Raw genomic sequence first — 115,343 nt, 5'->3', positions numbered from 1 at the left:
CCGTGCTGCCGTCGGCGCTCAGCGAGGCGCCATCGAGGAGGACGTTCTCCTTCGGCGCGCCCTGCGCACTCTCCGCCTTGGTGGGCGCCTTGCCGCGGGCGCCGGTGGCTGCGGGCAGCTCGCGCCAGTACACCACCCGCTTCTCCTGCTTCGCCTCCTGCCGCGTGTAGAAGACGCGGTTGCCTCGCTTGAGCGGGGCGGAGGCCCGCTCCAGGTAAGAAAGGGCGCTCAGACGCTCGCGCAGGGCGTCGCGGCCGGGCAGGTCGGCGAGGACCTTCCGGGTGAGGTCGTCCTGCGCGGTGAGCCACGCCTTGGTCTCGGGCGAGGTGCCGTCCTCCAGCCAGCGGTAGGGGTCGGCAACCTCGACGCCGAAGAAGGTGTCCACGGTGGCCGTGGCGCGGGTCTTCGGGTAGGCGAGCTTTCCAGGCGCCGTGGTGGCCGTGGTCGTCGCCGGCGGCGTGGCAGCGGCAGGGGACGCGGGCGGTGGCGGAGCCGGCGAGGCCGGAGGTGGCGCGCAGGCCGCGAGGGCGGTGAGGAGGGGCAGCGCGAGGGCGAAGGGGCGGCGAGGCGAGGGTCGCATGGGATGGGCTCCTGCGGCGTACCCTCGGACGAAGGGAGGAGCGGGGCAAGCCCTTGGGGGCAGGTTCGAACCGCGGCCCTGCGGTCAGCGTGAGAGCGCCTCCAGCGCGGCGTGCAGGGGCGCCGCCTTCGCAGGATCGATCATGGCCACGTAGGCGATCTTCCCCCTCAGGTAGGCCTCGAAGTGGGGGATCTTCTCCCGGTTCTGAGCTTCGAGGCCGGTGGCCTTCGCGGCGTGGAGGATGGCCCGGAGGCGCCGCACCTCGTCCCTCGGTACCCCGAGCTTGTCGTTGACGACGATGCCCGTGACCTCCTGTCTGCCAGAGGCGCGCTGGACGCGACCCTTCCTCGGGTTGAGGGCGAAGCCCTCCTCGGTGACGATGTGCCTGACGCGCGCCATGAGCATGGCGAGGTCGCCGCGCCTGCCCTCGGGCGCCGAGAAGGTGAGGTCATCCGCGTAGCGGGTGTAGGTCCAGCCATGCTTCTCGGCCATGCCGGTGAGGCGGCGGTCGAGCTTGCGCGCGACCTGGTTGGAGAGGGCCGGGCTCGTCGAGGCTCCCTGGGGCAAGCCACGCTCGCCAACGGCCACCCAGGTGCGCTGTCCCTCGTACTCGACCGGGCGACGCGGAGGCTCCGTGCAGAGCAAGGCGAGGACGGTGGCGACGGCCGGGGAGTAGCCAAGCCGCCGGAAGACGCCGCGGACGCGCGGGAAGGTGATGGTGGGGAAGAAGTCGCTGAGGTCGAGGTTGACCACGAGATCGCGGCCGACGTGAGGGCGCGCGTTGGTGACCGTGGAGCGTCCTTTGACGAAGCCGTGCGCCGGCGGCTCGACAGGCAGCTTGTCGAGGATCTCGCGGAGGATCCAGTGCTGGGCGCGTTCGAGGGAGGCATGCGGGGCGGCGAGGAGGCGCTTGCCGCCGGAGCGCTTGGGGATCTCGAAGTAGACGTAATGGGGCCGCTCGACGGCGTCGCTGTGAAAGCAGAGCCAGCGCAGGCGGGAGATGGAGACGCCGAGCGCCTTCGCCACGTCCGCCGGTGAAGCCAGGAGCGGGAGGCCGCGCGCCGCGAGCGCCTCGATGTGAGAGCGCCTGTCCGCGAGCCCCGCAGAGACGCCAGCGCCGAGGTAGACGATGTCCTCCGCCCTGCGGCGCGCGATGGCCTCGGCGCGCTTGCGCCGGCGCTCCACGGCGTCGCGCCGCTTCTGCTCCTTGCGGGCAGCGCGCTCGCGCTTGAGGTCTGCCAGCGCCTGCTCCGCATTCCTCGCGGCGGAGAGCGCGACGAGGCGCGAGGCCTCGCGATGCTTGAGCCAGAGGTCACCGACGCGATGAATCTCGACGATCTGCTCCTCGGTGAGGAGCCCCAGCAAGATCAGGCTGCGATCGATGAGGGCAGTGCGCTCGTCACTCTGGGGAGGGATGACGTCGACCCGGCCAATCCACGCGGTCCGGAAGGGGTTGATGGTGAGGGCACGCCTGCGAATCTCGGCCGCGCTCATGCTCATGATGGCGCGGGTGGTGACCGCAGGATCAGTGCTGAAGGCCTCCGTGATCCACTTGACGAAGGTCCTGCGAGACGCCGCAGGAGCCCCCGACGCCGCCGGAGAAGTCGAGGTGGCCGCCCCCTGCGAGGCCTTCGTCCCTGACCCGGAGGTTCCCTTCGTCGCAGCCCTCTGCGCGGGCGCTCGCTGGGTGGGCGCATCGTACGGCGGCGCCTCCGTCCCCTCACCCTTGCCGCCGCCGAAGAACGCTTTGACCCTGTCCCAGAAGCTCATCGTCGCCTTCGCCGCTCCCGATCCGCTTCCTGCGACAGCTCCAGCCCTCCAAGGAGGCCCACCCGCCCGACGACTCGCTCCTGACCACACCCGATCACCCAGGGCGCCGTGGCCTCGACGACGAGAGGTTCCGCCGTCAGGCAACTCCCTGGGTCTTGTCGTCGAGGCCTAAGGCGCCCAGACGCACATCGGGGGTGGGAATGCATGGGAGAACGAACGCCACCGCGGCGGAACGCCGCAGCATGTTGGGCTCGAGCGGGTGGACCTCCTTGCAAGGCTGGAGTCCGGCGCACCATACCCGATCGCTGCGCGCAGCTCACCGTTTGCGATCTCCGTTCCGGAGGGCGATGAGCCACGCCGCACTGATGACGGCCGCAGGGCTCGCTTCGAGCTGCTCCGCGACACGCTGGATCTCGGTGACGACGTCCGGATGGAGGCGCAGGGGTCGTGCGACGACGCCACGCACGAGCTGGTGAGGCAGGGCCGGCGCTGGTCCACCCGCCCGCCTCCGGGCCTCCTCCCAGGTGGGCGCACTCTGGAGGCGCTCGAAGGCGTCATCCCAGGTCTGTTCAAGAAGCGCCGCGAGGGTCTTGCCCGAGCCCTTGGCCGCCTTCGTCATGGCCTCCAGGGCAGGAGGGTAGAAGGCAACCTTGGTGAGCGCAGGTTCCTGGGCCGTGCGCGCAGGGCGCTGGGGCTGCACAGGGGGAAGAGGCGCGCCCGTGGCCCGCAACCTGACCGCGAGGAGATGCCGGCAAGGTCCAGCCTTGAGGCGGTTCCGATGGAAGTAAGAGCAGGTGCACCGTCCCTTCTTGAGGGTGCCATCAAGGTCGAGGACCGCCTCGCAGCGCGTCCCCCTGACCCTGGCGACAAGGAGGCGGCGCGCCGCCGGGAGAGGTTCGTCCCTGAGCAGCTCGACCGAGGCGCGCGCAAGCTCCTTGCCCTGGGCGATCTCGGGAGGCTCAGGCCCGAGGATCGCCTCGGAGAGGACGACCGGCATGACCTGGCGGTACCGGTAACACTCGGCCGCATGGTCGTAGATGACCTGCCCCTGCTTGGCGAGGCGATGCAAGGAGGCCTGGAGGGCCATGCTGGACGCGTCGAGCGCCGCAGCAAGCTCCCCGAAGGAGGCACGGCGCACGTGTTCGAGGTGCCTCACGACGCGATCCGTGAGGCGCACGTCATCCAGGAGCATGCCCCCGAGCACGTCGAGGTTCGTGCCCCCCGTCCAGTCACTCGCCGTCCACCCGGAGAGCGCAAGCGTGAACCGCATCTCCCCCATGTGCACAATCCACAAGCTGGGCATGCCATCCCCCAGCAACCGCACCTCCACCCTCTCCGCCAGCGGCAACACCCTCGCCAACACCCCCAACCTCCTCCTCCCCCATATTTTTAGCGAGGGGGCTGCGCCCCCTACGCTCCCGATGGTCGCTACCCCGGGAGGCGTGGGGGCCGAGGGAGGAGAGGAGAAGAGAGACGAGAGAAGAGAGGGAGAAGAGAGGGAGAAGGGGGGGGGGAAGATGCGGGTGGGGGCCGGAGCGCCGGCATAATGCGCGCGGTACGGGCCCTGGGTGCCGGTGGGGAGAGAGGGAGAGAGCGCTCCGTCGTCCTCACACACCGAGCCGCGACACACCACGGGGATGCCCCAGGGATCGATGAAGATCACCGGCGGCTGCCCCGGCACGAGCTGGAAACGCAAGCTGCGCGGTCCCGTCTTCTCCCGGTGCCGCGCGAGGTGCGCGAGGATGGAGTAGACCGCCTCCACAGGGACGTCGACCCGCCGCGAGGGAAGGGACATGGCCGCCTGGATCTGGCCGAAGCCGCGCAGCCACGAGGGCGGCAAGTCGATCTTCTCCTCGCGGTAGTCGGCCCTCCCCGCGACGTTGACCTCGAAGCCTGTGGGATCGACGAGGAGGCGCGTCTCGCGGTAGCTGCGCAGGGTCTGGAAGTGCTCGTAGAGGGCGAGGGAGTAGTCGACGTTCGTGGTGCCGAGCCCCGCCTCCTGCGCGCCCTCGAAGGCGCTGCGATCGACGGAGAGGCAGCCGTAACTCGACTCGTCCTTGGAGAAGCACTCGAAGAAGACCACGTCCGGAGCGACGGTGACGACGGGGTCGCAAGGGATGAGGTGACGGAACAGCGCGGGGTCGTGCGCCGCGAGGGTGGAGGCCCAGGAGGTGCGCGCCCTCCAGTAGACGCCGTGCAGCTCCCGGAACCTCGCTTCGAAATCCGGGGGGACCGGCTCTCCGGCGATGCGGGAGAGCTCGGCGCGCGTGGCCCGGTCGAGGAGGTCGACCCGGAGCTGAGCCTCGCGCGCTTCTTCCTGCTGCTTCCAGGCCTGCCAGGCGCTGCGGTCCTTGCGCGGTTTGCGGAGGTCACCCACCACGACGTCGTGGAGGGCGCTCATGGCCTCGCGGAAGCGGAGGGGGTGCGCGAGGGCGCCGTCGAAGAAGACCGGAGGGCGCGCGAGGTTCGGTGAGAAGCTCAGGGCCGCACCCCGCGTGGTCTCGCGGAGGCCGCTGTGCCCGAGGTAACGGAGGTCCACGTTCATTCGCCGAGCTCCTCGCTGAACAGGCGCAGCTCCGGCAAGCGCCGGGAAATGGCAGCCCGGAGCCCGGGCGCCTCGAACGCCGCCCGCGCCACGGCGGCGAGCGCGGCGCGGCGCTCGGGTGGACGCACGCTGCGCAAGGCGACGCCGAGCAGGGGGAGGAGCGACTCGGCCTCGGCCGGCCTCGCCACGATGCGCTCCGAGACGAGCCGCAGCGCGGACCGCTTGTCACGGGCCCCGCGGGACACGCCGAGCAGGGTGGTCGCCCAGACGTGCCGGAGCGCCTCGGGAGAGAACATCTGCCGGCGCTCGGAGAGGTGCCGCAGGAGGAAGGTACGCACGTCGTCGTGCGGGGATTCGGCGAGCGCGGTCCAGAGGCCCGTGTCGTCGCCGAAGCGCCGGTCCCCCTCGAGCAGGGCGAGGCCGCGGGCGCGTACGTCGGCGTAGCGGGCGTCGATCAGGTCCCGCACGTGGAGCGGCCGCGTGTGGGGGGAGGTCTGGAGCAAGGTGAAGAGCCAGCCCGCAGCCTCCTCCCGCACCCGTGGCGCAGGCGCGCCCGCGAGGCGGAGGACGCTCTCCAGCGCCTCGGCGGTCGTGACGCTCTTGGTGCGGGCCCAGCGCAGCCCCAGCGCGGCAACGGGAGCCAGGCGCGCACACCCGAGCCCGACACACTCGTCGAGGGTGAGACGCGAGGGGGTCACATGGCGCTCGACCGCCGCGCAGATGGAGGGGAGGGCGTCGAGGTTCTCGATGCGCAGGAGGGCGAGCCACTCCTGCACCGGCAGGTTGCCAGGGTCGCTGATGGTCCCGAAGAGCTCGGCGCCGAAGGTCTGCACTTCCTCGTGCGGGCTCGCCAGGAGCACCCTCACCCGCTCCATGGGCAGCCACTGCAGCTCCGCCGGGTAGTCGCGCCCGAGAAGCGCGATGGCGAATTGCCTGACGATGCGGCTGCGCGCGCCCGTGACGAGCGGCCATATCTCCTCGAACACGCCCTGCCACGCCTCGGGGATCATGGGCGCTGGCTGGAGCTGTTCGAGGGTGGCCCCGAGCAGGGTGAGCTTGCTGCCGCTCCTGCAAATGGCGGCGCCAGCGGGGTACCGAGCGATGAGCCCGCAGTAGAGAGCGTAGACGAGCCCCCACGAACGCAGGAACTGGTCCTCCGTCTCCAGGTGCTCGTCGCGGTACAGGACGACCGCGGCGCGGAGGGCGCGCGCGGCCCGCGCCGGGTCCTTGCGCCCGAGCCGACGGAAGTACCTGGTGGCGCGCCGCTGGAGGTAGCTGCGCGTCAGCCGCGAGAACCGCGGGGCATCGCTCTCCCCCGGCCACAGCTTCGCAGGCGCCTTCGGCGCCGGGAGGAAGCGGTCGAAAGCCACGAGGAAGTGGCCCATCGCCTCGTCGTCGCCGAGCCGCTCGGCATGCTTGAAGAGCGCCTTCACGAGCGGCCGGTGGAAGGGGCGGTCGCACCCGTCGTCGATGTACCGGAGCAGCGCGCGCCGGATGCCGGGGCGCGCGTCGGCGGCCCAGCGTGGCCCGAGCGCCTTCAGCCGCTTCGCCGCGCGCGACGCGAGGACCTCTTCCACGAACCGCTCGTCGCCCGCCTCGAAGTGCTCTTCGAGCAGCAGCACCGAGGCGATCTGCGCGTCACTCATGGATGCCCGGATGCTACGGAGACCGGGAAGGCGGGGTCAAGGCATGCTGACGCCGCGCAGCGCTGACCACCACGCAGCGCCGACCGTCAGCGCCTCACGCACCAACGGTCGGCACGCCGTCAACCGTCACCGTCTCGGGCCCTCACGCGCGCGGTTCGCGCCGGCGCCGTCGCAGCGCGAGGCCCGCGAGCCCCGCCATCGCCACGACCAGCGCGCCGCCGCCACCACCCGCAGGACCAGGCCGCGCCGCGCAGAGCAAGCCGTTGCCCTCCGGGTACATGCCGTCCGGCTCTTCCACGCCGGGGACCGGCGTCCGGCAGGTGCCCGCCGTGGCATCGCTCGACGAGCACTCCTGCCCCTCCGGGCAGCCGTTGCCGTCCGCGCCGCGGCACCCGGGCCCGCAGTTCCCCGAGGCCGTATCGCACACGATGCCGCTGTTCGGCCCACCGCACGCGCTGTCCTGCGTGCACGGGATCTCCGGCGTCACGTCGTCCGAGGGGTCGTTGGGATCCCGCTCGCCGTCGTTCACCTGCCCGTCATGGTTCGCGTCCTCGTCGCCGTCACTCACGCTGCCGCCGTCGGTGTCGGGGTCGAGCGGGTCGGTGGTCGTCGCGCCGCCATCCGCGTCCGCGATGCAGCTCATCACGCTCGGATCCGTGTCGGGGTTCGTGCAGTCGAGCCCCATCTCCGTCCCGTCGAAGAGCCCGTCATTGTCGCTGTCGGGATCCAGCGCCCCGATCAGCCCGTCATTATCGGTGTCCTCGCCGAGACCCGGCTCCAGACCATCCGGCACCCCGTCGTCGTCCGAATCGGCGTCGTTCGGATCCGTGCCGATGGACAGCTCGACGATGCCGCTCAGGCCATCGCCGTCGGCGTCGTCGTTCAGCACGTCGTCAGCGCCGTTCCCCGCGGTGGGATCCGTCTCGTCCGCGTCGACCACGCCGTCGTGGTCCCGGTCCTCGTCGCCGTCCTCCACGCCGCCATCGTCCGTGTCCGCGTCGAGCGGGTCCGTGAGGGTGGCGCCCTGGTCCCCGTCCGCGACGCAGCTCATGGCCCCCGCGTCGGTGGCGGGGTTCGCGCAGTCGAGCCCCATCTCCGTCCCGTCGAAGAGCCCGTCATTGTCGCTGTCGGGATCCAGCGCCCCGATCAGCCCGTCGCCGTCGCTGTCCTCGTCGAGGCCCGGCTCCTGGCCGTCCGGCACCCCGTCGTCGTCCGAGTCGGCGTCGTTCGGATCGGTCCCGATCGTCAGCTCCAGATCGTCGCCGAGCCCATCGCCATCGGTGTCGACGCAGCTCAGGCCGTCATCGACCTCGCCATCGCAGTCGTTGTCGAGGCCGTCGCACACCTCGGCGCCCGAGGGCACGCAGATGCAGGTGTGGGTCGCCGCCTCGCAGGTCGGCGCCGTCGGCGGGCAATGGAGGTCGGTGACGCACGCGACGCACTCGTTCGGCGTCGGCGCGGTGTTGCAGTGGGGCGTGGGCGCCGCGCACTGGGCGTCGGTCGAGCACAGGTCGACGACCACCGTCGTCGGCGGGTGACCACCACCCGGGCCGTTGCCATCCGTGGGCGTGTTCGTGACCGGCGCGCCTTGCTGCCCGCCCGCGGAGATCACCGCCTGGTTCTCGATGGAGCCCGAGGTCCCCGCGTCGACCGTCACCCGGAACGTCACCGTGCTCGTCGCGCCGACGGGCATGACCCCGCCCGCGGTCGCGCCGGCCCCTGTCCCGAGGCGCACCGTGAGGGTCCGCGTCCCCGCGGCGTAGTCCCCCTGGTCGTCTCCGGCCGCGTCCGTCTTGGCCCCGGCGTTCGCCCCCGAGGTGATCGCCAGCGAGCCGGGCACGTACGTCACTCCCGGAGGCAGCGCGTCGGTGAGCACCGTGTTGATCGAGGCGTCGTCGCCGCTGTTCTCGATGGCGACGGTGTACTCCAGGATGTCTCCCGGCAGCAGGCCGCCGCCGTTCAGGTCCTGCACCGTCTTCGTCGAGGTCGTGAAATCCGGGGCGAAGGTCACGATGGAGGTGGTGTACCCCGCGAGGTAGATCACGTCGCCAGCGCCCTGCGCCTCGATCACCGCCGAGGTCTGGAGGGGGGCGAGGTGCGCGGTGACGTCGATGACGTCCATGTCGATGCTGCTCATGCTCAGCGGCCCGCCGGTGAGCTGGGGCAGATCCCCCGGCACCGAGACCGGCATGCCGAGGTACGAGCGCGTGCCGTTGAAGAAATTGTCGGCCGGGTTCAGCGCGTCCGAGATCTGGACGCCGTTGAACCGGAAAGAGTCTTGCGCGATGGCCCCGTCGCCCTCGTAGGCGATGACGCCGAGCTTCGCGAAGGACGCCGCGGGGGGCACAAGGAACCCCGAGAGCGTCGTGGTCACCGTGGGCGTCGGGTTGCCCGCCGAGGGCGCGGCCACGATGTCGAGCCCGTCGAAGAGCGCCAGGTTCCTGAGCGGCTCGTCGATCTTCTCGTAGAAGACAGCCATCCACCAGCCCGCGTAGGCCGTGTCGCTGTTCACCCCGCTCAGGGGGAAGATGTCGACGCCGCCGACCCGGTACGGCCCGGAGCCGCGCTCCTGGACGATCGTGGTGATGTCGGCGACCGACTGGTAAACGCTGTAGGTCGGGACGAACGACTGGATCGCCGTCACGTTGATGGGGGCCTGATCCACCCCCGGGCGCTGGATGGTCGCGGTGAGATCCGCGACGCTGCTCGCCCGCCGCGCTCCCCAGTAGAGGAACGCCCGGGTCACCGTGGCGCCCGGCGGCAGCGTCAAGACCGCCGTGCTGCGCGCATCGGTCATGGCGATGGTGGTGCTCGACAGCGCCTGCCCTGCGGCCGGCTCGTCCGCGCGCCACACCATGTCGATGCCCGTATCGGCAGAGTTCGCGCCGCAGTCCACCTCCACCGTCCCCACCACGGGATCCGGAGGGTTGTTGGCGCAGTCGTGTCCCAGGGTGTTCCCGATGAGGAGGAGGTCACCCCGTTGGTCGACCTGGTGGCGCAGGGCGGGGTCCGCGTGCGCGACCCCCCCTGCACCGCCAGCCAGAGCCAGCCCTGTCAAGCCTATGAAACCAACACTTCTCTTCACAGGGCCAGCTCTCTCGTCATGTGTCTCTAGTGTCTCACTTCTGCGGCAGCAGCCCTGGCGGCGAGGGCTGCCCCTTCGGCGCAGGCGCGGGCGCAGTCGTCGGCGCAGGCTGAGCCGGTGCCGGGGTCGGCCCCGTCGTCGGCGCGGTCTGCCCCTGCGTCCCCGTGGGCGCCGGCACCGTGACCGGCGTCGTCGCGGGCACCGCGGTGTGCACGTCGCCGCTCTTGCTCTTCTTCTCGATGATCTTGAACTGCACGCGGCGGTTCTGCTGGCGGCCCTCGTCGGTCGCGTTGTCGCCGATCGGCACGTCGGGCCCGTAGCCCTTCGCGTTCAACCGGATCGCCTCGACGCCGCGCTTCTCGAGCGCCTTCTTCACCGAGTCGGCGCGGTTCTGGCTGAGCTTCACGTTGAACGCGCGCCCGCCACGGATGTCGGTGTGCCCTTGCACCTCGACCAGGATGATCTCCGGGTGCTCCTTCAGCACGCCGGCCACCTCGTCGAGCAGCTCGTCGCTGACCTTCTTGATCGTCGCCCGGCCGGTGTCGAACTGCACCTGCTGGAGGATGATGATCTCCTTCTCCGTCACGCGCACGGCCGTCGGGCAGCCGTTCTTCGTGGGATCCGGGTTCGGCTTGCCCTTCTCGTCGGGGCAGGCGTCCTTGTCGTCGCGGATGGTGTCGCCGTCGCGATCGCCCGGGCAGCCGTTGGTGGCCGGGTCGCTCGTCTTCAGGCCCGGGATGTCGACGCAGGCGTCCTCCGCGTCGGGCACGCCGTCGCCGTCCTTGTCAGGCGGCGGGCAGCCATTGAGCTTGGGATCGCTGCTCGGCACACCCGGCACGTCGACGCAGGCATCCACGTCGTCCGTGATGCCGTCCTTGTCCTTGTCGCCTGGCGGCGGGCAGCCGTGCTTCTTTGGATCCGGGTTGTCGAGGCCCGGCTCGTCGGGGCAGGCGTCCACGCTGTCGAGGATGCCGTCCTTGTCCCGGTCCGGCGGCGCCGGCGGGCAGCCGTTCTTCGCGGGATCCGCGTCCGCGACGCCGAACACGTCGGGGCACGCATCCTGCGGATCCTTGATGCCGTCCTTGTCGCGATCCTCGGTCGGCTTCTGCACCTCGGGCGCGAACGCGATCGAGGCCACCGCGCGCACGTCCGGGGTACCGATGCCGGAAGTCAGGCCGGGGCCGACGCCAAGGCCAGCCTCGATGAGACCTCCGAAGCGGTAACGCGCCCCGAGCAAGGCCTCGAGGTTCGTGTTCCGCTTCGACGGTCCCTCGCCCTGCAGCACCGTGGAGACCGTGACCTCCGGCCCGAGCTGGAACCGCTTCGCGTCGTCCAGCAGGAACCCGATGCCCGCGCCTCCGATCAGCGAGATGCCCTGCTGCACCCCCGCGAAGGTCTGGCCGGGCCGGATGTCCGTGCCCACGTTCGCCGACCACACCACGGAGGTGAACCGGCCGCCGGCGATGATCATCGGCATCCCGCGCACGGTCCCCTCACCCACGTACGACCCCGGATCCGAGCTGCCGGTCGGCACCCAGACGTAGCCGCCGATGGCGAGCTGGAAGGGGTCGAAGTAGTCACCGAACAGCCGCAGACGCGCGCCGAACCTCAGGTCACCGATCGTCGCCCCCGAGGGCGAGGTGAACGCGAGGCCATCCGCCGCGGGACTGCTGCCGCCCTGGTAGAGCGCGAACGGCACGTCGATGTTCACGTTCAGGCGCTCCCAGGCCACGAACGCGCCGTTCAGGTGCAGGAAGAGCTGGTGCTCCACGATCCCGCCGACGTTCTCGCCCGAACTCTCGCGCCGGAGCACGAGGGGGTTATGGGCGTAATCGCCGAGGATCATCAGGTTCACCCCGGGCCCACCATCCTGGTTGGGCGACGCGGCGTCAGGTGAAGCAACGCCGAACATCCGGTCCCCGGCCGGCGCCGGGTTGAACCGATTGAGTGCGACAGGAGGGGTCTCCTGGGCGGCCGCCGTCGCGCTCACTGCCGTGAGCGCGAGGAGGGCAGCGCCTCCTCGGAGCCATCGTGCGGACATGGATCTCATAAGAAGAATCACCTCTGTGGCTGTGTGAAGACCGTCCCGTGGCAGACCGGGAGCATCTCCGCGCACAGTACACGCACCGTGCCAGCGTTGCAGACGGAGTGATCCCTACGGCGTACAGCCGAACGCCGACGCCGACTCTACGCGCGCCCGTGAGCCACGGCCCAGAGACATGCAGCCCCCTGAGGCCTCCCAGGCTCACCACCCGCGAGATCTTGAGGCTTTTCCCCCTCACCCGAGGCCCGCTGCCGCCGCTCCCTGGTCCGTCCCCATCCGCTGAACACGGGCCGACGTCCCCTGAACACCGCACCAGGAAGGGCCCCACCGCGAAGCGCCTTCCGCGCCGCCAGCGCCGCCAGCGCCGTCTGCGCCCCCCTCCGGGCGCCACGCGGAACGTCCAGGGTCACTCCATCCCGTGCCCCGGCCCCAGCACGAGCCTCATCTTCGCCACCGCGTCGAACCCCTCCACGTGCGGCGGGTGATGGCACTGGCTCACGCAGCTCTCCGGCTTCGGCGAGAGCACGATGAGGTCCGCCTTCCCGGGGCTCTTCGCGTGCAGCGATCCGGGCCCGTGACACTCCTCGCACTGCACGTTCTTGAGCTTCTCGTTGTGCGTCACCGTCGACCCGGCGGGCTTGCCGTAGCCGGTCACGTGGCAGCTCACGCAGTCGAGGTTGAACTCCTTGAAGTCGTGCTCCAGCGTCGCGTACGCGCGCGCGTGCGCCGTCTTGTCCCAGACCTTCCGCTCCTCGTCGTGGCACGACGTGCAGGCCTCGATCCCGATGTACTCCGCCTGCCCCTTCGCGGCGGGCTCCGGCAGCCGGTCCTTGAACGCCTCCTTGTTATGGACGTTCACGCGCTTGTAGTAGCCGAGCATCAGGTCGGCGACCGACTTCTCGCTCCCGTACTTCTCCCGGACCTCCACCGACGAGTACCGGAAGAAGCTCCCCTGCACCGCCTTCTGCTCCCCCTCCACCTTCTCCTTCTCGGCGCGCAGCCGCGCGAGGTCCGCCTTCCGCGCCGCGATGTCCTTCGGCGACGCGCTCTTGTCGGCCTCCCAGGAGTTGATCCGGTTCTCCAGCTCCCGGATCCGGCCTGAGAGGAGCATCAGCTCCTCTGCCTTCGCCACCCCGCCCGCGTCCGCGAAGGTGATCTTCTGACCCTCGCGCGCCTGCCCTGCCGCCTCGCGCACGAACAGATCCACCACCCCCACGCTCTGCAGGTGGTTCGCCGACTCCGCCACCAGCGTCGTGCCGATCAGCATCGGCGGCTTCGGCGCGTCGTTCGTCTCTCCCCCCTCCACGGGCTTGCCGAGCAGGAGCACGTGCAGCTCCGGGATCTCGTCCACGAGCCGCAGCGCCTCGCCCCGCGGCAGCGCCGCGAGCCCCACCAGGATCACCGCCCCCTGCCGCTTCACCGCCTCCACCCCGGCCTTCATCGCCGCGAGCGACGGGCTCGTCGTCACCCCCGCGGGATAGGCGCCGCCGCGATCCTTGGGGTCGCTCACCCCCACCACGCCGACCTTCACCCCGCCCACCTCGCGCACCAGCGTCCCGGCCACGCCCGCGTTGCCAGCGTTCCCGGCGCCTGCCGCAGCTCCCGCAGCTCCCGCCACGTTCCCCGCGAGGAGGGCCGCCCCCGACATCTCCTGGTAACGCCCGAGCGCCTCCGCGCCCCCTGCCCAGTCGTTCGCGCCGGGCGCCCATGCGGTGAGGCCGATGTCCTTCGCCGCCTGCGCCAGCGCCTCCGCCTTCCACCCGTCCTGCGTCACGGCGTCGGGTTCGAGCTTCGGGTCCATGAAGAAGAGCGGACCTGCGCCCAGCACCAGGCTGTGCGGCGCCTCCGTCTTCTGCCCCGCGATGTACGCGGCGAGGTGGTCCACGCCCCCGAGCTGATCCTTCGTGCACCCGCAGGGCTCCATCGCGCCCGCCAGGGTGCTGACCAGGTAGAGCCGCAGCGTCGGCTTCTGATCCGCCGCATCCGCGCTCGCGGGGGGCGTGGTGGTGCTCGACTGACACCCCTGACACGCAGCGACACTTGCGGCTGCAGCGACCGCGAACACCAGAGCGGCAGAGGTCAGCGAACGCCTCATGCCCCGGCCTATAGCACGGAGATCCGCGACGCGGGGCGCGAGCCCTCTTCTCGCCGGCTAGAGCCCCGCGGGTGCGAACGGCAGGATGGTCTTCAGGTCCTGGTCGTTGAACCTGAGCTGCAGACCCACGAAGTAGTCGCGCCGATCGGCGTTGAGGATGTCGTCGACGCCACCGAGCAGCCAGAGCTTCCGGATGAACTCGTACGACACCGCGATGCGCCACCGCGGCGACAGCTCCTCGCCGAACCCGAACAGATCTTGCCGCAGCTCGAACCGATCATCGAGCAGGTGCAGGTCGAGGCCGATGCCGCCCGTGGACTCCCTGAGCCCGAACCTGCCCGTGAACGGCCCCATCCGCTTCGCGAACTGGAACGAGAACCGGAAGGCGTTGGTGGTCACCGTCCGCACCTCGCGGTAGTGCGCCGGCTCGTTCGGGTTCGTCGTGTCGACGTCGACCTGCTCGAACGAGGTCAGCCCGCGCGGGTCGTTCACCAGCTCGATGACGTAGTATTTGTCCTCGCTCGGCTGGAGCCGCAGCTCCACGTAGCTCTTGATGGTGTTCGCCAGGAAGTTGTAGTCCGTCCTGAGCCCGACCACCGTCTGCAGCCGCCCGATCCCGCCCACGAGGTCGCCGATGGTGTCGACGGCGTTCTCCACCTCGTTGATGAGCGCCTCGTCCTTGCTCAACCGCCCGATCGTGCCCTCGCCCCGGTCGATGCGCGCCGCCACGTTGTCCGCGTGCTGCAGCGTCGACTCCAGGCTCGCACTGGCCCGCTCGATCCGCTCCACGGTCCGGCGCAGCTCTCCGGCCTGACGGCCCTGCGCCACCGGCTCGACCTGCGCCACCCGCCCGGGCCCCACACCCACGCCCGGCTGTCCTGCCTGCGCTCCCTGTCCCGCCTGCGCCCCCTGTCCCGCCTGCGCTCCCTGTCCCGCCTGCGCCCCCTGCCCCGCCTGGCCCACCCGACCCGGCGCCTGCGCCACGCCTGCCGGTCCCACCTGACCCGGAGCCAACCCCGCTCCCGGCTGCTGTCCCGACGTGCCCGGCGCACCCGACGTTCCCGGAGCCCCCGGCTGTCCTGCCGCTCCTGGAAGCCCGGGCAACCCTGCGAGCTGCGGCGCGTCGCCGGCCGCCGTCATCGCCCGCACGTCGCGCGTCACCTGGTTCACGTTCTCGAGGATCTCCTTGATCCTCGGCGCCGCGTCCCCGGTGATGGCGTTGATGTTGTTGATGGTCTGGGTGACCCCGAGCCGGTTCTCGCGAACCGTCTTGTTCAGCTCATCGGTGACCTCGGCCAGGTTCTTGAGGATCTCGCTGATCTGCGCCTGACCCGAGTCCGAACCCACCGTGTTGCGCAGCGTCTCCGTGACCGACTTGACGTCCTTCAGGATGTCCGCGATCTGGTTCTGGAGCGACTGGATGTTCGGCTCTTCGACGTAGTGGGTGATCTGCCCCTGATCCGGCAGCTTCGGCTTCCCCTCGGTCCCCGGGGTGAGCACGATGAACGACTCGCCGATGAGGCTCGTGGCCTTCTTGCCGATCGCCGCGTCCTCGTAGAGCGGGATCTCGGGGTTCATCTTGATGTCGACCCGCGCCTCGCCGTTCTGAAGCGAGATCCGGTCGACCACCCCGACCTGGATGCCCGAGATCATCACCCGCGACTTCGGCGCCACGCCCGTGATGTCGGGGAACGTCGCCCAGACCCGGTAGCCCCCCTCGGTGCCGGCCTCCCGAGAAATGAACTTGAAGCCCCCGTAGGCCGCGCCCGCAAGGGCGATGGTCATCAATCCAACCTTCGCGGCCTTGGTGACATCCGCCATCGTTAAGCTCGGCCACGGTAGCACAGGGCGCCGACGCACCGCCTCTTTCTTGGGCCCCCCCTCCGGGCCCGCCTCCCCCCGCCTCCCGAGCGGGCGCGGATGCTCGAAACCTGCTACCCCGGAGACATGCGGGCGATCTTCATGGCAGCGCTCGTGGCCCTCGGCCTCGGTGCGACGGCGTGTTCCAGCGGACACGCCATGCGCCCCGCCCCGTCGGCCCCGAACGCCGATGCCACCCCCCTCGCGGCAGCCCCCTCGTGGGTCCCGCCCTACACCGCGGCCCAGCAGGCGCTCCTCACCCCTCCGGACACCCCGCTCCAGGCCAGGGCACCCCGCGTCTTCCCCGACCTCACCCGCTTCGGCTACGCCGGCGATCACCGCATGGAGGACCCCGAAGAGAGCCTCCACTTCACGCGCATGGTCGTCACCGTCATCGACGAATCCCCGCGCCTCTACGTGATCATGGAGGCCGCCCCGGAGCTCTCCAACACCGTCATCCAGTACGGCCCCACGGGCCCCCAGGAGTCCGACGAGTGGCAGCTCCTGCAGCGCGACGACCACGGCGTCGGCCGCCTCTCTCCGGTCCCCGACGGCACCAAGATCCGGGCCGCCCACACCCGCGGCGAGGACCTCCTCCGCGCCGGCAACGCCACCGCTGCCCGCGCCGCGTTCGAGGAGGCGACCACCCAGGCGCCCCGCCACCCCGCCGCGCACATCGGCCTTGCCCGCGCCCTCGTCGCCACCGGCGCGCTCGGCCCCGCGGAGCAGAGCTACCAGCGCGCCCTCGCCATCGACCCCACGCTCGCCAGCGCCCACACCGGCCTCGCCGAGCTGGCCGAGCGCAAGGGCGACGTCGCCGCCGCCCGCCGCCACATCGCCGAGGCCCTCGCTTACCACCCGCGCTCGCGCAACGCCTGGACCGTCGCCGGCCGCCTCACCCCTGGCGGCGCCGGCCAGGGCCGCATCGACCCCTTTCGCATCTTCCTCGACGTCGACAGCGCCGGCGCCATCCACGTCGGCTCCGCGCCGAGCGGCCCCGCCCAGGTCTACGCCGGCTGCCGCGCCGTCCTCCGCTACGAGCCCGAGGTGCGCGCCGAGATCTTCAAGCAACCCGAGAGCACGCCCTACTACCTGACCATCGTCGAGGAAGTCGTCTGCCTCGAAGCCGCCATCGGCGCCTACCTCATCGAGCAGGCCAAGGCCGCCGAGGAAGCCGACGACCCCACGACGCCGCGCCCTCCCGCGAGCTCCGCCGAGCCCGATCCGCAGATCGAGGCCCTCGCCCGCATCGCCCACGAGGAGGGCCTCACCGGCTACGCCATGTTCGAGATCCTCGGCGCCCACCGCCCCGAGCGCGCGCGCGGCGCCCCCCAACCGCTGCACGAGTCCATCGTCCGTTACGTCGAGCGCCACATCCTCTCCCAGGACGAGCCCTCCACCGACGGCCTTTACCAGACCCGCGCGCCGAACCGCGCGCCGAACCACGTCAGCGAACCGCGCCGCCCCCGCACGCACCTCCACGCCGCCCTCTGACTCACTCTGCTGCGCCGCATGCCGAAGCCCACGAGCGCTGCGCCTCGCCTGCGAAACCCGAGGGAACTCGCCCTCTGCGCGCTGATCCTCACCGGGTGCGCCAGCGAAGTCCTGCCGCCCGTCGACGCCAGCGATCCCTTCGCGGCCTCGCGGCCGCCCTTCGCTGCATCGCACGCCGCATCCCACGCCGCACCGTACGCGTCCGCCGGGGGACAGCCCTTTCCTGGAGCCGCGCCGCGAGCCGCGCCGCAACCGCCCGGCGCCACCCCCACGGGCGCCCCGTCCGCTGGCGCCCAGGGCCGTGGACCTCAACCCCCACCGCTGACCTGGCAACCCTCCACCCAGTCGCCCCAGCGCGCCGCCCCTTCCCCGCGTGACGCCGCCCTCCTCGGCCTCTGCGGCATCCCCGACGCCGCGCTCACCGAGGTCGCGCGCCGCAACGTCGAGCGCCAGATCCTCGGGCTCGACATCCTCGCCGCCGACGAGCTGCTCTTCACCCTGCGCGCCGCTGGCGACCCGCACCCCTGGCCCCGCGCCTGGTCCGTCGACGGAGGACCGCTCCCGGACGCCGACCTCACCCAGCGCTTCAGCGGCTGGCTCTCCGGCTGGCGCACCCTCGGCGAGCGCCGCTGCGGCGCCTCCCGCGACACCCGCCCCGACGGCTCCGAAGTCGTCGCCGTGATCAGCATCGACGCCCTCGCCGACCTCGCCCCGCTCCCCACCACCGCCCGCGTGGGCCAGTGGCTCCGGCTCGACGGCGCCATGCTCGTCCCCGCGAGCGAGGTGAAGCTCGTCCTCCTCGGCCCCCGCGGCGAGCCCCGCACCCTGCCCGCCTCCCTCCACCAGGGCCGCATCCAGGGCACCTTCGCCGTCGACCAGCCAGGCACCTGGCTCGTGCAGATCCTGGCCACCGTCTCCACCGGCCCCCGCCCCGTGCTCGAAGCCATCGTGCACGCCGGCACCGCGCCGCCGACCACCTTCGTCCGCGCCACCGCCCCCGGCGAGGGCGCGGCGCAGGGCGCGCGCGACGACGCCGACGCCATGATCCGCATGATGAACGCCGCCCGCATCTCCGAGGGCAAGCCGCCGCTCACCCGCGACCCCGCCCTCGACGCCCTCGCCCTGGCCCACGCCGTGGCCATGCAGAAGGCCGGCTTCGTGGGCCACGACGTGGGCCAGGGCGACCCCTCGGCGCGCCTCGCCGCCGCAGGCTACGTGGCCCGCGTGGCCGGCGAGAACGTGGCCACCTCCGACCGCCCCGAGCACGCCCACCGCGCCATCTGGGCGAGCCCCTCCCACCGCGGCAACCTGCTCATGGGCGACTACCGCCGCGCCGGCGTGGGCGTGGTCCGCGACGCCACCGGCCGCGTCTGGGTCGCCGAGCTGTTCGCAGGGTGATGCGGGGCGACGTACCTCGGCGCTGGCACGCTGGCACGCTGGCACGCTGGCACGCTGGCACGCTGGCACGCTGGCACGCTGGCGCGCAGGCGCGCTGGCACGCTGGCACGCTGGCACGCTGGCACGCTGGCGCGCTGGCGCGGGGCAGCGCTCAGCCGCTCTGCATCACCCCACCGTTGATCATCACCCCTGTGAACGCGAACGCCCCGGAGGTCCATGCCGCGCCGGGTACGCAGCCCTCGGGCACGAGCGCGCGCGGGAGCACCGCCGCGAGCTGCACCCGCCCGCGCACCTTGCCCTGAGGGGGCGCAGCACCGCTCAGGTCGATGAACGTGTCGAGGACCACGCCACGAAGCGCCTCGTCCGGCATCGACAGCGCGAAGCGCACCCGCTCCACCCCGGCTGGTCTGTCGCTGACGAGGGTCTCGCCGGTCGGGCGCTTGCCGATCATGCTGCCGTCGCGCGCGTCGTCGCGCGCCTCCTCGCCGGTCACGCGCTCGCCGATCATGCGGAGGAGCGCCCCCGCGCCGGGCGCGTCGAGGAGGAGCTGAGCCAGGTGCTGCGCCTGGGGGCGAAGGGCATGCACGCCGAGGTGCGCCGTGCCGAGGCGCGTCACGTCGAGCACCACCAGCGTCGCGTCGCCGGGTGACGCCTGCGTCCAGAAGAAGCGCTGGAGATCCTCCGGGGTCTGCTCGCTCATGAGCAGCGCCTTGCGGACGGCCTTCTCCTTCCTCCGCATGAGCCCGCGCGGGGGCGCGAGTTCCGCGTCGAGCGCCGCGATGTCGGAGGCCGCGCCGGGCTCCAGCTTCAGCGCCTTCGCCACCTCCTGCCGGTGCTGGAGGCCCAACCAGCGCAGGCGCAGGGCGCGCAAGCTCGCGGAGGTCACCTCCTCGACCGCGACGACCCGCACCGCGAACTGGTCCACCGGCGGCTGCGCGGCGAGCCAGCGCGACGCCTCCGCCGCCTCCGCCGCGCCGGTCCACCAGCGCGCCGCGAAGTGCCAATCCATGGCCTTCTCCAGGTAGTCGGCGAGCGTCGCCCCCACGGTCGTCGCGTTCCCCTCCTCGCCCGCCCTCGCCACCATTACGCAGGCGCTGTCCACCGGCGCGTCCGCGTCGCGCACGAAGAACGCCGCGCCATCGGGGTGCTTGTCGAGGACCATGAAGGCCTTGCCCGGCGGGAACCCATACGCCGGATCCCCCTTGAGCCACGCCTTGCAGACCGGCACGAAGCCGCCCGCGTACCTGCCCTCCGTCGAGGTCCAGCGGACGTGCCAGTACCTCAGGCGCTCCAGGATCCCCCGCGCGTGCGCCGGCAGTTCGTGCGCCGGGGCCTGGTCGGGCGCGCTCACGCTGTCCGCCGTGACCCCACGGAGGTGGCGGGTCGCCCAGGTCATCAAGGTGTACCGCTCCACCAGGAGGCTGTCGCGTTCGGTGAGTTCGTTCATCGTGGAGGTCCCTGTCTGCGCTCCGGCAGCGCACCCCGACGCCGCGCGCCGCGCGCTGCGGTCAGCCGCTCCAAGGAGCCATTCCTCGACCGAGAGGTCTACCATGACGCCTTCCTGCCGCGGCATTGGCGCCGCCCGGGCAGGGTGCGACACCCCGGCGCTGCCCTGCCATGGCTCGGGCGCCTCACGGAGCGCGTGAACGGGAGCAGCAACGTTGCTGCCCACGCCATGGCTGTCCGACGGAGGGTGCGGAAACGGTGCGACACCGTCCGGTGGACGTCACCGGAGGTCGCAGCAACGCCGCCGCACCCTCCGTTGCAGTCCGACAGAGGTCGCAGCAACGCCGCCGCACCCTCCGGTGACGTCCACCGGACGCCCCGGAAACGCGGCTGCCCCCTCCTCGGAGATCGACCGGACCCCCGAGCGACGGAGCGCCAGTGGAGGAATTCCAGTCGTGCCACCTCTATCCTCCGAAAGCACGATGTAGGTGTGGAAATCTCTCTTGACGCTCCACGCACTCTTCCATCAGCTACGGACCGACCTCGTGCATGCCCATGGTGGGGATGCCGAAGGTCATGGCACGCAAGCAGCGATGCGATTGCAGTTAACCAGAGGAGGGTTTCCCCCATGTCCGTTCCGGTGATGAACACGACCGTGGATCGGTGCGAGCTGAAGAGTCTTCACACCTGCACGATGATCCACAAATTCGACCAGGTCCCCGCGCTGACCGGCCTCGCCGCCAGCCTGGAGGCCGCGACCACCAACCTGCTCGCGCGGCAGACCGCCTACACCGCGAAGACGAAGGCGCTCATCAAGCTCCGGGTGGAGGTGAGGTACACCGACCTCATCGCCGATCAGGGCGTGCGCATGTCCCTGCGGATGGCGGAGATCGCCGACGGAAAGCCCGGCGGGAGGGTCGCAAAGACCCTGTTCCCGAACGGGACGACGCCGATCATCCGGCCTATCGGCGGGACGCAGGTGAAGGAGATGCGTGGCCTCGAAGGCCGCTACAAGGAGGTGGAGGCGCTGTTCCCCGCCGCCCCCGACGAGCGGCTGAAGATCGAGGCGCTCCGCCAGCGCTACGAGGCCGCGCTGCAAGGCCGGCTGGTGGGGATGGAGGAGTGCGCGCAAGCCCGCGCCGCACGCAACCTGGCGAAGGAGGAGTTCCTCGACGTGTTCACCGAGGTCGCCAACCGCATCCGCGCCGCCTTCCCGCGCGACAAGAAGACGCAGGCGCTGTTCTTCCTGCGCGACAAGGCCGTGAGCGCGGTGGAAGAGGGCGAAGGTGAAGAGGACGAGGAGGTCGAGGAGGAGGGGGAGGCCACCGCAGAGGCGCGGTGAGGCGGGTGAGGCCAGGCTGACGGCGGATGGGCTGTCAGCAGAGAGGTGACCGCTGAGGGGGCGTGACGAGCGCCGAGGCAGTCACCCATGAGGGCCGGGAAAAGCGCGCAGGCCGCGCAGCTCCCGGCCTTTTTCTTTTCGAGGAGAAGTTCAGAGGACGCTGCATGCTCCTCGGGCGATAGGCTCGCGCCATGTCGCCCCCGACAGCCTTCTTCCTCTCTCGCTACCGCGCTTTCGCGGGCGAAGAGGTCTTGCCGCTGCGCCCCCTGACGCTGCTCTATGGGCGCAACAACGCCGGGAAGAACGCAGTCGCCCGGGCGCTTGCCATCTTCGGAGCTTCGCTGGCCGAGAACACCTCCAGCGCGCTCGTGATACCTCCCGAGATCCTCCGCGAAGGCAGCTTCAAGGACCTGGCCTGGCGAGGAGATGCGGGCGATTACTCTTTCGATCTCGGTCTGCGCTGGGATGCCGGACAGCTACGCGAGGCACGCTACACGCTGGACAGTGCATCGAGCCGGCCTGCTTACATCAAGGAGCTGCGCCTCAGAGACGAGGACGGCACAGAGCTGTGGGCGGGCGTCACGCCACCCGATCGGCCCATGCGTCCCCAGAGCGGTCATGTCGGCGAAGACGTGAGCTTCGAAGGGCTGTTGCCTCAGGATCCGAAGGTCCCCATCTTGCGGGAGCTGGCTGATCGACTCGCCGATCTCCAGGGTCGAATTCGGTGGCTGGGAGGGCTGCGAACGCGCCAGAGGCGCCTCATCGAACGTGGTGGAGGCGCCACCCTGAACCTGAATGCGGATGGATCCAATGCGGCCAGTTTTCTTATCGAACGCCCCCACCTGCTCGCAGACATCAAGGATTTCTATGCCGAGCTCACTCCGGCGCGTGACCTTGAAGTCAAAGAGGTGCTCAATCTCGGTCACCGCATCACCCTCAACCTGAAGAACCAGGCCACCTTCGACATCGATCTGGTGGACACCGGCGAGGGCATGGCCCAGGTGCTGCCCGTACTCGTCGCGGCGGCGCTCGCGAAGCACGAGGAACCTGGCGCCTTGCTCGTGGTCGAGGAACCCGAGAATCAGCTTCACCCTGACGCCCAAGCCCTCCTCGCGCGCCACCTGTGCCGCATCGCTGCACGGCCGGCGCCCCCAACGCTCGTCATGGAAACCCACAGCCAAGCGTTCTTGCTGGGGGTACAGCTCGCCGTGGCGAAGGGGCTGCTGCCGGCGGAACGGGTGGGGTTGGTGTGGGTGGATCAAGACGCGAACGGGCGCAGCACCATCACGTCCGTGGACCTGGAATCCTCGGGTCACCCGCGCGCAGGCTGGCCAGTGACGGCTCTGGCGACGGAGTTGCTCCTTGCGAGTGAACTCGCAGAGGTGAACCTCAAGCGTGCAGGTGACCCATGAGGCTCACCGTCGACCGCGCGCTCTTCGAGCCGGCATCGTCGGAAGAGGCTGCGGCACTTCTGGATCTCTTCATCACGGTCCAGCGCGCCGCCAGCGCGCTCCAGCAAGTCCCGCCCTTTCACGCGCTGCTCACTGATCCACTTTACAAACCCGTTGGCGACAATGGCCCTCTCGATCACTGGCTCGCGGCGCGGCCTCCCTCAGAGAGAGAGAGGCGTTCCGCACGGTTTTGAGGGCGGGTGCGCTGACCGATTCCAGGCGTTCTCATGGAGCGCAGCTTTCGGATTCACAGAGCCCCCGACGGTGGCACCTTGAGGGTTGGCTCAGCGTTCGCGTGGAGCGTCGGCCGGAGAGCGACTGGACAGCGCGCCGTCTGACCGCTGTCGACGCAGCCGAACTGCTTCATGAGCCAGTGCATCTGGTCCTTGAGAACGGGAGGACGGACCTCGACTTCGTGTGTTTGCTGGCGGGCACCACGAACGGCGACGTGCTGCGAAAACGCAAGGAGCAAGCTGCCGGGTTCTCCATCAACAGTGGTGGCGGTGGCGAAGTGAAGAAGTGGCTTGAGGAACTGACCCGAAGCCGACCATCGCCTTCACTCTGGCGCCGCATGTTGCGCGCCTGGGTGCTCTTCGATCAGGACACGAGCGACAAGGATGCGCGTGAGCCCTCCAGGAATGCCCTGGAGATCATGAACGTCTGCGAGAAGGTCGTCAGAACTCACGGGCGAGGACTCTCCTGGATAGGCCTGCGCCGGAGAGAGATCGAGTCCTACGTTCCTGACGAGGGACTCCTCAAGGAAGCGTTGCAGCATCAGCAGCCGTTCGTACGAAAGGTCATCGACTGGCGCGCCGACCCCAACCGAATGACATGGGCGTGGGCGCTGGACCTGAAGAAGGGCCTGCGCGGCGATCTCCGCGCAGACCTCCCCCCAGAGCACCCGCGATGGGCTCAAGAAGCGACCACCGGATCGAATTGCTCTCGCCGCCGAGATGCTCAAGCCTCCCTTCGACAGCCTCACACCCGACGAACTCACCCTGATGGAGAGTGGACTGTCGGACCGTCTGGCCGACGCCATCCGCGCAGTACCTGCCCGGGCGTGGTCCACCAATCTCCCTGCGGAGTACGACCGAGGCCCTGCTGATCAGGCGCCCAGGCTCGCCGTCGTGCAGTCCCTTCTGGATCGGGTGTAGCGATGGAACGAAAGATGTTCGACACGCCGGTGCTGCCCCGGCTGGAGACGATCCTGGCGGAGGTGAAGTCCGGGGACCTGGTCGTGCCGCAGTTCCAGCGGCCCTTCGTGTGGGATGACGACCGGCGCCTCAACCTGCTGGACAGCATTGTCCGAGGCATGCCCATCGGAAGCCTCCTGGTCTGGCGGACGAACAGGCGAGATCTGCTCTTCTACGACAAGATTGGCGGGATCCAGCTCGCGGGCCCGAGCAAGGGGAATGAGAAGGTCAATTACCTCATGGATGGCCACCAGCGCATCTCCACCCTGTTCGGCGCGCTGTATCCAGAAGATCGTGGGCCTTCCGAGGATGACCAGGTTCGCTGGCCCCTGTACTACGACCTCGCGGAGCAGGATCGTCCAGCATTCCGGCTGCCGCCGCGTCGGGGTACCCCACCCGCGCACTGGCTGCCTCTCAACATCCTGCTCGATGGTGACAAGCTGTTCGATTTCACCCAGCGTCTTCGCGCAAACGGCAAACGGGACCTCGCCAAGGATGCCGAGCGCCTGGCGAATATCTTCCGCGACTACATCATCCCGGTCGTGCCCATGGTGACCGAGGAGCTGGACACGGTCACGGATGCCTTCGTGCGCATCAACAGCCAGGGCAAAGGCATGAGCGAGGCCCACATGCTCCGGGCGCTCACCCACCTCGAAAGCATCGACACAGCCAGTCACTTCGAAGAGGTTCGAGAGCAGCTTGAGCCACTGGGCTGGGGGAACCTCGACGATCAGATCCTGGTCAATGTGCTCAAAGCACAGCTTGGCCTGGACGTGTATGCATCCAATGTGAGGGAGGTGCGCGACAGGCTCCGGGAGGATCCGGAGCCCCTGAAACGCCTCACGGGTGTGCTGTCGGAAGTCGTGACGTTCCTTGCCGAGATCGGAGTGCGCGGTCCCGGCGCACTCCCTTATGCCTATCAACTGGTCGCGCTGGCCGCACTGGCCGCGAAACTACCAGGCATCCTGGCGAAGCCAGAGGTTCAAGAGCTTCTAACCCACTGGTTCTGGGTCACGACTTACACAGAGCATTTTACGGGCATGACTGGCACCCAGATCCGGGATGCTATCCACCACATCGTGATGCTGGCGCAGGGCCACGACGCCGCCATGCAGGTCAACATCGTCGAGCCACTGACCCGTCTCCGGATGCCCTCGGTCCGTGCCCGTGGGTTTTTGCTCTTTCTGGCAGGTCTGCCCTCCGACAGAGAGGCACGCATGCGCCAGCAAAAAAGACTTGGAACTGGGGATTCCCAGGCCGTTCTCAGTCTCTTCCCTGCTCAGTCGCGGGCGCACCTGGGAAACCGCGTTATCGCTGATCCTTCTGAGCTAAAAGAAATCCGCAAAGCTCTCGACAGCGCTCACCTACCGCCGAAAACCATTGATGAATTCGGCATACCTGCCAGTGCATTGCGGGAGTTGCCGAACAGGGGAGCTTTTCTTGAGACACGAGCCCGGTGGCTCATCGACACGGAACGTGAATTCATCCGGTCCTTGGATCTCGTGGTGGCTGACGACGCCTGGTCTGATGACGAAGGGGACGATGATCGCTGGCGGTGAGGAGAAGGACCGAGGCACCCTCCGACAGTGAGCCGCGGACACGCGCACCTTCTGCAAGATGGGTGGTAGCGCCCGCGTCATCGACGCCAGGACAAGCTTCAGGCCTTGCCTCTGGTCGCCGGGCTCCCGCGAATCTCAGGGCCCCTGCGTCGCGGGCTGGATGGTCTTGAGGGCGTCGAGCAGGTCGGTGCTCGCGCTCGCGGCCCACGCGGTGTCGAGCACGCCGTAGCTGTCCTCGGCGCCGAACGTTCGACCCGTCCCACGCGCCTGGGTGCCGTTGAGGGACCAGTAGGCCCAGTCGATGTCCGCTTCGGTCAGGTACTGGCGGATCCCGGCGAACCAGAAGCCCTGGCCAACCGCGTCGGTGACGCAGGTGGCGCTGGTGTGGCAGGTGCCGAACTCGTTCACCCAGACCGGCGCCGTGTAGGCCTGGTCCTGCACCAGCAGGTAGCCCCACATGTTGCCGAGCGTCGTCTTCAGCTCGTCGTAGGTGGCCAGGTTCTCGTGGAACCATGCGTAGTCGTGCGCGGCATAGACGAGGCGGTCCTCGACGGCGAGCTGGACGGGGAGGTTGTACGGGCCGGAGAGGTCGGCCGAGTAGTTCAGGCCCTGCACGACAATGAGCAGGTCCGGGTTGATGCCGAGCACCGCGTTCCCTCCGCGCTGGGCCGCGGCGTGCCAGTCGAGCAGGGGGTCGCCGCCGCCCCAGACCGGCGTCTGACCGCCGGCGGGGCGCAGCTCGTTGCGCAGCTCGGCGGCGACGACGGCGGGCTGGTCGCGGTAGCGCTCGACGATGGCCGCCCAGTCCGCGAGCCAGCTCGCCTCCGGGTAGCCCGCCGTGTGCCAGAGGCCATTGCCGTCGGTGTCGCTGCAGCACCAGTCGGCGATGCTCACGTGGTTGTCCAGGATGACGACGAGGCCCTCGTGGGCCAGCGCCTCGATCACTGCATCGAAGACGTCGAGCGCGCGCCGGCCGCTGAGGTCGGGGTTCGCGGCGATGACCTCGTCGCTGATCACGGGGTTCAGCTCGAACATCTCGTTCGACCAGGGCAAGCGCACGGAGTTGAACCCCAGGGTGCGCACGAGCTTCGCGATGTCACGGCGGTCGGCGCGCTCCAGGCCGGCGGGAACGTAGTCCTTCTCCTCGGCCCCGTACCAGCTCACGCTGGCCAGCTTGAAGCGCTGGTCGTTGGCGTCGAGGATCCAGCGACCGCTGGTGTGGAGGGGCAGGGCGGGCAGCGGGACAGGGACATCGGTGCCCCCGGAGCCTCCGTCACCGCCTGCGCCTCCCCCACCGCCGTTCGCGCCCGTGCCGCCGCTCCCGCCATTGCCGGGCTCCGTGGTTCCGCTGGAGGTCGGATCCGAGGAACTCCCGGCCGCACAGCCGCAGAGCGCAAGAGCGAGGAGGACGCTTGAAGTTCGCATGGCTGGCCCGATGCTAGGCGAACGCCGGGACGACGACCACACTGTCCGCCACCTCGTCAGCCCAGGGTCCTCCACCTCGTCAGCCGAGGGTCCCGCGATGGGTCCCTGCTGGACGCGCGTGGCGCGGCCCTGGTGTCAGGGCTTCGCGGGCGAGGTCGGCGCCTTCGCGTTCCCGCGCTTCGCAGGCAGCCGCTTCCCGCCTCGCTTCTTCGATGCCTCGCGCGCCTCGCGCTTCTCCTTCTCCTCCAGCGCGCGCTTCGCCTCTTCCTTCGCCTGGCGATACCGCTCGGCGAGCTTCGGGTCGGCGCTCAGCCGCTTCCTGAAGGCCCGGTTCAGGCGCGTCCAGGCGGCGTGGTCCAGTCCGTGGGCCGCAAGCACGGCAGCCTCGTCGCTCGAGTGCTGCACCTCCACGCAGAGCGCTGCGTAGTCCTCGATGCGCATCGTCGGCTCCGGGGAGGCGGGCTTGCCAATGCCACCTGCATTCGCCAGGACCTGGTACACGGCGAGGGCGCGCTCGGCTCCCCCGGCGGCCCGCTCCTCGTGCAGGGCGCCGTCGCGGCGGCGGCGCCGGTCTCGCCAGGCGATCTCGGTCTTTCCGTGCCGGGAGAGGACCTCCGGGAGCAAGGCGCCCCCTTGCCAGACCTCGATCTGGATGACCGCGTCTTCCGCGAGTTCCGCTGCGCCAGGGAAGGCTTCCGGAGCTGCCTGCTGGGCTGTGGCCCCAGGCATGTTCGTCCACGCCTGGGTCGAGGGCGTGGTCCATCCTGCCAGGGCATTCGACGCTGACGAGGGGTGCACCCCTTGCCATTGCGGCGGGAGGCCGGCCATGACGGCATCCGGTTCCCGTGGGGCATTCGTTCCCTGCGCGCCGAGCGCGAGGCCTCCCAGTGGGCGTGAGGGCGCGGTCGGTGGGGGAGGCGTGGGCGCGAACGGGGTGACGGGCTGGAAAGGCAGCGCCGCGGCAGCGGGAGAGAAGTGCTCGGGGCCGAGGGTGATCGTCGCTCTCCGGGTCGGGGTGGGGGGGGGAGCGGTCAGGGCGCCCAGAGACGGTGGCACCGGGCCTGGGGGCAGCACCGAGGCGCCCGCGGGTTGCCCGGCGGACAGGGGTCCAGGCGCCGAGAATGGCAGGGCCGGGGCGGACCTGATGCCTGGCGCCAGGGTGATGGAGCGCCCCCGGTTCCTCGTGGAGGCGTAGGGTCCTGTGGTCGGTGAGGCCAGGGGTGAGGCCGGAGCGGGCGCCGATCCCTGCACCTGGGGCACCGGCGTCAGGGCCTGGAACGGCAACGCGGCGGACGGGGCGACAGGCACGAGGCCCGGCACACGCGTGATCTCTGCCCCTTGCTCTGCGGTACCTGGCGCAGGGTCGGCCTTGCGGGCGTCGGTGGGCGGGTGGCTCAGCGGGGAAGGCACGCTCGTGCCCTGAGCGCCACGCACCTGGGAGGGCGGCTTGAACGGCAACGCCGCGGCAGGCGCGATCGGAGGCGCGGGGGCGGCCGTGAGGTCTTGCGCGCCCGTCGAGGAAGGTGGCTTGAACGGCAACGCCGCGGCAGGCGCGATCGGAGGCGCGGGGGCGGCCGTGAGGTCTTGCGGGCGGCTCGGAGAGCTGGGAGAGGCCGAGAAGGGCGAGGGGCTGGAGAGCATGGGCATCTGCCCGGGTGGGAGCGTGGCTCTCTCCACACGCTTCGGCGGCGGTGGAGGCGCTGCCGCGATGACCGGGATACCGCGCGTCAGGGTCGCCTCTTCGTCACCTGCGTCGCCGCCTTCGTGCGGAGCGAGCATGCCTCGGGGAGGCACGTCGACGATGGGGGACGCCGTCGACCGCTGCAGGGTCACCGCAGCATCGTCCTCGGCCGCGTGGGTCATCATGGGCCCTGGCATCCGCCCTCGGGAGGGCGGGGGGGGCGCGATACGCGGGGGGGGCGGGACTGCGCGCGTGGACGAGGGCGTAGGGAGGACCGCCCCGACAGGCGCGCTCACCGGGGCGAGGCGCGTGCCGCGGGCCAGGGTCACCTCGCCGTCATCTTCGAGGGCGTGCTTGCCGGTGACGAGGAGCACGCTCTCCTCGGCGGTGTCCGGCACCGGGATCAGGCCGCGCCAGGTGAGGGCGCAGGTGCCCTCGTCCGCGTCGATCCAGAGGGTGTCGCAGCGGAGCCGGATGGCCCGGGGCTCCGCGTCCCCGACCTGGAGCAGGGCCTCCGGCGTCACGTCTGCGAGCATCGTGATGAGGCGCGGGTGGTCCGGGTGCAGGTGCTCGAGCAGGAGCGACATGCCAGGCGCGAGGTGGTCGAGGTGCTGGTCGGGCGGCGCGGCGTTGAAGTAGGCGGCGTCGAGGTGCTGGGGCAGCGCCTGCTCGGTCCAGCTCCCGGGTTCCCAGCCTTCCGGCTGGTCGTGGAGCTTCGCGGCGCGCTCGGGCCAGCGGGGGTCGATCGCGCCGAGGCCCACAGGCAGGACGGGCTGCGAGGTCTTCTGCAGCGCGGTGCCCGGGGGCAGCAGGTTCGGCGCTGGCCGAGATCCGTGCACGGGGACAGGCAGGCCGACGGGGACGCCGACAGGGTTCGTCGTCCTGGGGCCACCGGCGGCTCGCTCCCAGGTGAGGGGCAAGCAGGTGAAGGGGATCGGCGCGCCGAGCCGGCCGTCGGGCGTCCAGGTTCGGTCGCCGTGGACCTCGATGGCCTTGTCCACCGAGCCGATGGCCACGCGCACCCGGAGGCGGTCGACAGGGTGGCCGTGCGGCGCGTAGGCGTGGCCTCCGACGAGCACCTCGGGGCGGCGCTTGAAAGGGGCGAGGTCCGTGGGCACCCGGATGCTGCCCGGCGTCCCCGGCGTCCCCGGCGTCCCCGGCGTCCACTCCTGATCCACGGGGACGGGTGGAGGCTGCGCGGGGGCGACCGGCGAGGTGCCCGGCGCCAGCGCATAGGTGACCTTGCAGATCAGCGTGAGCGCGAAGGTCTGAGGGCGGGGGCGCCAGAGGAGCGTGGTGGCGGCCAGCGGGCCGTACGAGACCAGGCGCACCCGGGGCTCCCGAGGCCTGCCGAGCCTCGTGACGCCGAGCTGGGCGAGGCCCCCTGCCGGGCCCTCGACACGACGCACCATGGGCCGAGTCTATCCCCGAAGGCTCCCGCGCGGATGCCCGAGTGACGACGACCGTCGGCGGACATGCACCCACTCCGGCACGGCACGGCATGGCATGGCTCCGGGCGCTGGGAGGGGCGCGAGGGATGGGATAGCCTCGTGGCAGGCGACGTGACCGAGACCGAGGACGCAAAGCTACGGGGCATCGCCAGCGCCGGGTGCGAGGTGCTGGAGCGCGTCGCGCTCGATCTCCCCGGGCTGCCCGCGCGGGTCGATCGGGCGTCGCTGGCGGCCGCGCTGTCGCCGGCGCTGGAGGCGCTCAGGCACCTGTCGCGCAGCAGCATCGACAGCGCGGGTCACCTGGACCTGCTGCGCGCGGCGGCGGAGGCGCTGGAGCAGGCGCAGGAGGCGCTCGTCGCGGCAGAGCCCAGCGATCATCCGGCGCGGCTCGCCGAGCGCGTGGGAGAGGTGCGCGCGGCGGTGGTCGCCACCCTGGACCCGACGCTGGCGCGCATCCTGGAGCGGCACCGCGAGATGCGCCAGGGCCGACCAGGCGCGGGCGAGGGCCCGGCTGCGGGGGTGTCGTCCGCGGCGCGGGCCGCAGGCGCGGGGGCTACGGGCGCGGGGGCTGCGGGCGCGGGGGCTGCGTGGGGCCCGGGATCGCCAGCGCTTCCGGTGCTCGCCTCGGGCGCGTTTCAGGTGAGCCTGGGCGTGCCACGGCTCTTCACCCTGGAGCGCGTGGCGCTGCCAGGGCTCCTGCCCGTGACGCGGACGGTGGCCGGGTCACGCAGGCAAGCGCGAGGCGGCGCGGGGGACGAGGGAGACGAGGGAGACGAGGGAGACGAGGGAGACGAGGGGGACGAGGGGGACGAGGGAGACGAGGGAGACGAGGGGGACGAGGACGGCAACGGCGACGCCGATGGCGCCGGCGACGATGCTCATGCTGGTGACGGTGAGGGCGGCGACGCTGGCGCGACGGGCGGCGCAGCACGCGGCGCAGCGGCAGGAGGCGGGGGCGAGGCGAGGCCCGGGAAGAGCCGCGGCGAGGAGGCGGAGAGCAACGATGCGTGGGAGCCCACCCTGGAGCAGGAGATCGACGCCACGTCGCGCGCCGAGGTGGAACTCCCGCGCGAGGAGGCCGAGCTGCACGGGCTGAGGCGGATCGCGCAGGACGTCATCGAGGAGATCGGGGTGCTCGGGCTGCTGGTCTCACCCGATGAGCTGCCCGTCTCGTGGGCGCCGCCGGTCGCCTGGGCGATCGGCGTGGAGGGGTTCGAGGGGCGCTTGCTCAAGGATCTGGATGCGCTGGTCGCGCTGGGGACGCCCTTCGGTCCGAAGGAGCAGGAGGCGCAGCTCGATGTGCTGCAGCTCTTGCTCGCGCAGACGGGAGACGCGATGGCGCCGGATCCGGCGCGGGAGTTCGCGCGCGCGTTCGTGCTCGGGTGCTTCGCGGGCGAGGACACGGCGCGGGAGGCCGTGCACTCGCTGCGGCGGTCTCACCCGGTGACCTACGAGGCACAGGCCGCGGCGCTGGCGCGGGCTCCACACCCGGGGCTCGCGCCGCGGCTCGCGGGGCTGTGCACCGAGGGGTCTCCCGGGCTCCTGCGCGTGGCGCTGGAGGTGCTGCGCCGCAGGCGGGAGGCGTCCCTGGACGTGGTGGCGCCGCTGCTGGCCCACCCCGCGCCAGCCGTCCGCGCGGCAGCGGCGCGGTGCCTCGCAGCCATCGTCCCCGCCGGGGGCCCGCTGCGGCTGCTCGAAGCGCACGCGGAGGTGGAAGAGGACGAGGCGGCGCTCGCCGCGACGGCGGAGAGCCTGGTGGTGCTGGGGTCTCCGGCGGGGCTGCGCGTGGCGCGGCAACTGCTCACGGAGTCGCTCACGGTGGCGGAGGGGTTCCCGGCGGCGACGCGCGCGGACCTGTTGCGGCTCCTCGGGGTGGCGGGGGAGCGGGCCGACAGGGAGCTGCTCCTGCGCGCGCTGGAGGGTTCGCTGGAGGGCGCGCCCGACGCAACGCCCGGGGCCGGGTACGCGGGAGCCCTGGGCGTGCACGCGGCGCGCGCGATCGGCTGGCACGGCGATGCGACGCTCGTGCCGGCGCTGCTCGCGGCACTCGACCAGTCCGCGCGCAGCGCCGTGGCGGCAGGCCAGGGGAGCGCCGTCGCGGGCGCCCTCCACCGCATCACGGGGCTGGGGCTCCCGCCGAAGGACGACCAGACCCGCTCCGTGTTCGCGGTGGAGCCGCCCGTCGATCCGGCCGTGTGGCGCCGGCTCTGGCAGCAGCACCAGGAGAAGTTCGCGGAGCCGCGGAGATACCGGTTCGGCGCCCCCTTCTCGCCGGCCGCGACCCTGGCCGAGGCGGAGGCGAGCGACGTGTCGACCGTGGCCCGTCGGAGCGTGCTGCTGGAACTCGCCGTCCTGTCACGCGGCGCCTCGCGGCTGGAGCCACACGACTGGGTGGCGCGCCAGCGCGCGGAACTCGGGGCGCTGGCGGAGCAGTTCCGGCAGGCGCCCGCCTACCCCGCGGGGCGCTGGGCAGGCGCCCGCGCTCCCTGAGTCCCACGGCAGGGGCTCGCGCCCCGCCCCCCGCCGAGCAAAGCTCGTCGGGGCCCCCCACTCCGCGATCCACCCGCGATCTCCAGAGCGTTCTGCCACTTCGGGCCTGACGCCCGTCGCCTCCGGTAGCGGCCAGCGTGCCCGGCCGTGTGGATGACGCGTCATCCACGCAGGGCCGCGGGCTCTCAGGTCCCCAGAAGGAACGCGCCACGCTCAGGTCCGTCGGAGGAGAGGGCGATGCAGGCGCTGCCCGCAGGCGCGGCGCCCGCGCTGAAGAGCGCGCAGGTGACCGCGCCGAGCACGCCTCCCGTGGCGGCACCCAGGTCGCCGAGTTCGCCCGCGAAGCGGTCATGCACGGCCCCCTCGGCGAGCGCCCCCCGCGCGGCCACCATCGCCCACTCGCGGCCCCGGTGGCGCTCGCCGTTCAGGTCCGTGAGCACCCAGGGGATCTTGCGCTCGGGGGTCGACGCGGCGAGCGCGGCGATGAGCCTGGTCATCGTCTGAGCGGTGTTGGGGGCGTCGTGGAGCACCGTCTCCTCGCGCCCCACCTCCACGCCGCGCACCACGGCCTGCGCGGTGGCGCGCCCCTGCGCAGTGGCGTCGCTCCTCCCCCGCGCTGGGTCCTGCCGCGCCAGCGCCAGGAATCCCGCCCCCTCGCCCGGAAGGAAGCCGTTCTCCGCGTCGAGCGCATGCAGGCGGCACTCGGCGTCGAGCCAGGCGAGGACCTCCGGGTGGTAGTAGCTGTCGACGCCTCCCACGATCACCAGGGTGGCGCCGCGGGTCAGCTCGTCGAGGGCGAGGGCGAGGGCGAGGGCCACGCCCGCGTGCCCGGCGCGGAGGGTCCGCGAGCGCGCGCCGTCCAGCCGGAAGCCAGCCTGCTCGGCGAGGACGCCCAGCATCGCGCCACCGAAGCGCGGGTCGTCGTCCGGGCGCCCCGCCTCCGGCACAGCGAGCACGAGCGGCACGGGGTGCAGGGCTGCGCCGTCAGGCACCACGCTGCGCAGGGCTGGGGCCGCCAGCGCGACCATGCGCTCGAAGCCGTGGAGGTCCTCCCGCATGCCGGGCGTCCTCGCGACCCCGATGAAGCGCTGGCGCTTGTCCGTGAAGCGGGTGGTGCGCGGCTCGCCCTTGCGCGCCCGGACGCACATCGCGACCTGCAGGGCAGACAGCCCGAGTGAGCACCGCGCGGAGGCGCCGGTGACGTAGGCGGGGACGAGCACCCTCTCGGCCATCGGTCAGCCCTCCTCTCCGCCCTGGTGCCTCGCGCGGAGGGTCCTCGCGCGCTGCGTGATCTCCGCGTCCAGCGCCGCGTCGGCCAGCGCCCGGCGCATCCACCGCCGGTCCATGCGCATCCACGCGGCGAGGGTCATCTGGCGCTCGGCCAGCGCCGCGGTGGGGTCGGCGGCGTCCTCGACGCTCACCTTGAGGGCGACGTAGGCCTCCAGGCTCTCCTTGCCCTCGTTCGGCCCTGCCAGGCCGTCCTGGGCCTCGACGAACAGCTCTCCGTACCGGGTCGCGGGCTCGGTGTCGCCCTTCACGGCGGCCTCGCTCATCGCGGTGAGCCAGCCCCGCTCTTCCAGGAGGAAGCCGTCCTCGTCGAAGCCGTGGGCGCGCAGGATCTCGTGGCGGGGCCCGCTGCCCTCGGCCAGCGCGGCCGAGATCAGGGCGTAGGTCGCGAGCGAGATGGAGGGCGCGACTGGCCGCTCCCACACCGCATACTTCGCGAACATCGACAGCTCGGGCGCGGGCGCGGCCTCGTCGTCGAAGTCCTGGAGTTCGATGGCCGCCTCGAAGACGCCGCGCTCCAGGTCCCGCTGCACTTCGTCGAGGGTGGGGGGCACGTCGTCCCGCGCGAGGCCGAGGGTCACCTGCACCACGCCGTCGAGGTCGAGGGAGGGGACCTGCATCAGCGCGCGGTACACCATCACCAGCAGCTCGCGGTCGGTGTCGACCCAGAGCGTGTCGCAGTCGAGCGCCAAGGGGATGCCGCGCTCCTCGGTGGTGTCGACCCACAGGACGGGCGCGACCGCGGGGAGCTTCAGCGAGAGGGTCTCCGCACGCTCCGAGAGGCCCGACAGCGAGAGCGTGGCCCCGCGCGGGATGTCTGCCTGCTGCTGGGAGGCGGGGGCGGTGTTGTAGGCCGTGAAGTCGAAGCCGAGGCCGTGCTCCTCGGGGAAGGGAGACGTCCGTGAGGGGCCCACCGGCTCGGCAGGAGAGGCGCCGTCGCGCGCGCGGAGGGCGGCGCGGACGAGGGGCACGCGCGCCGCGGGCATCCGGCTCTCCACCACGAAGGCGCGGGACACGGCGCCGAGCCCGAAGCCTGCGACGAGGCGCGTCGCGGGCCGGGACGCACAGGCGTGGCCGGTCACGAGCAGATCGCACATACGCTTCAGCGGGACGAAGTCGGAGGGGTAGGCGATCTCGTCCTCCTCGGCGCCGGGCAGCTCGCTCGGGACGTCGAGCGCGAGGCCGTCGGGCTCCGTGGAGAGGGTCATCTCGTCGTCGGGCGAGGCGCACGCCGCGTACGAGAAGGTCGCCTTGACCACGAAGGTCATCGCCGGCTCGGCGGCCATGGTGAGGCCGGTCCCGTCGACGACGACCTCGCGCGGCGGCAACATCCAGCGCAGCACGCCGACCTGCAGGAGCCCCGCGCCCTCGTGGCAGAGCGAGGCCGGCTGGGCGACGATCACACGTTGGGGCATGGCGCCGTCATGACTGGGTGAAGAGGTCGAACTTGGGCCCGACCCAGTTCACGCGGATGGATTCGAACTCCTTTTCCCACGTGTTCTCGAACCAGGTGTCCTCGAGGATCGTCAGGAAGAGGATGGTCTTCAGCTCGCCCTTGGGCTGGAGCTGCATGAGCACCTTGGGCTTGTCGCTGGCGGTGAACGCCGCCGAGAGTGAGGCGGGGAACCTGGCGCCGAAGCTCACGAGGTGAACCCCGGTACCGACCTCGATGAAGAGCGCGAGGGTCGGCTTGATGGCGATCTCGACGCCGGTGTTGGTCCAGAAGCCATACTCGTCGGCGCCCACGGAGACGCTGAGAGGCACCTGCAACGAACACGTGAACACCAGGTCGATCTTCACGCCGAGCGTGCGCAGGGCCGTGGCCGCGCCCTCACCGATGCCAGGCGCGATGATGTTCAGCAGCGACACCGAGAACTCGAGCTGAATGCCGATCAGCGTGGGCGTCGTGATCGTGATCTTCCAGGGCATCCCGCAGTGGGCGGGGGTGTACATCTTCCCCCAGAAGCCCATCTTCTCTTCGGCGCAGGGCTTGAAGCAGATCTCGAAGCCGACCTTCATCTCGGAGCAGAACTGGACCGTGATGTCCTTCTTCGCGAGCTCCGCGATCTTCTTGACCATCACCTCCACGCCGCGGAGCTTGTTGATGGCAGAGCGCGCTTGCGCCAGCGCCTTCTGCGCGCTCTTGCCCTTGCCATTGGTGGCGAGGTTCGTCTCGACCGAGTCGCTGAAGTTCACCTCGACCGCGACCTTCTGCTTCGGGAAGATGCGGATCTGGGCGTTGCGCGAGCCGGCGCAGGAGATGGCCTGCACGTTCACGTTCACCGGCATGGCCCAGTAGAGGAAGTAGGCGAACACCGCCTCCAGGCTGTTCAGCGCGCCCTGGACCTGGACCTTGCTGGAGGTCTCGACGGTGAGATTCTGGTTGCCCGGGCGGTTCCGGTGCAGGTCGGAGACCCGCTCTTGCGGCTTGGGCTCGCGGATGTTGTTCGTACCCTTGGTCAGGGTACGGTCGTCATTGCCGACCAGCAACGAGGTGAGCGCCGCGGTGACGGTGTACTCGTCCTTGCCCTCCAGCGGCTTGGCGTCGCAGGCGCCCTCGCCGGTGCGCTTGGCGAGCCACTTGGTGTGCGTGCTCCGCTTCCAGCAGGTGGGGTTGTCGGGCTGGGGCTTGGTGACGTCCTTGCGGACGGCCTTGAACTTGACCTCGGTGCCGCTGAGGATCTCGATGTAATACGGCGGGACACCAGACTGCTTGGCGCCCGGGTAGCCGAGGTTGCGCGACACCTTGGCGCCCGCGCCGGTCGAGAAGCCGTCGGCCGCCTCGCCCGTCGCCTCGTTCACGCCGGTCAGCTCGACGATGGTGCACTGACCCATCAGGAAGTCGACGTCGGCGTTGGGCATGCCCGCGAGGGCGCTGCCGTCCACGTAGCCCACGGTGTTGGCGTGGTTCTGGGTGGTGGTATCGTTGGTGCGGACCACGCCCGCGCCCTCGGCGAAGACGTCGGACGAGTAGCTGGTGGCCTTCGCCTCCTCGATGTGCGTGCCCGAGCTGACCCCGATCACGAAGGGCGCCTTCGACGGCTCGGACGCGGGGCCGACCTGGTGCGGCTGCGTCCAGATGGGCTGGTTGGCGATGAAGGTCCTGCTCGTCCCCGGGGTGAGCAGGCTCATTTTCACCTGGTTGGGGAAGGGCGCCTGCGCCCCGGTGCAGGGGTCGATGCCGACATCGGTCGCCCCGCTGGTCTTCGGGATGTGCGGCGTCCCCTTGGTGGCCACCACGCGTTTCTGGTTCGACGTCGTATCGCCCATGGATTCACCCGAAGACGCGCCAGCGCCCGTCGTGTTGCGTCAGGAGGAGGTTTGCCCGCAGAGAGAGGCCCGGCTCGGTCTCGCAGACGGCTTCGAGGACCGGGGCGTCGTCCCACCCGGAGACGTAGGCCACGCGCCCGCCCGCGCGAGGCTGGAAGTGCACCCGGGTGAGGTCGAGCGGCTTCACCAGGTAGCGCAAACCGAAGAACTTCTCCGAGGCCGCGCGCTGACGGTCGAGCGACGCGGAAGGTTCCCCCGGGAACGCTGCGGCGTAGGAGGCGTGCTTGAGCGCGAGGAGCGCCTGGAAGCGCGCGAGGTCGCGCTGGACGAGCGCGTCGTGCACCTCCCTCACGACCTCCACGAGCGCCGGCGTCCCCGTGCACGGGAACTCGGCCGGAGGCGCCCGCCAGTACACGGGCTCGGTCACCGGGAACGGCAGCTCGAACGTCACCTCGTGGTAGAGCGGCAGCGGCGGTCGCTCCCAGGTCTTCAGCCCGAGCGCGACGGGCAGATCCACGTTCACCACCGCGTCGATGGTGATCGGATCCGTGCTCGCATCCCGGACCTGGTAGACCTTCATCCCGGCGGGCATCACCTCCACCCGCTTCGGCGGCGGCGCCGATGTCTCGGAGGGTGGCGGCGGTGGAGGCGGCGGCGGGACGCCCTCGGGGAGCGTCAGGATCTCCAGCGTCAGCCGGTTCTCGCCCGGGACGAGCAGGTGGTTGGCGCCGCCCGTCATGGAGCGGGGGCCGCGGGTGTACACCTTGTGGACCGGCAAGTCGTTGAGCCAGGCCCGGCCGAAGACGCCTTCCTCGAAGTGCACCACGAAGAGATAAGGATCGCGCTGGCCCATCGTCAGATCTGCTGGGAGTGGCCGGCGCCCTGGTTGTTGTCGCCGCTGATCTTGAGGGTGACGGTCTTCTTGGTGTCCACGTGGATGACGCCGCTCTGGAGCACCACCGTGGTGTCCTTCACCTTGAGGGTGACGGATTTGGTGCCCTGGTGCGTCGCCGACGCCGAGAGCACCGACAGTTCCTCGGCGCCGGAGAGGGAGACCTGCTTCTGCGCGTCGGCGACGTAGGTGCCCGCCACCTTGGTGATCCGCTTCTTGCCGCCCTTGATCTTCAGCTCCTTCGTCGCCTTCTGGAAGAGGACCCCGCCGATGGTCTCGCTCCGCTTCTTCGTGGTGGTCTCGGCCTTGTTCTCGTCTGCCGCTTCCAGGGCCGAGCCGCCCACGACCCGCGTGCAGTTCTTGCCGACCTCGACGCCGTTGTTCTTGTCGCTCACCTCCAGCACCACGCCCCCCACCTGCTCGGCGAGATCCCTGGCGGTCGTCGAGCTGGAGTCGTCGACCAGGAACTGGTGCATGGCGCCGACGCTCTTGGTGCGGTCGCCCATGATCGAGCTGGTCTCGGCCTCCGCCGTCCGGCGGGTGCGGTTGCCGCCCGTGGACCAGGTCTGGTTGCCCAGGATCTGGGGGAGCATGTTCCTGCCCACCGACAGGGTGTGGTTCGAGCCGATGGAGATGCGCTCGTCGCGGCGGACGAGGGTGTTCTCGTTGAAGAGGATGTTCTCCGTCTTGTCGTTGGCGACCACGATGTTCTGGTCACGCTCGGCGTGGAACATCACGTATTCCTTGCCCGCCTGGTCATCCATCTGGATCTCGTTCGTGCCGTCGCGCGAGGGCGTCGAGAGCGACTTGAGCGAGGTGCAGAACTTCCGGACGGGCAAGGGCACGGGGAACTTGTCCTCGGCGTTGTAGACGCGGCCCAGCACCACCGGGCGGTCAGGGTCGCCCTCCATGAAGTGCATGAGCATCTCCCAGTCGCGGCGGGGGATGGCGCTCGACGAGCCGGTGTTGTCCTGGAGCACGGGGATCCAGTGCGAGCAGTCGTCGTCGGGGGGGAGGCGCCGGTCCCAGTGGAAGTGGATCTTGACCCGCCCGTAGGCGTCGGTGTGGATGTCGTCGTCACCGGCGGGGCCAGTGACGAAGCCGGTCATCGGGTTGAGGATGCGCGGCACGTACGTCACGCGCGGGGGCCGGTAGGTCACGTCGTCGTCGAGCGCGGTGAAGCCGATGGAGAACCCGTCCTCCGCGCGGCGGTAGGCGTGCTCCACCGAGAGGATCACGTACCCGCGGTCGTAGGCGGGGAGCGGCGCGTCGACGAGCTTGAACGAGAAGCCCGCGCCGAAGGCGGCGCAGGTGGCGCGCCCGGTGGCCGCCCTGGCGTTGGTGCCGAACGACTCGCTCCAGAGCTGCGCCTTGCGCGCCCCTTCGCCCGGCGTGAGGTACTCGCCCGGGTAGTCGTAGTACTCGGGGCCGGCGGCGGTGGGGCCCTCTGCGACCACGTCCATGTCGAGGCTCGGCGTCTCCGGGTTCCAGTCGCGGAGCGTCACCTTGCCCACGGTGAGCGAGGCGCGCTTGCCGATGGTGGTCACCGCGTCGACGTTGCGGTCCATGGCGTTGGCGGCGCGGTAGGGGACGCTCGGGCTGCCCGCGACGGGCTCGTACGCGGCGGGGCTGTCGCCGAGCACCATCACGTCGCCGGGGAGGAAGTAGTAGAAGATGCCCTCGTCTTCGAGGAGGCGGTGCACGAAGTCGAGGTCCGTCTCCCGGAACTGCACGCAGTACGGCCGGCTGGCGTAGGCGCCCGAGAGGCGAAGCTCGGGCTTGACCCCGATCTGCGACAGGGTGTCGGTCACGATCTCCGGGACGGTCATGTCGCGGAACACCCGCAGGTCCGAGCGGTAGTGCGCGAGCGACAGGCGCGGTTCGAGGACCATCTCCACCTCGTGCACGCCCCGGATGGAGGCGCCCACGGAGACGTCGGTGAGGATGCCGGCCACGCGCCGCACCTCCAGGCCGTCGCGCACGAGCACCAGGGTCGCGTCGGTCTTCACCAGGGCGTCGGGATCGATGGTGTCGAGCCTCTCCACCGCGAACCTGGCCTCGAAGCGGAAGGTGTCCGACACCTTCTCGGCGCCGCTGAGCTCCCGGACCTCGTGCTGCTCGCCGGCGGTCTCCAGGAAGTACCTGAGGGGATCGGCAGGGGCCATGATCAGTTGTGCTCCACTTTGAGGGTGTCGACCGTGAGCTGAGCGCCGGAGAGGTCGAACGAGGGCGCGCTGATCTCGACGCTCTCCGGCAGGATGGTGATGACGCTACCGCCGCACCTGACCTCGATCTTGTCGACCGCCTCGACGTACACCTCGGGCGCCGTGGCGTTCAGCGCGCCGCCGATCTCCCAGGCGGCCGTCTGGTGGGCGCCGTCGATGAAGGCGCCCCCGGCCTTGAGGAACATCCCCCCGCTCACCGTCTCGCTGAGCTGATTGCCGGCGTCGGCGGGCATGTCCAGGCCAGAGATCTCGATCTTCGAGCCCCCCACGACCTGCGTCGCGTTCTTGCCGGTGTCCTCGGAGATGGAGAGCTTCGCGGTCTTCACGTCGGAGCCGCCGACGACGACCGTGGTGTGAATCCCCGAGACCGTCGCGATCCCCCCGGTCGTGAGCTCGATCACGGCCGCCCCCACCTTGAGGTTGCGCTTCTTGGTGACCGAGATGGTGTGCTGGAAGCCGGTCTTCACCTTGCGCGTCCCCCCGACCTTGACCGTCTCGTTCTGCTTCACGGTCTTCAGACGGTCCTTGCCGATGCTGATGTCCTCGTTGCTGCCGATGGACACGCGCTGGTTGACGAGGATGTTCTCGCTCCAGTCGGAGCCGACGGTGAGATCGTGGTTCACCCCCACGGTGCGCGTCGAGTCGCGCTGCACCGACTCGCTCTTCACCTGCTGCGCGAGGACGTTCATGTCCTTCGAGGCGTTCAGGAACATCTCCTCGGCGCCCTTGCGGTCCTCGAAGTAGATCTCGTTGAACGTGCCGTCGGCGGGCGAGGTGGCCGTCTTGAAGACGACCCGGGTCTTGTGCTCGGGGAGCGGATACGTGGGCGGATGCTCGGCGTCGTGGATGCGGGAGAGCACGCTGGGGGCGTCGATCTCGCCCTCCTCGTTGAACGTCATCACGTTCCAGCCGACGCGCGGCAGGAGCATGGACTCCTCGGTCCCGCGCTGCGCGACGCGCATCCACTTGCCAGCCTTGTCGTCCCACTGGCCGTCGCGGTCCCACTTGAGCTGGATGCGCACCCGGCCCGTGGCGTCCGGCATGATCTCGTCCCCGGAGGCGCCGACCACCGTGCCGGTCTGGAGGCCCGCCTGCCGGGCAGGGGGCATCTCGGCGGGGGGCCGGAAGGGGACGCTGCTCGCGATGCCCTCGAACGCACACCGGTACGGCCGCCCCTCCGTCGCCGTGCCGCGCCGCGCCTGGTTCGCCTCGTACGTGGCGCGGGTGAGGAAGAAGCGGTCGTTCCCGTCGAGGGGAGAACCCACCACCCGGACGACCATGCCGGGCACGAGGCGCACGCTGGTCGACAGCCCCGTGATCCCGGCCGACGCGGCGACCGCCGCCTCCTTCATGATCTTCGCCTGGCGCGCCGAGGCGTCGGGGGAGTCCGGGCCGCCGCCCGGCGCGTCGTACACCTCGAAGCTGCCGTCCCCGGCGCCGCCGGAGATCTTGAGCGCTGGCTTCTGGTGGTTGAACGAGGCGATGGTGAACCTGGTCGGCGCCGCCGCGGACCGCGCGCCGATCTCCTCGACGATCTCCTGCTCCGCGGTCATCCCCGACTCGAAGGCGAAGACCACGTCCGCCCCGCCCGAGAGATCGGGCGCGATCGTGGACTGGTCGGCGAAGACCAACGTGGTCGCGCCCCCGTCGTGATCGAACCAGAAGTAGATGCCCTCCTCGGCGAGCATGCGGACCGCGAAGGTCCAATCGTCCTCGCGGTACTGGGCGCAGTACTCGTGCTTCGCGTACAGCGAGATCACCTCCCAGCGGGTCTTCTGCGCCGAGCGCCCCAGGATGTCGGTGACGATCTCCACGACCGTCTTGTCCTGGAAGACCCGGCTCTGCCGCCCCAGGCTGAGGGCGTAGGCGTGGGGCCTCACGGTGATCGCCATCTCCGCGGTCCCCTCGTCGGAGATGCGCTCCTCGGCCTCCGTGACGAGGCCGTTCACGTGCCGCTCCTTGCCGAAGCTGTCGTAGAGGACGATCCGCGCCTCCGCGGCGATCATCGCCTCGGGGCTCGCCTGCCCCACGTCGAGCCGGCACACGAGGTCGAACCTGAAGAGGCGGGACACCGACTCCTCGCCGGACATCGTGGCCACCTCGAAGGGCTGGCCCGCCACGTACAGAGCGACATGTTCCTGGGTGTTGTCGGCCATGGCTCCCTCACTTCGTGATGTTGTCGGGCCCGCCGGTGGTCACCAGCTTGTCGCCCGGCTGGAGCAGGACGATCCCCTTGAACGTCGTCTTGTCCGGCGTGAGCGTGACCTCGGTCCCGGGCCCCTTGAAGGACAGGGATTCCCGCGCTTCGAGGAGGACCACCTTGCCGCGGTACTCCACCCGCTCCGCCGAGGTGAGGGTGGCCGTGCTCGCCACGTTCACCTCCGTCTTCTCCGCCCCGACCCCCATGTCCTCGCCGCTCTCGCGCAGCACCGCGCCGCCGACGACCAGCTTCTTCTCGTCGCTCACGACCTGGGAGATGCTGCCGTTCTTGGTCGTGGTCAGCTTGGCCCCCCCGACCACCTCGGTGTAGTTCTCCTGCACCTGCGTCTGCACGTTCTCCTTCGAGACGGCCACGAACGCGCCGCCCACGAGGCGCTGGATGTCCTTCTCGGTCTTCCGGTTGATCGAGCCCGTGCTGGTCAGGCCCGCCTGCGTCATGCGGACGCTGCCCACCGTCTCCTGATCGCTGCCGAACACCGAGGACCCGGCCGTCGCGCCCACCTCGATGGTCTCGTTGCCTCCCACGGAGATCGACCGGTCCCCCTTCACCTCCAGCCGGTAATCGTTGCCAGCCGAGGTGGTGCTGTTCGCGCCGATGGACACGGTCTGGTCGTTCTCGATGGAGCGGTTCATGTGCACGGAGACGAAGTGCGTCTCGTTGTTGCCGATGCGCTCGGTCTTGTCGTGCTTGACCACGCCCACGAGGTCGCGCTCCGCCCTGACGTAGAAGTGCTGAGAGCCCGCGTTGTCTTCGAGCCGCAGCTCGTTGAACCCGCCGCTCTTCGGCGAGGTGGGCGTCTTGATGGTCATCACCGTCTTCTGGGCCGGCTGGGCGTAGGTCGGGACCATCACCCCGTTGATGTTGCGGGCGACGCCCACCGGCCGGTCAGGATCGCCGTCGATGTAGGCGAGGCTCATCTCCCAGCCGACGCGGGCGAGGACCATGGAAGTCGCGCACTCCTGCAGCGGCCTCACCCAGCGCGAGTCCTCGTCGGTCCCCTTCGCCTCCCGATCCCAGTGGGTCTGCGCGCGGAAGCGCCCGTACTTGTCGGTGTGGATCTCGGCGCCGGACGGGCCCCGGACCATGGCGGTGTGCGTGCCCTCGATGACCGGCCTCGGCGTCTCCCAGGCCGGCCGGAAGGGGGCGTCCCCCGGGATGGCGACGAAGCGGTTCTCGTACACCTTGCCCGTGGGCAGGGTGAGCGCCCTCGGGTACACCGCGTTGTGGGCGACGTGCTCGACGTCGATGAGCAGGTGCTCCCCGCCGAACCCGGCGCCCCCGTCGTCGCCGAACGAGAGCTTCCGCAGGGGCGCGAACGCGGGCACGGTGCTCAGCCCCTCGCTGGTGCGCGAGGGGACGCGCTGCGCTTCCAGCCGGATCTGCGCGAGGTACTCGCCGTCCTTCGGGTTCCGGAAGCCGGTCGGGTAGTCGTAGGTCTCCAGCTCCGTGTCGAGGTCGGCGGCCTTCGAGGTGAGCAGGTTGAGCCGCGGCTTCTTCCAGTTGAAGTCGTTGACCGACGCCTTGCCCGAGGCGACCCGCGCGCGCCTCCTCCAGGAGTAGACGCCGATCTCGTCCCGTTCGAGGGCGCCCGCCGCGTCGATCAGCTCGTAGTGCGAGGCCCCTTCGACGCTGTCCGCAGACCCGGACGCGTCCCCCAGCTCCAGGACGTCCTCGCCCGTGAACGTGTAGTAGATGCCCTCGAACTCGAGGAGCCGGAGCACGAACGCCAGGTTGGACTCGCGGTACTGCACGCAGTACTTGCGCACCGGGGGCGTGCGGGTGGTCTTCCAGGTGAAGGGCACCTGCCCCTCGGAGAGCACCTTGGACACGATGTCCGTCGCGCTCATGTTGCGGAACTTGCGGGTGTTCCTGGTGTTTCGCAGGAACCAGAGGCGCGGGTAGAGGTCGAGCTTGTAGTGCATCGCGCCGTCGTCGATGCCTGCGAAGCGCGCCTGGCCGAGGCGCACCGCCCACGTCCGGGCGGGCACCCCGTCGAAGAGGATGCTGAGCGTCGCGTCGCCGCCGATGGCGCCCGCGAAGTCGAGGGCGTCGTGGCTGGCCAGCTCCGCCTCCACGTGGGTGAGCTTCGAGATGCCCTCCACGACCCGCACCGCGACGACCCGCAGCGCCTCCGCGGCCGGCACGTTCAGCCCCGAGCCAGGTGCTCCGGCTGCCCCTCCCCCCAGCTCCAGCGCGATGTCGACCTTGCGTCTGCTCATGATGCCTCCGCCGTGGACCCTTCCCCGAACACGCTCGCCGCGAGCTGCGCCACGATGTGGTGCGGGAGGGGCTCCGATCCGAAGATGACGACCTTCTCCAGGTGCTCCGTCTTGCGCGGCAATGCCACGCGCACACGCCACACCAGCTCCACCGTGCGCGCGTCGGCGTCGATGCAGAAGGTGTCGAGGTGCGTCGGGTGCTCGAACGATCTGCCACGGACCGTGGAGTGAAACATCGGCGCATACCGGGGCAGCCGGAACCGCCATGCACCCTCCGGCGTCGCGCCGAGGACCTCGACCGCCTCGTCACCCACGAGGGGCGTCTCCAGCCACTGGTCGTCGGGGGCGCACGAGTTGTGGCGCGGGTCGAAATCGAGGGGCCGGAGCGGCGCCCGCTCCCGGCGCCAGGCCTCGTCGTGGGTACCGGCCCGCTCCGAACGGGGCGCCCAGTGCTGCGGGATCGGGCCGAACCCCGCGGGCGCCGGGGCGCGCGACGAGAGCGGCAGCCGGGGGTCCTCGATGACCGGCGCCGGCCTGCCCACGAGCCCGGCGCGGCGCTCGTGAAAGCCGGTCCCCGACAGGTTGCGGTAATCGCTGACCGGCACCTCCGGGTCCGTCGCGTCCACGCCCCCGAAGGCCAGCTCGTACACGAGCGGCGTCGGCCCCATCTTGCCCGACGGCCCCGGGGTGAGCCCCACCATCGCTTGCTGCCACACCCGCGGCCCGTGCACCGTCAGCACCTTGTGCAGCGAGGTCCGCCCGGTCTCGACCCGCAGGCTCACGCTCTGCTTGGTAGCGTCGGGGCGCGAAGGGTAGGCGGTGCCGAGGAGCAGCACGTCGGTGCCGGGCTTCTCGTCGACCGCATCGCTCGCGTGCCGGAGACTCGCGTAGCGCGCGTCGGATCGGGGCACGTCGAAGATCCGCACCGGCGCGATGGGCCTCGCGATCGTGGCGGCCCCGTTCGGTCCGACGCGCCAGGTCATCTTCGCGATCACCACCAGGACCTCCCGGCCGGTGCGGTCATCCATCGGAACGCAGCGCACGTCCATCGGCGTGCGGTTCTGACAGAGGCGGGAGAGATCCATGGGCTCCTGAGGTGAAGTCGCGCGACAGGCGCCTGGGAGGAACCGGCCCCGGGATACTACACGCGAGCGCCACCGCGTCCGGGGTCATCAGCACGTTTTTTCATGCCCTCAGGACGTCATCCACGCAGGGTTCGTGATGATCCCGGCGCTCTCACGCAGGCACGCGCGCGGCACTCGGCGCAGGGTGCCGATTTACACGCTGCGCCGGGTGCCTCGCCATGCGATCTTTCCGCTTCGAGCACAGCGTGGCGCCCACCAGGCGAAGGCGCGCTCGGCGGAGCTTCATGCTCAATCTGACGATCAATGGCGGCCCCCGCATGCGTGACGCAGTCCGGGAGGTGCAATGGCAGCTCGGGTGAACAGAGACGCGGCAGCATCGAGGTCCGACGGAGCTGAAGCACCGTCGGCTTGCGTGCCTGCCTCTCCCGTTGCGATCATGCCCTGATGCACGCGCTCCACGTGAGCTGCCCCCACTGCGGCGCGCCGTTGCCGCTCCAGCCGACGCAACGCATCACCATCTGCGCCTACTGCAACACCAGCACGCGCATCGGCACCTGGTCCGACACCCGACCCCAGGTCCCCACGACCCACCACCCCCCTGCCCATTCTCCCACGGCGCAGCACCTACCCACGCTCACCCCCGACAGCGTCCCCGCGGAGGTCGTCGAGCAGATCAAGCAGCGCGTCATCGACGGCCGCCACCAGGACGCCGTCGCCCTCTATGCCCAGCACGCCCGGGTGGCCCCCGCCGAGGCCGAGGCGGCCATCCAGCAGCTCCTCACCCCTCAGCTCCACCGGCTCACCAGCCGCCTTCCTTTCACGCCCATCGCTTTCGCCATCTGCGTGGCGATTTTCTGCGCCATGACCGCCGCTGCCCTCTGGAGCGGGCTGATGGTCCACGCGGGTGCTCACCTCTGGCTGCTGCTCACCGTGCCCAGCGCCATTCTTGCGCTCTCGCTGCTCGTCAGCCTCCCGCCGCGTGCCGTGTCCATGTGGGTCTCGGCCTGGGGGAAGGAGGGCCGCGCGCGGATCCTCAAGGTGGTCATCCTCCGCCAGGGCTACGTGGCGGGCGGAAGCCTGGTCCTGATCCTCATGGACGTCGTGCCCCTCGCCGGGGGAGAGTCGTGCCGCGACGAGGAAGTCATGCTGGTGCGCGACGGGTCCCTCCCCAAGCTCTCGACAGGGAACATCATCCGGGTACGCTACGACGACCGCACGATTCGTCGGGTCTTCACCACCACGCCCATCGAGGTAGTCGGACGAGCTTGAACATCCCACGCGCCCGCACCCCCTTCCGGCTACCGGTACGCTGGAGCGATTTCGCCGACTCCGCGTTCGTGCTGCTCGCGCCGCCCCTCCTCGTGGCACTGGCTCCGATCTGGGTCCCGTACTACGCACGAGAGCTGTGGCTCGGGCGCCGCTTTGCCCGGCGCGCTGCTTCCGCGAAGCCTGGAACCTTCGACATGACCAGCGGCGCCACGGTCATCGTCCTGGAGCAGGGGCGGCAGGTGGCGGAGGTCCCCGTCGCGGACATCACCAGGATCCGCTGGTGGAACCACGTCGCCTCCAGTTCCTTCGCCTCGGGCCCCGAGGTCGACACCCTCGTGGAGCTCGAGACCCGCGCCAGCACCTGGAGGATCCTGCTCGTGGACATGGGCTTCCGTGCCCTGACGCCCCTCGTCGAGCGCGGCCTCCTCTCCCCCGAGCCCGCCAATGGCGGCCGCGCCCAGGCCGGGTGCCTCGGCGCCATGGCCTTGCCGTCCCTGGCCCTGTGGGGCCTCATCGTCGCCCTCCTCTTCTCACGCTTCGTGCTCGGCCACGCGCCTTGAAGAAGGGACTTCGTCGCCCCACCGGAGCGCCCACCAGCGCAGGTAGTACCAGAGTCGCATCGCATCAGCGCGGACGCCACAGACGCCTCGAACCGATATCTCATTTCGACACGTCGAGCGGTACGAGCACGCAATCACACTATGCCCCGGAAGTCCTTGCGGCATGTGCGCATCCAGCGCTCAGCGCGCGAAAATTTGTTTCCCCCCTGGGGCGCGAGCATCCTTGTCTCGTGAGATACGATCGAACCGTCATCGCCTACCACGGGTGTGACACCAAAGTCGCTGAACGCATCCTCGCTGGCGCGCCCTTTCAGAAGAGCAAGAACAGCTATGACTGGCTTGGGGAAGGCATCTACTTCTGGGAGTTTGGGAACGACCGAGCTTTGAAGTTCGCCCACTTTCAGAAGAGCCTTCGGAAGGTGAAGCACCCTGCCGTCGTCGGCGCCATCGTTCAGTTGGGGAAGTGCTTCGACCTCATGGATACCCGTTACACGGCAGAGCTGTCTGAAGCCTACCATCTCTTCAAGGAGGTCAAGCGTGCTGCCCATGAGCCACTTCCTAAAAACAAGGGCAAGACGCCCGAAAAAAAGCTGAGGCACCGTGATTGTGCCGTGCTGAACTTCTACCTTCAGCGCCTGGAAGAGCGAGCCTTTGCCTTCGACACCGTGCGTTGCGCGTTCGTCGAGGGGCCTCGTGCGTTCCCGGGCAGCGGCATCCAGCATGAAAGCCACATCCAGATCTCCGTGCGGAACCCGAGTTGCATCCTGGGGGGTGTTCAAGCCCATGATGGAGAAGCCATGAGCCGGAAGAGCGCAAAGAAGAAGGCCTTGCCGAAGCCCGAGAACCTCGACGCGGAGACCAGAGCGCGTCGACAGGTGCTCGCGGAGATGCGGGAAATGACGCCTCAGCAGCTTTTCGAGCTAGCCGTCCGGGCAGGCATCTACACGAAAGATGGCAAGCTGACCCCGCCTTACCGCGATGATGCGCCCCCGAGCGCATGCCGTCCGACCGACTGAGGTCTCGCTGCGGATGTCTCGCTGGTGAGGGCTCACCTCAGCGGGAACCCGTCTCCTACAGCCCCAGCGCGCTCAGCCCCGGGTGATCGTCCGGCCGCCTCCCGAGCGGCCAGTGGAGCTTCCGCTCCTCGGCGGCAATCCGCACGTCATTGATGCTCGCCTCGCGCCGGCGCATCAATCCCTGCCCGTCGAACTCCCATTGCTCATTGCCGTGGGACCGATACCAGTTGCCGCTATCGTCGTGCCATTCGTAGACGAAGCGCACCGCAATGCGGTCTCCGGTGAATGCCCAGACCTCTTTGATGAGGCGATAGTCCAGCTCCCGCTGCCACTTGCGGTGCAGGAAGGCCTCGATGGCCTCCCGCCCCACGAAGAACTCCGCGCGGTTTCGCCAGTGGCTGTCGACCGTGTAGGCCTGCGCCACGCGCGCGGGCTCCCGGCTGTTCCAGGCGTCCTCCGCGAGCCGCGCCTTGGTCGCAGCCGTCTCGGCGGTGAACGGGGGCAGGGGCGGACGCGGCTCGGTGGGCTTCTGGCTCAAGGTGCACCTCCGGGCCACCTTCCCCGAAGGCGCTCCGCCCTGGCAAGCCCTTCCTACGCACCGCCGCCAAGCGCTGGAGCCACGCCCGCTGGCGGGGGGATATGCTCCGCCTGGCGCACCGCGGGCCGGCCCCGGCGCGGTGCAGAAAAAAAAGTGGCCGCTTCTGCGGGCCCCCACCGTCCTCAGGGTGGTGGGAAGGCCATGAATGACACACATCGACGACGAGACCATCGAAGGGGCGTACGCGCGCCTGTTCCCCATCATCGTGGGCAAGTGCGCGCGCATGCTCGCCGACCCGGAGGAGGCCCGGGACGTGGCGCAGGAGACCTTCGCCCGCATCTGGGCGGAGCGCGTGAACCTGCGCGACGCGAGGGCCATGACGGCCTGGGTGTACCGGACGAGCACCAACCTCGCCATCGACCGCTACCGCGACCCCTGGCGCAAGGAGCGCGCGGAGGCCCCGGACTGGGAGCAGCTCGGCACGACGGCAGCCGACCCGGAGGCGCGCACCCACTGGCGGCGCATGCTCGCGCACCTCAGGCGCACCGTGCCCCGGCGCGAGATGGAGGTCGCCATCCTGAGCCGCCTCGATGGGCTCACCCACGCCGAGATCGCGCAGGTCACCGGTACCGGAGAGCGCACGGTCCGCAGGCTGCTCGTGGGCTTCGAGGAACGCATCGCCCGACTGCGGCAGGGGAGTGAAGCATGAACACCACCGACCACCACCCTTCCTTCCTGGAGCTGGACAGGCTCGCCCTCGGTGCCCCCACCTCGCCCGAGACGGGGGAGCACGTCGCGCACTGCGCCGCCTGCAAGAGCCACCTCGCCGCGCTCGCCCAGCCCCCCGACCTCACCGCCCTCCCCGCGCTTGCACGCCGCGCGCGGGCCGCGAGCACCGCGCAGGCTCGCTCCAGCATGGCGCGCCGCCTCCTCTGGGCAGCGCCCACGCTCGCTGCGGCGGCCGCCGTCCTGCTCTTCATCGCCTTCCGCCCTGCTCCCCTGACGACCCTCCCCGAGGATAACGACCCCGCCGCGGAGGAAGCGTTCACCACCGTCAAGGGTGGCGCCTCCGTGCTGCTCCACATCAAGCGGGGCGAGCGGGTCTTCCTGTGGGACGGCGCCGAGCCCGTCCTGCCTGGCGACAAGCTCCGCCTCGAGATCGCCCCGGAGGGCTTCACCCACGTCGCTGTCCTCGCCGACCCGCGCGCCGATGGACCCCAGGTCCCTCGGCCGACCCTGCTCTACACGGCGCCCCTCGACCCCGAGAAGCCGGCCGCACTTCCCAAGGCATGGGAGGTCGACGACGCAGCCGGCGACGAGGTGCTCGTGGTGCTCCTCTCCACCTCACCCCTCGACGGCGAGGACGCACTCTCGCTCGCCCGCACCCCGCGCGATGGCATCTGGACGCGCCGCCTCGTCCTGCCGAAGCGCCCCCGCCCGGAGCATGCACCGTGAAGCCTCGCGTATTCCTCGCCCGCCTCTTCCTGGCCTTCACCCTGGCCCTCGCGGCGCTCTGCGCGCGTGCCCCCGACGCCCACGCTGGTGCCCCCAGGCGCGCCGCGGTCATCGTCGGGGCCAACGGCGCCGCCCCTGGCCGCAAGCCCTTGCGGTTCGCCCACGACGACGCCCGCGCCGTGGCGCACGTCCTCACCCAGCTCGGCGGCTTCGACCCGCGCGACGTCCAGGTGCTCACCGACCCCGACCCCCGCGGCGTGCTCGACGCCCTCGACCGCGAGCTGACCCACGCCGCCCAGCACCCGGCCGAGCCCCTGGTCCTTTTCTTCTACTACTCGGGCCACGCCGACGCGCACGCCCTCTACCCCGCCGGCAAGCCCCTCATGCTGACCGAGCTGCGCGCGCGCCTCGACAGCAGGACGGCCCAGGTCCGCATCGGCCTCATCGACGCCTGCCGCGGCGGCGGCTGGACCGGCACCAAGGGCCTGCAGGAGACCGAGACCTTCGCCATCGAGCTGCCCGGCCTGGTCTCCAACGAAGGCTCGGCCCTCATCGCCTCCAGCTCCGGCCTGGAGGACGCCCACGAGTCCGAGCAGCTCCGCGGCTCCTTCTTCACCCACCACTGGAACGCCGGCCTCCGCGGCGCCGCCGACCGCAACACCGACGGCCGCGTCACCCTCGCCGAGGCCTTCGACTACGCCAAGGCGCTCACCATCCGCGACACCGCGGTGCACACCCCCGTCCCCCAGCACCCGAGCTTCAAGCTCAACCTCAGCGGCCGGCAGGACCTCTCCCTCTCCACCCTCTCGCGCAGCAAGACCGTCGTCGAGCTGACCCAGAAGCAGGGCCCCCTCGAGGTCATCCACCTCGACTCCGGCCTCACCGTCCTCGAGGTGCAGCCTGGCGAGAAGGTCCTCACGCTCGCCGTCCCTCCCGGCCGCTACCTCGTCCGCCGCCGCGAGGGCGGCAAGTCGTGGGTGCAGGAGCTGCGCGTCGCCCCCGGCACCACCACCCGCCTCTCCGAGACCGACCTCCAGCTCGCCGCCGGACCCCTGCTGGCCTCGAAGAGCACCGAGCCGCGCCCCGTCACCCGCAGCACCCTCGCGGCGGGCACGTGGGAGATCCAGGCCGCTGCGGGCGTCAACCACTCCACCTTCAGCCGCCCCGGCTTCTCCTCCTCCCCGGACGCCGACACGAGCTTCGCGCTGCCCGTGCAAGGAGCGTGGGGCATCACCGATCGCCTGCAGTGGGTCCTGCCCACCCTCGCCATCGCGTACCGCGGCGGTGAGCACGGCGGCGTGGAGTGGATCCCCTGGGGCGGCCTCCTCTCCTGGTCGCTGGGCTACAGCTCCATCGAGGGTACGATCCTCGACGGCAAGCTCGGCCTCGGCCTCGATCTCCGCTTCTGGCTCTCCCCCCGCAGCAGCCTCGACTTCGGCATCGGCCTCACCAGCCCCTTCTCCTCGTACAACCGCGTCACCGCCTGCGCCCACGTCGACTGCAGCCCGGAGCGCGGCTTCCAGCCCGCCTTCGACCTGGTGCGCAACCGGATGATGCTCGGCTACTCCGCCACCGTCGCCGACACGGTGACCCTCGGCCTCTCCGCGGGCCTCTCCCACAACCTCCTCTTTGGCCGCGACCTCCCGCGAGGCGCCCCGGAGCACGACGTCGAGGTCTCGGTGGGCTCGGTGCTCATGCACGGCCTCAGACCCGTGCCCCTCGTCCGCGTGCACCTCGGCGACGTGTTCTCCATCGATGGCTACGCCTCCGTGGGCTACCGCTTCGGCCAGCGCGCCCTCACCGAGAGCTACATGGGCGGCGCCACCTGGACCTGGTGAGCCCGTCTCCGGGAGAGCGCTATCCTCCCCTCTCATGCACTGGAGAGACATCGAGGCCGCGCCTTCCGTCGGCCCCTGGCAAGGCCTCGACCTCCAGCTCACCGCCGCCGACCTCCCCGCGGGCGCCCCTGGCCTGCGCGTCAAGCTCGCCTACCCGCGCCGCATCCGCGTCGACTGCGCCGGCACCCCCGTCCTCTGGGGGCACGTCCACCCCCAGTACATGGGCGTCTGGCGCCTCATCGGCGCCCGCACGGAGCCCTGGGAGGTCGTCCCTCCCCTGAGCGCCGCGGCCACCGACGCCATCACCGACGCCATCTCCGACACCATCGACGGCGCGCCCGGCAGCGAGGCGTGGTGGAAGGCGTGGGCCAGGAACGCGGCGCGCACCCTCGCCGCCTCGCCCCGCACCCCGCTCTACCCGGGGAGCTGGCAGATCACCCCGGCGCGCGCCAAGGACGTCCCTGGCCTCCCCTTGCCCCCGCCAGCGCGCGTGGAGACCTTCTCCTCGACGCACCTGTCCCCGAACGCGCTGCGGTGGGCCCGCGACCCCGAGGACGACCCCCCGGGCCTAGCCCCTGCCGCGCTGGGCGGGCGCCTCGCGTGGGAGAGCTGGTTCACCACCGGCAGCAACGCCCTCGTCCGCATGCGCGACCACAGCCCCCCGGACGCCGCCCGCGTGCGCGCCTGGGCCAAGCGGGCCCGCGCCGGCACCCTCCCTCCCGTGCTCACGCTCAACGTCTCCGGGCTCGACATGTACCTCCTCCTCGACGGCCACGACCGCCTCCGCGCCGCCCTGCTGGAGAACGCGCCCGTGGGGTTCCTCATCGTCTCCGCCGTCCGCAGCCACCCCCGCCGCCCCGACGTCCAGCGCCAGGAAGCCTTGCTCCACGAACTCGCACGCAAGCGCCCTCCCACCGCCCGCCGCCCGCCCCCCAGCACGGAGACCGAGAACAAGCTCGTCGTCGATGCCTTCGACACCCGCCCCTGGATGTCACACAGGAGCCGCGCCTACCCCCTCCCGGGCGGCGTCGAGGCCTGGGAACGCGAGGTGGCCGCGCAGCCGGGGATCACCCGGGAGCACGGCATCTTCACCGGCGAGCCACCCCCGAGCGAGAGCGGCTGAGCACCGCACGAGGAGCGCCGGGCGCGGGCACTCACGCCATCGCGCCCATCACACCCATCCGCTCCCCTCACCCTCCCCGCCTCGCTTCACCCCCTCGCCCGCCTCACCCCCAGTGCGCCACCGCCTCGCCCGCGAGCGTCTGCAGCCGACCGCGGATCTGCTTCTTGGCGCGCTCCTCCACCTGCCGGATGCGCTCCTTCGTCACCCCGAACTCCACCCCGAGCTGCGCCAGCGTCTCGGGCTCGTCGGACATCAGGTGCCGCTCCACGATCTGCTGTTCTCGCGGCGATAGCTCCGAGAGCACCGTCCTCAAGGCGCTCTCCAGGTGCGCCCGCTCGTCGGCGCGGCACATCTCCTCCTCGGGCGACGGCGCCGCGTGCTCCAGCGAGTCCGAGAGCGGCCTCCCGTCGGCGTGGAGCGGGGTATCGAACGGCGTCTCGGGCGTCGCGAGCAGCGGCATCATCGCGTCGGCGCTCCGCCGGGACAGGCCCGTCTTCTCCGAGAGCAGCGCCGCGTCGCTCACGAACGCTTGCCGGAAGTAGCGCACCGCGCGCCGCTCCGCGCTCGACGAGCCGAGGCACACCACCCGGTGGTTGCGGAACACGTACTCGCGGATCTCCGCGCGGATCCAGAACTTGGCGAACGACGCCAGGCGGTAGCCGCGCTCCGGGTCGAACCTGTCGGCGGCCTTGAGCAGCCCGATGTTGCCCTGCTGCACCAGGTCCTCCAGCGGCGTGCCCCAGCGGCGGTACTGCCGGGCGATGGTCAGCACGAACGACAGGCACCCCTCGATGAGCCGCTGCCCGGCCTCACGATCGCCTCCCCGGTAGCGAAGCGCGAGGTCGCGCTCCTCCTCGGGGGTCAAGATGTGCCGCCGGGAGAGCTCCGAGCGGTAGAAGGAGAGAACATCGTGGTCCAGCGCCGCACCCATCACTCCGCTCCTTCCATCGCGACATGCGCGATCCCTGCCACGTGCTCCATCGGCGCGCCTGGCTCTGCGTCGAGCATCGCGTCGAGTTCCCGCTCCCCCTTGTCTTCCTCGGACTTCCCGCCCAGCACCTTCCGGAGCCACAAGCCCGCGTCGTCGAACAGCGAGTAGGCCACCGGCACCGCGAGCAGCGTCAGCACCAGCGACAGGCTCTGCCCGCCGAGCACGATGGCGCCCATGGTGCGGTTCTGGCCGGAGCCGACCCCGTGCGAGTTCACGAGCGGGATCATCCCTGCCACGAACGCCAGGGTGGTCATCAGGATGGGCCGGAGCCGGTCCTTGTTCGCCTGGAGGATGGCGTCGAGCCGCGGCATCCCCTCCTTCCGCAGGTGGTTCGTGTGGTCGATCTGCAGGATGGCGTTCTTCTTCACCACCCCGAACAGCACCAGCAGGCCGAGCGCCGAGAACATGTTCAGCGTCTCGTGGAAGAGCAAGAGCGACAGGAGCGCGAACGGCACCGTCAGCGGCAGGCTCAGGAGGATGGTGATGGGGTGCAGCCACGACTCGAACTGCGCCGCGAGGATCAGGTACATGAAGACGAAGGCCAGGCCGATCACCATCACGAAGCCCGCGGCCGTGCTCGCCGTGTTCTTCGAGCGCCCCACCGCCTGCGCCGTGTAGCCGTCCGGCATGTGCTGGGCAGCGATGATCTTGTCGAGCGCCGCCTGCACCGCGCTGTCACCCACGCCGGGCGCCGAGTTCGCCATCACCGTGAGCTGGCGGCGGCGGCCGAGGCGCCCGATCTCCGCGGGCCCCGCGTCGGGGTTCATGGTCACCACGCTCGCCAGGGGCACCGAGCCGTGCTTCGACGAGGGCACGCTCACCAGCGAGAGCGCCTCGGCGTCCACCCGGAACTGCGCGTCGGCGCGCACCCGCACGTCGTACTCCTCGCCGCCCTCCGAGTAGGACGAGACCTTGAGCCCGCCCACCAGGAGCTGCAGCGAGTTCGCCACGTCGGCCACCTGCACGCCCAGGTCCGCCGCGCGGTCCCGCTCGATGGCGACCCGCACCTCGGGCTTCCCGTCCACGAGCGTGTTGTCCACGTCGACCGCGACGGGCACCTTCTTCAGCTCCTCGGTGATCCGCTTCGCGTACACGCTGAGCTGGTCGAGGTCCGGCCCCGTCAGCGCCATCTGGATGCTCGCCTGCGACGCGCCGCCCACCGAGATCGCCTGCACCTCGCCCGCCGTGAGCCGCAGCTCCGGCGGCTGCTTCACGAGGATCTCGGTGCGCACCCGCTGCATCAGCGCGAACTGGTCCTCCGCCCGCTCCGTCGGGTCGACCAGCATCACGTACACCTTGGCCACGTTCAGGGCGCGCTCCCCCTCGCCCACCGTGACCAGGGTGCTCTTCACCCCGGGCAGCCGGTGGATGTCGTCGGCGATGCGCTCGATGATCAGCCGCGTCGCGGTGAGGCTCGTCCCCTCCGGCGCCCGCAGGCTCACCTCGAACTGCGCCTGGTCGTCCGGCGGGAGGAACCCCGAGGGCAGCGCCTTGGCGATGGGCACGATCGACCCCAGCGTCACCGCGCAGGCGATGACCATCACCCAGCGGTGCTGCATCACCCAGCCGAGCACTGAGACGTAGGCCCGCTCGATGGGCTTGTAGAAGAGGTCCACGCCCCGGGCGAGCAGCGAGGGCTTGGCGTCCGCACTGGCCCGGTGCCCCGAGATCCAGCGCGCCGCCAGCATGGGCGTCAGCGTGAAGCTCACGAACAGCGAGACCGCGATGGCGAACGCCATGGTCAGCCCGAAGCCCCGCAGGAAGCGCCCCGCGATCCCCGGCATGAACGACACCGGGATGAACACCGCCATCAGGGACAGCGTGGTCGCCATGACCGCGGGCCCGATCTCGCGCGTCGCCATCACCGCCGCGGGGAAGGGCTTCATCCCCTTCTCGTCGATGAAGCGGACGATGTTCTCCAGCACCACGATCGCGTCGTCGATGACGATGCCCACGGCCAGCGCCAGCGCCAGCAGCGTCAGGAAGTTCAGGGTGAAGCCCGCGATCCACATCACCGCGAACGTCCCCACGATCGAGATGGGGATCGCCAGCGCCGCGATGACCGTGCTCCGGAAGCTCCCCAGGAAGACCAGCACCACCAGGGCCGCGAGGAGCGCCCCGAGCACCAGGTGCTCCAGCACCGCGTCGATGCCCGTGCGGATCACCTGCGAGTTGTCGCGCACCACCTCGATCCGGGTCCCCTCCGGGAGCCCGCGCTGCACCGCGTCGAGCCGCTTCTTCACCGCGTCGACCACGGTGACCGTGTTCTGGCCCGACTGCTTCACCACCGAGAGCAGCACCGAGCGCTGCCCGTCGAGCGCCGCGTACGTCTTCTCCTCGGCGCGCCCGTCTTCCACCCGGGCCACGTCCTGCAGCCGCACCGCGTGCCCGCCCTCCTCGCGGATCACGATCCGCCCGAGGTCCGCGAGCGACTCCACCCGCCCTGCCACCCGCAGGGTCAGGCTCTCCGGCCCGGTCTCGATGTTGCCGCCCGGCGTGGTCAGGTTCTGGGCCATCACCGCCCGCTGCACGTCGGTCGCCGTGAGCCTGTGGGCGCGCAGCGCGAGCGCGTCGAGCCACAGGTTCACCTGCCGGTCCTGCCCGCCGATCAGGGTCACCTGCCCGACCCCGTTGATGCTCTCGATCTGCCGGCGCACCTTCTTGTCGGCGATCTCGGTCGCCTCGCGGATCGGCTTGTCGGAGCGCACCGCGATGAGCAGCACCGGCGAGGCCCCCACGTCGACCTTGCTCACGATCGGCGGGTCCACCCCCTTCGGCAGCTCGGGCAGGATGGTGCTCATCTTGTCGCGCACGTCCTGGACCGCGCTGTCGGTGTCGCGCTCCAGCACGAACGTCACGATCACCTGCGAGAGCCCCTGGCTCGACGTCGAGCGCAGCTCATCGATGCCGCTGATGGTGTTGACCGCGCTCTCGATCTTGTCGGTGATGTCGGCCTCCACCTCCTCCGGCGCCGCGCCGTCGAGCCGCGTCGTCACCACCACCACCGGCACGTCCACGTTCGGGAACTGATCGAGCCCGAGGCCGAAGTAGCCGGCCGCCCCGAGCACCACGATCACCAGCATGAGCACTGACGCCAGCACCGGGCGTCGTACGGAGATCTTCGTGAGCCAACCCATGGGAGACTCCCTTCAGTTCACGGCCTGGCCGTTGCGGAGCGACGGCGAGGGGCTGAGGACAATCGCGTCGCCATCACCGACCCCGCGGAGGATCGCCACCTCTTCCCCCTTCTCGGAGCCGGTCTGCACCACCCGCTCCTCCAGGCGCTTGTTCACCACCGCGAACACGTGCGAGGTGCCGTCCTCCTTCCGCACCAGCGCCGCCTTGGGCAGCACCGGCGCCGGCGCCTCGCCCGTGAGCAGCGCGACCGTGGCGAACATCCCCGGGCGCAGGAGCCGCTCCGCGTTCTCCACCACCGCCTCGGCCACCAGGTCCCGCGTCGTCTCCCGCACCGCCGCCCCCACGAACCGCACCGTCCCCTGGAACGTGCGGTCCGGGTACGCGGGCACCGAGAAGGAGAGCGTCCGCCCTTCCTTGACCGCCGCGAGGTTCGCCTCCGGCACCGTGAACTCCAGCCGCAGCGCGTCGACGCTCACCAGCGTCACCACCTTGCTGTCGGTGCGCACGTACTCCCCCGCGCTCACGTGCCGCTCCGTCACCATCCCCGCGAACGGCGCCACGATGGTCCCGTCCGCGAGCGCGATCCCCAGCGTGCGCGCCCGCGCCTCCGCCACCTGGACCGAGATGTCCGCGTTGCGGCAGGTGTCCGAGACCCGATCCCGCTCGGCTGCCGAGATCACGTTCTGCGCGAAGAGCTTGTCGTTGAGCGCGCAGTCCCGCTTCGCCGCCTCCGCCTGAGCGCGCGCCAGGTCGATGTTCCGGCGCACCTCGTTCACGCTCGCCACCGCGTTGCGGGTGTCGAGCGTCGCCAGCCGGTCGCCCTTCTTCACCTCGGCGCCGCGCTCCACGAACGTCGCCAGGACCCTCCCGGTGGTGTTCGCGGCGAGGTCCGTCTCCTGACCCCCCCGGAGCGTCCCGGTGAGCCTCATCGAGCGCGGCATCGGCTGCTCGCGCACCTTCACGGTGTCCACGGAGACGGTCTCGACCGGGACCTCCGCAGGCGCCGCCGCGCTCTTCTTGCAACCCAGCAAGCCGAAAGCACCAGTGAGACCGGCGAGCGCGACGAGCGCCACCGTCGCCGCGGCAGGGCGCGGCACACGAACGGAAGAAGCGTTCACGGGAGGGATCCTTGTCTACGGCCAAGGGCGCGGCCGCTGCGGACCGGAGCACCGCAACAATGAGTTGCGATGATGAGTACCCGATCCGTTTTGTCATCGCAACTAAAAGTTGTGATGGGTCGTCTCGGAGCAAGTTCACGCCTTCACTTGGCCAAACAGGGGCCGTTAACCTTACTTCACACACCGCAACACAAAGTTGCGCATGCAGGTGATTGCCCATGGCGGGGCAGCCGTGATGGGCTAAGGTGAGTGGACCGCGGGCGTGGGGGGTCGGGGTCCGCTCGGACCGAGACGTTGGCAGGGGCGCTGGCAGAGATGCTGGCCGGGGCGTCGGAGACGACGTCATCAAAGACGGTGGTCAAAGACCGTGACAGAGGCGTTCGCGTGAGGAGCATGTCCATCCCCAAGGAGAGCGGTCAGAAGACAGCGACGGCCCGGCGCCCGCCCGCAAACCCACCGGCGAAGCCGGCCGCGAAGGCATCCCCGAAGGCGCCCCCGAAGGCGCCCCCGAAGGCGCCTCCGAAGGCGCCTCCGAAGCCGTCCCCGAAGACGCCCGCCAAGCCCCCGCTCGTGCGCGGCGATGCCGTCGTCCAGCGCGTCCTCGACGCCGCGATCCAGGAGCTGGCCCAGGTGGGCTTCCGCGGCTTCCGCGTCGAGGACGTGGCCGCGCGCGCAGAGGTCAACAAGACGACCGTCTACCGCCGCTGGCCGAGCAAGAACGAGCTGGTGCGCGAGGCGCTCGCCACCGCCTCGGCCAAGAAGCGCACCCTCCCGAACACGGGCTCGTTCCGCTCCGACCTGCTCGCCTTCGCCAGCATCTTCAAGGAGTACGCCACCGACCCGCTGGGCCAGAGCCTCTTCCGGATGCTGGTCGCCGAGAGCTCGGAGCCGGGGCTGTTCGACATCCTCGAATCCCTCCGCGACGAGCACGAGAAGCTGCCGAAGCTCATCATGGCGAACGCGGCCGCGCGCGGCGAGATCACCGCCGACGTCGACCCCCAGATCTTCTTCAGCGCCTTCTTCGGCGCGCTCCACCACCGGCTCTTCTTCTTGAAGAACGTGCCCGACGAGGGTTTCCTCACCTCCCTCATCGACATGCTCCTGCGCGGCGCGACCCCCCGCACCGTCCACCAAGCCCCGCAGAACGCCCCGCAGAACGCCCCGCAGAGCGCCCCGCAGACCACCGCCCTGCAGTGACCGGGCGCCCCCGCGGGGATGTCGCCGTGTCCCGCACCCTCGCGCAGAGGCGCGCGTCTCTCAGTCGTTGAAGGGGTTCGGCATGACGACGATCTGTGACGGGTCGTCGAAGAAGCCGTCGCGCGCGATGAAGGCGAGCGTGCTGCCGTTGGTGGAGACGAGGCGTGACACCTCCGGGTGTTCGAGGTCGAACTCGATCGCGTCGACCTGCGCGAACGTCTCGGTGTCGAGCAGCCGCAGGGTCGGCGGCTCGGAGTAGTCGCTCGAGAGCATGAGGAGCCGTGAGGGCGCGTCGAGCGGGAGCACGGACTCACCCGCGAAAGCGAAGCTGCCTGCCCTGCTGGGTGACGCGGGATCCGAGACGTCGACGACCTCCCCGCTGGTGGCGTAGACACGGTCATTCGCGTGAACGATGTCGGTGTAGAAACCGGAGATGAGCCCTTCGTGCTCGGTCGCGTGGACGCCGTCGGGGGTGACGCGCAGCGCGTAGAAGCCGAAGCCGGTATGGAGGTCGTTGTACCCGAACATCCAGCCCGGCGGGCCACCGGTCAGCCGCGAGGCGCCGGTGTGCCCATCCGTCTGCTCGGGGCGCAGGACGCCGTCATCGAGGATCACCGTCCCTGCGTAGCTCGGGCTCAGGCCCTCGTAGTGCAGCGAAACGGCGAGGCTGCCCGTGGTCCCCGGCAGCACGACCATGGGACCTGCGAAGGCGAGATCGTCGTAATAGCCGGGCGGCAGCGCGACGTGAGCGCCGGGGACCGGAAAGCCCGAGGAGAGATCGACCCGGCGGACCTCGTAGCTTCCCTGCAGGCTCACTCACAGGGTGGAGGCGTCGTCCGAGAGGGCCATCGTCAAGGGCTGCGAGCCGACGTACACCGAGCCGGTCACCTGGGCCGTCGAGGCTTCGATCACCACCAGCTTGTTGGCATACTCCGCGGCATCTCCGCCCACGGTCGCATAGAACACGCCGCGGTCCGGGTCGGCGATCACATCGCGGGCCGGGATGTCGCGCACGAGGAGCTGCCGCAGCCGCTCCGGCTCCGAGCCGCCGGGATCGGAGCCGCCGGGATCGGACCCGCTCCCGCTCTCGGTGCTCGTGGAGCCGTCCGGATTCTCGGCAGAGGGATCGACATCCTCGCTGGCGCAGCCCTGCAAGACCCCCAGGAACGACAGAAGGACTAACGAAGTTTCGAGCACCCGCACCAGCACACCTCACCTGCCGGATCACGGTCACCAGACGATACCGGCGCGTTTCTTCAACCACGTTCTCCAGCCCGCCGGAAGGCCCAGCGTTGCCGAGGAGGCCACCGGGCCCATCGCGGAGCCGCCTCTGCCTCAGCCCCCCACCCGCTCGCGCAGGTACTCCGCCACGATCTCGCCGAGCTTCTCGCCGTCCTTGCGGAGGCGGCCGCCGCTCGATGGGTTCAGGCTGATCCCGCCGATGGAGAAGCCGCTCCGGGCCGAGTCGGTGCCGTGCACCATCAGGATCTCATCGATGATCCGACCGTCCGGCATGGTGATCAGCAGCGTCATTCGCACCTCGCTCGGCTTGGAGACGAGGCCCACGTAGAAGCCCGGCTCGATGAAGGTGATCATCGGCCGGATCTCGAAGGGCGCCGAGCCCGGGCCCTTGGCGAGCACCACGTTGATCCCGCCGTCCGAGGCGCCCTCGACGAGCGCCGTGGTGAACTCCTCGTTCACGGCGCGCTTGTCGGCCTCGAAGCTCTCGCGCTGCTCCGGGTCCTTGCGCGCCAGGTAGTCTGCCTCGGCCATCTCGCCCACGGTCAGGCCGGCGAAGTTGATGGGCAGCACCGCGAAGGTCCGCTGGTTGGCCAGCGGGTTCGGCGCCGCCTGGCGCACCACCTGCCACTGAGGTCCGCAGCCCGTGAGCAGCGCCGCGAGCATGACGAAGACCACGAGGACCAGCGAGCGACGCAGGCGAGGCAGGCGAGACGGCATGGGGGACAGACTCCTTGGAATGGCAACGCGGGCCCCTCCGGCGCCTCTCCGCGCGGGGTGAGGCGCTCGACGGGAGGGCCATGGTACGCAGCACCACTGTCACGGAGGAAGGGCCGCGCAGGAAAAGGGCTCGCCGCGCGCTCGGGTACGGCGCGTGAACGGCGCGTGAACGGCGCGTGAACGTCCGGTAAGCGCGCGGCGCACGTGCGCGCACGTCAGGGGGAGGGTGATGGCTTCGCGGCGGCTGCCGCTTGGCGCTGCAGGATCCTCGCGCGCAGATCCATCAGCGACTCGGGCCACACGGACTCCGGGGCGAGGTCGATGGCGCGGGAGACGGCAGCCATCGCCTCGTCGAAGCGGTTCTGGGTACCGAGCACTGCGGCCTGCCATCCCATGCACAACGAGCACTGCGGATCCATCGCGATGACGTCGGCTCAGCCGCCCCTGCACCAGGTACTGCCGGTACGCCGCTTCGAGCTGGGGCAGGTCGGCCCCGAACTGCTCCAGGAAAGCCTCGCGTGACCGTGTGCCCGCGCGGATGGCGTTCAGCATGGCGTCGAAGCGCGCGTGGTAGCTGGGGTCAGGACCCGTGGAGAGGAGGTGGACCAGCTTCCACGCTGCCGTGTAGAGCACCGTGCTCCGCTCCCGCGCCTTCACGGCCTTGTCCGGCTCGGGCGCGGTGGCCGAGAAGGTCATGCGCTCGGCGCCTGGATCACGTGGGCGAGGGCGCCGTGGAGCTGCTCGAAGCGGGCTGCTCGGGCGCGCGCCTCGGCCGCGTCGAGGCCGGTGAAGAGGGTGAAGTGGGTGGAGCGGGTCTCGGACCAGCGCGGTCCGCCCTGCTCCGGCGGCGTGAGGGGCGCCCGCACGGCGGCACAGCCGAGGGGGAGCGCGAGGAGGAGCGCGAGGAGGAGCGCGAGGAGGACAGGGAGTAACCCAGCGAGAAACCGATGCATGCGGGCCTCGGCGCCACGGGTCGAAGGACGCTGTAAAGGTCGTGGGAGACGCTCCGTGCGCGCCGACTTGCCGCCTACATGCGCGCCAGTGTGTGTGGATGACGCAGGAGCAGCAAGCGCGCCCACCCGCCTTCCCTGAAGCACTCCTTACTTCCTCCTCTTCATGAGGGTCTCCCCGCCGTCAGCGTCGCGCCGCTGTCTCCCCGACGTCGATGGGCCGCCCCGCGACGTCGACACCCTCCTTCCTTGGCGTCGATGAGCCGCCCATCGACGTCGACGAACCGCCCATCGACCTCGTTGACCCTTCTCCTGGACCTCGTTGACCTGCCCATCGATGTCGATGAGCCGCCCATCGACCTCGATGACCCTCCTCCTCGACCTCGTTGACCTCCTCCTCGACGTCGACGAGCCGCCCATCGACCTCGATCACCCTCGTCCTGGACCTCGTTGACCTGCCCATCGACGTCGACGAGCCGCCCATCGACGTCGACGAGCTGCCCATCGACGTCGATGACCTCTCTCCTCCACGTCGACGAGCCGCCCATCGACCTCGATGACCTCCCTCCTCGACGTCGTGGAGCCACCCGTCGACAGGGTGCGCGGTCATTCCATCGGCAACCGATTCCACCCCAACGCAATCGCCGTTCCAGCAAGCAGGCTCACAGGTGTCGAATTTTAGACACTCCCCGGCCTGTGGCGCCGTGATTCACGGGCGCTGGAGATCGCAGGTCACGCAATCGCCGTTCCACATTCTGGACACGCATGTGTCTAATTTTCGACAGCACACATCCAATCACCTCACCCCCTCGCACGCGCTGCACGCGCGGTTTTCCTGCGCCCGAGGGCATACAGTGTGCCGTGAACATTTTCAGATTTTGCATTCTCCCCTATTTACAAATCAGCAATCGCAGAGCAGATTGCGCGGCGGTTGGATGACCCGGACATGGTCGTCCGAGGGCAACCAATCCCCTGTTACGAGGAGGAATGGACAATGGCGGGACCGACTCAACCCGATCCGGGTGAGATGCACATCGACGCGAGCGGCGTGGTCGTGAAGTACGTGGCCAACGCCGACATGCGGAGGGCGCTCAAGCTCAGAGATCAATACGAGAGGGCCATGAACAACCTCATGATCCTCACCCCTTCGCAGATCGATCGGGCCGGGCTGAACCCGGAGGACGTGACCCGGATCCGATCGCGCATCACCGAGTACCACACGGTGATGATGTTCCTCATGGCGTCGCGTCAGATGACGGAGAACCTGCAGCAGACGATCTTCGTCCTGGGGCACGAGATTGCGGCGAGCATTGGCGAGATCACCGCGCAGGCGCGGCGGCGGGCCAAGGTCTCCCCGAATCGGGGCGAGATCCTCAATGCCCTGTCGCCGCTCATCGAGTACCACACGGCGCCCGCGAAGAAGGCCAGGGCCACCCGCCTGAAGAACGAGAGCCAGGAAGGGAAGCCCGCCACGCCTTCCGAGGGCAATGACAAGGCGCCGAAGGTGCCCGGCGCGCTGGCCCGGAGCCGGTCGGCGCAGCTCGCCAGGGCCTCGAACGGCCTGGAAGCTGACGTCGAGGAGGCGCCCGCATCGGCGGCTGGCTGACCTGTCACCACCCGCAGGAGGGCCGCGTCGAGCGCGGGCCTGCTGCACCGACGTCGAGATCCGTCGTCATGACGGAATGAGCTGCCTCTGATACGTGAGGCGGCGAGACCACCGGCGGCGCTCCATGAGCCTCAGGAGCGTTCGCCGGTGGTGCCATTTCGAGAGCAATGACCTGACGAGGTGGACGTGGCCCAGCAATCACTTGGCCACGCGCATCACCCTGTCTCCAAAGGTCTCGACCCAGTAGATGTGGGTGGGGCTGGCAGCGATGCCCTGGGGCCTGTCCTGGCCGTCGGCGAGGACGATGGGGTCGCCGCCGTCGCCGCCGTCGCCGTCCTTGAGCAACATCGAGACCCTGCCCGTGTCGATGTCGGTCCAGTAGATGCTCTGATCGTCGACCACGATGTCGATCGGGTACCCCGCGTCGGCGAGGGTGACCGTGGGGCCACCTTCGCGGGGGGCGCGGGTGATCTGACCTCCGTCGGCGTCTGCCGAGTAGATGCTCGTGGCGTCGACGGCGATCGCCACGGGTCCAAGCTGGTTGGTGGCCACGTAAGAGACGGGCGCGCCGTCCAGCGGGATCCGGGCCACACGGCCCAAGAGCTGGTCCGCGACGTAGAGCACCCCGTCCCGAAGCACGATCTTCCAGGCGGACTCGAAGCCGCCGAGGAGGGTCTCGACGGCGCCGCCCGCGAGGGGCCTTCTCCGGACGGTCCCATTGAAGCTCGTGGAGGCCCAGTAGACGTGGGTGCCGTCCACGGCGATGCCGGCCGGCATGGCCTCGTTGAGCTGCAGCACGTCGAGGAAGCCATCGTCCTTGCCGACGCGGACCACCTGGTTGCTGTTGTAGGTGGCCATGTAGAGGTGGAGGGCGTTGCCCGCGAGGTAGTAGGAGATCCCGCCGACGTAGGCGAGCATCTCTGCGGTGCCTCCGTCGAGGGGAGCCCGCCAGAGGGCGCCGTCGAGGGTGGTCCAGTAGACGTGGGTCTCGTCGACGGTGATGCCGACGGGTTGGCCGTCGGTGGCCGCCACCTCTTCGGGCTGACACCCGGGTGCCTCTCGGTCCGTGCCGCAGAGCGGCGGGAGATCGGTGGGGGTGATGGTGCTGGTGGGGGTGCCGGTCGTGGTGATCGTGCTGGTGGGCGTCGGGGGGGTGTCCGAGCCGTCGTGATCGACGACCACGTTGCCGCCGCAAGCGGCGAGCAGCAGCGATGCGCACGCGGTCACGCGCCGGACAGTGAGGAGGTTCATGGCATCTTCCGTCACTCCGGGCGGCGACGCACCCGGCCGATGGAGCCATCGTAGCGGCCGTCGCGGCGGACGTAGTAGGCGAAGTAGAGCCACTCGGAGCCGTCGTCGAGCCGGGCGAGGCTGGGCTCGCCGATGCTGGAGACGGCGCCGACGCCGCCGACGAGGCCGCCCACGGACAGCTCGGTGCGCACCTCGCTCCAGGACGCGCTCTTGGCAGGATCGCCGCCTTCGTAGTGCGAGGAGACGACGGCGTTGAAGTTCTTGCTGAAGAAGAGGCGGGTGCTCGGCGCGTCGAAGTAGGGCTGGTACTCGGCGACGCCCGGCGCGCTGACGCCCACCCTGGCCGTCGGGGCGAGCGCGGTGTCGGGGAGGGTGCCCGCGGTGGTGGCGAAGAAGAGGTCGCGCTCTTCGTCGGCGGCGACCTCGCTGTCGAACCAGACCTGGCGGCCGCCGAAGGAGGGGTTCGACTGGTGCTGCTCCAGCGGGTTGAGGGGGAGGGTGAGGGGCAGGAAGTCGTCTGTGACGGGCTGGCCCGAGGGGGCGCTGTAGCTGCCGAGGAGGATCTTCTCGCCGAGGGTGGCCTCGACGAAGAAGAGGTCGCTGTAGTTCTGGGGGGCCTGGAGCGGCAGGAACGAGAACAGGAGGGCGGCGCGCTGGGGCTCGGGGGGCTCGGCCTGGGTCGGAGTGCCCACGAAGGAGAAGCCGAAGGGGGCGTAGGTGAAGCCGTCCATGTCGAGGCCGATCACGAAGGGGTCGCCGAAGCTGCCGTCTTCCTGGCGGCGGAAGCCGTAGGCGGCGGTGGGGGGGACGGCATCGCCCGCAGTGGTGATGCCGACGCGGGGGGCGGTGTGGTCGATCTCGGTGGCGGAGCGGATGCGCGAGGCGCCGAGCATGTCGGGGCGCTCGGGGCCGGCGTAGGGGCCGAGGGAGGCAGAGCAGGCGGGGTTCGAGACGGCGCGCGGTTCGCCGCTGCAGCCGGGGAGCGCGGCGCCCGCGAGGCAGCACTGGAGGTCGACGGGCGAGTAGGTGCTGACGATGAGCCAGTTGCCGTCGGGGCTGACCTCGGGGGAGTCCTCGGTGCCGTCGGTGTTGACCAGGCCAGGGACGCGCTCGGGCTGGCCCCAGGTGCTGTCAATCTGAGGGAGGACCACGGCCCAGGCCTCGGCGCGGCGCGCGCCGGAGGTGGCGACGATGCGCACTTCGCCGGTGGCGCCGCCAGCGACGGCGGGGACGACGACGGCGCTGTAGAGGCCCTCGCCATCCTCGACGACGGAGCCCGCGTCGCCGCCCTCGGCCTCGACGGTGATGCTCTTGCCGAGGTCGGGGTTGCCCGCGGCGTCGGTGAGCTGGACGGTGACGCGCACGGGGTTCGGCTGGGAGGCGTCGTCGCGCTCCAGGAAGATGGCGATGTGCCCCGAGGGCTCGGGCGCCGCGCCGTCGTCGTCCGACGAGCACGCCGCAGCCGGGAGCATGACGAGGGCGGTGAGGGAGACCCAGGGCAGGAAGTGGCGCATGGTATCGAACGATATCCGAGTCGACGGCCGGCAGGGGAGGCGGCGCTCCGACGACGCTCCGGCGCGCTCGGGACGGTGCAGCGGCCGTTGACCGCGCAAAGGGGCGCTGGTAGCGCGCGGGCCATGACGCTTCGTTCCGTGATGCTTGCGGTCCTCGCGACGGCCTCCCTCGCAGCTCCCGGCTGTGGCGGCTCCCAGTCGTCCGAAGCGGTGGCGCCGCCTCCGCCTCCTCCCTCGGGCGCCCCGGCGCCGATCCCCTCGGCCGCGCCTGCGGAGGCCGCGCCCGCGCAGGCGGGAGATCCGAAGATCCTCAAGCTGGCGGAGGCCGCCCTCGCGTGCCCTCTCGAAGAGGGGAGGCTCGCGTACGAGTGCGAGGGCTACAAGGCGTGGAGCGAGGAGCAGGACCTCTTCAGCGACCACGAGAAGGCCTGGCCGACACTGCTCGCCATGCTGGAGAGCCCGGACGAGAAGCGCCGCCTGCTCGCAGCCGACAAGTTCTACATGCCGTCGAGCGTGGACGACAAGGCGATGGTGGACCGGGTGGTGGCGGTGCAGAAGAAGGAGACCAACCCTCAGGTCGCCAAGGATCTCGCCAGCCTCCTCGCCCGGATCGACATGGTGAAGCTCGGCCACGGGGACGATCTGCGCGCGCTCGCGAAGCACCCCGAGAAGGAGGTGCGCGAGTCGATCGCGTTCTACCTGCTGCGGCCGCACCAGAACCCGACCACGCTGGAGGTGCTCGGGATCCTGCTGCAGGACCCGGAGCGGGACGTGAAGAGGCAGGCCATCGGCGCGCTGTCGCCGACCACGGACTCGACGGAGGCGGTGTGCAAGATCGTGCGCGAGCAGATGAAGCGCACCGATGACCTGGTGGGCGAGGCGCTGAAGACCGCCTCCAGGACCAGGTGCGAGGGCATCCACGGCGAGGTGATCGACGCGCTCGCGAAGAACACGACGGACGCGACGAAGATCGTGAACGCCGTCGGCGTGGACTATGCGCTGGCCGTGGAGTGGGCGTGCAGGGAGACGCCGAAGCCCGAGGCGAAGAAGAAGGGGTTCGCGGTGGCGAAGAAGCTCACCGACGTGAAGGTGCCCGATGCCAACACGCGCCGGGCCGCGCTCAGCGCGCTGGGGGTCTGCGACGCGGCGGCGGCAACCTCGGTGCTGACCGCGCTCGGCAAGGACAAGGACAAGTACGTGAGCGAGGCGGCCGCGAAGGAGCTCGCCGAGCTGAAGAAGAAGGCGGCGGCGCAGAAGTAGGGGCAGCCGCACGCCGGGAGCCGTCCCCGCGGCCTCCGTGGCGAGGCCGCCTCGGTTGACCTCATCGAGGGGCGCTGGTAGCGCGCCAGACGTGAAGCTTCGTACCCTGGCACGCGTAGCCCTCGTGGCCGCCCCTCTCATGATCGCTGCCTGTCGTGAGGGCCATGCGCCCGAGGGGACGTCGCCCGCGGCTCCCTCCGGTGCGCCCGCGCCTGCGAGCGCGTCGGCGTCGGCGTCGGCCTCCGCGGTCGCCTCCGCACCTCCCGCCGCTCTCGCGTCCCCGTCTGCCGTGCCCAGGCCGGCCGTGGGACCGAGCAACCCTGCGATCCTCAGGCTCGCCAAGGGCGCCCTCTCGTGCAAGTTCACGAAAGACGGCTTCGACGCGGAGTGCCCGCCGTATCTGGCCTGGCGGGACGAGCCGAAGCTCTTCGAGGACATCGGCAAGGCGTGGCCCACGCTGTTCGGCATGCTGGACAGCCCGGACGAGAGGCTTCGCATGCTCGCGATCAAGCATGACATCCCGCCCGCGGACATCGACAGGGCGACGGCGCAGTACCTGGTGGCACTCGTCCAGAAGGAGACCAACGCGTACGTGGCCTCTCAGCTCGGCGGCGCCATGCCCGTGGTCGACATGGTGAAGCTCGGCCTCGGGGAGGAGCTGCGCGCGCTCGCGAAGCACCCCAACGCCAGCCTCCGCGCGGTTTTCGCGTACAGGCTGCTCTCGCACCAGAACGCGGTGACGCTGGAGCTGCTCGGGGGGCTGCTCCAGGATCCCGAACGCAACGTGCAGTCGCAGGCGATCCTCGGGCTGAGCAGGGGGAAGGCGAGCGACGAGGTGTGCGCGGCACTGCGCGAGCAGGTGAAGCGCACCGATGACCTCAAGGCGTACGCCCTCCACATCGCCGCGGGCACCAAGTGCAAGGGCATCAAAGGCGAGGTGATCGCGGCGCTGGAGAAGACCGCGGAGGAGCCGGCCACGTGCAAGGGTGACCTCGGCACGAAATGCGCCCTGGCCCTGCGGGAGGCGTGCAAGGGCGACCTCGGCCTGGACTGCGACCCGGCCGTGCGGGAGACGTGCAAGGTTCCCCTGCCGGAAGCCGACGCGAAGAAGGGGTTCGGCGTCGCGAAGAGGTTCACCGACCCGGGGTGGCCAGACAAGAACACCCGCGCGCTGGCCGTCGAGGCGCTCGGCTGGTGCGATCCGGCGGCGGCCGTGGAACCCCTGACCGCGCTCACCAAGGACCAGGACGAGTACGTGAGAGAGCTGGCCACGAAGGACCTGGCCCTGATGAAAGAGATCGCCGCGCAGAAGAAAGAGAAGCCGGCGACGCAGAAGTAGCCCCGCCATGGCGGCTCGATGCGCTGGTTCGATGGGCCTGGCGCGGGCGTGCCCCCCACGCCAGGTGGTGAGGCCACGGCTCGACGCTTCGAGGGGCAGCAGCCCGGCGCGCCCCGGGGGGCGCCTTGACGCCTGCGGCGGGTCCGCGTGTCATTCGCGCATGAGCACCGCCCAGCCCGCGCGCGCTCCCATCTCGCGCCCCGCGAGCATCGAGGTGCGCTACCTCGATGAAGCCGGGAAGCCGCGCGCGATGGGTTACCGGGCGGCGGGCGCGAAGGACGAGGGCGACGCAGGCGGGCGGCGCGGCACGGAGGGGCGGCAAGGAGAGACCCTGGAGCTGCGCCTGCGGTGGTTCGGGGTGCACCACGCGCTGCTGCTCATCCTGTGCATCTGGTGGGACGCGATCTTCATCCGCACCGGGATACCTCGGCTGATCCTGGACTACGGGGCGAGGGTCGCGGTGCAGGGGCTCGATCCGGGTGGGCCGAAGCTCGTCTTCGTGCTGCTGGCGCTGCTCGCGTACAGCGCGATGTGCGCAGGGGTCACCTACTACACGCTCGCCGGGCTGCTCAACCGGACGCGGGTGGTCGTGGACGGGGAGCGGCTGACGGTGCGCCACGGGCCCGTGCCCTGGAGCCCACGGCGGGTCGTGGACACGCGCACTATCCAGCGGTTCCGGGTGGAGCGCGTGACGGAGTACCGGCCGGGGAGCACCTACGATCTGAACGCGGTGCTCGCGGGCGGGTCGACGGTGCGGCTCCTCCGCCGGACGACGCGGGTGCACGCGCGCTTCGCGGAGCAGGTGCTGAGCGATCACCTGGGGCTCGCAGAGAGCCCGCCGTCGACAGCGAAGGCGGTCAGTAGCGCCAGCTCTTGACGTCGGCGCCCTTCGGGGCGCTCGCGAGCCAGCGGGTGACGAGCTGGGGGATGAAGCGCTCGTGGTAGCGCAGGCGGGAGTGGGCGTTCAGGGTGGTGGGGTCGCCATTCCAGCAGTGGCCGTCGGTGGCGCCGTAGGCGATCACCGCGTCGGAGGCGGGGTTTCTGGTGCTGCGGAGGAAGCACTCGACCCGGGTGACGGCGCCGTCGAGGAAGTAGTTGTCCATGCGGCCGACGTTGATCCAGAGCTTGCCCTGGAGCTTCGGGCCGAGGGTCGCCCAGTCGCGCTCCAGGATGTGGCCGAGGTCGTAGCGGTGCCAGGCCTGCGCCACCTCAGGGTCAATGACGCCCGTGCGTCGGTCATAGAGGCGGCGGGGGTAGCCGTCCGGGCCCACGGGCGAGAAGACGGCCTCCCAGATGTCGAACTGCCCGCCGGAGCGGGAGTGGGTGCCGAGCACCAGTTCGAGGAGGTTGTCCTGCTCCATGGTGGCGACGGTGTAGCCGAGGGGGCCGCGGTTCGCGGGGCGCGGGGTCCTGCGCAGGGGTCCCTCGGACCAGTAGGCATTGCGGTCCTCGTAGATGTTCACCGAGACGAAATGGTGGAAGTCGATGGGGTCGGGGCAGCTCGCGACGGCGCCGTTGTAGTCGTCGGGGTAGAAGATCTGGGCGGCCAAGGCCTCCCAGCCGCCGGTGGAGCCGCCATACATGCCGCGGGCCCAGGGGCCGAGGCCGCGGAAGGTGCGTTCGAGGTGGGGGATCAGTTCGTGGGTGATGGCGTCGCCGTAAGGGCCGAGGTTCTCGGAGTTCACGGCGTAGGAGTCGTCGTAATAGGGGTTGGCGTGCTGGATCTGGACGAGCAGGACGCGGGGGAAGCCAGGGCCCGTCCATTGCTTGTAGAAACGGTGGCCGGCCTCCTGGACGACGCGGCGGTAGCCCAGGGGGGCGCAGCGGGGGCCGTGGCCGTTGGGGCATTCGCGGGCGATGCCTTCGAGGTTCACGGGGGGGAGGTCCGCGTCGGGGGGCTGCTCGCGCCAGCCGAAGAAGCCGCGGTCGAAGTGGGAGTGGAGGATGGCGAGGGGGTAATGCGCGTCGGGGTGGGTGTCCCAGCCTTCGGGCAGGAGGACCTGCGCGCCGAGGTAGGTGTCGCGGCCCCAGAAGCGGGAGAGGCGCTCGCTGCGGATGCGGACGTGCTTGAGGTACTTCGTGTCGCGCATCGGGGGCAGCTCGGGCAAGGCGCGGTCGAGGGTGAGGGCGATGTCGCCGCCGCGCGCGGGGTCGAGGTGCATGCGCACCGGTGCGCTGAGCAGGTTGCCAGGGGCGAGGCTCCACTGCTGTCCTTCGCCGCGGTCGGGGGGGAGCTTGACGGTGTGGCCGTCGCCGCGGCGGAAGGTCTCGTAGCGGTGGAGGAGGGCCTGGACGTGGTAGTCGCCAGGCGGCAGGTCGGCGAGGCGGGCGACGGGGTAGCCGAGGGTGGCGTCGTCGATGACGGCGGGCTTGCCGGGCGCGAGGCTGTCGAGGTCGATGCCGAAGACCTGGGCGGTGTCGTTGGCGCCGGTGACCTGGAACCGAGGCTCTTCGCCAGGGCGGGTGGCGAGGAAGAGCAGGAGGCGGCCGTCGAGGGAGGCGGCGCTCAGCTCGGGGCCGAAGCGCACGGTGAAGCGCAGGGCTGTGGAGGCCTTCGCGTCCGCCAGGGGAGCGCCAGAGGGAGCGCCGGAGGGAGAGGCAGGGGGCTGGGCGGCGGATGGGGATGCGCCAGGGGCTGCGGGGTCAGGGGTGGCCGGTCCGCAGGCGAGGATGGATGCGTAGGTGATGAGCGCGAGGCGGGTGGAAGCGAGGCGGGTGGAAGCGAGGCGGGTGCGGCGCATGGGCGGCTTCTATGGCACGAGGCTCCCGGAACGGCGAGCAGGGCTCCGGACGCGACCCGCGCTACCCGACGATGCGCTGCAGTTCGACGAGTCGGGCCGCCATGCGCGCCCTCACCTTCTCTCTGGGTCGCAGCTCCCGGACGGTCACCTGAATCAGGTGATTCTCGCGGGCGTCGTGGTGGCCCTGGGTGTCGCGCTCCTCGAAATGATGGGCAGGATGCTCGCGTCCGTAGGCCACGCTCAGCGCTCCGTAACCCCGATCCCGGTCGCGGATGTCCTCGGAGAGCAGCAGCTCCAGGGCAGCGCAGGCGTCCGCGACCGCCATGTCGCGGATGCGCGTCGGTCTGCTGAACACGTTCACGAGGCCACAGGGGGCGTTCCTCGCGACGTTCATCGCCCACGCTTCCAGGCTGGTCACCGTGCCGTCATGGTTCATCAGGAGCGAGAAGGAGTGTCCATCTCCCCTGGCGGTGCACTTGACCCAGAGGATGAAGAGCCTGTCGACGTGCTGGAGGCACTGGGTGGCGAGCTGGATGGCCGCGGCTCGGGCAGCAGTCCCCGCGCCGCCTGCGGACTTCTCCGTCTCCAGCCTTCCCAGCAACCGCTGCAGCCCGAGGGCGGTGGGGTGGCAAGCCGTGAAGGTGCTGAGGTCGGCGAGGGCTCCAGGCAGAATCAACGGCCCAACCTCCGGGTCACCCCAGAGGCCCGTGCGGAGCTGCCCGTTTGGGGGCCTCACGCCATTCTCTTTCTCTTCGCTGAACGTCTGGATGACGAGCTGAATCTCGCTCGCCCTGGGGAGCAGCGCTGCGGGATTGTTCGTGAAGACGGGCACGTACGATTTCACGCCCACCCACGTGGGCTTCGTGCTGGCTCTCCTCTGCAATCCCGGCTGCTCAGGGGTGTTCCTGATGTAGTCCGCCAGCCTCGCGGCGAGGGTGCTGAGCGTTTGACGGCCGAAGACGTTCTTCGAACGCCTGGCGATGGTGTCGCACACCTCGGCACCGTCCAGGGCCCCGCCAACCAGGGGGTCGAACCTGGCGATGCAGCGGTCCGCGATGGCCATCAGCTCGTCACACCACCCTGCGCGCTGGGCGTCGCTCATGCCCGTGCACCCGACCACTGCGTAATGTACCCGCTGCGCTGCGATGCTCTGCTTCAACGTGACGAATTCCTGCTTTGTGGCCATACACGCTCCTCGGGCGAGTACCCGGTATCACGACATTTCACGGCTCGTTTCTGCAAGCAGGTCGTGAGGTCGCAATCCAGCAGGCGGTGGGTGGGTGGCTGTGCGTGATCCCGTCGTGCGGAAGCTTGCGCGGATGCGCAGGCCGGGGGCGCGGGCTACGAGCGGGGCTCGAGGTACAGGGTGTCGTCGAGGGGATCGGGGGCGCGCGGGCCGGTGCGGCGGATCTCTTCCTGCTGCTCGGCGTCGCCGAGAAAGAGGCCGTTGAGCTGCTCGATGAACAGCTCCAGGGTCTCGCGGTCGTAGAGGACGAAGCGGATCTCGCGCAGGTGGCTACCGCCGAGGGAGAGGTGCTCCTGCAAGGCGGCGCCCATGGCGTAGGCGCTGGTCTCGGGGCTGACCCTGGCGCGGCCAGTGCCGAGGGCGGGGAAGGCGAGGGAGCGCAGGCCAAGCTCCTCGGCGAGCAGGAGGGCGCGCTGGGAGGCGCGGCCGATGCAGGAGGCCTCTTTCCAGGCGCTGACGGCATGGAGGACGTAGCGGCAGGAGAGCGCGCCGCCGCTGGTGGCGACGCACTCGCCGAGGGCACGGTGGCCGCCACGCAAGGCCTCGTCCTCGATGGCCTGGCCACCCTTGCGGCGGAGGGCGCCAGCGACGCCGTCGCGCATGAGCATCTCGTCGGTGGCGGAGTTGACGATGCCCTCGGCGGTGACCTCGGCGATGTCGGCGAGGATGCAGTCGATGCGGATGGGGCCGATCTGGAAGGCGCCCTGGCCGAGGTAGACGGCGGGCGGGAGCTGGGGGCCGATGTCGCGGGAGAGGGCCGCGAGCTGGCGCAGGGGGGCGTTCGCAGAGGCGAAGCGCTGCTCGGGGGAGCGCTCCAGCATGCGGGAGAGGACGTGCTGGAAGTAGGCCTCGTGGGGAGAGCGGGCGGCGGGGAAGGTGAGCGGGGCGTCGCCGAGGATCTCGGCAGGGAGCTTGAAGGGAGGGGTGCCGTAGTGGAGGTCGTAGGCGGTGGCGCCGAGCGAGTAGATGTCGCACTGGCGGGTGGGGGGCGCGCCGCGCAGCACCTCGGGGGCGACGAAGCGGAGGGTGCCGCCGATGGTGCGGCCACCGCCGCGGCGCGCCTGGGCAATGCCGAAGTCGCCGAGACGGATGCCGGTCTGGGGTGAGCCGAAGAGGTTGGAGGGCTTGATGTCGCGATGGAGGACGCCGGTCTGGTGGGCGCTGTGGAGGGCGCCAGCGATCTCGGTGACGGCGCGGCAGACGTACCAGAGGGGCAAGCCGTGGCCGAGGGCAGCCCGGCGGCGGCGTTCGAGCTCGGCGAGGTCGAGGCCGTCGACATACTCCTGGGCGAGGTAGGGGACGCGGCCCTGGGCGGCGGAGACGACGCCGACGTCGACGGGGCGGACGACGCCGGGGCTCGGGATGCGCGCCATGAGGCGGGCCTCGCCGCGGAGCTGGTGGAAGGCTTCGTCAGGGTCGCCGACGTCGAGCAAGGTCTTGAGGACCACCGGGGCGCCAAGCTCGCGGTGCCGCGCCAGCCATACCCGGCTCATGCCCCCTTCGCTGAAGGGTCCCCACACCTCGAATACACCCCAGGAGGTGCCGGTCAGATCCATGACGCCGCCCTGCCCGGGAGGGTAGTCCGGGCAGGGCGGCGCCGAAAGGGGCAGGGCGTCAGGGCTTGAGGACCACCTTCACGCAGTCGTCTTCCTTCTTGTTGAAGATCTCGTAGCCGTGCGGCGCCTCGGCGAGGGGCAGGCGGTGGGTGATGATGTCGTCGGTGCGGAGCTTGCCGGTGCGGATGAGCTCCATCAGCTCGTCGACGTAGTTCTGGGCGAGGGCCTGTCCGGCCCACATGCGCAGGCCCTTGTCGAAGAACTGGCCGATCGGGAAGTTGTCGTAAGGCATGCCATAGACGCCGACGACGGAGACCATGCCGCCACGCCGCACGGCGGAGAAGCAGGTCTCCAGGACCTCGATGGAGCCGACCTGGCCGTGGATGACGTTGGCGAGCTTCTTCCAGATGCTGCGGCGCGCTTCCATGCCCACGGCGTCGATGCAGACGTCGGCGCCGCGTCCCTCGGTCATGGCGCGGATCGCTTCGACAGGGTCGTCCTTGGCGCCGTTGATGCCCTCGGCCTTGGAGGCGCGGCGGGCCGTCTCGACGCGGTACTCCTCGATGTCGACGCCGATGACGCGGCCGGCTCCCTTGATCCAGGCGGACTTCATCGCCATCAGGCCGACCGGGCCGCAGCCGAAGACGGCGACGGTCTCGCCCCCCTTGAGCTGCGCCTGATCGACAGCCGTCCAGCCGGTGGGGAGGATGTCGGTCAAGAAGAGCACCTGCTCGTCGCTCAGCCCATCCGGGACCTTGCGCGGGCCGACGTCGGCGTAGGGCACGCGCACGTACTCCGCCTGGCCGCCGTCATAGCCGCCGTAGAGGTCCGTGTAGCCGAAGAGGGCGCCGCCCTTCTCGGTGAGGAGGCCGCCCTCGGGGCCGTAGTGCTTGGGGTTCGAGTTCTGGCAGTGAGGCGGGAGGTGGTGCGCGCAGAAGAAGCACTGTCCACACGCGATGGGAAAGGGCACGACCACCCGGTCGCCGCGCTTCAGGGTGGTGATGTCGGCGCCGACTTCCTCGACGATGCCCATGAACTCGTGGCCGAGCGTCATGCTGCGCGGCTGAGGGAAGAGGCCGTTGTAGATGTGCAGATCCGAGCCGCAGATGGCCGTCGCGGTGACCTTCAGGATGACGTCGCGGGGATGCTCGATGCGCGGGTCGTCGACGTTGTCGACGCTGACGTGCTTCGGCCGATGAAATACGAGAGCCTTCATGGTTCCTCCTGGTTGGTCCTGGCTCTCACGTCCGGAGTGAGCCTCCAGCATGAGACGGAGTGGCGCCGCCGGTTTGCGCCCGGCTCCAGGCGCAGGACCGCCGCCTTCCGGGAACCTGGGACGATTTGTTCGATCCGAAAGTGTCCCGGTGTCCGAAACGAGAAGGCGCGCCGGCGCCGAGGGCAGCATGGTGCCGTACGGTCAATGCAGTGGTCGCCGGACTTGCGGAGGGCGACACCGGCAGAGGCGCGGGTGGACGGATCGCGGCGTGGGGAGGTCCGGTGCCGTGACCTGGTTGCAGGGTACCGCAAGCTGGTCAATCCGCCGGTCGTGGGGAGCGGTGGCGGGCGTGGGAGGGGCGCACGGTGAGGGCGTGATCTCGCGCTTCACGGCTCCTGCCGCCGGGGCATGTCGCTTGCTCGAAGGGTCTGCGGAGGTTCCCTTCATGCGAGGTATCCCCGAGGTGCTGCCGTTCGTCGGCGGCATGGGCGCGCTGGTGTTCCATGCGGCAGCGGTACAGGCGCAGATCGACGTCGAGCCGCCGGCGCCGAACGTGTTGCTCTTGCTGGACACCTCCGGCTCGATGGAGCGCACGGTCGCAGGCGGCCTGCCGGTGTGCGCGCCGCTCGGGGTGCCACCTCCCGAGGGAGAGCGCAGCCGGTTCACCAACGTGGTCGAGGCGCTGACGGGGCCCGTGGCCGGGTTCTCATGCCTGGCGCAGCGACGCACCGAGGCGCCCTTCGTGGCCGAGTACAGGGTCGGAGGTGTCGATCCGTACGACCGCGGGTACTACCTGCCATTCCACCGGATCCTGTCGCACGGGTGCGCGAAGGGTCCAGGGGCGACAGGGATTGTGGAGCATGCGTACACGAGCCCCTCCACGCCTTGTGCGACGCCGTTCGCTGCGCTCGGGTCAGGGTTCCTGGACACGGCGCAGGATCACGTGCGGTTCGCGCTGATGACGTTCGATACGCTGCCGCATGCGGGGACGGGCTGGGCGGGGGCGCCCCATGCAGGGAGCGGGGTGGAGGGGATGTGGAGCTACTTCCCGGGGTTCCAGGGAAGCGGTCAGGCCACGCAGGGGAGCCTGCCGGGCTGCGCGCCGCGCGATTTCGAGGTGGGCGCGAAGAACCCGGCAGCGCCTCCGTGGGAGGGGCCGCTCGTGCCGTTCCCTGCGTCGGACGCGGAGGTGGCGGTGCTGCGCGCGCAGAGCGCGAAGGTGCAGGAGATGCTGCTCGCGGTGCGGCCGTACGGCGCGACGCCGGTCGCGGCGATGCTCGCCGATGCGCGCGATTACCTGCTGCACGACGACACCACCTGGGAGGGCGCGCCACTCGGGCCGAGGAGCGATCCGTGCGTGCAGAACGGGTCACGGGCGATGTACATGGTGCTGATCTCGGACGGGGAGCCCAACCTCGATCTGCGGCCGGAGTGCGCGGCGACGGCAGGGGCTGGGCCGGAGGGGAACGGGTGTCCGCACGAGGCGCCGCACGTGATCGCGGCGTCGCTCCGGGCAGCGGGGATCAAGACGTTCGCGGTCGGGTACAGCCTGTCGGCGCAGGCGGGGATGGCGTGCGAGGACATCGACGCGGGTTCGTTCGGGCCCGGGGGGGTGTGCGCGGCGCCGTCGGGCCCTGTGGCGGCGTGCTGCGCGCTCGCGCGCATCGGGCTCGCGGGGGGCACCGGGGGCGGCAAGTTCCCCGACAGCGGCGCCGAGCTGTCCGCGGCGCTGGGAGAGATCCTGGCGGAGATCGCCCAGCCCACGAGCCGCACCTTGCCGGTGCTGTCGTGGGCTCCGGCTACGGGCGGGGGCGCGGCTGCGACGACGTTCCAGATCGCGTCGTCGCTGAACCCTGGGCCCGAGGCGCGGTGGACCGGGAACCTGGAGCGGAAGCGGCACGTGTGCGAGGTGCAGAACGGGACGCTCGCCGCGGTGCCGCAGCCCGTCGAGGCAGAGGCCGGGGACGATTTCGGCGCGAACCTCGCGGCTGCAGGGCCCGCAGGGCGGCGGCTGTTCACGGTGCTCGGGGCGAGCGCTCCTGTGGCGTCGGACCGCAGCGTGCGGCCGCACCTCGCCGTCGACGATGGGCTGGGGCTGGTGGGAGGTGCCATGACGGGTGGTGGGCCGGCGGCATCCGCGGATTTCGTGGCCGCGGTGGCTGCGGCGCCGCGGGCGCTGGGGCTCGATCCGGGAGGGCCGCTGCCGTCCGCCTGCGCGACGGTGGGAGGTGACACGGCGGGGAGCTGCGCGGAGCGGGTGCTGCGCTGGGAGATCGGCGAAGGGGTGCCAGGGATGGACGCGGCGGCGACGCGGGAGGGGCGGGCGCTCGGGGCGATCTACCACGCGACGCCAGCGGTGGTCGGGGCGCCCCGCGAGCTGGTGCTCGACGAGGCGTACGCGCGCTTCGCCGCGGCACACGCGACACGCGCCACGGTGCTCTACGCAGCGACCACGGATGGTCAGCTCCACGCGTTCCAGGTGGCGCCTGGTGATGCGGCCGATCCGCTGCAGGTCGAGGCGCGGGAGAACAACGAGCTGTGGTCGTTCTTCCCGCCCCACGTGCTGCCGCGGCTGCCGGCAGCGCACGGCGTGCAGGTCGATCTGCTCGACGGGACGCCGACGGTGAAGGACATCGTCTTCACACGATCGCGCGCGCAGGCGCTCGCCGCGGCCTCGGATGCGGGGGCGGCGTACCGGACCGTCCTGGTGGCGGGCGGTGGTGCGGCCGGGGGCTTCTACTACGCGCTCGACGTCACCGAGCCGAAGGCGCCGGTCTTCCTGTGGCAGCTCTCGACCGATGCTGGAGGGCGGCCGCTCTTCGGAGAGACGGCGCCGCAGCCGGCGGTCGCGCTGCTGGAGATCGAGGAGGCCGGCGAGGTGCGCGAGGTGGGGGTGGCGATCCTCGCAGGAGGCGCGGCACCGGTGGGAGACGGGGCGTGCGCGCGGCAAGCGCCAGCGGGGTCGCTCGTGGCGGCGTCGAGTCCATACCAGCCGCGCGCTGCGGGGCGCTGCTGGGGAGGCGCCGGGAGCGGTGAGCCGGTGGGTGCGTCGCGGTCGCTCACCGTGGTGCGCCTCGATACGGGCGCGGTCGTGAGGTCCTTCCGGGGCGAGGTGGCCGAGGCGCCGCCGGGACTCGCGGCCCGGGTGACCGTTGCGCCCTTCGACGCACCGCTGACGGGCGCGCCGGTCGCTTACCCAGGGCAGCCAGGGCAGGTCGCCGACCGCATCTACGTCGGTGACGCCGACGGTGCGCTGTGGCGTGTCGATGTGTCGCGGCCCGATCCCGAGACGTGGTCGGCAGCGCTGGCGTGGGATGCGTATTCGTTGCCCGGCGACGGTCCGCTCGGCGGGCAGCCCATCGACACCACGCCGGTGATCAGCGTCGATGGGGTGGGAGATCCGGTGATCCTGCTCTCCACGGGCGATCAGCAGGCGTTCACGGCGAGCGATGCGGTGGAGACGCGGCTGTGGTCGCTCTCGGAGGCGTCACTCGGCGGCCAGGTGTCGCTGCGGGGCCTCTGGCACTGGCAGTTCGTGGCGGGCAAGCGGGTGACAGGCCCGCTGTCGCTGTTCGATGGCGCGGTGTACTTCGCGACGTTCGCGCCGGGCGCAGGAGGTGCAGCGCAGTGCACGGGGGGCGCGGGGGCGATCTGGGCGCTCGATTATCTCACGGGCGCAGCGCGGCTGCCGTCGTCCGCCGATCCAGGGCTGCTCGTCGCGTATGAAGAGCAGCCGCCGAACACGGTGGTCTTCGGGGTGGCGGTGGCACAGACGCCGACCTGCTACGAGACCCTCAGCGTCGGTGGGGGCTACTTCGGGCCGGCCACCGTGTTCTCGTCGATGACCACGCCAGCGTACGCGCTGGTTTACCACACCGGCGCGGCAGGCCCGGAGGACGCCGAGGGAGCGCGGACCCGGAGTTCGAGCCGCGCGCTTCCACCACCCGCCGTGGGAGCGAGCCTGCGCGCCTGGGCGAGTGTGGTGGAGTGATCGAGGTTCCTGGCGGCAGTTGCCGGGTCCCCCTTACGGGCGCTGATCCGAAGCCGGGCTACCCTGGCAGGGCGAACCTCATGCCCTACAAGCCCATCGAGTCCTACGGCGTCATCGGAGACATGCACTCGATCGCACTGGTCGGCATGGATGGCTCCATCGACTGGTGCTGCCTGCCCCACTTCGATTCGCCCAGCATCTTCGCGGCCATCCTCGACAGCGAGAAGGGCGGGCATTTCCAGATCGTGGCGACCCACGAGGCGTCGTTCAAGCAGATGTACCTGCCGGACACGAACGTCCTCCTGACCCGCTTCCTGGGCGCCGACGGGGTGGGCGAGGTGTGCGACTTCATGCCCGTGCACCGGGATCAGTCCGGCAACTACAAGCACGGGATGCACCAGATCGTGCGCATCGTCCGCGCGGTCCGGGGCAAAGTCCACTTCCGGCTCACCTGCCGGCCCGCGATGGATTTCGCCCGCAGGCCTCACAAGGTGATCCTGGAGGCCGAGGGGGCCATCTTCGACTCCGATGGCGTCGACGTGGCCCTGCTCAGCCCGGTGCCGCTGGAGCTGGACGAGGAGGGTGGGGTCACCGCCGAGTTCGTGGTGGAGGAGGGTCAGTCGGTGACCTTCGCGCTGAGGCAAGCGGAGGACTGGACGACGAGCGATGGGCTGCTGTCACAGCCCATCGATGGCGAGGAGGCACGCTCGCGCACCACGCAGTTCTGGCGAAGCTGGATCAGCAAGTCCCACTACAAGGGTCGCTGGCGGGAGATGGTCAACCGCTCGGCGCTGGTGCTGAAGCTGCTGACCTTCGAGCCCACGGGCGCCATCGTGGCGGCCGCGACCACGAGCTTGCCCGAGGAGCTCGGTGGCGTCCGCAACTGGGACTACCGCTACGTGTGGATCCGCGACGCAGCCTTCACGCTCTACGCCTTCCTGCGCCTCGGGTTCACCGACGAGGCGAAGCAGTTCATGGAGTGGCTGCGGGTCCGCGTGTCCGAGCAGGACGGGTCGAGCGGTCCGCTCCAGCTCATGTACGGCGTCGACGGGAGGCACGATCTGCCGGAGGTCGACCTGGATCACCTGGACGGCTACCGAGGCTCGCGGCCAGTGCGCGTCGGCAACCACGCGCGCACCCAGCTCCAGCTCGACATCTACGGTGAGCTGATCGATTCGGTCTACATCTACGACCGGCACGGGACGCCGATCTCCTACGACTTCTGGTGCGATCTGCGGCGCATGGTGGACTGGGTGATCGACAACTGGGAGCGCCCCGACGAAGGGGTGTGGGAGGTGCGCAACGGGCAGCGGCAGTTCGTCTACTCGAAGGTGCAGTGCTGGGTGGCGCTGGACCGCGCGCTCCGCATCGCGGACAACCGTTCCTTCCCGCTCGACCGGCAGCGCGTCCTCGCGGCACGCGACCGGATCTACGAGACCATCATGGAGCAGGGCTGGGACAAGGAGCGCAACACCTTCGTGCAGGTCTTCGGGGAGAACGCGCTCGACGCGAGCAACCTGGTGATGCCTCTGATGCGCTTCATCGCGCCCTCCGATCCCCGCATGCAGGGGACGCTGGATCGGACCCTGGAGCAGCTCGTGAGCGACAGCCTGGTGTACCGCTACGAGCTGGACAAAGGGGATGGGGTGGGCGACGGGCTGAGCGGCAAGGAGGGGACGTTCAGCATCTGCACCTTCTGGCTGGTGGAGGCGCTGGCGCGCGCCGGCAGGCACTCGCAGGCGCGCTTCATCTTCGAGAAGATGCTCACCTACGCCAATCACCTGGGCCTGTACTCGGAGCAGATCGGCCACAGCGGGGAGGCGCTCGGCAACTTCCCCCAGGCGCTGACCCACCTCGGGCTGGTGAGCGCTGCCTTTTACCTGAACCGGGTGATCGGTACGGAGGAGTAGCGCGCTGCCCTGGTGCGCCCGCGCCACGTCCGGAGTAGATTCGGGACGTGCGCCGCTGCGCTGCCGTCCTCCTCGCTGCGCTCGTCTCCTGTCAGGAGAACGCGCCGGAGCATGACCCCCCGCTGGCGGCGTCCACCTCCAGCACCGCCGCAGTGCCTCTCGGTTCGGCGGCTTCGACCACGTCGGCCGCATCGGCCGCGTCGGGCACGCCACGCGCTGGCGCAGCTCCCTCCACGAGCGCGTCGACGTCGGCGAGCGCAGCTCCCTCCGCGAGCGCAACACCAGGCGCGGCGCCTTCGACGAGCGCGGAGGTGGGTGAGGTGGCAGAGGAGTGCCGCCTGCGCCGTGGTCCCCTCCTGCTCTCCATGGCCGGGCCCACCTTGCTGATCCCTCGCCCCGGCGTCAGCGGGGAGATGCAGGTGCTCTTCAACCGCAACGGCGTGGCGCACGAGGTGGCGCCCTCGTTCCCGCTGCTCGCTCCGGCGCCGCCCCGCAGCGCCGCGGCGCCCCCCGTGTTGCCCCCGCCCGGTCCCGCGCCACCTGCAGCGCCACCTCCGCCGCCGCCCGAGCGCGCCACCTGGCCCGCCTGCACAACGGCAGGACGCTTCATGTACTGCATGGATCTGCAAGGAGACCTCCGGCGCAGCGCCATCGCAGGAGGGGAGGTCAAGACCATCGCCGCCGGGCGCAAGGGTGCCGGGATCGCCGCCGCGGTGCTGCCCGAGGATCACACTGTGGTGGCCTTTCTCGGCGACCGGAAGACCACCGAGGGCGTGGTCACGCAAGCGTTCGTTGTGCTCGATGACGGCGGCGCCATCCCGCTCTCGGAGGAGGGGGCCGGCGCCACGTTCGTGACGATGGTGCCCTGGAAGCAGGGCGCCCTCGCCATGTACATCGACGCGCGCGCGGCGCTCACGCCAGTCCACGCGCGGACGTTGCACCGCAGCGCGCAAGGCAAGCTGGAGCTGGGGCCCGACGCGGTGATCTTCGTGGGCGGTGGTTACGAGAGCCGGATGATGGGCGCGGTGGCGCACGGCGCGGGCGGGGAGGCCTTCGCGCTGATCCCGACCTCCCACAGCATGTCGGGCTTCGGGATGGCGACGGTCCGGATCGATGATCCCCCCCGGGTCGATGCGCACGTCACCTGGTCGATGTACCCGAACGGTCTCAGTCCAGCCCCCGTGGCGGCGCTCCGCGGTCCCGGGCCCACGCGGGTGGCGCGCGCTCGGCCAGCGTCACGGGAACCGGGGGCCAAGGCCGTGCTGGAGCTGGGGCGTCTCCGCGAGGATGGAACCTTCGCACCTCAATGCATCGCCGCCGAGGCAGCCTCGTTCACACACCTCGCCCTGGAGCCAGACCGGGATGGCACGGTCTGGCTGGCGTACACGACGGGCGAGGGCACCTGGGTCGAGCACCGGGGCGGCGTGACGGCCCGATCAGGGGGTCCCGGGAGGCGCACCCCCTGAAGCGCGCCACCGCCGGTCAGGTTGCTTGCATGCACTTGTGGTAGGCGTGGGACAATCCCAGGAAAGCACTCGTTGGCGGCCTCCACCAGCCCAGTCACCCTCCCCGTTTCGAGTTCTGCGATCAGGAGATTTCATGCCGAGAGTCAACGTGCGCGGCTGCGAGCTCTATTACGAAGATTCACAGGCCAAGGGGGAAGCCGTGGTCTTCGTGCACGGGGTCTGGATGAGCAGCCGCTTCTTTCGCCACCAGCAACTCGCGCTCGGGACACGCTACAGGGTCGTGATTCCCGACATGCGCGGCCACGGGCGCTCGTCGCAAGTGCCCGTGGGACACACCGTGCCGACCTATGCACGGGATCTGCATGACCTGATCGAGGCGCTGCAGCTCGGGGGCGTGGTGCTCGTGGGCTGGTCGATGGGCTGCATGGTGATCTGGGATTACCTCCTGCAGTTCGGCGCGCAGAACGTCCGCGCGATCGTGCTCATCGACCAGTCGCCCTGCGACTTCAAGAGCGATGACTGGCCCTTCGGCGCGTTCGACCTGGCGAGCATCACCGCGATCATGAACCAGGTGCAGACCGACCGTGACGGCTTCGTGAACGACCTGATCTCGCTCATGGCCGCCGATGTACCGACCGAGGCGACGCGCCAGTGGATGTTCGACGAGGTGACCAGGCCCTCGGAGGCGATCGCCAGCGCCATCCTCTTCGACCAGACGATGCGCGACTACCGCCCGATGCTCGAGCACATCACCGTCCCCTCGCTGGTGGTCTGCGGCGGCAAGGACAAGCTGATCCCGGTCGCCGCCAGCGAGCACATGGCCCACCAGATTCCTGGAGCGAAGCACCTGGTGTTCGATAACAGCGGGCATTGCCCGTTCCTGGACGAGCCGGAGCGGTTCAACGAGGAGATCGATCAGTTCATTCAATCGCTGCCCTGAGCCCTGCCCGACGAGGGCAGAGGCTCACGGGAGCGCGCCACGATGGCCCGTGGTCCGCACCCCGTGGCGCGGACGGACGGTGACAGGCTCCCCTGACCTCGATAGGCTCGATGCATGGCGTGGATCCAGACCATCGACGTGGCCGAGGCGCAGGGGGAGCTGCTCGACACCTACCGGACGATGATGGCGCGCCCCCTGCCGGCGGCCTACCGTCCGCCCCATGGTGGCGCCCCCGGGATCATCCGCGCGCACAGCCTCGACCCGTCGTTGATGAAGGCCGTGTTCGGCGCCTCGGGCGCGCTGCACAAGGGACCACTCTCGTCGGCAGAGTACGAACTCATCGCGGCCGTCACGTCGCGCATGGGGCAGTGCCTCTACTGAACGACCGCTCACGCAGAGTTTCTGCGTGCAGTGACTGGTGAGGAGAAGGTGGCCGCGCAGGTGCTGCGCGACCCGAGGGGGCTCGTGCTGCCGCCGCGAGAGCGGGCACTGTCCGGGCTCGCCGCGTTGCTGGCGGAGGCCCCATGGACGCTGGAGGACGAGGACGTGGACCGTCTCCGCGCGGCAAGCCTCTCCGACGAGGAGATCGCCCACGCGGTGGCCATCGTCGGGATGTTCAGCCACTTCACGCGCGCCGCCGATGCGACGGCCATCGCACCTGACTACACGTCGCCGCTGCCGCGGCTGGAGATCGACATGTCCCGCGAGCCCCTCCCGCGACCGGCGCCGGAGGACTGGCCGCGGCGCCCTGCACGCCTGCGGTTCGATCGGTTGCTGCCAGACATCGCGGGTGGGTTCGCACGCTGGCGGGACTACGTCTTCACGGCCACTGCCGCCCTGTCGGAGCAGGACCGGGCGACGCTGGCGCGCGCGGCTGCGTTCCAGCTCTGCGACGCGGGCGCGCTGTCCGAGCATGCGCACGCGAGCCCGAGCTCACCGCGCGAGGAGACGCTCGCTGGCTTCGCGGAGAAGCTCACCCTGACCCCGTGGCGGATGGAGCAAGCCGACGTCGAGGCGCTGCGCAGCATCGGTCTCGATGACCGCGCGGTCCTGCATGCCATCGCCGTGGTGGGTTACCAGAACCAGGCCTCGCGGGTCCGCCTCGCCCTCGGGTGATCGTTGCGACAGCCCGCGGCTCCGACGTGAGTACTCCTGATTCCAGGGCTCACTGAACCGGCAGATGACCGTGCAGGCATTGTCCCGAGGGTGAGCAGAGAGCCCCCCTCGGGCAATGCAACGGTCCTTCAGACGATTCCGATCTCGGTGGGTATCGAGGGAGAGAGAGCCACGAATGGAATCACTTCGCAGCGCAAGCAGAGATCTCGGCGCTGCAGGTGCTCATCGGATCCTGGCCACGCTGCAGGCTCAAGACCAGGCAGCGCACGGTGTCCGACATCTCCTTCGACACCGCAGGGTCCGAGTCGACGACGCAGCCCTGGAGGCTCTCGAACCCGTCACCCGCGCTGGTGAACGCTGTCTGGATGCAGCCGAGGGTCTCGGCGCAGGTCGCGACGCCGTCGCCGACCCACTCCGCGCCCATGTTGTTGGTCGACCCGACGTCGTCCGGGTCGGCGGCGCAGTTCGATGTCGCCGGATCGGCAGGGTAGTACGAGCCGATCAGCATGCACATCTCATCCGTCGAGCGTGGGCCCTGGTAGACGTCGCGCTGCTCGTGGTTCTGGTAGTCACAGGCGTAGTCGAGCACCTCGCCCGCGCGCACCTCGAAGCCACCCTCGAACGATTTCACCTCCACGTCTTCCCATCGATCGCTCTCGTAGAACGGCGCGCCCGACGAAAGCGCGGCGAAGTAGCCCTTGCCGCGCGCGTGCATGTGGGACTGGACGTTGGCGATGGTGATGTCGCTCCACACGGGGCAGCGCATCCGCGCCGTCCTCACAGACTGTGCGCCCACCTTGATGAAGGCGTTGTACAGGAACAGGATGTCGCCCTCTTGCTTCACCTGCTCGGCGGGGATGGAGTGCAGGTTGATGGCCACCTCCGGTTCGAGGACGTCCCCCGAAGCGTTGATGTAGTGCGCGTTCATCAGGAGCACGGCCCTGGGAGGGATGTACATGGCGACGTCTGGCGGGAAGCTCACCAACGAGGTCCCCTCACCGTTCTGGGAGCCGCCGACCAGCTTGGTGACCGACCAGCCGTTGGTGGCGCCGTCGGAGCAGTCGAAGACACCGCTCGTGTCGACCTCGGTCCCGTCGTCCTTCGCGGTCGGGATCTCGGTGTAGGACGTCGCGTACAGCAGCACGTGGTGGCTACCCGACGTGTAGCGGACCTCGTCACGGTTGACGTGCATGCCCTCGGGGGGCGCCTGCATGAACTGGCAATGCTCTGCCTCCATGCCGGGGTCGAGGCGAGAGATCATGCGGAACTGCGCGCCCTGCCCCTCCGCAGGAGGCGCGAGGAGGTCGTCGTCGTTCGGGTCGGGCTCCACGGAAGAGCCGTCCTCGGCGCCACCGCATCCGAGGAGACCCATGATCAGGCCGAGGCCAGCGAGTTGAGCTATCGTTCGCATGGCCCGAAGAATGGTCCGACCAGGAGTCGCGTCAAGCGCGAGGCAGGATCAGGCGATCGGGTCGTTCAAGGCTTCGTGTAGAGCGCTGTGCGCCACCCCAGGTAAAACCCTGGCTGTCGCACCGAGGAACTCCACGTGTAGTCGATGTACGCCCACGGCCCCATGGAGAGCTTCCACAGGCGCACGCCCTCGTAGAATGCTCCAAAGGCGATGCGCGACGAGCCGCCGCCGTCGATGAGGGTGGTCTCTTCCCCCGAGGGCGTCGTGCTCGACAGCGCGAAGCCGGTGTCGAGGTTCACGCCGATGTCACGCCACACGCCGCCGAGCCAGTACACGGGGAAGACGTCGGTGTGGAACATGAAGCTGTAGGTCGAGGTGCTCGCGTCCCCGGCGATCATGCCCGAGAGCCCGCCGCCGAGGCCGAAGACCAGCCAGTCGGTGAGCGCTGCGCCGATCCACGCCGAGCCGCCACCACCGATGCCTACGCCCGTCTCGGTGTAGTAGCGCTCGTAGCCAATCTTGAGCGCGTCGTTCGGGTAACCAGCGGAGCTGCCGAGCATCACCCCGCCAGCGATGCCCGCGGTGAAGCCGTAGCGCCTCTCGGGGGGCTGGTTCTCCCAGGGCTTCTCGGTGCCGGTCGGCGCGGGTTCGGGTGAGGACGCGGCGGAAGGTCTCACTTCGGCGGCGGTGGGCTCGGAAGGGAGCGCGGCTGGGGCGGGCGGGGCTGAGGCGGGCGCGGCGGGCGGGGCGGCGGTAGAGGGGGCTGGCGCGGATGGGGCTGGCCCAGACAAGGATGGCGCGGATGGGGGTGAGGCGGATGAGGCTGGCGCGGACGGTGCGGCAGCGGACGGGGGGTCCAGCGTGGGAGCTGATGGGGCGGGCTGCGCGCGGAGCTGCGCTGGCGCGAGAAACGCGGTGATGGCCACCGCAGCGGCCAGGACCGACAGAGCGGGGGGCGCCGGGCGGGCCGAAGGGGGCAAGGCGTGGCGGCGGAGAAGGAGAGGCGTCGCCATGAGAGGAGCTTCCTTATACGATCGGCTGCGTGTCGGGCACGGCGATCGTCTTTCCTCCGATCCGCGCCTCGCGGGACTTCATCGATTACCCCTACTTCGCCGATCTCGGCGCGGTGCAGGCGGCAGCGGTGATCCGCGGGGTCGAGGGCTCCGTCTCCCTGGTGGACGCCCTCGCGCTGCCCGGAGCTACCCTCGAACCCCTCTCTCCGAGGGGAGCGGCCCCAGGTCCGGGGGGCAGGACGCAAGGCCCGGAGGACGGGGCCACGGGAGCCGATCAGATCCGTCTCGGGGTGTCGCCCGAGGTCGTCGTCGCCGCCGTGCCAGAGGCGGTCGGGGCCGTTGTCTTCGCCTTGACCCCTTTCCACCGCCCCCCGACGCGCGATCCGATGCTGGCCGCAGTGCTGGAGCCGCTGCGCGCAAGGCACCCGGAGGTTCCCTTCGTGCTGGCGGATCTCTACCAGAGCGGTCAGCACGTGGTCGATGCGGCCTCCGAGGCGATCCTGGCCGCCTACCCGGAGATCGACGTGCTCCTCCGGTACGAGGCCGAGCAAAGCCTGCCTCCCCTGCTCGCCGCGCTGCGTGAACGGGGAAGGCCCGCGCGCCCGTTCGCGCTCCAGGGCAAGGAGCCGGCCCCGCTCGATGCGCTCCCCCTGCCCGCGTGGGATCTCGTGGACCTCGGGGCCTACTTCCGCTTCCACGAGGCCGTGGTGGCGCGGCTCGGGCGGCCCCGGTGGGCGTTCCCCATCGACGGCGCGAGCCTGCCGCTGCTCACCAGCCGCGGCTGCCCCTACCGGTGCGTCCACTGCTCCTCGAACCCGACCTCGCGCCGGAACGGGGAGATCATCGCGCCGAAGACCCAGCGCCGCTACTCGGCCGCTTACCTCGACAGGCTCCTCGCCGATCTCAAGCAGCGCGGCGCCCGACGGGTGCACCTGCTCGACGAGCTGGTCAACGTGAACGAGGCGCACTTCGACGCGCTGCTCGAGATGCTGGCGCGCCATGACCTGCGCTTCGAGGTCCCGAACGGGATGCGCGCCGACTACGTGCTCCCGCGTCACCTGGCAGCGATGCGCGGGCGGCTGACCACCCTGAGCGTCAGCGCCGAGAGCGGCGTGCAGCAGGTCGTCGATCGGATCGTGGACAAGCAGCTCGACCTCGCGGAGATCTCGCGCGTCGGCCAGGAGGCTGCCGAGGCCGGGGTGGAGATGCTGGTGCACTTCATGATCGGCCTCCCCGGCGAGACCCGGCGGGACATCAACGGTACCCTCGACTTCGCGCTGCGCCTGCACGAGGAGACGGGCGCCTGGCCGAGCGTGCAGTTCGCGACGCCCTTGCCTGGCACACGCCTCGCCAGGATGGCGCAGCAGCCCATCGGTGAGGACCCTACCTCGCCTGGCAGCCAGGAGGGCCGCGCTCCAGCGGCGCAGAGATCCGCAGCGCGCGCCCTGCCGCTCATCGAGGACTACGGTCCCTACTTCCAGCAGGCACCCTCCATCGAGACTGCCGACTTCACCCTGGAAGACCTGCGGCGCTTCAAGTGGACCTTCGATCAGCGCCTGCTCGCCGGGCAGGGGCCGAAGAAGGTGATCATGAACGTCACCTACCGCTGCAACAACCGCTGCACGTTCTGCGCGACGGGGACGCGCACCCAGTTCGACGGCAACGTGGAGCGGCAGCGGGAACTCTTGGTGAAGTACCGCAAGCTCGGCGTGCGCTTGCTCGACCTCGACGGGGGCGAGCCGACGCTGAACCCGAACCTCCTCGGGATCGTCCAGTTCGCGCGCCGGATCGGCTACGAGAAGGTCAACGTCACCACCAACGCGCGCATGGCGAGCTACGACGAGTTCGCGCGCAAGCTCACCCACTCCGGGGTGACCTCGGTGCTGGTCTCCATCCACGGGCCCGACGCGCAGACGCACGCGCAGAACGTGGGCGTGGCCGAGGCGTTCGACCAGACGTGCGCCGGAGCGCGGGCTCTGGTGCGGCACGCGCCTCCCGGCGTGGAACTCGGGGTGAACATCACCCTCACCAAGTCGAACCACCGGAAGCTCTGGGGTGTGGCGGAACTCGCGCTCTCGCTGGGGATGCCGTGGCTCAACATCCAGTTCCTCACCCCGTTCGGACGCGCGACCAGCTCGGTCGCACCGGACACTGCCGAGGCCGCGCGCGAGTCAATGCGGGTGATCGACGCCTTCAAGGGCCAGATGAAGATCCAGGTGATCAACCTGCCGTTCTGCTTCATGCCCGGCTACGAGGACCACCTCACGGGCGACCTGCTCAAGCTCGAGCGGCACATGCTCTTCGTGAACAACGACGAGGTGAACCTGTTCGAGTACCTGCGGGAGCGGCGGGTGAAGAAGGAGGTCTGCGGAGGCTGTCCGCACGCGATCTTCTGCGGGGGCTTCTACGAGCTGGAGGACGCGCCCGAGCCGAAGTGGTTGATCCGCCCCGAGGATCTGGTGCGCCCCGTGGCCGAGGAGATCCCGCGGCCGACCGTCGGAGGACTGGTCCCGTAGGCATCCGCTCCGCCGGCTTGACGGGGGGCGCTCACCAGTGGACGGAGGCTCCAAGGAGCCCTCCCCATGCACCTCCGTGATGCGCTCTCCGTACTCGAAACGATCGCCCCCCTCCGTCTGGCGGAGAGCTGGGACAACGTCGGTCTGCTGGTCGGTGACCCCCGCCAGAGCGTGTCCGGAGCGCTGCTCTGCATCGACTACACCCCTGCCGTCGCTCGGGAGGCGCGTGATCTCGGATGCGATCTGGTGGTCGCTTACCACCCTCCCGTCTTCGAGGCGCTCAAACGGGTGACTGCTCCTGGCCTCGTCTTCGAGGCCATCCGTGATGGCATCGCCCTCTATGCACCGCACACCGCGCTCGACGTGGCGCCCGGTGGCACGAATGACGTGCTGGCCGACGTGCTCGGCATCGGAGAGCGCACGCCGCTGCAGCGGGGAGAGGCACGGCCGACCCACCACAAGCTGGTGACGTTCGTACCCGAGGAGCACACGGAGGCGGTCGCTGCGGCGCTGTTCACGGCAGGTGCGGGGAAGATCGGGGAGTACACCGAGGCGAGCTTCCGCGCTCAGGGGACGGGAACGTTCCTGGGCGGAGAGGGGACGCACCCGGCGGTGGGTCAGGCAGGGAGGCGTGAAGCCGTGCCCGAGATACGCCTGGAAGTCCTGGTGCCGTCGGCGCGCACGATGCAGGCAGTGGCTGCGCTCCGGGCCTCTCACCCTTACGAGGAGCCCGCGTTCGATCTGGTCATGCTCGCACCGGAGCCCGTCACCACGGGTATCGGACGCATCGGCGATCTGCTCACGCCGACTCCACTCGGCGCGCTGCTCGGTCGCATCAAGGAGGGGCTCGGGGTGGAGGCGCTCCTGGTGTCGACGCCTGACGGGGTCGGAGACGAGACGGCGATCCGACGTGCAGCGGCATGCGCCGGGGCTTGCGGGAAGCTGTTCGAGCAGGCGATGGCGCAGGGAGCAGGGCTCTACTTGACCGGAGAACTCCGGCACCACGACGCGCTCAAGGCGGCGCAGGCGGGGATGACGGTGGTATGCGCGCTGCACTCGAACAGCGAGCGGGCCACGCTCGGGCGGGTGCGGTCGCGCCTCCAGGAAGCGCTGCCGGGGCTCCAGGTGCACCTGAGCGCCAGCGACCACGACCCTTTCATGATCCGGTAGTGCCGGCAGATGCGGTCAGCGCGCTGAGCGCGGCATGCTCAGAGACCTGGCGTCGATCCTGCTTGGGGCCAGGACATGAAGCGCTATCTCGCCCTGGGGGTACTGGCCGCGTCGGCGCTGCTCGTTGCCTGTGAGCAAGGAGGCGAAGCGATCAGAGGCATGGAGACGGAAGAGGCCACCGACGACCGCGGAGGAGAAGAAGAGTCCGCGGTAGCGCAGGGGAATGATGGCTCCTTGCTCGAACGTGTCGACCACCAGATGCCACCCGAGGCGAGCCTGGACCTGGAGGGGTTCGAGCCCGTGCCAGCCTTCGAGGATCTCGATCTCGGGCGCCTTCAACCGCTCCTGTCCTTCACCTACGCAGAGATGCGGCAGGTGCTCGGGAGCGGCGAGCCTCAGGTGCAAAGCTCCGCAGGTACCAAGTGCGGCGAGGCAAGGGATCGCGCGGCTTGCATCGACCGCTTCGATGCCCTCTCGGCTGCGCGTGCAAACGAGAGCTTCAACCGCGGGTGCCTACCGCTCGGCTGCTACTCGTACCTGGCGATCAACAGCGGCGAGATCAACTTCACCCTGAACAGCGGGGATCAGCTCCTCCGCTACGTGGACGATGTGAAGACCAGGGAGGTGGCGCTGCTCCTGGTGAGTTCCGCAGGCTACCGGTGGGATGGTGACAGCGATGTCTCACGGGGCGGGATCCGCGAGGTAGACGGAGGTTACGAGGTGGTGGCGCTACGTTACACGCGCACCTGCGCACCCATCGTCGAGGAGCGCGTGGTGCTTCTCGTGGAGAGCAGTGGGCAGCTCACCCGGCTGGCGTCCGAGACCGCCAGCTCCCTGCCGGGGGCTTGCTTCTGACGCTCCCGACCAGGACGCTGTGGCGCAGTAGCATGGGGAATGAAACCGTGGGCCCATGCGATGGACCGTTCGCCTGACCCAGGAACACGACTACCAGAAGCTGCCAGCCGTCGAGCGCGATGCAGGGAAGCGTTTTCACGAGGTCGGCCTGAGCCAGGTGGCAGAGGATGCGCCAGCACCTGTCGAATCCCACGCGCGGGCAGCGGCAAAAGGGCTGCACTGGGTTGCCGTGGATGAGGCTGACGAGCCCGTGGGCTTCGCCATGGCGGCCCGAACGCCTCCCTGGCTCTACCTCGCCGAAGTCTCGATCACCACTGGAGCTGCAGGCCATGGGATCGGGCGTGCGTTGATCGCTCAGGTACAAGCCACGGCGATGCGCGAGCGCTCGCAAGGCGTCGTGCTGAGGACCTTTGCCGACGTACCCTGGAACGGCCCCTACTATGCGCGGCTGGGCTTCGCGCCTCTCGACGATGCCTCCATTCCAGCAGTGCTCGCCGACATGCCTCGGAAGGAACGCGAACGTGGCATGGATCCAGACACCCGCCTCTTCATGGTGTGGTTCCCGAAAGGCTGAGCATGCAGCCATCACCTCGCGAGGCACCAGGCCCGCGGGGATGACCCATAAAAAAACGGGCGCGATCCCAGGAGGATCACGCCCATCTTCATTGCGACAGGGGGCTCAGATCAACGCGCTCAGTTCGACTCCTCGAACTCTGCGTCGATGACGCCGTCCTTGCCGCCCTTCGGAGGCTGGGCGCCACCAGCGGCCTCGCCGCCCTCGGGACCACCAGGCGCACCACCGGGAGGCCCGCCTGCCTTCTCGTACATCACGGACGCGATGCGGTGGGCTTCCTTCTCCAGCTTCTCCAGAGCAGCCTGGACCGCCGCATCGTCCTGCTTCTCGATCGCGGAGCGGGACTCTGCGATCGCGCTGCTCAACGCGGATGCATCGCTCTCCGGGATCTTCTCCTTGTTCTCCGCGATGGTCTTCTCCAGCGTGTAGCAGAGGTTGTCGAGCTTGTTGCGCCGCTCGATCTCCTCACGCCGCCGCTTGTCCTCGGCCTCGTGCTCGGTCGCCTCCCGGACCATCCGGTCGATCTCCTCCTCCTTCAGACCGCCGGACGCCGTGATGGTGATCCGCTGATCCTTGCCAGTTGCCGTGTCCTTCGCGTGCACGGACAGGATGCCGTTGGCGTCGATGTCGAAGGTCACCTCGATCTTCGGCACCCCGCGAGGCGCCGGCATGATGCCCTCCAGGTGGAACCGCCCGAGGGTGCGGTTGTAGCGCGCCTCGGTGCGCTCACCCTGGAGCACGTGAATCTCGACGCTCGGCTGGCTGTCGGTCGCCGTGGAGAAGATCTCCTTCTTCTGCGTCGGGATCGTGGTGTTGCGCGTGATCATGGACGTCATCACGCCACCGAGCGTCTCGACACCCAGCGAGAGGGGCGTGACGTCGAGGAGCACGAGATCCCGCACGTCGCCTGCCAGCACGCCTGCCTGCACGGCGGCGCCCACGGCCACGACCTCATCGGGGTTCACCCCCTTGTGCGGCTCCTTGCCGAAGAACTTCTTCACGGTCTCCTGCACCAGCGGGATGCGGGTCGACCCACCGACCAGCACGACCTCGTCGATCTGCTGGGCAGTCTTCTTCGCGTCGGAGAGCGCCTTGCGAACCGGCTCGAGAGAGCGATCGATGAGGCCGCGGATCATCTGCTCGAGGCGCGCCCGGTTGAGCTGCTTCTGCAGGTGCTTCGGACCAGAAGCGTCGGCCGTGAGGAACGGCAGGTTGATCGTCGCCTCCTGCACGTTCGACAGCTCGATCTTCGCTTGCTCCGCCGCATCCTTGAGGCGTTGCAGCACCATCTTGTCGCCGAGGATCTCGATGCCGGTGTCCTTCTTGAACTCGCCGGCGAGCCACTCCATGATCTCGTGATCGACGTCGTCGCCGCCGAGGTGCGTGTCACCGTTGGTGGAGATGACCTGCACCACGTTGTCACCGACCTCGAGGATCGAGATGTCGAAGGTGCCACCACCGAAGTCGTAGACGGCGATGATCTCTTCCTTCTTTTTGTCGAGGCCGTACGCGAGCGCGGCCGCAGTCGGCTCGTTGACGATGCGCTTGACGTCGAGGCCAGCGATACGACCGGCGTCCTTGGTGGCCTGGCGCTGCGCGTCGTTGAAGTACGCAGGCACGGTGATGACTGCCTCGACGACGCCGCTGCCGAGGTAGTCCTCGGCGGCCTTCTTCAGCTTCTGGAGCACCTTCGCCGAGACCTCCGGCGGGGTGATCATCTTGCCGCGCACCTCGAAGGCCACGTCGCCGTTCTTGCCCTTGACGACCTTGTACGGGACGCGCTTCGACTCCTCCTGGACCTCCTCGAACCGGCGGCCCATGAAGCGCTTGGCGGAGTAGACCGTGTTCTGGGGGTTGGTGACGGCCTGCCGCTTCGCGATCTGACCCACCAGGGTCTCGCCCTTTTCGTCCCAGGCGACGACGGACGGGGTGATGCGCGAGCCCTCGGAGTTCACGATGACCTTGGGCTCCTTGCCCTCCATCACCGCGACGACGCTGTTGGTCGTGCCGAGATCAATGCCGATGATCTTTCCCATGACTTCAAATCCTCCGAGAGTTGGTCAAGCAGTCACCGTCGGGACCAGAACCCCCACCAGCAGGCCTCGATCGACAGCTCTTCGCGAGCGCATGCTCGGGCGTCGTGAAGCGGAGCCACTGGATAGTCGGTTACTCGTGTCCTGAATTCTCCGAGCCTGTCAGGCCCGCGAGGGCGAAGCTAATCACGGCGTACCCACCGTCAACAGCCTTCCATGCAACTGCCGTGCACAAAGACATCGCCGGCTTGCGGTCACGAATCCCTTGCGCTATAGGGGCCGTTCCTTCGGGCCCCACGTGGCCTGAGGTATAGAAGGAGCAAGGATCATGAAGGAAGGCATTCACCCCGACTACAAGGCCTCGACCATCTCTTGTGCCTGCGGCTCGGTGGTCGTCACCCGCTCCACGCGCGGCAACTTCACCACCGACATCTGCTCGCAGTGCCATCCGTTCTATACGGGCAAGGCCAAGGTGATGGACGTCGCGGGTCGTGTGGACCGGTTCCGCAAGAAGTACGCGAACACTCCGAAGGCCTGATCCAGAGCCCTTCGGCTCCACTTCCACAGCCGTCCTGCTCCTGGCCGGACGGCTCCTCCCTCCTCTCCAGCCTCAGACTCAAGCGCACGTTCGCGCCGGCATGTCCGATGCGCTACGCCTCACGTCGCGCTACAATGGGGCAACCCATGAGTGAGCAGCCTGCACGTCCCTATATCGGTGGCCAAGCGGTGATCGAAGGCGTCATGATGCGATCGCCAAGCTCGTTCGCCATCGTATGTCGCCGACAGTCAGGTGAGCTGATGGTCCGCGAACAACCCATGGTGGCGCCGATCGCCAAAGGGCTCCGGACCTGGCCCTTCTTCCGCGGCCTCGTCACGGTGGTCGAATCGCTGCGGCTCGGCTCGCGGTCGCTGCGCTGGTCGGCGGAGCTCTACGAGCAGGACCTGGCAGCCGCCGAGGCGCGCGAGAAAGAGGGCCTCGCACCCGTACAGAAAGCCGTCAGCGGCACCGCCGGGACCACGCTGGCCCTCGGCGTCGCGGCGCTCGCCACCCTGGAGGCCGAGAAAGAAGCGCCGCCACTTCCCCCCGAGGAAGGCAAGAAGGGAGGTGGCGCCGTCGGCGTGCTCTCGATCCTCTTCGCCATCGGCCTCTTCGTCGCACTGCCGCAGGCAGGCGCCGAGGGCATCAACAGGCTCTTCGGCCTGGGGTTGGAAATCACCTCGCCTGGCTACCAGGCCATCACGGGCATCGCGAAGCTGCTCATCGTGGTCGGCTACATGGTCGGCATCCGCCAGATCCCCGAGGTGAGGCGCGTGTTTCAGTACCATGGCGCCGAACACAAGGCGATTTCGACCTACGAGGCCCGCGAGCCGCTGGAAGTGCCCAACGCGCGCGCAAAGACGACGCTGCACCCCCGCTGCGGCACGACCTTCCTGGTCATGGTCGCGCTGGTTTCCATCGTGGTCTTCTCGCTCCTCGGAGCTTCCCTGCCGAAGCTGCCGGGTGGGCGGCTCGTGGAGAGCATCGGCTTCTTCCTCATGAAGCTCCCGTTCCTGCCCGTCATCGCCGCGGTCACCTACGAGATCCAGCGGGTGTTCGCCCGGTACTGCACCACGGGCCCCCTGCGGGCGCTGCTCTGGCCCGGCTTCCTCGTCCAGAAGATCACGACGGCCGAGCCCGATGACGCTCAGCTCGAGGTCGCCCTCGCCTCCCTGCGCGCGACGCTGTGGCGTGAGGAAGAGATCACGGCTCCTGTGCAGCCGGACAAGGCCTTCTCCAGCTACGGTGACATGCTCGCCCATCCGGGCTACGCCGCAGCGCGCTCCTAGCGGCGCTCCTCGAAGTGCCGCTCCGGTTCGGGCGTCGCGCGCAGTGACGCCCCATCCCTCCTCCCCCGTACGCCCCTGGTCTTCCCATGCTCCCCATCTCCAAGCTCGAAGCGGTCGAACGCCGCTTCAAGGAACTCGAGCATCTGCTCTGCAGCACCGCCGTCCTGACGGATCCGATGCAGATGACGCGCCTGAACCGCGAACGCACGGAGCTGGAGCCCGTCGTCGCCGCCTTCAACCGTCTGCGGGACCTCGAAAAGCGGATCGCCGACGATCGAGAGGCGCTCAGCGACCCCGACCTCGCAGAGCTGGCGCAAGCAGAACTCCCGGAGCTGGAGACGGAGCGCGTCCAGCTCGAAGGCGAGCTGCAGATCCTCCTCCTGCCCAAGGACCCCAACGACGCACGGAACACGATCGTCGAGATCCGGAGCGGAGAAGGTGGTGAGGAAGCCGCGCTGTTCGCTGCGGACCTCTTCCGCATGCTCTGCCGGTATGCCGACGGCAAGCGGTGGAAGATCGAGGTGCTCAACATGAGCGAGGCCTCGGCAGGCGGCTACAAGGAGGTCGTCGCGCTCGTCACCGGACAGGACGTGTACTCGCACCTCCGCTACGAGGCCGGTGTCCACCGCGTGCAGCGCGTCCCCGCCACCGAGGCGCAAGGGCGCATCCACACCTCCACGGCTACCCTGGCGGTGCTGCCAGAGGCCGACGACGTCGAGGTGCAGATCGACGACAAGGAGCTCGAAATCTCCATCGCCGCGTCCGGTGGACCTGGCGGCCAGGGCGTGAACACCACGAACAGCGCCGTCCAGATCAAGCACCTGCCCACGGGCATCATCGTCAAGTGCCAGGACGAGCGGTCGCAGCTCAAGAACAAGGCCAAGGCGATGAAGGTGCTCCGCAGCCGCCTGCTCGAGCTTGAGCAACGCCGGCAGGAAGAGGCGCTGAGCGCCGAGCGGCGCACCATGGTCGGCACCGGTGAGCGCTCGCAGAAGGTCCGCACCTACAACTTCCCGCAGAACCGGGTCACCGACCACCGGATAGGCCTGACCCTCCACAAGCTCGATCGGATCATGGAAGGTGACCTGGAAGAGCTCATCGCTGCGCTGAGATCGCACCGTCAAGCAGAGCTCCTCCAGCGGGGCAATCAGGGTGGCGTGGAGGCGAGGGCCTGAAAGCCGGTGCGTGAGGTGGAGCAGGAGATCGACCTCGAAGGTCTGCTCGTGGCGCTGACGCTGGCGCCAGCGACGTTCTCACGAAACCGCTTCTTCGATCTGTACACGCACCCCGCTGCCCGACGCGTGCACCGCCGCGCGAAGCTCCTGCGCCACGTGATGAAGCAACTCGGCACGGCTGCGGACCTGCAGCAGGTATCCCTTCATCCCCGCGCCGAGGGCGGCGGGGTGCTCGCGTACGAAATCCCCACGCTGGGGTTGCGACGCACGGTGACGATGGATCCGCTGGAACTCGTGGTGCTCCGCTTCGCCATGAACCGGAGCGCGCTCCCCACCTCGCAAAGGACAGACGATCCCGGCGCGGCTCCTGTCGAGGAGCCAGCACGTTCCTCGGTCGCGCCGGAGGTCCTGGCGGTTCTCAGCCCCGAGCCCTCCGACAAACACCTGATCGAGGCAGCCCTCTCGCGGTTGCTGCCGGATGCATGTTACGCAGAGACCATCTGAGCCACGCTCCCGGGAGGCCACGCCATGTGCATCTTCTGCAAGATCGCGAACAAGGAGATCCCCACGAAGGTCGTGCTGGAAGACGACGACTGGCTCGCCTTCCATGACACGAACCCTCAGGCTCCAACCCACGTGCTGGTCATCCCGAAGCGCCACGTTGCGGGGCTCAGGGAAGCGACCCCGGAAGATCAGGCGCTGCTCGGTAAGGTGCTGCTCGGCGCGCAACAGGTCGCACAGAAGCTGGGCATCGGGGACAGTGGTTTCCGGACCGTGATCAACAGCGGCGCGAACGCAGGGCAAACCGTCTTCCACCTGCACGTCCACGTGCTCGGCGGTCGCGCGATGGGCTGGCCCCCCGGCTGATCAGCCGACCGCCGCAGCCGCCCTGGTAGCAGCCTCGATCCACCCGGCCTCGGCCGCCTCGACGTCAGGATTGCGCGCCAGGGTGGTGGGCATCGGCCGCGGCCCTGCAGCGTGACGGGCGCGTAGCCAGGCCGAGGTGACCGCGCCGGCGCGCCCCTCCATGCCCTGAAAGAGCGTGAAGAGGTCAGGCCCCACCGCCCGCCGAGGAGCGGGCCTCACCTCCAGCTCTCCCCCGGACGCGAGCCGTGCCGTGAAGCCCGCCACCAGATGGTCGACCGGATCCAGCCACGGGTCGGGCGCCCCACGCGCTCCCGCGGCGAGCCACGCATCGAGGCGCATGTCGAGAGGCGGAGCCTCGGCGCCAAGACCGAGGCTCAACCCTTCCTGGACGAGAGCGTGTTCGATCTCGGCAAGCGAGGTCGATCCAGCCGCGTGGACGAGGAGCGAAGCCCGGTCCAGGACGGGTCCCGCCGGGGGCGTCGACACGGCCCGCTGCACCGGGTCTCCCGCCCGAGGAAGCAGATTCCCCGGGTTCATCACCCCTGCAGGATCGAACGCACCGCGCAGCGCCCGGATCACCTCCACGCCGAGGCCGAGCTCGGCGCCGAGGCGAGGTGCCTTGCTGCGACCGACGCCATGATGGTGGGAGATCGTCCCTCCCGAGGCGATGGCGGCGTCGAGCGCATCCCGCCAGGCAGCATCGTAGCGCGCCTCGGCCTCGGCTTCCGTCGGCGCGCTCCCGGCGAACGTGAAGTAGATGCTGCACCCATCCGGGTAAGCGTGGGACAGGTGAGCCATCACGAAGACGTGGCGGCCGAGCGCCGCGCGCACGGCCTGGTGCAGGGCGCCGAGCCGCGACCAGGGCGCGGCGACCTCGAACGTATCGCTGAAGGCCCCCGCCATGAACACCGGGGCCTGTCGGTAGCTGACGCTGTAGCGGTGGGCGAGCCAGTGACGCGCGGGCTCTTCCCCCAGTGGTCGCGCCCCGTGGCGCTGCCCGATGGCAGCAGCGCGCGCGAGATCCTCGTGGCTGTCGCGGCTCCGCCCCTCGAAGATGAGGACCAGCGTCGAGCCGCGCAGGACACGCCCACCGAGCGCGTCCACCACCTGGTTGACGGCGCCCGGCGCGCGGAGCAACGCACGCAGGACGCGCCCACCGGCACCGGGCCCCCCGCGCGAGGAGGACCGCTCCACGCTGACGCCAGGCGGATCCTCGCGCATCGCATCACCCGGCGCATGCTCCTCGGCATCGTCCGCCGTGACCTCGTGCGCCGCAGCGCGCCTCCGTCGCGCCCCCATGCGCGCGATGAACGAGTCGAACGGATCGTACAGCCGCGACACTGCCGGGCGGAGACCGTCCTGAAACATGGCCTGCATCGCGGTCCAGCCAGCTTCCAGGGAAGGAAACGAGAACGCCCCGAAGGCGCGGGCTGGCGGCGCCGGGTGGAGCCGCAGCGTCGCCGCCGTGATCACCCCGAGCACCCCTTCGCTCCCGATGAACAAGGGCGTGAGGTCCGGACCGTGGGTGCGCCGCGAGAAGCGCACGATCTCCCCGCGCCCGAGGACCACCTCCAGCCCGGCGACCATGTCCTCGATCTTGCCGTACAGGCCTGAGCACTGCCCCGCGCCACGTGCCGCGACCCATCCCCCCACGGTGGAGCAGAGGATCGACGACGGGAAGTGCCCCAGCGTGAACCCTTCCGTGTTGAGGGCTTCCTCGAACCGTATCCCTGTCGCCCCCGCCTCGATCTCCACCGAAGGAACGCCCCGATCCAGCGCGCGACGCCGACCGAGTCGTTTCAAATCGAGCACCACCGTGCGCTCGTCCGGGAGGACGCCACCGCACACACCAGAGCCCGCGCCGAAGGGCACCAGCGGCACCCCCTCGTTTGCGCAGAACCGGACCACCTCGGCGACCTCCTCGGTCGAGGACGGCCACACCACGACGCCTGGACGACTCTGTGGGAGCTGCCCCCTGCGCACGGCGAGGTGGTGACGCGGCCAGAGATCTCGCGCGTAAGCGATGCGGTCCACGGCGGAGGCACTGCGCGCGATCCCGGGCAGCGCTCTGGCTATCGCGGCCTCGACATCCATGCGCAGGACGCTCAGGACCGCTCGGCCAGGATGATCAGCCGCGGCGACTCGGAGCCGAAGAACACCCCCGGGTGCGCCGGGTGCCCGGTCACCTCGGTGACCTTGAACCCTGCCTCATGGAGGAGCTTGCCGAGTTCGTGGAGGTTGTACAGGCGGATCGAGTAGTCGAGCTCCCGGGAGCGACCGTCCTCGAACATCACTGTCCGCTTGACCTTGAGCCGGCTGGTGAAGAAGTCGACCTGCATCTCATCCATGCACACGCACCCCTCCCCCTCGAACCACACCAGGCTCGGCTGCCGGCAGGCGACGTAATCACGGTTGATCACGTCGAGCAGGAGCATGCCTCCCGAGCGCAGCGCGCGGTGGATCCGGGTGAGGATGTCGGCGTTCTTCTCCTCGTCGAAGTAGCCGAAGCTCGTCGCCCAGCAGTACACGGCGTCGAACGTCTCCTCGAACGCCATCTCCCGCATGTCCCCCTGCAGGAAGTTGAGCTTCTGACCGCGCTCCTGGGCCTCCTCCGAGGCCAGCGCCAGCATCGCCAGCGACAGATCGTAGCCGACCACGCTGTAGCCACGGCTGGCCAGCTCCACGGCGTGCTGACCGGGACCGCACGCGAGATCGAGGATGACCGCCCCGCGCTCCATGCCGAGCCGCTCCTCGATGAAGTCCGCCTCGCGACGGACCATCCGGGGCTCGGCCCGATCGAGGGTGCGAATGAAATCTTCGCTGAACAGGTCTTCCCACCACGACTTCTTCCGGCGCGGAGCATCGGGATCGGTGACCGGCGAGTGCTCCCCCGAGGTCTTGGTGGCCGACTTGAGCGGAGGAGGTTGACCCGCAGCCGGAGCACCGCTCGGCGCCGCCTCCACAGCCGTCGGCGCTGCCGGCACGTAGGGAGGCAGATCGAGCGCAGCCATGGCCTGCGGCCGGCGCGGCGGAGGCCGGGGAGGACGCGGCGCAGTGATGGCCGCCTCCTCGGTGAGATCAACCGCGATCTCCTCGCTTGTGTCGGAGTCGCGCTCCGGCTCCACCTCGGGCACGGAGTCGGGCTGCGCCTCGGGCATCGACCCCGCCCTGCCCCGAAGCTCCACCTCTCCGGGGATGCTGGGTGTGCCCTGGCGGGGCGCGGTGGGGGGGACCTCATCCTCCTCGAGTGACTCTGGCTCCACCTCCTCGAAGGCCGCGCGGTCCTCGACGACCGTCGCTTCATCCTCCGGCGGTGGCGGCTCGGTCTCCAGCGATCGCAGGTATTCCCGCGCATCGAGGGGCGTCGGTCCATCCGCGAGCAGGCGGAGCTGGAGCCCGGCTTCCTCCTCGCTCTCGCTGGGCTCTTCTTCCCCGGTGGCCGTCTCCTCGTCCTCCACGGAGATCGCCGGCGGTGGAACGCTCTCCACCGGCGGAAGATCGGACATCACGTCGATGATCCGGACCGGCTGGATCGAGACGGCTTCAGCCTCTTCCACGACCGGCGGCGACGCTGCCACCGACGGCGACGGTGTCGGGGGCGGGGATGCTGCCGTGGACAGTGACGTACCAGGCGTCGACGGGTCGGCCGGAGGAATGCTCACTGGCCGCCGCGAAGGCCGAGGGATGGTGCGCAGCGCCAGCGGATTCGAGACACTGGTCGGCGCATCGAGCGAGGGAGGTACGCTCGGCGGCTCCGCAACGGCTCCAGCAAGACCGGCTGGACGCTCCGACACGGCCGGCGCTGCGGACGAAGCCCCTGGCCAGGGCTCCGTCGCCGCCTGCGCTGACGGCCCGCGCTCTGACACGGCCGGCGCCGCTGACGGCGCTGCTGGCAACGCCTGCGCTGGCGCGGGCTCAGCGTCGCTGGGCGCTCCCCAGTCGTCGTCGCTCACTTCGGGCGGCGGTGCGGAGAGCGACACCGGGACAGGGACCACCTCGGGCAAGCTCGCCTCGTCCGCAGCAGGCCCTGAGACCTGCCCCGGAGGATCGGACGGCTGCAACGCGCGGCGAGAACGGTGCCTTGCTCCCGCGCCTCCCGGTCGCCCCGCGCCGTCCTCACCGAGGAGTCGATACCGAGGAGTCGATCCACCCCGGGCACCCGCGGCAGCGGTGCGGGGCCCGGAATGGCGCTGTACGCGACGGCGCCGGCCGGCGACGACAGCGGGGGTGCCGAGGCGGCTCCCGCAAGGGTCGCGCGGCGGCGCGAGGGTGCCGGCAGAGAGCTGTTTTCCCGCCTGTAGGAGCTCAGCGTGTCCGGGTGGGGTGTGGTCGGACGGCTCTCCTCGTCGTCGCCCGCCGCTTGGCTCTCGCGCAGGTCGCGGGGAGGCTCGCCGTTCATCGCTCACTGTCTCCGCCGTGCGGGGTGGCGCCGGGCGAGGAGGGGATGTGCAGAGGTTCTCCGAAGAGGACCGGCCCGAGCGGGCGATCCCACCGGGGGAAGGCACCTCGCTCGACCAGCATCACGGCCGTCGAACCCAGGTGGAACCGCCCGATCTCGTCGCCGCGTTGAAGGGGAAGCGCGGGATCGATCACGTGATCGCCAAGCGGAACATCCCGCGCATCCAGGGCGCTCACGGTGATGCGACCCACGATCATGGCGCCGACCATGACCACCGTCACCCGCCCATGAGCCGGGGTGTCGATCACGATGGCCACCCGCCGGTTGCGGGAGAAAAGCTTGGGCACGTGCCGCTCGCCGATGGAATTGACCGGGTACAGATCCCCGGGCATCGAGCGGATCATCGAGATCGCGCCGGCCACCGGGCTGTGGACGCGGTGGTAGTCACGCGGTGACAGGTAGATCACCGCGAACTGACCGCCCACGTAGCGCTGCGCCTCGGCCTGATCCCCGACCAGCTCACTGACCAGGTAGTGCTGACCCTTGACCAGCAGCTCGCCCCCCTCGACCACCGGACCCGCGTCGTGGAGTCGGCCGTCGGCAGGGCTGATGAACGACAGCGCGTCCTCGAAAGGCGGCCTCACGCCCTCGCGCAGCGCGCGTGTGAAGAAGGCATCGAAGCTCTCGTAGGGCTCCGGCGCGGGCGCAGCCGCGTCGAGATCGACCCGGTAAGCGCGCGTGTAGAGATCCACGACGACCTTCGAAAGGACCGGGTGCAGCCTGGCGTCGCACAGGCGTCCAACGGCCCGGGTGATGCGTTCGCGCGGGAGCACCCGGAGCAACTGTGCGGCGGCGTAGGTGGCGACTGTCATCGTACGAACGGAGACGGCAGCGCGGAATGCTAGGCCCCGGTATGGAGCGCGGTCAACGTTCCGCTCGTTGCCCGGCCTCCCTCACTGGAAAAGCCTGGGCCCCCCGCCGACGAGCGGGTCGGGTCAACATGACGCAGGCTCGGCAACGCCGTCAATGCGGACCTGCCCGGCCCGGTGCGCTCCATTCCGGAGCGTCGCTCCGCCCTGACGCTCCACCCTGGAGCACCCCCTGGTCTTCCCTGGGCCAGATCCCGCGAAAACGCCGCAAATTCCCTGGCCACGACGGCTGGCATGCCGCTCGCTCCTGGAGAAATCCGAGGAGGCCACGAGAATCATGCAGATCAAGTTCTGGGGCGTGCGCGGGAGCATCGCTTCGCCCGGGCCGGAGACGGCGGCCGTGGGAGGAAACACCAGCTGCGTCGAGGTTCGCTGCGGCGCGGCGCGGTTCATCCTCGACGCGGGGACCGGGATCCGCAAGCTCGGCGACGCCCTGATGGCCGAGGGAAACGTGCGCGCGACGCTGCTCCTGTCCCACCTCCACTGGGACCACATCCAGGGGTTGCCGTTCTTCGTGCCGGCCTACGTACCGAGCACCCGCGTCGAGGTGGTAGGCACCACGCACGGCGTCGGCACCCTCCGCGACACCCTCGCGAACCAGATGGCGGCTCCCAACTTCCCCGTCCGGCTCGAGGACCTCGGCGCCGAGATCGCCTACCGCGAGGTGCGCCACGGGCAGGCCTTCGACATCGGCGAGGTCAAGGTCCGCGTCGCCAAGCTCAATCACCCGGGCGGCGTGCTCGCCTACCGCCTCGATCACGCCGGCAAGAGCGTCGTCTACGCGACCGACACCGAGCACTACGCCTGCGTCGATCCCGCGCTCCGATCCCTCGCCGAAGGCGCCGACGTCCTGATCTACGACTCCCAGTACACGCCCGAGGAGTACCGCGGCGATCATGGCCGCTCCAAGGCGGGATGGGGCCACTCCACCTACGTCGCGGGCGCGGAGCTGGCACGCGCGGCTGGCGTCGGCACCTACGTGCTCTTCCACCACGACCCTACCCGCAACGACGCCGCCGTCGACGACATGGAGCGGCTCGCGCGCGACCTCTTCCCTTCTTCGCTGGCAGCGCGCGAGGGCATGGTGCTCGGCGTGGACGCGCTCGCCGAGGCGGCATGACCCATGTTGATGCAGGTGACGGCGCTCGCGACGGCCTCTATCCTGGAGGCTGCCCCCTTGTCCACCTCGCGACTCTCGCTGCTCGTCGACCTGTCCTCGCTCCTCGCGCGCGAGGTTGACTTCGACGCGCTGCTCACCACCGCGTGCGAGCGCCTCGCCCGGGCGCTCCGCTCGGACCGCGCATCCATCTGGCTGGTCGACGCCGAGAGCGGCGAACTGGTCACCCGCGTCGCCCTCCTCCCCGAGGTCCCCGCCCTGCGTCTGCCCATCGATCGCGGGATCGCCGGCTACGTCGCCCGCACCGGCGAGGTCGTGCGCGTGGACGACGCGCACAGCGACCCCCGCTTCGATCCCAGCGCGGACAAGGCCACCGGCTACACCACCCGCTCCATGCTCGTCGCCCCCATCCGCGAGGACGCCGGCGCCCCCATCCGCGGCGTCGTGCAGCTCCTCAACCGCGCCGGAGGCCCCTTCGACGACGAGGACGAGCGCTACCTCACCGCGCTCGCCACCCAGCTCGCCCGCGCCTTCAGCATGACCACCCTGCGCGCCGCCGAGGGCGACAACCCCGGCCTCGTCTTGCAGGGCCCCTTCAACCGCATCGTCGGCCGCAGCGAGCGCCTCACCGCCGTCTACGAGAAGGTCCAGCTCGCCGCCCAGACCGACGCCACCGTCCTCCTCCGTGGCGAGACCGGCACCGGCAAGGGCCTCTTCGCCCGCGCCATCCACGTCAACTCCGGCCGCCAGGCCCGCCCCTTCATCACCGTCGACTGCACCACCTTGCCCACCCAGCTCGTCGAGAGCGAGCTGTTTGGCCACGAGCGCGGCGCCTTCACCGGCGCCGACCGTCGCGTCCCTGGCAAGGTCGAGCTCGCGGAGGGCGGCACCCTGTTCCTCGACGAGCTCGGCGACCTCCCCCTCGACATCCAGGGCAAGCTCCTCCGCTTCCTCCAGGAGCGCAGCTTCGAGCGCGTCGGCGGCCGCCAGACCATCCGCGCCGATGTCCGCCTGGTCTGCGCCACCCACTGCGATCTCGAACGCTTCGTCGCCGAAGGCCGCTTCCGCAAGGACCTCTACTACCGCGTCCGCGTCGTGGAGATCGAGCTCCCCCCCTTGCGCGAGCGCGGCCCCGAGGAGGTCGAGGCCCTCGCCCGGCACTTCGCCGATCACTACGCCACCGTCTTCCGCCGCCCCGCGCCCCGCTTCACCGCCGACGCCATCACCCACCTGCGCGCCCATGATTGGCCAGGCAACGTGCGCGAGCTGGAGCACTGGGTGGAGAGCGCCATCGCCCTCGCCCCCGACGGCTGGATCTCGGCCCGGCACCTGCCCGCGCGCCGCGAAGCCGCGCCGCGCCCCCCTCCTCAGGACGAAGCCCCGCCGAGCGGCCGCCACTCCCTCATCGACGCCATCCCCGCCAGCACCGTCGGTCGGCAGGGTGACAGGCCCCTCGACGGCGAGGTCACGCTCCCGCTCACCCTGACCCTCGACGACGCCGCCCGCCGCTACTGCGAAGCCATGGTGCGCGCCTGCGACGGCAACAAAACCGAAGCCGCCAGACGCCTCAGCGTCGGCCGCAACACCCTCGCCCGCGCGCTCAAAGGCAAGGCGCACGAGTGAGGGCCCCGCGGCCCCTACCCTGGCCGCAGCACCCTCCTCTCGCCCCCCTCACTTCCCCGTCTTCTTGCTCCCCGCCCCGCCCTTTGGCGCCTTCTTCCAGTCCGCCAGCACCTTCGCCTCCACCTCTGGCGTGAGCCCCTTCCGCATCTTCTCCTGCAGCGCTGCCGGCTGCTCCTTCCACCACGCCAGCGTGTCTCGCGCCGTATCCACCACCGGCCGTGACGTCAGGCCAGCCTCCCACGCGCGCTTCCCACTCACCGTGTGGAACCCGAGTTCATCTCCCTCCGGCGCCACCCAGATCGGCAGATCCACCTTCGCCGGGTGATCCTTCAGGAACTTCGCGCCGACCCACGTGAACCGCGCGTTGCTCTTCGTCGCCGCCTTGCACGCCTCGAGCATGCCCCCCATCGTCAGCGGCTCGGTGGGCCCGACCGCGTTGAACACCCCGTTGAGGTTCCGCTCCGCCACCACCACCAGCCACGCCGCGAGGTCACGCCCATCGATGATCTGCACCGGATCGGCGGCCGTCCCTGGCGCCAGCATCTCGCCCCCCTGCGACACGCGCACGGGCCAGTAGGTGAAGCGGCCGCTCAGATCTCCCGGCCCCACGATGAAGCCGGGCCGCACATTCGCCACCCGACCCGGCATGGCCTTCTCCGCGGCCTGCTCGCACAGCGCCTTCAGCCCGCCGTAGTTCTCGAACTCCTTGCCCATCGTCTCCACCGTCGGATCGGCCAGCGTGGCGACCGCCGCGGTCTCGTCGATGCCCACCCGATCGGTCTTCGCGTAGGCCGACACGCTCGAGATGTAGATGTACTGCTTGATCCGCGGCGCCAGCAGCTCGGCCGACGCGCTCACCATGCGCGGGTAGTACCCCGAGGTGTCGATCACCACCTCCCAGGAGCGCCCCTCCAGCGCCTTGAGCCCCTCGTCCTTCTTCGGATCGCGATCCCCCTGGAGCTTCTCCAGATCGGGGAACAGCTCGGGCCGGGTCTTGCCACGGTTGAACAGCGTGACCTTGTAGCCACGCGCTTTCGCCGCCTCGACCACGAGGGGCCCCAGATACCCGGTCCCTCCCAGGATGAGCATGGTCTTGGCGGGCGGCGCGGCGGCCCTGGCCGGCTCCGACCCTGCTTCCGGCTCCGGCTCGGGATCCGGACCAGGCGGCACGGGCGACGCGGGCGGCGGCGCAGGCGGCGCAGTCGACGCACACCCGAGCGTCACGGCAGCACCAGCGGCAGCGGAGGACAGGAGAAAAGCGCGACGGTCCATGGCCGGTAGCTACCACACCGGCAGGGTGTGAAGCGGAAACCTCAAAAAACTGCGACCCACACCCTTTGCCGCCCCCACCATCCCCCTCCCATCACCCCCGTCCGTCGGGGCGAACCCCCTCCGTGCCCCCGGTCGACCCGCGATACCCTCCGAGACGATGCGCGGCCCCTCAGCCTCTCTCTTGCTCGCCACGTCGCTCGCCCTCCTGCATCCCCGCCCGGCCAGCGCCTGCGCCCCCGCTTACCCTGCAGACGCCCAGGTCCGCATCGCCGACGAAGCTGCGATCATCGTATGGGACGAGGCCTCCCGGACCGAGCACTTCATCCGGCGAGCCTCCTTCTCGACCACCGCCCGCGACTTCGGCTTCCTGGTCCCCACCCCCTCCGTCCCGCAGCTCGCCGAGGTCTCTCCCGGCGCGTTCGAGGCCCTGGAAGCGCGCACCGCCCCCGCCCGCGTCCACCAGACACGCATCGACGGCGTCACCGTGGGCATGCTCTGCGCCCTGCCCTTCACCCTCTTCCTGGCGAGGTCCCTGAAGAGCGCCCCCGCCACCGCGTCCGCCCCTCCCGTCCGCGTCCTGCACGAGCAGACCGTTGCCGGCTACGACGCCGCCGTCCTGGAGGCCGACCGCGCCGACGCCCTCGCCGAGTGGCTGCGCACCCACGGCTATGCCTCCCGCCCCGCCCTGGAGACCTGGCTGCAACCCTACGTCGCACGCCACTGGAAGATCACTGCCTTCAAGATCGCCCCCCGAGAGCGCGCCGAGCAGGTCGCGACATCCTCCGTGCGCATGTCGTTCACCACCGACCGCCCCTTCTTCCCGTACCGAGAGCCTGCCGATCAGCGAGAAAGCGCTCCCGCCCCTCCTCCGGGACAGGCCGCGCCCATCCCGGCAGAGCGCCTCCTCCGCGTGTTCCTCATCAGCCGCGCGCGCATGGAAGGCACCCTCGGCGACGGCCAGCAACCGTGGCCGGGAAAGGCGACCTGGGCAAACCTCCTCACCCCCTCGGATGGCCCTCCCGTGACCCTCACCGACATCCCCGTCCCCTTCGAGCATGCCTGGCTCACCGCCTTCGAGGATCGCGCGAGCCCCCGTCCCGGCATCGACGACGTCTTCTTCGCCCCGGCGCCCGACCCGAGCCCCGTGATCCCCGAGCCCATCGTGATCGTCGACCCCATCGAGATCCCGATCCCCCTCGACGTCCTCGTCCTGGCGCTCGGCGGCACCGCCTGGGTCTGGCGAAAGTCCAGACAGCGACGGAGCGACGCGCACGCCGCCCCCGCCGACTGACCCTTCCCCGCCGACTGACCTTTCCCCTTCCCCTTCCCTCACCGCACGCCGGCATCCCTCCCGCGCTTCACGCTGCCGTTGCGCGCTCTGCCAGGCCCACCGCCTCGTCCAGCCACCTCACCGCATAGCGATCTCCCGCGCGCCGCAGGAACGCATCGAGCCGCTCCAGCGACAGCGGCGCCGGCAGCGGAAAGCGGCTCGGGATCTTCTCCTTGATCTGCGTGTTGTAGTTGACCAGCACCGCGAAATCCCGCGGGAATGCCCGCTCATCCACCCCCACGAACCCGCTCTCACCGCGCGCCTGGCCGAGGATCGCGCGCCACCGCTCCAGGTGCGCCAGCCCCGCAGACTCGACCCCGTGCGAGAACAGCATCGCGTGCATGTGCTCGTAAGGCTCCACCTTGCGCAGGTACGCCTCCAGCACGTCCGCCGAAGGCTCCACCGGGAACGTGGTCCAGAACGGCACCGACCCCGTGCGCAGCGTCCACCAGGGATCCATCAGGATGAACGAATCGACGAGCAGCCGTGTCCCTGGCCGCCCCATCGAGGCGTACCAGTCACGGTAGAGATCGGCCACGAGCGGGCTCAACTCCTGTGGATCCTCGAAGATCACCCGCCGCACCCGAGCGCCGAGCCGCTGCCCCACCCGCGTGATGTCGTCCCGCAGCTCCTCCAGGAACCCCCACTCCGCCTCCGGCCGCACCGCATCGGTCGGCGCCGGATCCCACCGATCCCGCGACGCCCCTCGCGCCCTCAGGAACTCCCGCACCCGCGCGCTCCCGTGCTGGTACTCCTCCGGCGTCAGGCCACCCACCGCGCCCGGCTGAAACCAGTGCTGGTCCGAGATGCGCGTCACCGGCCAGCTCTTCCCGCACTCCACCACGAAGATGGTCCCCCCCGGCTCCAGCCTCTCCGCGAGGAACTGCTCGTACGTCGGCCCGAGCGTGCGCCGCTTCACCCGGAAGTAGCTCATGTACGCCGACATGAGCTGATCCTGATTGGGGTCGTGCATGTGGCTCAGCGAAAGCTCCGGGTTCGCCTCCAGCAGCGCGCGCCCCGGCTCCTTCGACCACGCGAGCTGCCCCCGCATGTCGTTCACGTCTCCCCGCACGTGACGCACCGGGATCAGGAATGTCTGCGGCAGCCACGGCACCCCCATCGCCACCGCGAGGTGCACCAGCGCACCGTTCGATGACCCCACGAAGATCGCCGGATAGCGCTTCTCCGGATACTGCCGCGCCACCCAGCGCGACACCTCCTCCACATCCAGGCGCCCCAGCCGCGAGGTCGGCACGGCCTCGGTCCACCCCGCGACCGCGTACACCGTCTCCCGCAGCAGCGCCGGCACCCGGTTCCCGAGCCGCACCAGCGGCGCCAGCGGATGCCTCAACCCCAGCCCAGGAAAGTCCTCCCCCCGCAACCCCAGCGCCGTCGCCCGCAGCATCCCCGTCGACGAGTCGAAGGCCGCGATGAAGTTCGGCCCGCGCTCGATCGCCCCGATCCGCTCCGGCAACGGCTCCCCCTCCACGAAGAGCCGCGTCGCGCGCATCACCTCCGTGGCCGCGTGGAATACCGCCGTGTGCGTCGCCTCCGCGATGGTCACGTGCCGCCCCTCGGGCAGCAGACCCGCCACCTTCTTTCCCCAGTCCACCGGCGCCACCGGGTCGTGCTCCGCGCTGATCACCAGCGCCGGCACCTTCACCCGCGACAGCTTCTCCTCGATGGCATCCCGCAGCACCTCCCGGAACGTGCGCAGGCTCCGCAGGAACCCCGCCGCCCAGTAGTCGCGCAGCATGATCGACATCATCCCCGCCGGCTCACGGACCGCGTTGCGCAGCCAGCGCCAGATCTGCCCGAGCGCCCCCCGCGCCCGCGGATCGGTCGTCGGCCCCTGGAGTACCAGCCGTGACACCCGCTCCGGACGACGTGCCGCGCACGCCACCGCGACCTGACACCCGAAGGAGTTGCCGAGCAGCACCACCTTCCCCAGCCCCATCGCGTCCATCCACGCGACCAGCGCATCGGCCAGCTCGGCCAGCGACAGCGTCCTCCCGGGCTTGTGGCTCTTCCCGAAGCCCGGCAGGTCCGGCGCATACACCGGGTAGTACGCGCCCAGCCGCTCCACGACCGGCGTCATGTACCGGCTCGACACCACCATCCCGTGCACCAGCACGACCGGCGTCAACCCGGGCTCTACCGGCCCCGCCGAGACCCGGGCGTGCATCCTCCCCCCGTATGCCTCGACCCACCGACTCTCCACACGCGCCAGCGACGAGCTCATGCCGTACCGCCTCCTCTCAGGGGTCAGGGGCGCCCTGCGTGCCCTGCGTGCCCCGCGTGCCATGCGTACACCGCATGTCATGCGTGCCCCCGGGCCCCACGGTCGACGGCGAGCGCCTCCTCAGCGCCCTCCACCGGCCCCGGAGCGGGTGCTTGCTGCGCACGTGCGCCGCGGATGCATCACCGTGCAGTGGCCATGCCGGCCCGCCAGATTCCCGGGATCCGGCACCAGCCGCACACGACCACTCGCAACATGATCGAACGTCCGAGCATCAACATCTCGGAGTTTCGACGACAACAGCGAGGGGAGCACCAGAATGATCCAGAGTACCAACCCGGCGTGGTGGAACGACGAGAAGACCACCGCCTGGGACCGCGTGAAGGAAGCACTGCGACGTGACTGGGAGCAGACCAAGGCCGACTTCACCAAGCACCAGGGCCAGGAGCTCAACCAGGATGTGGGCGACACCGTGAAGCAAGCGGTCGGCAAGGAGCCCATCCCCCCTCCTGGCATGCCCAACGTCGACTGGGACCACGTGGAGCCGGGGATGCGTTACGGCTGGGGCGCCGCCTCCCATTACAAGGACGAAGCGGACTGGGACGACCGCGTCGAGGGCAAGCTCAAGGAGGAGTGGAACGACCTCAAGAGCGGCCGCACCTGGGACGAGACCAAGGACGCCGTGCGGCGTGGCTGGGACTCGGCGCGGCGCAAGGTCTCCTGACGCCTGCCCACGCCTGCAGATCGTGCCAGGAGGCGCGTGCTGTCCCCGGGTCCTGCCCGCGGGCGGCGCGCGCCTTCGCGCATTTCAGCCGCACAACCCCCGGCGCTTCCCCTCTGACAACGCGCGGTCCCTACCGCGAATGACGTCGCAAGTCGCTCCCGGACGACGGGGACGGCATACAGATCAGGTCGTTCTCGTCGCACAGGCCCGACGCGCAATCGGCGTCATCGTTGCAACCCAGGCCGTCCGCACAGAGCAAGGGACACACGACGCCGCAGTCGATGTCGCCTTCCGCCCCGTTGTATTCACCATCGTCGCAGGCCGGCACCGCGCATTCACCGTTGCTGCAGACGTAGCTGTCGCAATCATCGTCGGCATTGCATGTCTTGCCGCTCTCGCAGGTGAAACACTCGAGGCTCGCGCCGCAATCGACGTCGGCCTCGTCGCCATTCTTCACCCCGTCGTCGCACTCCGGCTCCTTGCAGACATCCAGCTCGCACACCCCCGACGCGCAGTCCTCGTTCACCTTGCACGCCACCGACGTGCCGCAAGGACCGCAGGACCCACCGCAATCCGGGCCCGTCTCGTCGCCGTTCTTCCGGTCATCCTCGCACGACCCGACCAGCTCCTCGTCGGCGGGCGCCGTGAGCGAGCAGGTGATCGCGAAGAGTGGCCAGAGCGCAGCGACGACGAAGCGGAGCGGCCGGTACGACATGGCATCCCCCGAGGGTTCAGGCGGTCTCGTTCACGTTCAGAAGTGCCCCACGGCCATGAAGCCACCCGGGTGAAGCACCACGTTCACGGGAGGCGCTGGCTTCTCCTCCCCGCTGTTGTGGACCAGCGTCACCACCACGGCGGCCCCGAGCGCCGCAGCCCCGAGCGCCAGCGAGACGTCCGCGATCACGTAGTTGCTCCGCATCGCGTCCACTTGCTCCTGACGACACCGCGGAGCGCACGAGTCCTCCAGGTCCCCTTGCTTGGACTTCCCGAGCGCCCCCCACACCGCGAAGTTCCCGAGCCCCCCGATCCCCACCCCCCCGAGGATGTACGACAGCAGAGGAATCTCGAACGGCTTCGGCGGCGGCGGCGGCGGATAACCGAAGACTGCCGAGAGCTTGCGGCTCCGCTGTCCTTCCAGGACCAGCACTTTTCTCTCGATGGTCTTCTTCCCCCCTTTGAGGACGTAGCGGAACGTGCGCTGCCCCGGGTCGACGTCTATCGCCCGCCCGTCGAGGTTCGCCGCCATCTCCTTGTCGTCCACGAAGACCTTCACCTCGGTCGTCGGGCGCCCCACCTCATCGCGTCCGTCAATCACCACACTCGGCTGCTTCTGGTTCACCTCGGCCAGCAGATCCGCGCACTCCTTGCGGATCGCGCCGGGACACCTGTCGAGACCGCAGGCGATGAAATCTTCCCGCGCAGCGGCCAGCTTCCCTTCGCGCATGAGCGTCTGCCCTCGCGCGTGCGACTCCACGCAGGCCTTCTTCTCGGCCTTCAGATCCCGCTTCGGAGCTGGTTTGGGCTTGCCGGCCTGCGCGGCATCCCCCACCGACACCACCGCAGCAAAAGCGAGGAACCCGAGAGCAACGCCCCGGAAGCTTCGGGAGATCGGACCCATCGGTCCCCCCGAGCATAACGGGATTTCAGAGGCACTCCAGCTTGTACTGCTTGGTCCCGTCCTTCGCGATGAAGAAGGGAGGATCACAGGACCGCTTCGGCGCGGCAGGACGTGACGTCTGCGGTTGCGCGCTCCGCACCGCCCCCGCCTTGGAGCCTGCAGCCGCCGTTGCCGAGGGCGCGCTGCTCGTCGCCGCTCCCGCCCCTGTCGATGCCGGACTCGCCGCAGCGCTCGACGCACCACCCGGCACCGCGCCCGTGCCGGCGCTCTCCGGAGCCTCGGGTGCCCCGCTGGCCCCCGGCGCTGCGCCAGGATCGGCAGATCCCGCTCCCGAAGCCCCAGCCGCCGACCCGGCGCCCGGCGCCCCGCGCTGCGCCGGGTCCCCACCCACGGACGTGACAGGCGCCGACGTGGCGGCGCTGGCCCCCACGCCCTCGCTCGACTCGCCCGGAGCGAGCCCCCGCATGACCAGCAGCCCTGCCCCCACGAGCACCACGCACCCCACGGCAACGCTGGCCAGGATCCATCGCCCCCGCCCTGACGACACGGCCCCTAGCGGTCCCCCCCCCAGCGATCCCCCCCCCAGCGGTCCC

At 70.1% G+C, this 115,343-nt stretch carries 83 protein-coding genes and 1 pseudogene (1 of these 84 running past the window's edge); 38 read left to right on the top strand and 46 right to left on the bottom strand.

What is annotated here, in order from left to right; all coding sequences use genetic code 11:
- From CAP_RS12115 to CAP_RS52200, 8 genes are all read right to left on the bottom strand, one after another.
- A protein-coding gene (locus CAP_RS12115) for a prolyl oligopeptidase family serine peptidase (protein WP_081864806.1) crosses the window boundary here: on the bottom strand, positions 1 to 580 show its 5' end (the start). It extends 1,709 nt beyond the left edge of the window; only the first 580 of its 2,289 coding nucleotides appear in the window; its start codon is at positions 578 to 580; its stop codon lies beyond the left edge, outside the window.
- A gap of 84 nt (positions 581 to 664) precedes the next feature.
- The gene (locus CAP_RS12110; protein ID WP_044240040.1) at positions 665 to 2,350 is read right to left on the bottom strand and encodes a reverse transcriptase family protein; all 1,686 of its coding nucleotides are present in this window, start codon (positions 2,348 to 2,350) and stop codon (positions 665 to 667) included.
- A 316-nt stretch (positions 2,351 to 2,666) separates the two neighbouring features.
- Positions 2,667 to 4,895, bottom strand: a complete 2,229-nt coding sequence (locus CAP_RS53545; protein ID WP_044240037.1) for an SWIM zinc finger family protein — start codon at positions 4,893 to 4,895, stop codon at positions 2,667 to 2,669.
- Positions 4,892 to 6,541 carry a hypothetical protein gene (locus CAP_RS12100; protein ID WP_044240034.1) on the bottom strand — a complete coding sequence of 550 codons (1,650 nt, stop codon included), beginning with the start codon at positions 6,539 to 6,541 and terminating at the stop codon, positions 4,892 to 4,894. The genes CAP_RS53545 and CAP_RS12100 overlap by 4 nt, the downstream gene beginning before the upstream one ends.
- A gap of 142 nt (positions 6,542 to 6,683) precedes the next feature.
- On the bottom strand, positions 6,684 to 9,599 hold the full coding sequence (locus CAP_RS44335; protein WP_052374898.1) for an isopeptide-forming domain-containing fimbrial protein: 2,916 nt from the start codon (positions 9,597 to 9,599) through the stop codon (positions 6,684 to 6,686).
- A 61-nt stretch (positions 9,600 to 9,660) separates the two neighbouring features.
- Entirely contained in the window at positions 9,661 to 11,667 is a 2,007-nt protein-coding gene (locus CAP_RS12090) for an OmpA family protein (protein ID WP_231511358.1), read from the bottom strand.
- A gap of 409 nt (positions 11,668 to 12,076) precedes the next feature.
- The gene (locus CAP_RS12085) at positions 12,077 to 13,765 is read right to left on the bottom strand and encodes a cytochrome c family protein (RefSeq protein WP_044240031.1); all 1,689 of its coding nucleotides are present in this window, start codon (positions 13,763 to 13,765) and stop codon (positions 12,077 to 12,079) included.
- Positions 13,766 to 13,822: 57 nt separating this feature from the next.
- Positions 13,823 to 15,550 (bottom strand): MlaD family protein, encoded by a 1,728-nt coding sequence (locus CAP_RS52200; protein ID WP_231511356.1) that lies wholly within the window; start codon positions 15,548 to 15,550, stop codon positions 13,823 to 13,825.
- A 135-nt stretch (positions 15,551 to 15,685) separates the two neighbouring features.
- Here CAP_RS52200 and CAP_RS12070 point away from each other — a divergent pair, with 135 nt between their 5' ends.
- The gene (locus tag CAP_RS12070) at positions 15,686 to 17,119 is read left to right on the top strand and encodes a tetratricopeptide repeat protein (protein ID WP_044240029.1); all 1,434 of its coding nucleotides are present in this window, start codon (positions 15,686 to 15,688) and stop codon (positions 17,117 to 17,119) included.
- Between the two features lie 18 nt (positions 17,120 to 17,137).
- A complete protein-coding gene (locus CAP_RS12065; protein ID WP_081864803.1) occupies positions 17,138 to 18,517 on the top strand; it encodes a CAP domain-containing protein in 1,380 nt (459 codons plus the stop codon).
- A 151-nt stretch (positions 18,518 to 18,668) separates the two neighbouring features.
- On the opposite strand, the gene CAP_RS12060 is transcribed toward CAP_RS12065, so the two are convergent.
- Positions 18,669 to 19,964, bottom strand: coding sequence for a hypothetical protein (locus tag CAP_RS12060; RefSeq protein ID WP_197041139.1), 1,296 nt, complete (start codon positions 19,962 to 19,964; stop codon positions 18,669 to 18,671).
- A 627-nt stretch (positions 19,965 to 20,591) separates the two neighbouring features.
- On the opposite strand from CAP_RS12060, the gene CAP_RS12055 reads away from it, so the two are divergent.
- The 4 genes from CAP_RS12055 (at position 20,592) to CAP_RS12035 (ending at position 25,508) form a co-directional block, all read left to right on the top strand.
- Positions 20,592 to 21,305: a hypothetical protein gene (locus CAP_RS12055; RefSeq protein ID WP_044240023.1), complete on the top strand. Its 714-nt coding sequence runs from the start codon at positions 20,592 to 20,594 to the stop codon at positions 21,303 to 21,305.
- A gap of 251 nt (positions 21,306 to 21,556) precedes the next feature.
- Positions 21,557 to 22,717: an AAA family ATPase gene (locus CAP_RS12050; protein ID WP_197041138.1), complete on the top strand. Its 1,161-nt coding sequence runs from the start codon at positions 21,557 to 21,559 to the stop codon at positions 22,715 to 22,717.
- A gap of 992 nt (positions 22,718 to 23,709) precedes the next feature.
- Positions 23,710 to 23,910 carry a hypothetical protein gene (locus tag CAP_RS12040; protein ID WP_044240014.1) on the top strand — a complete coding sequence of 67 codons (201 nt, stop codon included), beginning with the start codon at positions 23,710 to 23,712 and terminating at the stop codon, positions 23,908 to 23,910.
- A 2-nt stretch (positions 23,911 to 23,912) separates the two neighbouring features.
- Complete coding sequence (locus CAP_RS12035; protein ID WP_044240011.1) at positions 23,913 to 25,508, top strand: DUF262 domain-containing protein; 1,596 nt, start codon at positions 23,913 to 23,915, stop codon at positions 25,506 to 25,508.
- Positions 25,509 to 25,643: 135 nt separating this feature from the next.
- On the opposite strand, the gene CAP_RS44330 is transcribed toward CAP_RS12035, so the two are convergent.
- Entirely contained in the window at positions 25,644 to 26,933 is a 1,290-nt protein-coding gene (locus tag CAP_RS44330) for a glycoside hydrolase family 5 protein (protein ID WP_052374896.1), read from the bottom strand.
- A 135-nt stretch (positions 26,934 to 27,068) separates the two neighbouring features.
- The gene (locus tag CAP_RS12020; protein ID WP_044240006.1) at positions 27,069 to 30,026 is read right to left on the bottom strand and encodes a DUF2169 family type VI secretion system accessory protein; all 2,958 of its coding nucleotides are present in this window, start codon (positions 30,024 to 30,026) and stop codon (positions 27,069 to 27,071) included.
- Positions 30,027 to 30,164: 138 nt separating this feature from the next.
- Between CAP_RS12020 and CAP_RS52190 the strand changes: the two genes are divergently transcribed.
- Positions 30,165 to 32,555, top strand: coding sequence for a hypothetical protein (locus CAP_RS52190; RefSeq protein ID WP_044240004.1), 2,391 nt, complete (start codon positions 30,165 to 30,167; stop codon positions 32,553 to 32,555).
- Positions 32,556 to 32,740: 185 nt separating this feature from the next.
- On the opposite strand, the gene CAP_RS44325 is transcribed toward CAP_RS52190, so the two are convergent.
- The 8 genes from CAP_RS44325 to CAP_RS44320 are packed head-to-tail and all read right to left on the bottom strand — an operon-like array spanning position 32,741 to position 45,754.
- On the bottom strand, positions 32,741 to 33,787 hold the full coding sequence (locus CAP_RS44325) for a beta-ketoacyl synthase N-terminal-like domain-containing protein (protein ID WP_052374875.1): 1,047 nt from the start codon (positions 33,785 to 33,787) through the stop codon (positions 32,741 to 32,743).
- Between the two features lie 3 nt (positions 33,788 to 33,790).
- Positions 33,791 to 35,257: a DUF2169 domain-containing protein gene (locus CAP_RS12005; RefSeq protein WP_081864799.1), complete on the bottom strand. Its 1,467-nt coding sequence runs from the start codon at positions 35,255 to 35,257 to the stop codon at positions 33,791 to 33,793.
- 7 nt (positions 35,258 to 35,264) lie between these two features.
- Positions 35,265 to 37,112: a PAAR-like domain-containing protein gene (locus tag CAP_RS12000; protein WP_044240001.1), complete on the bottom strand. Its 1,848-nt coding sequence runs from the start codon at positions 37,110 to 37,112 to the stop codon at positions 35,265 to 35,267.
- A 4-nt stretch (positions 37,113 to 37,116) separates the two neighbouring features.
- The gene (locus CAP_RS11995) at positions 37,117 to 37,965 is read right to left on the bottom strand and encodes a hypothetical protein (RefSeq protein WP_044239999.1); all 849 of its coding nucleotides are present in this window, start codon (positions 37,963 to 37,965) and stop codon (positions 37,117 to 37,119) included.
- 2 nt (positions 37,966 to 37,967) lie between these two features.
- The gene (locus CAP_RS11990) at positions 37,968 to 40,169 is read right to left on the bottom strand and encodes a type VI secretion system Vgr family protein (RefSeq protein WP_044239998.1); all 2,202 of its coding nucleotides are present in this window, start codon (positions 40,167 to 40,169) and stop codon (positions 37,968 to 37,970) included.
- A 2-nt stretch (positions 40,170 to 40,171) separates the two neighbouring features.
- Positions 40,172 to 42,385, bottom strand: a complete 2,214-nt coding sequence (locus tag CAP_RS11985; protein ID WP_044239997.1) for a type VI secretion system Vgr family protein — start codon at positions 42,383 to 42,385, stop codon at positions 40,172 to 40,174.
- Between the two features lie 7 nt (positions 42,386 to 42,392).
- Positions 42,393 to 44,669 carry a type VI secretion system Vgr family protein gene (locus CAP_RS11980; RefSeq protein ID WP_044239995.1) on the bottom strand — a complete coding sequence of 759 codons (2,277 nt, stop codon included), beginning with the start codon at positions 44,667 to 44,669 and terminating at the stop codon, positions 42,393 to 42,395.
- Positions 44,666 to 45,754, bottom strand: a complete 1,089-nt coding sequence (locus CAP_RS44320; protein WP_052374873.1) for a DUF2169 family type VI secretion system accessory protein — start codon at positions 45,752 to 45,754, stop codon at positions 44,666 to 44,668. Before CAP_RS44320 ends, CAP_RS11980 begins: the two co-directional genes overlap by 4 nt.
- A 444-nt stretch (positions 45,755 to 46,198) precedes the next feature.
- On the opposite strand from CAP_RS44320, the gene CAP_RS11970 reads away from it, so the two are divergent.
- The 3 genes from CAP_RS11970 (at position 46,199) to CAP_RS11960 (ending at position 48,599) form a co-directional block, all read left to right on the top strand.
- A complete protein-coding gene (locus tag CAP_RS11970; protein WP_044239993.1) occupies positions 46,199 to 47,023 on the top strand; it encodes a hypothetical protein in 825 nt (274 codons plus the stop codon).
- Positions 47,020 to 47,583 (top strand): hypothetical protein, encoded by a 564-nt coding sequence (locus CAP_RS11965; RefSeq protein ID WP_044239990.1) that lies wholly within the window; start codon positions 47,020 to 47,022, stop codon positions 47,581 to 47,583. The genes CAP_RS11970 and CAP_RS11965 overlap by 4 nt, the downstream gene beginning before the upstream one ends.
- Before the next feature lie 230 nt (positions 47,584 to 47,813).
- Entirely contained in the window at positions 47,814 to 48,599 is a 786-nt protein-coding gene (locus CAP_RS11960) for a hypothetical protein (protein ID WP_052374871.1), read from the top strand.
- A gap of 55 nt (positions 48,600 to 48,654) precedes the next feature.
- On the opposite strand, the gene CAP_RS11955 is transcribed toward CAP_RS11960, so the two are convergent.
- Positions 48,655 to 49,137, bottom strand: coding sequence for a nuclear transport factor 2 family protein (locus tag CAP_RS11955; protein WP_044239988.1), 483 nt, complete (start codon positions 49,135 to 49,137; stop codon positions 48,655 to 48,657).
- Positions 49,138 to 49,342: 205 nt separating this feature from the next.
- On the opposite strand from CAP_RS11955, the gene CAP_RS44315 reads away from it, so the two are divergent.
- From CAP_RS44315 to CAP_RS11935, 4 genes are read left to right on the top strand one after another with little or no spacing between them, the layout of a single operon-like run.
- Complete coding sequence (locus tag CAP_RS44315; protein WP_052374869.1) at positions 49,343 to 49,846, top strand: RNA polymerase sigma factor; 504 nt, start codon at positions 49,343 to 49,345, stop codon at positions 49,844 to 49,846.
- Positions 49,843 to 50,592: a hypothetical protein gene (locus CAP_RS52185; protein ID WP_052374866.1), complete on the top strand. Its 750-nt coding sequence runs from the start codon at positions 49,843 to 49,845 to the stop codon at positions 50,590 to 50,592. Before CAP_RS44315 ends, CAP_RS52185 begins: the two co-directional genes overlap by 4 nt.
- Complete coding sequence (locus CAP_RS11940; RefSeq protein WP_044239985.1) at positions 50,589 to 52,430, top strand: caspase family protein; 1,842 nt, start codon at positions 50,589 to 50,591, stop codon at positions 52,428 to 52,430. The genes CAP_RS52185 and CAP_RS11940 overlap by 4 nt, the downstream gene beginning before the upstream one ends.
- 34 nt (positions 52,431 to 52,464) lie before the next feature.
- A complete protein-coding gene (locus CAP_RS11935) occupies positions 52,465 to 53,553 on the top strand; it encodes a hypothetical protein (RefSeq protein ID WP_044239982.1) in 1,089 nt (362 codons plus the stop codon).
- 103 nt (positions 53,554 to 53,656) lie between these two features.
- On the opposite strand, the gene CAP_RS11930 is transcribed toward CAP_RS11935, so the two are convergent.
- Genes CAP_RS11930 through CAP_RS11920 form a run of 3 tightly spaced genes read right to left on the bottom strand, consistent with a single transcriptional unit; the run spans position 53,657 to position 58,800 of the window.
- Complete coding sequence (locus CAP_RS11930) at positions 53,657 to 54,484, bottom strand: sigma-70 family RNA polymerase sigma factor (RefSeq protein WP_044239979.1); 828 nt, start codon at positions 54,482 to 54,484, stop codon at positions 53,657 to 53,659.
- Positions 54,484 to 57,681, bottom strand: coding sequence for an efflux RND transporter permease subunit (locus CAP_RS11925; RefSeq protein WP_044239977.1), 3,198 nt, complete (start codon positions 57,679 to 57,681; stop codon positions 54,484 to 54,486). Before CAP_RS11925 ends, CAP_RS11930 begins: the two co-directional genes overlap by 1 nt.
- Before the next feature lie 12 nt (positions 57,682 to 57,693).
- Positions 57,694 to 58,800: an efflux RND transporter periplasmic adaptor subunit gene (locus tag CAP_RS11920; protein ID WP_231511354.1), complete on the bottom strand. Its 1,107-nt coding sequence runs from the start codon at positions 58,798 to 58,800 to the stop codon at positions 57,694 to 57,696.
- A 393-nt stretch (positions 58,801 to 59,193) separates the two neighbouring features.
- Here CAP_RS11920 and CAP_RS11915 point away from each other — a divergent pair, with 393 nt between their 5' ends.
- Entirely contained in the window at positions 59,194 to 59,997 is an 804-nt protein-coding gene (locus CAP_RS11915) for a TetR/AcrR family transcriptional regulator (RefSeq protein WP_052374864.1), read from the top strand.
- 60 nt (positions 59,998 to 60,057) lie between these two features.
- Here CAP_RS11915 and CAP_RS11910 read toward each other — a convergent pair whose 3' ends face one another.
- The 5 genes from CAP_RS11910 to CAP_RS11890 all read right to left on the bottom strand — a co-directional run bounded on the left by CAP_RS11910 (position 60,058) and on the right by CAP_RS11890 (position 62,909).
- A complete protein-coding gene (locus CAP_RS11910) occupies positions 60,058 to 60,813 on the bottom strand; it encodes a hypothetical protein (protein WP_044239976.1) in 756 nt (251 codons plus the stop codon).
- Complete coding sequence (locus CAP_RS11905) at positions 60,814 to 61,200, bottom strand: YncE family protein (RefSeq protein ID WP_156040716.1); 387 nt, start codon at positions 61,198 to 61,200, stop codon at positions 60,814 to 60,816.
- A gap of 132 nt (positions 61,201 to 61,332) precedes the next feature.
- A complete protein-coding gene (locus tag CAP_RS11900) occupies positions 61,333 to 61,956 on the bottom strand; it encodes a hypothetical protein (protein ID WP_044239973.1) in 624 nt (207 codons plus the stop codon).
- Between the two features lie 215 nt (positions 61,957 to 62,171).
- Positions 62,172 to 62,351 (bottom strand): hypothetical protein, encoded by a 180-nt coding sequence (locus tag CAP_RS11895; RefSeq protein WP_044239972.1) that lies wholly within the window; start codon positions 62,349 to 62,351, stop codon positions 62,172 to 62,174.
- Between the two features lie 297 nt (positions 62,352 to 62,648).
- Complete coding sequence (locus CAP_RS11890; RefSeq protein ID WP_044239971.1) at positions 62,649 to 62,909, bottom strand: hypothetical protein; 261 nt, start codon at positions 62,907 to 62,909, stop codon at positions 62,649 to 62,651.
- A 991-nt stretch (positions 62,910 to 63,900) separates the two neighbouring features.
- Here CAP_RS11890 and CAP_RS11885 point away from each other — a divergent pair.
- Positions 63,901 to 64,512, top strand: a complete 612-nt coding sequence (locus CAP_RS11885; protein ID WP_156040715.1) for a hypothetical protein — start codon at positions 63,901 to 63,903, stop codon at positions 64,510 to 64,512.
- Positions 64,513 to 64,710: 198 nt separating this feature from the next.
- Here CAP_RS11885 and CAP_RS11880 read toward each other — a convergent pair whose 3' ends face one another.
- Positions 64,711 to 65,763 carry an NHL repeat-containing protein gene (locus tag CAP_RS11880; RefSeq protein ID WP_044239969.1) on the bottom strand — a complete coding sequence of 351 codons (1,053 nt, stop codon included), beginning with the start codon at positions 65,761 to 65,763 and terminating at the stop codon, positions 64,711 to 64,713.
- An 11-nt stretch (positions 65,764 to 65,774) separates the two neighbouring features.
- Entirely contained in the window at positions 65,775 to 67,277 is a 1,503-nt protein-coding gene (locus tag CAP_RS11875) for an Ig-like domain-containing protein (RefSeq protein ID WP_044239968.1), read from the bottom strand.
- A 123-nt stretch (positions 67,278 to 67,400) separates the two neighbouring features.
- Here CAP_RS11875 and CAP_RS11870 point away from each other — a divergent pair, with 123 nt between their 5' ends.
- The 3 genes from CAP_RS11870 to CAP_RS44305 all read left to right on the top strand — a co-directional run bounded on the left by CAP_RS11870 (position 67,401) and on the right by CAP_RS44305 (position 70,753).
- Complete coding sequence (locus CAP_RS11870; protein ID WP_156040714.1) at positions 67,401 to 68,537, top strand: HEAT repeat domain-containing protein; 1,137 nt, start codon at positions 67,401 to 67,403, stop codon at positions 68,535 to 68,537.
- Positions 68,538 to 68,628: 91 nt separating this feature from the next.
- Positions 68,629 to 69,876, top strand: coding sequence for a HEAT repeat domain-containing protein (locus tag CAP_RS11865; RefSeq protein ID WP_231511352.1), 1,248 nt, complete (start codon positions 68,629 to 68,631; stop codon positions 69,874 to 69,876).
- Positions 69,877 to 70,036: 160 nt separating this feature from the next.
- Positions 70,037 to 70,753, top strand: coding sequence for a hypothetical protein (locus CAP_RS44305; RefSeq protein ID WP_052374861.1), 717 nt, complete (start codon positions 70,037 to 70,039; stop codon positions 70,751 to 70,753).
- Here CAP_RS44305 and CAP_RS11855 read toward each other — a convergent pair.
- From CAP_RS11855 to CAP_RS11840, 4 genes are all read right to left on the bottom strand, one after another.
- On the bottom strand, positions 70,734 to 72,617 hold the full coding sequence (locus tag CAP_RS11855) for an alpha/beta hydrolase (RefSeq protein WP_197041136.1): 1,884 nt from the start codon (positions 72,615 to 72,617) through the stop codon (positions 70,734 to 70,736). The two genes, CAP_RS44305 and CAP_RS11855, sit on opposite strands and share 20 nt — an antisense overlap.
- Before the next feature lie 61 nt (positions 72,618 to 72,678).
- Complete coding sequence (locus CAP_RS11850; protein ID WP_044239962.1) at positions 72,679 to 73,803, bottom strand: hypothetical protein; 1,125 nt, start codon at positions 73,801 to 73,803, stop codon at positions 72,679 to 72,681.
- A gap of 155 nt (positions 73,804 to 73,958) precedes the next feature.
- Complete coding sequence (locus tag CAP_RS11845) at positions 73,959 to 75,419, bottom strand: serine/threonine-protein kinase (RefSeq protein ID WP_044239960.1); 1,461 nt, start codon at positions 75,417 to 75,419, stop codon at positions 73,959 to 73,961.
- 58 nt (positions 75,420 to 75,477) lie between these two features.
- A complete protein-coding gene (locus tag CAP_RS11840; protein WP_044239957.1) occupies positions 75,478 to 76,635 on the bottom strand; it encodes a zinc-dependent alcohol dehydrogenase in 1,158 nt (385 codons plus the stop codon).
- A 445-nt stretch (positions 76,636 to 77,080) separates the two neighbouring features.
- On the opposite strand from CAP_RS11840, the gene CAP_RS11835 reads away from it, so the two are divergent.
- Positions 77,081 to 80,626, top strand: coding sequence for a pilus assembly protein (locus tag CAP_RS11835; RefSeq protein ID WP_156040713.1), 3,546 nt, complete (start codon positions 77,081 to 77,083; stop codon positions 80,624 to 80,626).
- Positions 80,627 to 80,706: 80 nt separating this feature from the next.
- Positions 80,707 to 82,536, top strand: coding sequence for a glycoside hydrolase family 15 protein (locus CAP_RS11830; protein ID WP_044239953.1), 1,830 nt, complete (start codon positions 80,707 to 80,709; stop codon positions 82,534 to 82,536).
- Between the two features lie 91 nt (positions 82,537 to 82,627).
- Here the strand turns inward: CAP_RS11830 and CAP_RS52180 are convergent, their stop codons facing one another.
- Entirely contained in the window at positions 82,628 to 82,903 is a 276-nt protein-coding gene (locus CAP_RS52180; protein WP_044239951.1) for a hypothetical protein, read from the bottom strand.
- Between CAP_RS52180 and CAP_RS11820 the strand changes: the two genes are divergently transcribed.
- From CAP_RS11820 to CAP_RS55585, 4 genes are all read left to right on the top strand, one after another.
- Positions 82,902 to 84,002 (top strand): hypothetical protein, encoded by a 1,101-nt coding sequence (locus tag CAP_RS11820; RefSeq protein ID WP_044239949.1) that lies wholly within the window; start codon positions 82,902 to 82,904, stop codon positions 84,000 to 84,002. The two genes, CAP_RS52180 and CAP_RS11820, sit on opposite strands and share 2 nt — an antisense overlap.
- Before the next feature lie 133 nt (positions 84,003 to 84,135).
- Positions 84,136 to 84,942: an alpha/beta fold hydrolase gene (locus CAP_RS11815; protein ID WP_044239948.1), complete on the top strand. Its 807-nt coding sequence runs from the start codon at positions 84,136 to 84,138 to the stop codon at positions 84,940 to 84,942.
- 114 nt (positions 84,943 to 85,056) lie between these two features.
- Positions 85,057 to 85,323, top strand: a complete 267-nt coding sequence (locus CAP_RS11810; RefSeq protein WP_044239946.1) for a carboxymuconolactone decarboxylase family protein — start codon at positions 85,057 to 85,059, stop codon at positions 85,321 to 85,323.
- A 48-nt stretch (positions 85,324 to 85,371) separates the two neighbouring features.
- Entirely contained in the window at positions 85,372 to 86,058 is a 687-nt protein-coding gene (locus CAP_RS55585; RefSeq protein ID WP_052374859.1) for a carboxymuconolactone decarboxylase family protein, read from the top strand.
- A 181-nt stretch (positions 86,059 to 86,239) separates the two neighbouring features.
- Here CAP_RS55585 and CAP_RS11795 read toward each other — a convergent pair whose 3' ends face one another.
- Positions 86,240 to 87,469 (bottom strand): monooxygenase, encoded by a 1,230-nt coding sequence (locus tag CAP_RS11795; RefSeq protein ID WP_081864796.1) that lies wholly within the window; start codon positions 87,467 to 87,469, stop codon positions 86,240 to 86,242.
- A 65-nt stretch (positions 87,470 to 87,534) separates the two neighbouring features.
- Positions 87,535 to 88,146, bottom strand: a complete 612-nt coding sequence (locus CAP_RS11790) for a hypothetical protein (RefSeq protein WP_044239943.1) — start codon at positions 88,144 to 88,146, stop codon at positions 87,535 to 87,537.
- 365 nt (positions 88,147 to 88,511) lie between these two features.
- On the opposite strand from CAP_RS11790, the gene CAP_RS11785 reads away from it, so the two are divergent.
- From CAP_RS11785 to CAP_RS11770, 4 genes are all read left to right on the top strand, one after another.
- Positions 88,512 to 90,998 carry a radical SAM protein gene (locus CAP_RS11785; RefSeq protein WP_044239940.1) on the top strand — a complete coding sequence of 829 codons (2,487 nt, stop codon included), beginning with the start codon at positions 88,512 to 88,514 and terminating at the stop codon, positions 90,996 to 90,998.
- A gap of 66 nt (positions 90,999 to 91,064) precedes the next feature.
- Entirely contained in the window at positions 91,065 to 92,168 is a 1,104-nt protein-coding gene (locus tag CAP_RS11780) for a Nif3-like dinuclear metal center hexameric protein (RefSeq protein ID WP_044239937.1), read from the top strand.
- Between the two features lie 75 nt (positions 92,169 to 92,243).
- Entirely contained in the window at positions 92,244 to 93,023 is a 780-nt protein-coding gene (locus CAP_RS11775; protein WP_044239935.1) for a hypothetical protein, read from the top strand.
- A gap of 55 nt (positions 93,024 to 93,078) precedes the next feature.
- A complete protein-coding gene (locus CAP_RS11770; RefSeq protein ID WP_044239934.1) occupies positions 93,079 to 93,597 on the top strand; it encodes a GNAT family N-acetyltransferase in 519 nt (172 codons plus the stop codon).
- Positions 93,598 to 93,716: 119 nt separating this feature from the next.
- Here CAP_RS11770 and dnaK read toward each other — a convergent pair whose 3' ends face one another.
- Positions 93,717 to 95,633, bottom strand: a complete 1,917-nt coding sequence (gene dnaK, locus CAP_RS11765; protein WP_044239933.1) for a molecular chaperone DnaK — start codon at positions 95,631 to 95,633, stop codon at positions 93,717 to 93,719.
- Positions 95,634 to 95,958: 325 nt separating this feature from the next.
- On the opposite strand from dnaK, the gene rpmE reads away from it, so the two are divergent.
- From rpmE to CAP_RS11740, 5 genes are all read left to right on the top strand, one after another.
- Positions 95,959 to 96,168: a 50S ribosomal protein L31 gene (gene rpmE, locus CAP_RS11760; RefSeq protein WP_044239932.1), complete on the top strand. Its 210-nt coding sequence runs from the start codon at positions 95,959 to 95,961 to the stop codon at positions 96,166 to 96,168.
- Between the two features lie 260 nt (positions 96,169 to 96,428).
- Positions 96,429 to 97,457 carry a DUF1385 domain-containing protein gene (locus CAP_RS11755; RefSeq protein ID WP_231511350.1) on the top strand — a complete coding sequence of 343 codons (1,029 nt, stop codon included), beginning with the start codon at positions 96,429 to 96,431 and terminating at the stop codon, positions 97,455 to 97,457.
- Between the two features lie 86 nt (positions 97,458 to 97,543).
- Complete coding sequence (prfA, locus tag CAP_RS11750) at positions 97,544 to 98,632, top strand: peptide chain release factor 1 (protein ID WP_044239928.1); 1,089 nt, start codon at positions 97,544 to 97,546, stop codon at positions 98,630 to 98,632.
- A gap of 6 nt (positions 98,633 to 98,638) precedes the next feature.
- The gene (locus tag CAP_RS11745) at positions 98,639 to 99,136 is read left to right on the top strand and encodes a hypothetical protein (RefSeq protein ID WP_052374854.1); all 498 of its coding nucleotides are present in this window, start codon (positions 98,639 to 98,641) and stop codon (positions 99,134 to 99,136) included.
- Between the two features lie 24 nt (positions 99,137 to 99,160).
- Positions 99,161 to 99,499 carry a histidine triad nucleotide-binding protein gene (locus CAP_RS11740; RefSeq protein WP_044239927.1) on the top strand — a complete coding sequence of 113 codons (339 nt, stop codon included), beginning with the start codon at positions 99,161 to 99,163 and terminating at the stop codon, positions 99,497 to 99,499.
- On the opposite strand, the gene CAP_RS11735 is transcribed toward CAP_RS11740, so the two are convergent.
- The 3 genes from CAP_RS11735 to asd form a co-directional block, all read right to left on the bottom strand.
- Positions 99,500 to 101,593, bottom strand: coding sequence for an FAD-binding oxidoreductase (locus tag CAP_RS11735; RefSeq protein WP_044239922.1), 2,094 nt, complete (start codon positions 101,591 to 101,593; stop codon positions 99,500 to 99,502).
- A gap of 11 nt (positions 101,594 to 101,604) precedes the next feature.
- Complete coding sequence (locus tag CAP_RS11730) at positions 101,605 to 103,494, bottom strand: class I SAM-dependent methyltransferase (protein ID WP_231511384.1); 1,890 nt, start codon at positions 103,492 to 103,494, stop codon at positions 101,605 to 101,607.
- A 400-nt stretch (positions 103,495 to 103,894) separates the two neighbouring features.
- Positions 103,895 to 104,770 (bottom strand): archaetidylserine decarboxylase, encoded by an 876-nt coding sequence (gene asd / locus CAP_RS11725; protein ID WP_044239920.1) that lies wholly within the window; start codon positions 104,768 to 104,770, stop codon positions 103,895 to 103,897.
- A gap of 334 nt (positions 104,771 to 105,104) precedes the next feature.
- On the opposite strand from asd, the gene CAP_RS11720 reads away from it, so the two are divergent.
- Together CAP_RS11720 and CAP_RS11715 are read left to right on the top strand one after the other, a co-directional pair.
- Complete coding sequence (locus CAP_RS11720; protein WP_044239917.1) at positions 105,105 to 105,947, top strand: MBL fold metallo-hydrolase; 843 nt, start codon at positions 105,105 to 105,107, stop codon at positions 105,945 to 105,947.
- A 57-nt stretch (positions 105,948 to 106,004) separates the two neighbouring features.
- Complete coding sequence (locus CAP_RS11715; RefSeq protein WP_275936501.1) at positions 106,005 to 107,567, top strand: sigma-54-dependent Fis family transcriptional regulator; 1,563 nt, start codon at positions 106,005 to 106,007, stop codon at positions 107,565 to 107,567.
- 48 nt (positions 107,568 to 107,615) lie between these two features.
- Here the strand turns inward: CAP_RS11715 and CAP_RS11710 are convergent, their stop codons facing one another.
- Positions 107,616 to 108,839, bottom strand: coding sequence for a Rossmann-fold NAD(P)-binding domain-containing protein (locus tag CAP_RS11710; protein WP_044239915.1), 1,224 nt, complete (start codon positions 108,837 to 108,839; stop codon positions 107,616 to 107,618).
- Between the two features lie 157 nt (positions 108,840 to 108,996).
- On the opposite strand from CAP_RS11710, the gene CAP_RS11705 reads away from it, so the two are divergent.
- A complete protein-coding gene (locus CAP_RS11705; RefSeq protein WP_081864795.1) occupies positions 108,997 to 110,130 on the top strand; it encodes a DUF2330 domain-containing protein in 1,134 nt (377 codons plus the stop codon).
- A gap of 67 nt (positions 110,131 to 110,197) precedes the next feature.
- On the opposite strand, the gene CAP_RS54940 is transcribed toward CAP_RS11705, so the two are convergent.
- Positions 110,198 to 112,411 (bottom strand): alpha/beta fold hydrolase, encoded by a 2,214-nt coding sequence (locus tag CAP_RS54940; protein WP_197041133.1) that lies wholly within the window; start codon positions 112,409 to 112,411, stop codon positions 110,198 to 110,200.
- A 316-nt stretch (positions 112,412 to 112,727) separates the two neighbouring features.
- Here CAP_RS54940 and CAP_RS11695 point away from each other — a divergent pair, with 316 nt between their 5' ends.
- Entirely contained in the window at positions 112,728 to 113,132 is a 405-nt protein-coding gene (locus CAP_RS11695; protein WP_044239911.1) for a hypothetical protein, read from the top strand.
- Positions 113,133 to 113,262: 130 nt separating this feature from the next.
- Here CAP_RS11695 and CAP_RS50250 read toward each other — a convergent pair whose 3' ends face one another.
- From CAP_RS50250 to CAP_RS50245, 3 genes and pseudogenes are all read right to left on the bottom strand, one after another.
- Positions 113,263 to 113,847 carry a hypothetical protein gene (locus CAP_RS50250; protein WP_052374849.1) on the bottom strand — a complete coding sequence of 195 codons (585 nt, stop codon included), beginning with the start codon at positions 113,845 to 113,847 and terminating at the stop codon, positions 113,263 to 113,265.
- Between the two features lie 36 nt (positions 113,848 to 113,883).
- The gene (locus CAP_RS11685; protein ID WP_044239910.1) at positions 113,884 to 114,750 is read right to left on the bottom strand and encodes a hypothetical protein; all 867 of its coding nucleotides are present in this window, start codon (positions 114,748 to 114,750) and stop codon (positions 113,884 to 113,886) included.
- A 25-nt stretch (positions 114,751 to 114,775) separates the two neighbouring features.
- Positions 114,776 to 115,343 (bottom strand): annotated as a pseudogene (locus CAP_RS50245) (hypothetical protein); the annotation flags it as partial.

Source organism: Chondromyces apiculatus DSM 436 (genome assembly GCF_000601485.1).
Taxonomy (GTDB): Bacteria; Myxococcota_A; Polyangia; order Polyangiales; family Polyangiaceae; genus Chondromyces; species Chondromyces apiculatus.
The sequence above is the reverse complement of the archived record's forward strand: the minus strand, read 5'-3'. Positions and strand labels throughout refer to the sequence as shown.

Excerpts from the sequence above, each read along its gene's own strand:
- CAP_RS11855 (WP_197041136.1), bottom strand. The coding sequence starts at position 72,617 with ATGCGCCGCACCCGCCTCGCTTCCACCCGCCTCGCTTCCACCCGCCTC.
- CAP_RS11970 (WP_044239993.1), top strand. The coding sequence starts at position 46,199 with ATGCACGCGCTCCACGTGAGCTGCCCCCACTGCGGCGCGCCGTTGCCG.
- CAP_RS11880 (WP_044239969.1), bottom strand. The coding sequence starts at position 65,763 with ATGAACCTCCTCACTGTCCGGCGCGTGACCGCGTGCGCATCGCTGCTG.
- CAP_RS11810 (WP_044239946.1), top strand. The coding sequence starts at position 85,057 with ATGGCGTGGATCCAGACCATCGACGTGGCCGAGGCGCAGGGGGAGCTG.
- CAP_RS11820 (WP_044239949.1), top strand. The coding sequence starts at position 82,902 with ATGGCCGGGCCCACCTTGCTGATCCCTCGCCCCGGCGTCAGCGGGGAG.
- dnaK (WP_044239933.1), bottom strand. The coding sequence starts at position 95,633 with ATGGGAAAGATCATCGGCATTGATCTCGGCACGACCAACAGCGTCGTC.
- CAP_RS44315 (WP_052374869.1), top strand. The coding sequence starts at position 49,343 with ATGACACACATCGACGACGAGACCATCGAAGGGGCGTACGCGCGCCTG.
- CAP_RS11845 (WP_044239960.1), bottom strand. The coding sequence starts at position 75,419 with ATGGATCTGACCGGCACCTCCTGGGGTGTATTCGAGGTGTGGGGACCC.
- CAP_RS52185 (WP_052374866.1), top strand. The coding sequence starts at position 49,843 with ATGAACACCACCGACCACCACCCTTCCTTCCTGGAGCTGGACAGGCTC.
- CAP_RS11735 (WP_044239922.1), bottom strand. The coding sequence starts at position 101,593 with ATGGATGTCGAGGCCGCGATAGCCAGAGCGCTGCCCGGGATCGCGCGC.
- CAP_RS12040 (WP_044240014.1), top strand. The coding sequence starts at position 23,710 with ATGCTCAAGCCTCCCTTCGACAGCCTCACACCCGACGAACTCACCCTG.
- CAP_RS11985 (WP_044239997.1), bottom strand. The coding sequence starts at position 42,385 with ATGGCCGACAACACCCAGGAACATGTCGCTCTGTACGTGGCGGGCCAG.
- CAP_RS11840 (WP_044239957.1), bottom strand. The coding sequence starts at position 76,635 with ATGAAGGCTCTCGTATTTCATCGGCCGAAGCACGTCAGCGTCGACAAC.
- CAP_RS52200 (WP_231511356.1), bottom strand. The coding sequence starts at position 15,550 with ATGACCATCGCCCTTGCGGGCGCGGCCTACGGGGGCTTCAAGTTCATT.
- CAP_RS11870 (WP_156040714.1), top strand. The coding sequence starts at position 67,401 with ATGACGCTTCGTTCCGTGATGCTTGCGGTCCTCGCGACGGCCTCCCTC.
- CAP_RS12085 (WP_044240031.1), bottom strand. The coding sequence starts at position 13,765 with ATGAGGCGTTCGCTGACCTCTGCCGCTCTGGTGTTCGCGGTCGCTGCA.
- CAP_RS54940 (WP_197041133.1), bottom strand. The coding sequence starts at position 112,411 with ATGAGCTCGTCGCTGGCGCGTGTGGAGAGTCGGTGGGTCGAGGCATAC.
- CAP_RS11775 (WP_044239935.1), top strand. The coding sequence starts at position 92,244 with ATGAAGCGCTATCTCGCCCTGGGGGTACTGGCCGCGTCGGCGCTGCTC.
- CAP_RS12060 (WP_197041139.1), bottom strand. The coding sequence starts at position 19,964 with ATGAACGAACTCACCGAACGCGACAGCCTCCTGGTGGAGCGGTACACC.
- CAP_RS44325 (WP_052374875.1), bottom strand. The coding sequence starts at position 33,787 with ATGGCCGAGAGGGTGCTCGTCCCCGCCTACGTCACCGGCGCCTCCGCG.
- CAP_RS11685 (WP_044239910.1), bottom strand. The coding sequence starts at position 114,750 with ATGGGTCCGATCTCCCGAAGCTTCCGGGGCGTTGCTCTCGGGTTCCTC.
- CAP_RS11890 (WP_044239971.1), bottom strand. The coding sequence starts at position 62,909 with ATGCATCGGTTTCTCGCTGGGTTACTCCCTGTCCTCCTCGCGCTCCTC.
- CAP_RS11915 (WP_052374864.1), top strand. The coding sequence starts at position 59,194 with ATGTCCATCCCCAAGGAGAGCGGTCAGAAGACAGCGACGGCCCGGCGC.
- CAP_RS12110 (WP_044240040.1), bottom strand. The coding sequence starts at position 2,350 with ATGAGCTTCTGGGACAGGGTCAAAGCGTTCTTCGGCGGCGGCAAGGGT.
- CAP_RS12090 (WP_231511358.1), bottom strand. The coding sequence starts at position 11,667 with ATGTCCGCACGATGGCTCCGAGGAGGCGCTGCCCTCCTCGCGCTCACG.
- CAP_RS11795 (WP_081864796.1), bottom strand. The coding sequence starts at position 87,469 with ATGCGAACGATAGCTCAACTCGCTGGCCTCGGCCTGATCATGGGTCTC.
- CAP_RS12000 (WP_044240001.1), bottom strand. The coding sequence starts at position 37,112 with ATGGGCGATACGACGTCGAACCAGAAACGCGTGGTGGCCACCAAGGGG.
- CAP_RS12005 (WP_081864799.1), bottom strand. The coding sequence starts at position 35,257 with ATGCCCCAACGTGTGATCGTCGCCCAGCCGGCCTCGCTCTGCCACGAG.
- CAP_RS11990 (WP_044239998.1), bottom strand. The coding sequence starts at position 40,169 with ATGGCCCCTGCCGATCCCCTCAGGTACTTCCTGGAGACCGCCGGCGAG.
- CAP_RS44305 (WP_052374861.1), top strand. The coding sequence starts at position 70,037 with ATGAGCACCGCCCAGCCCGCGCGCGCTCCCATCTCGCGCCCCGCGAGC.
- CAP_RS11850 (WP_044239962.1), bottom strand. The coding sequence starts at position 73,803 with ATGGCCACAAAGCAGGAATTCGTCACGTTGAAGCAGAGCATCGCAGCG.
- CAP_RS52180 (WP_044239951.1), bottom strand. The coding sequence starts at position 82,903 with ATGGAGAGCAGGAGGGGACCACGGCGCAGGCGGCACTCCTCTGCCACC.
- CAP_RS44330 (WP_052374896.1), bottom strand. The coding sequence starts at position 26,933 with ATGCGAACTTCAAGCGTCCTCCTCGCTCTTGCGCTCTGCGGCTGTGCG.
- CAP_RS12035 (WP_044240011.1), top strand. The coding sequence starts at position 23,913 with ATGGAACGAAAGATGTTCGACACGCCGGTGCTGCCCCGGCTGGAGACG.
- CAP_RS11995 (WP_044239999.1), bottom strand. The coding sequence starts at position 37,965 with ATGGGCCAGCGCGATCCTTATCTCTTCGTGGTGCACTTCGAGGAAGGC.
- CAP_RS11830 (WP_044239953.1), top strand. The coding sequence starts at position 80,707 with ATGCCCTACAAGCCCATCGAGTCCTACGGCGTCATCGGAGACATGCAC.
- CAP_RS11925 (WP_044239977.1), bottom strand. The coding sequence starts at position 57,681 with ATGGGTTGGCTCACGAAGATCTCCGTACGACGCCCGGTGCTGGCGTCA.
- rpmE (WP_044239932.1), top strand. The coding sequence starts at position 95,959 with ATGAAGGAAGGCATTCACCCCGACTACAAGGCCTCGACCATCTCTTGT.
- CAP_RS11720 (WP_044239917.1), top strand. The coding sequence starts at position 105,105 with ATGCAGATCAAGTTCTGGGGCGTGCGCGGGAGCATCGCTTCGCCCGGG.
- asd (WP_044239920.1), bottom strand. The coding sequence starts at position 104,770 with ATGACAGTCGCCACCTACGCCGCCGCACAGTTGCTCCGGGTGCTCCCG.
- CAP_RS12100 (WP_044240034.1), bottom strand. The coding sequence starts at position 6,541 with ATGAGTGACGCGCAGATCGCCTCGGTGCTGCTGCTCGAAGAGCACTTC.
- CAP_RS11930 (WP_044239979.1), bottom strand. The coding sequence starts at position 54,484 with ATGGGTGCGGCGCTGGACCACGATGTTCTCTCCTTCTACCGCTCGGAG.
- CAP_RS11900 (WP_044239973.1), bottom strand. The coding sequence starts at position 61,956 with ATGCCGTCTCGCCTGCCTCGCCTGCGTCGCTCGCTGGTCCTCGTGGTC.
- CAP_RS11885 (WP_156040715.1), top strand. The coding sequence starts at position 63,901 with ATGGCGGGACCGACTCAACCCGATCCGGGTGAGATGCACATCGACGCG.
- CAP_RS12020 (WP_044240006.1), bottom strand. The coding sequence starts at position 30,026 with ATGGTGCGTCGTGTCGAGGGCCCGGCAGGGGGCCTCGCCCAGCTCGGC.
- CAP_RS11815 (WP_044239948.1), top strand. The coding sequence starts at position 84,136 with ATGCCGAGAGTCAACGTGCGCGGCTGCGAGCTCTATTACGAAGATTCA.
- CAP_RS11770 (WP_044239934.1), top strand. The coding sequence starts at position 93,079 with ATGCGATGGACCGTTCGCCTGACCCAGGAACACGACTACCAGAAGCTG.
- CAP_RS11875 (WP_044239968.1), bottom strand. The coding sequence starts at position 67,277 with ATGCGCCACTTCCTGCCCTGGGTCTCCCTCACCGCCCTCGTCATGCTC.
- CAP_RS44320 (WP_052374873.1), bottom strand. The coding sequence starts at position 45,754 with ATGGATCTCTCCCGCCTCTGTCAGAACCGCACGCCGATGGACGTGCGC.
- CAP_RS11935 (WP_044239982.1), top strand. The coding sequence starts at position 52,465 with ATGCACTGGAGAGACATCGAGGCCGCGCCTTCCGTCGGCCCCTGGCAA.
- CAP_RS11740 (WP_044239927.1), top strand. The coding sequence starts at position 99,161 with ATGTGCATCTTCTGCAAGATCGCGAACAAGGAGATCCCCACGAAGGTC.
- CAP_RS12070 (WP_044240029.1), top strand. The coding sequence starts at position 15,686 with ATGCTCGAAACCTGCTACCCCGGAGACATGCGGGCGATCTTCATGGCA.
- CAP_RS11710 (WP_044239915.1), bottom strand. The coding sequence starts at position 108,839 with ATGGACCGTCGCGCTTTTCTCCTGTCCTCCGCTGCCGCTGGTGCTGCC.
- CAP_RS11835 (WP_156040713.1), top strand. The coding sequence starts at position 77,081 with ATGCGAGGTATCCCCGAGGTGCTGCCGTTCGTCGGCGGCATGGGCGCG.
- CAP_RS12065 (WP_081864803.1), top strand. The coding sequence starts at position 17,138 with ATGCCGAAGCCCACGAGCGCTGCGCCTCGCCTGCGAAACCCGAGGGAA.
- CAP_RS50250 (WP_052374849.1), bottom strand. The coding sequence starts at position 113,847 with ATGTCGTACCGGCCGCTCCGCTTCGTCGTCGCTGCGCTCTGGCCACTC.
- CAP_RS11755 (WP_231511350.1), top strand. The coding sequence starts at position 96,429 with ATGGTCCGCGAACAACCCATGGTGGCGCCGATCGCCAAAGGGCTCCGG.
- CAP_RS11695 (WP_044239911.1), top strand. The coding sequence starts at position 112,728 with ATGATCCAGAGTACCAACCCGGCGTGGTGGAACGACGAGAAGACCACC.
- CAP_RS53545 (WP_044240037.1), bottom strand. The coding sequence starts at position 4,895 with ATGAACGTGGACCTCCGTTACCTCGGGCACAGCGGCCTCCGCGAGACC.
- CAP_RS11895 (WP_044239972.1), bottom strand. The coding sequence starts at position 62,351 with ATGGGATGGCAGGCCGCAGTGCTCGGTACCCAGAACCGCTTCGACGAG.
- CAP_RS12055 (WP_044240023.1), top strand. The coding sequence starts at position 20,592 with ATGTCCGTTCCGGTGATGAACACGACCGTGGATCGGTGCGAGCTGAAG.
- prfA (WP_044239928.1), top strand. The coding sequence starts at position 97,544 with ATGCTCCCCATCTCCAAGCTCGAAGCGGTCGAACGCCGCTTCAAGGAA.
- CAP_RS11705 (WP_081864795.1), top strand. The coding sequence starts at position 108,997 with ATGCGCGGCCCCTCAGCCTCTCTCTTGCTCGCCACGTCGCTCGCCCTC.
- CAP_RS11980 (WP_044239995.1), bottom strand. The coding sequence starts at position 44,669 with ATGAGCAGACGCAAGGTCGACATCGCGCTGGAGCTGGGGGGAGGGGCA.
- CAP_RS11780 (WP_044239937.1), top strand. The coding sequence starts at position 91,065 with ATGCACCTCCGTGATGCGCTCTCCGTACTCGAAACGATCGCCCCCCTC.